We start from the raw sequence: 115,343 nt of genomic DNA, 5'->3' as shown, positions 1-115,343 counted from the left end.
TGTCGTCCGGCGTGCGGATCTCCTGCGTCGAGGAGGTGACGTGACGGAAGCCGTTGTCCCAGGCCTTCGACACGGTGAGGATCGGCGTGCGCCCGATCTGCTCGCGGACATAGGCGCCGAGCGGACCGTCGATGGCGGCCCAGACGCTGTCGTAATCCTTGAAGACGAAGCCGAGATTGGTCAGGCTCGCCACCGGCAGGAAGGTCGCCAGGACCGAGGCGGACAGGTTCAGGAACTCGACGGCGCCGCTGCGCACCTGGGCGAGCAGGTCGGTGTCGGCCCCGAGCTGGTTGGCCGGGAAGAGCCGGATCTCCAGGCGTCCGCCGCTCGCCTCGCGGATCCGGTCGATCGCCTGCTGCGCGCGGATGTTGACGGGATGGTTCGGATCCTGCCCGGTCGCCAGCTTGTAGACGAACTCGGCCGCCGCGGCGCGGCGCGTCAGGATGCCGAACAGGGGAAGGGCGGCCGCGCCCGCGACGAGGCGCCGACGGCTGAGAGAAGCCTCTGGCATGTTTCACTCCCTGGATGGTCGCGGCCCGCCGCCCGATCCCCGCCGTTGACGGTCTTTGGGATCGTCATCCGGTCTCGCCGGATGCTCCACACCGCTCGGGCGCGGTGGGCAGGCCTCTCGGGAGGCGGCGCCGGCCGTCCGGCGCCGCCCGCAATCGCCTCAGAGCCAGCTGCGGATGCTGCGGGCCATCGCCTGGCTGGAAATGCCGTAGCGGTCGTGCAGCGTCGGCAGCGCGCCCGCGTCGAGGAACTCGTCCGGCAGGCCGATCTGGCGGTAGCCCGGCGGCACCGTGCCGGTGCGCAGGAGGAGGGCCGCCACCGCCTCGCCGAGGCCGCCGATCACCGAGTGGTTCTCGGCCACCACCACGAGCCGCCCGCCGCGGCCGACCTCGCGCAGGATCGTCTCCTCGTCGAGCGGCTTGATGGTCGGGACGTGCAGGACCGCGACGTCCACGCGGTCGTCGCCCAGGGCCTGCGCGACTTCGAGCGCCCGCATGGTCATCAGCCCGGACGAGACGATGAGCACGTCGCGCCCGTCGCGGATGGTCTTGGCCTTGCCCCACTCGAACCGGTACCCGTACTCGTCGAGGACGAGGGGAACGTTGCCGCGCATGAGCCGCAGGTAGACCGGGCCCCGATGCTCCACCATCGCCGGCACCACCTGCTCCAGCTCGTGCGCATCGCAGGGGTCGAGGATGGTCAGGTTCGGCATGCCGCGGAAGATCGCCAGATCCTCCGTGGCCTGGTGGCTCGGGCCGTAGCCCGTGGTCAGGCCCGGCAGGGCGCAGGCGATCTTGACGTTGAGGTTCTCCTCGGCGATCGCGAGGCAGATGAAGTCGTAGGCCCGCCGCGCCGCGAACACGGCGTAGGTGGTGGCGATGGGTGTGAAGCCCTCGCGGGCGAGCCCCGCCGCCGCGCTCATCAGGAGCTGCTCGGCCATCCCCATCTGGTAGAACCGCTCGGGATAGGCCTGGGCGAAGATGTGCAGGTCGGTGTACTTGGCGAGATCCGCCGACAGGCCGACGAGATCGGGGCGTGTCTTGGCGAGTTCGACGAGCGCGTTCCCGAACGGCGCCGGCTTGGTCCGCTGGCCGGGCGCGGCCAGCGAGGCGATCATCGCCGAGGTCTTGGCGCCGCCGGCCGCGCGCGGCGCCGGCTTCTCGTACTTCGAACGCCTCATGGGAGCCTCCCTTCGTCCAGAACCGCCAGGGCCTGACGCCACTCGTCCGCCTCGACCCGTAGGAAGTGATTGCGCTCGCGCGCCTCGAGGAAGGGCACGCCCTTAGCCATCTTGGTGTCGCAGATGATGATGCGCGGGCACCGCTCCGGATGGGAACGGGCGGCGTCGAAGGCCCTCACGAGGGCGTCGATGTCGTTGCCGTCCACCCGCTGGACGAACCAGCCGAAGGCCTCGAATTTCGGCGCGAGCGGCTCGAAGTTCAGGACGCCGCGGGACGGACCGTCGGCCTGCATGCCGTTGACGTCGACGAGGCCGATCAGGTTGTCGAGCCCGAAGCTCGCCGCCGACATCGCCGCCTCCCAGGTCGAGCCCTCGTCGAGTTCGCCGTCGGAGAACAGGTTGTAGACGAAGCTCTTCGAGGATTTCCGCTTGAGGCCGAGCGCCATCCCGACGGCGATGCCGAGCCCGTGGCCGAGGGAGCCGCCGGTGATCTCCATGCCGGGCGTGTAGGCGGCCATGCCGGACATCGGCAGGCGGCTGTCGTCGCTGCCGTAGGTCGTCAGCTCGTCCTCCGGGATGAGGCCGGCCTCGATGAGGGCGGCGTAGAGGGCGATGGCGTAGTGGCCGATCGAGAGCAGGAAGCGGTCCCGGCCCTCCCATTCCGGATCGTCCGGCCGGTAGGTCATGGCGTGGAAGTAGCTGACCGCCAGCACGTCGCTGATGCCGAGCGCCTGGGCGATGTAGCCCTGGCCCTGGACCTCGCCCATCAGCAGGGCATGGCGGCGGATGCGGTAGGCACGGTCGTCGAGCGAGACGTTCGAGCCTTCGCGGGGGTGGATCTCGGGGGGGTGCTCCATGGCTGTGTTCCTTCCGATCAATGGATCAGCATGCCGCCGTTGACGTCGATCACCGCGCCGGTGAGGTAGGCGGACAGGTCGCTGGCGAGGAACAGGCAGACATTGGCCACGTCGTCGGCGACGCCGAGGCGGCCGAGGGGGATGCCGCTGACGATCTCGGCGCGCATCGCGTCGGTGAGCTTGCCGGCGGTGATGTCGGTCTGAATCAGGCCGGGCGTCACCGAATTCACCCGGATGCCGTCGGAGCCGAGTTCGCGCGCCATCGCCTTGGCGAGGCCGAGCACGCCCGCCTTGGCTGCACTATAGTGCGGACCGCCGAAGATGCCGCCGCCGCGCTGGGCCGAGACCGAGGACATGCAGACGATCGCGCCGGTGCGCTGGCGGCGCATGGCGGGGATCACCGCCTGGCTCATGTAGAGGGTGCCACGCAGGTTGACGTCGGTGACGGCCTCGTAGTGCGCCGCCTCGATCTCCATCAGCTTCAGGGGCTGCGAGATGCCGGCATTGTTCACGAGGACATCGATCCGCCCGGCCTGGGCGATCACCTCGTCGGCGGCGGCCTGGCAGGCCGCCCGGTCGGCGACGTCGCAGGCGAGCCCGAAATGCCCCGGACCGATCTCGCGCCCTGCCGCCTCGGCCTGGCCGGCGTCGAGATCGAGGATGACCACCCGCCCGCCCTGGGCCGCGAACAGGCGTGCCGTGGCCTTGCCGATGCCGCGCGCGGAGGCCGCGCCGGTGATCACACAGACTTTGTCCTTCAGAAGCATGTCTCTCTCCCTGCGCGGCGGCGATGCTTCCGCTCCAGCGCTCGGCCTGTTGGGAGATGGGAGATCCGCCGATTTGCCGGGCCCGCCGCTGAGCCTCGACAAGATGCCCGGGCTTGTCCGCACTACAGCGGCGCTGCCGGGGCCGGCTGCAATTCGTTTCCTCTCATCTCATTGATGAGAAAGATGATGCATGGGCCCATAATGCAGCAAACGCGAAGTTTTCAGCCCCAGGTGAATTTCGTTCACCTTGCCGGGGCCGGCTGCTGCGCCCGCACGGATTGCGGCGTCTCCGGGGGCAGTTCCGGGGGCAACGCCACACGCAGTTCCGCGGCGAGCCACCGCGCAAACACGCAGAGCGGCGTTCGGCGCCGCATCAGGGCCGGGAAGACGAGGTAATGACCGGTATAGTCGACGTTGGAGGCCCGCTCGGCGAGCGGCGCGACGAGGCGCCCGCTCGCCAATTCCCGTTCGGCCAGAAGCGTGGATTCCAGGGCGATGCCGAGATCGTCGGCCGCCGCCGTGATGGCGAGGAAGCTGCGGTCGAAGCGAAGGCCGGCGGAGGGTGGGGCGCGCAATCCGTTGCGCTCGAACCAGAGCGGCCAGCGCACGAGCTTGTTGTCGCTCTGGATCAGCGGCTGGCCGGGAAGGTCGGCGGCCTCGCGTATCCTGCGGGCGCGCTCGGGGGTGCAGAGCGGTGTCACCGTTTCCTGGCCGAGCGGCATGACGATGAGCCCCTCGCCGCGCGGCGGACCGTAGACGATGTCGGCATCGAACTCGTCGGTGATGAAGCGGGCGTAATCCATGCCGGCGGCGAGCCGCACCTCGAAGTCGGGATGGCTGGCCATGAAGCGGGCCAAGCGCGGTGTCAGCCACTGCGCGGCGAAGCTCGGGGCGCAGTGCAGACGCAGCAATTGCGGGGCCCGCGTCGCGACGAGGTCGAAGCCCCGGTTCATCTCTTCGAAGGCGCGGCTGACATGTTCCAGAAGGGCCTCGCCGGCTGCCGTCAGGGCGATGCCGTGGCTGTCACGCTCGAATAACGCCACGCCGAGGGCCTGCTCCAGCTTGCGCACCGCGTGGCTGACGGCACTCGCGCTGAGATTGAGCTCGCTCGCCGCGTCCTTGAACGAACGGCGGCGCGCGGCGGCCTCGAACGTCCGGACGGCGGAGAGCGGAACAGGTGGGCGCATCGTGACTACGATGAGGCAGGCGCCCCCGCCTGACAATCTCCGATAGAACGGGAAGGGACAGCCCGACGATCACGGGGTTTCGTCCGACAAACGGATGCAAGCGGCGAAACCATCGACACGATTGATCCGGACAAACCCGACCATCCGGGAAAACCGCCCAGTCAAAGCGGGCTGAACCCTCCCGCCGGCACAGGCGGCACCTCGCCTCCCACCCGGCCCCATCGACGCTGAGGTTTCGATGGATCGGCCGAGTCCTCCTTCTCAAGACGTCTTCCGTCTCAAGACGCCGTCCCTCTCAAGACGCCGTCCCTCTCGAGGCGCAGGAGCGGAGATCGGGGGACGTTGCGGTTGGCCCGGCGATCGGTCACGGCTGTCGCCGCCTGCCGCAGGCGGCGTGACAGTCCGGCGGCGTTGTCCCGCAGCCTCCGGTCGCTCGCGCGGGATGCGGACGGGCGCCGGGCGCGATATCACCGGTTCGACCGCCTCTCCCGCTCCGGACGGGGCGGAAGAGGGACGCCCATGAGGGTCACGAGATGAGCGCAACGAATCGTCCCCCTCGGGATCGCCGCGCCGGCAGCCGCGGCCTGCTCGTTGCCGGGGCCGGCATTCCGGGGCTGACCCTGGCGGTCGCCCTGAAGCAGGCGCACGGGCCGGCGCTCGACCTGACGGTCTGCGATCCGGGCCTGGAGGCCGGCGCGGCGCGCCATCGCGGGCGCGCCTACGCCGTGGCGGCCGGACCGCGGCGGATGTTCGAGCGGCTCGGGCTCTGGTCGCGGATCGAACCGGCGGCGGAGCCGATGCGCCGGCTGGTCATCAGCGACAGCCGGGTCGGCGATCCGGTGCGGCCGGTCTTCCTCACCTTCGGGGACGGAACGGAGGCGCGCGACACGGGCGAGCCCTTCGCCCACATGGTCGAGGCCGAGCCGATGGTCGCCGTGCTGCTCGACGCCGCGCGGGAAACGGGCGTCCGCCTCGCCGCCGCGGGCGTCGCCGCCGCCGTGCCGGGCGCGCGCGCGACCCGGGTGACCCTGAGCGACGGCAGCGTCGAGGAGGTCGCGCTCGTGGTAGCCGCCGACGGGGCGCGCTCGGCCCTGCGCGAGGCCGCCGGCATCGGCTGGGTCGGCTGGTCCTACCCGCAATCGGGGATCGTCGCGACGATTCAGCATGCCCGCGACCATGAGGGCCGCGCCTTCGAGCATTTCCTGCCGAGCGGCCCGTTCGCGATCCTGCCGCTCAAGGCGGGAGGCGCACTCGGCCACCGCTCCTCCATCGTCTGGACCGAACGCAGCGCCGATGTGCCGGCCCTGCTCGGCGGGGATGCCGCCGAGACGCTGGCCGAGATCGAGCGCCGGTTCGGGGCCGAACTCGGGCGCATCGCCCTGGAGCATGGGCCGAGTGCCCATCCGCTGCATCTCGGCCTCGCCCGCAGCTTCCGGGCGCCCCGCCTCGCGCTGCTGGGGGACGCCGCCCACGTCATCCATCCGCTGGCGGGCCAGGGGCTCAATCTCGCCCTCGCCGGGGCGGCGGCCCTGGCCGAGGCGGTGACCGGTGCCCTGCGGCTCGGGCTCGATCCCGGCGCGGATGCGGTCTTGCGCGATTACGAGCAGGCGCGCCGCTTCGATACCGTGGCGATGGCGGCGGCGACCGATGGGCTCAACCGCCTGTTCTCGAACGACAGCATGGCGCTGCGGCTCACCCGCGACTTCGGCCTCGGTCTCGTCGATCGGATGCCGGGCCTGAAGCGCTTCTTCATCGGCCAGGCATCGGCGCTGCGGGGCGGGACTCCGCGCCTGCTGCGGGGTGAAGCCCTGTGAGGCGGGCGCCGGTCACGGCTTATGCAGGCGGGAGAATTGCCACGTCAGCATCATGCTCGAGGCCATCAGGGCCGCGTAGAGCATCTGAAGAAGCGGACCGTCTTGCATCGGCTCAATCCTGCGGACGTGGCAGCGCCAGGAAAGAGTGAGTTCTGGCAACAACCGGGCCAACTTCCGGCGGGGTGTCGCAGACGATGGTGCTCCGGCGGCCGAGCGGTCCCGGGCGTGAGCGTTTCGACGGGTCGATAAAGGCGTGCTCTCGGGCCGCGCCGGCCGCTACGGTGAGCCCGGATCGGGCAGCGCGAACGCCTTGGCGGAGAGCAGGCGCATCAGGGTCGCGAGCAGATCGGTCTGGGTGATGATTCCCAGCACGCGCCGGTCGTCGGCAGTGACGACGACCGCATGGGCATGACCGTCCGTCAGGTCGTTCACCAGCGCGATCACCGGGTCGTCCGGCCCGGTGGTCCTGGCCTCGGACATCACCTGCGCCAGCCCCACCCCGCCGTGCAGCGTCAGCTCGCGCAGGCCGATCGTACCGGCGAGCCGGCCTGCGCGGTCGATGACGGGAAGGGTCCTGATGTTGTGGGCGATCAGAAGCTCCCGTGCCCGCTCGGCGCTGCCGTCGAGCCCGATGGTGACGACGTCCCGTGACATCACCTCACCGCAGGTCAGATCCCCCCGCGCACGCACGAGGGCGTGGAGTTCGACCTGCCGGAGCAGGCGGTCCAGATCGGCGCGGTCGATGTCCAGCGTCTCGTCCAGCGCGACCAGGGCCGCATCGACATCTTCAGGCCGGAAGCCGACCCGGAGCGGGGCCGGCAAATCCCCCGTGCCATGCGTGTTCACCGGCGTGGCAACGGCGACGTGCGGGTAGTTGCGGCGCGAGAGCTTGTGAAAGCCGATGCCGAGCGCAACGAGAATGACCGAGTTCAGGCCGACCGGGAAAAGCGGGAACAGGAAGCCCGCCGACGTGACGGCCGGTCCACCGATGAGTGCGGTCAAGGCGGCGGCCCCGCCCGGCGGGTGAAGACACCGGGTCAGCGACATCGCCGCGATCGCAAGGGAAACGCCGACGCCGATCGCGATGACCGGATCGGGAATGAGGTGCGCGGCAAGCACGCCCATGAACGCGGAGATGGTGTTGCCGCCGATGACCGACCAGGGCTGGGCGAGCGGACTGGCGGGCACGGCGAAGATCAGCACCGCCGACGCCCCCATCGGCGCGACGATCAACGGGATGTGGGGGCCTTCTCCGAAGAACCAGCCGCAAACCAAGCCGGTGAGCGTGATGCCCGCAAGAGCACCCAGGCACGCGATCAGGCGCTCACGCAGGGTCGCGCCGGCCAGGATCGGCCTGAACATCCGGAATCCGTGCGATCGTGCAGCGCGTTGTTCGGGGCCACCGGGGTTGGGCATCCTCGCGCGTCCCTCGCTTCTCGACCGATATCGGCACTGCCGGTTCCGCAGGCAGATGCTCCACCTGTCGGCTCGAGGCTCTGGTATACCACATACAATCCAACGGATCGCCAGCGGATTTGCAACATGCATAGGCACGTTGCCCTTCGGCGAGGCAGGTCAGGCTCGGCCTCACCGTTAAAGGATACACCGTCGCGCGGCGGCGGCGCCTGAAGCCGGCCGGTGCCCAACCGCATTTGCGGCCACCCGGTTTTTCGTTCATGTAGCGGCACCGCGCGCCGGGCGCGTCCGCGCGCCGATCTGCCACCCGAACGCATCGGGACTTTGAACCTATGGCCACACCGGAATTCGACCTGGGCGACATCAAGCGCCGCATGCAGGGTGCCGTCAGTTCTCTGAGCAAGGATCTGGGATCGCTGCGCACGGGCCGCGCGACACCGAGCCTGCTCGATCCGATCCAGGTCGAGGCCTACGGCTCCTCGATGCCGATGGCCCAGGTCGCGACCGTCAGCGTGCCGGAGCCGCGGCTTCTCTCGATCTCGGTCTGGGACCGTTCGATGGTCACCAACGTCGAGAAGGCGATCCGTGAATCCGACCTCGGCCTCAACCCGATGACGGAAGGCCAGACCATCCGCCTGCGCATCCCCGAGATGAACGAGCAGCGCCGCAAGGAGATGGTCAAGGTCGCCCACAAGTACACGGAGGAGGCCCGGGTCGCCGTGCGCCACGTGCGCCGGGACGGGCTCGACATCCTCAAGAAGCTCGAGAAGGACGGCGCCATCAGCCAGGACGACGAGAAGCGTCAGGCCGCCGAGGTGCAGAAGGCCACCGACGACGCGATCAGCGAGATCGACGGCGTGCTGGCGAGCAAGGAAAAGGAAATCATGCAGGTCTGACACCCGGCCTGCACTGAACCGAGACGGGTGGGGCCGCGCCGAACCGCGGCGGCGAGAGGAGGAGGCTGCGTTGGTTCGCTCGGACGGCGCGCGGCAGATCGGGGAGGTGGCGGATGCCGCCCCCGGAAGCGCGGGACAGCCGGTGCCGCGCCACGTCGCCATCATCATGGACGGCAACGGCCGCTGGGCCGCAAGCCGGGGCCTGCCCCGTTTCGAAGGTCATCGACGCGGCGTCGAGGCGGTCCGCCGAACGGTGCGCTCCGCCATCACCCTCGGCATCGACTATCTCACGATCTACAGCTTTTCCTCCGAGAACTGGCGCCGCCCTCCCTCGGAAATTTCCGAGCTGATGGGCCTGCTCAAACTGTTCGTCCGCGGTGATCTCGCCGACCTCAACGCCAACAACGTCCGCATCCGGGTGATCGGCGACCGTGCCGACCTCTCGGCGGACATCGCGAGCCTGCTCGACGAGGCGGAGGCGCGCACCCGCGCCAATACAGGCCTGACCCTGGTCGTTGCCTTCAATTACGGCGGGCGCCAGGAAATCCTGCGCGCGGTGCGGCGCATCGCGACGGCCGTCGCCGAGGGGCGACTGCGGGCCGACGAGATCGAGCTGCCGACCATCACCGAGGCGCTCGACACCGCCGGCATTCCCGACCCGGACCTCGTGATCCGCACCTCGGGCGAGCAGCGCCTCTCGAACTTCCTGACATGGCAGACGGCTTACGCCGAGTACGTGATCGAGCCGGGCTTCTGGCCGGATTTCGACCATACCGCGTTCCTCGCCGCCGTCACCGAGTACCACCGCCGCGACCGCCGCTTCGGCGGCCTCAGCGCCGGAGCCGGCCGATGACGGGCGACGAAGCGGTTTCCCCGGCCCGGCGTGCGCCCTTCGCCAACCGCGAATTCGGCCTGCGCGTCGCCTCGGCGCTGGTGCTCGGCACCGTCGTGCTCGGCACGCTCCTCGTCGGCGGCTGGGCTTTTGCCGGCATCTGGCTGATCGCGGGCGTCGTCGGCGCTGCCGAATGGCTCGCCATGACGCGCTCCGAGCCGCTGCTGCCGCTGCTGGGCCTGACCGGGGCGACGCTGTTCGGCGTGCTCGCCGCGGTGCTGCTCGGCGCGCCCGTCTGGGTTCCGGTTCTCCTCCTGCTCGCCGGCAGCCTCGGTCTCTTCGCCCTCGGGCACGGCCCCGGCCGGCGCAAGCCGATCTGGGGCCTTCTCGGCGGCGCCGTGGTCGTCCTGGTGCCGACGCTGCTGCGGATCGACCCCGAGATCGGCATCGTCGGACCGGCCTGGATGTTCGCGGTGGTCTGGTCCACCGACAGCGTCGCCTACTTCACCGGCCGCCTGATCGGCGGGCCGAAGCTGATGCCGCGGGTGAGCCCGAAGAAGACGTGGTCCGGCGCGCTCGGCGGCCTCGCCGCGGGGATCGTCGGCGGAACCGTCACCGTGCTCGTCGCCCGCGGTCAGGGGTGGGACGCGCTGCCCGCCGTCTCGCTCCCCCTGGTCGCGGCGCTGAGCGGCCTCGCCTCGATCCTGTCGCAAGGGGGCGATCTCGTTGAGTCCGCCCTCAAGCGGCGCTACGGCGTCAAGGATTCCGGCCGCTCGATCCCCGGCCATGGCGGCGTCATGGACCGGCTCGACGGCTTCTTCGCCGTCGCCGGGCTCGCCGGCCTGTGCCTTGTCGCCCTGCGGCTTCTGAAAGTCTGAACGGAACCGATCCCGTGAGCCTCACCGTCACCGTCCTCGGCGCCACCGGCTCGATCGGCCGCTCGACCACGGACCTCCTCACCCAGCATCCGGGCCGCTTCCGCGTCGGCGCGCTCGTCGGCGGCAAGGATGCCGCGGCCCTGGCCAAGCTCGCCCTTGAGATGCGGCCGGATTTCGCCGCGCTCGCCGACGAGAGCGCCGGCCCGGCTTTGGCCGAGGCGCTCGCGGGCTCCGGCATCCCGAACGGGGCCGGCGAGAATGCGGTGCTGGAGGCGGTCGCCCGCGAGGCCGACATCGTCGTCGCGGCGGTCAGCGGCGCGGCGGGCCTCAAGCCCACCCATGCCGCGCTCCGGCTCGGGCGCACCATCGCGCTCGCCAACAAGGAAAGCCTCGTCTGCGCGGGCGACGCCTTCATGCGCGACGCCAAGCGCTACGGCGCCCGCATCCTGCCGGTGGATTCCGAGCACAATGCGCTCGCCCAGGCGATGGGCGACGGCCGCGTGTCCGACATCGCCCGGATGACGCTGACCGCCTCGGGTGGCCCGTTCCGCACCTGGACCCGCGAGCGCATCGCCGCCGCGACCCCGGCCGAGGCCGCCGCCCACCCGACCTGGTCGATGGGCATGAAGATCAACATCGATTCCGCCTCCCTGATGAACAAGGGACTGGAACTGATCGAGGCCCACCACCTCTTCGCCATCGAGGCCGAACGGCTCGACGTGATCGTCCACCCGCAATCGATCGTGCACGGGCTGATCGCGTGGCGCGACGGCGCGGTGACGGCGGGACTCGCCATGCCCGACATGCGGGTGCCGATCGCCCACTGCCTCGGCCTCGGCGACCGTCTGGAGATCGCCCGCGGGCGGCCGCTCGATCTGGCTGTGACCGGCAGTCTCACCTTCGAGCCGGCCGACGAGGCCCGCTTCCCCTGCCTGCGCGTCGCCCGCGCCGCGCTCGCCGAGGGCGGCGCGGCGCCCACCGTGATGAACGCCGCCAACGAGATCGCGGTCGCCGCCTTCATCCGCGGCGCGATCCCCTTCTACGGCATCGCCGAGCTGGTCGAGCGGGCGGTCGAGCACTTCGCCGGCGAGTTCCGCCGTGCGCCGGAGGACGTGGAAGAGGCGCTGGCCATCGACGCGCGGGTGCGCGCCTGGAGCCTGGAGGCGGTGCCGGCCATCCGCGCCGAGGGCCGAGCCGAGAATTAACCTTTACGAAGTGTTGTCGGGGACGGAAAACCCGGCCCCAGGGGTGTGTACGCGATTAGATCTCGCGCTCGAACGTGAGGCGTGCGACGATCCGCGACTTGCCGGCCATGGGCTCGCCCTGTCAGGGCGGACGGTTGAGACAGGGATTCGCGCTTGACGCGCACGGATCCCGTACGTGGGTCGCGGCCTGAAGGATAACGGCCATGGAATTCTTGAGCGGCATGGGCGGCAACGCCGCCGGCTTCTTCGGCGCGGTGATCCCGTTCCTGATCGTGCTGACGATCGTCGTGTTCGTGCACGAAATGGGCCATTTCCTGGTCGGGCGCTGGTGCGGCGTCGGCGTCACCGCCTTCTCCATCGGCTTCGGCCCGGAGATCATCGGCTTCAACGACCGGCGGGGCACCCGCTGGAAACTCTCGGCGATCCCGCTCGGCGGCTACGTGAAATTCGTGGGCGATGCCAACGGTGCCAGCGTGCCCGACCCGGAGGCGGTCGCCCGCATGAGCCCGCACGAGCGGGCGGTGAGCTTCCCGACCCAACCCGTGGCCAAGCGCGCAGCCATCGTCGCCGCCGGCCCCATCGCCAACTTCATCCTGGCCATCGCCGTCTTCGCGGGCGCGATCTATGTCGGCGGCCGCTACGAGACGCCGGCGCGCGTCGAGGCGGTACAGCCGAACAGCGCCGCCGCGCGGGCGGGCTTCCAGCCCGGCGACGTGATCCGCACGATCGACGGCCAGACCGTCAACACCTTCAACGATATGCAGCGCGTCGTCTCGGCCGCCGCCGGCTCCTCGCTGGCGGTGACCGTGGATCGCTCCGGCCAGGTCCAGACCCTGACCGCCGTGCCGGACATGATCGAGGAGCGCACGCCCTTCGGCCGCCACCGCTTCGGCCGGCTCGGCATCAACGGGCCGAACGCCGGCGCAGCCAAGCTGGTGCATTACGGCCCCTTCGAGTCCCTGAAGCTCGGCGTCCACGAGACCGCCTTCGTGGTGGAACGCACCTTCGACTACATCGGCAAGCTCGTCACCGGGCGCGAATCCGCCGACCAGCTCTCCGGCCCGATCGGCATCGCCCGGGTCTCGGGCGAGGTGGCGCGCGTCGGCGGCGTCGGCGGGCTGATCGGGCTGGTCGCACTCCTGTCGGTCTCGATCGGGCTGCTCAACCTGTTCCCGATCCCGCTCCTCGATGGGGGCCACCTGCTGTTCTACGCCTTCGAGGCGGTGCGCGGACGCCCCCTGAGCGAGCGGGCGCAGGAGATCGGCTTCCGCATCGGGCTGGCTTTCGTGCTGATGCTGATGCTGTTCGCCGCCTGGAACGACATCCTCAATCTCGGTGCCTCGCTGAGCCAGCGCGGCACCTGACCCGACCTCTCTTCCCCGCCCCTTCCCTGCCCCGTATCGACGGCCCGGCGACCCCGCCGGGCCGTTAGCTTTTGCGGTGAACGCCGCCTTACTACGATCAGAACGCGAACCGGAAAGTCGTGTTGTCGATCATATTTACGCCCTATTCACGCTAATCTGAGATCCCGTGAAAAGGTGCTTCGTCGTTAAGTGGCGCGAAGGCCACGACCCCTCAAAATCCTGGTATGTCGGACGGCCGCCGCGTTTGCTTCGTGGGGGAATCCCGATACAAGCGTGGCCGGGACCAGAGGGCGGTGAGCCTTAAGGGCGGCTGCCTGCGGGTGCGAACCCGTGCTGAGACAAAAAGAGACGGGCGATTACATGATGTCGATGACGGGAAAGCGCCGGCGAAAGTCGGCGGAGCGTGCCATCGTTCTGGTCGCCACCGCCGCCACCGTGATCCTCGGCGGCGCGGCCGCGCAGGCGCAGCAGGTCGTCGTCGAAGGCAACCGTCGGGTCGATTCCGACACGATCCGCTCCTACGTCACCGGCACCGCCACCGGGTCTCCCGAGGAGGCGCGGCGCAACCTTCTCGCCACCGGCCTTTTCTCCGACGTGCAGGTCTCCGGCCGCGGCGGCACCACCGTGGTGCGCGTGCGTGAGAACAGCGTCGTCGGCCGTGTCTTCTTCGAGGGCAACAAAAAGGTCGAGAAGGGGACGCTCGAGAGCGTGGTCGAGACCAAGGACCGCGGCGCCCTGAGCCCGGCGGTGATCGCCGCCGACGTCGAGCGCATCCGCGACGTCTACAAGCGCTCGGGCCGCGGCACCGCCAAGGTCAGCTACCGCCTCGTCGACCTGCCGAGCGGCCGCTCCGACGTCATCTTCGCCATCGACGAGGGCGACAAGACCGGCATTCGCGCCATCAACTTCATCGGCAACAAGGCCTACTCGGAATCGACCCTCAAGGGTCTGATGTCCTCCTCCGAGATGAACTTCCTCTCGTTCATCAAGACCTCCGACGTCTTCGATCCCGATCGCATCTCCGCCGATCTCGACCTCGTCCGCCGCTACTACCTCAAGAACGGCTACGCCGACTTCCGCATCGTCAACGCCGATCAGCAATACGTCGAGACGGGCGAGGAGGCCGGCTGGGTCATCAACGTCACCGTCGACGAAGGCGAGCAATACACCGTCGGCGCGGTGGCCGTGGACCCGCGCATCGCCGGCATCGACCGCGAAGCCCTCGACGGGCAGATCCGCGCCCAGGTCGGCGACGTCTACAACGCCGAGGATGTGGAAAAGACGCTCGTCGGCGTCACCAACGAGGTCAACCGCCAGGGCTACCCCTTCGCCCAGGTGCGTCCCACCGGCCAGCGCGACCGCGCCACGCATCAGGTCGCCCTCGGCTTCGTGGTCGAGGACGGACCGCGCGTCTACGTCGAGCGCATCAACATCCGCGGCAACACCCGGACCCGCGACTACGTCATCCGCCGCGAACTCGATCTGACCGAGGGCGATGCCTACAACCGCGTGCTGGTCGATCGCGCCGAGCGCCGGCTGAACGGTCTGGGCTTCTTCAAGAAGGTGCGCTTCTCCAACGAGCCGGGCTCGGCCCCGGACCGGGTGGTCGTGAACATCGACGTCGAGGATCAGCCCACGGGTTCGTTCTCGGTGGCGGGCGGCTACTCCACCCAGGACGGCATCATCGGCGAAGTCTCGGTCTCCGAGTCGAACTTCCTCGGCCGCGGCCAGTACGTGCGCCTCGCGGTGCAGGGCGGCCAGTTCGCCCGCGGCATCGACTTCTCGTTCACCGAGCCGTACTTCCTCGGCTATCGCCTCGCCGCCGGCTTCGACGCCTTCTACAAGTATTCCGACCTGACCCGCTGGTCGCGCTACGAGACGACCGTCTATGGCGGTCAGCTCCGCCTCGGCCTGCCGATCACCGAGGAATTCGGCGTCACCTTCCGCTACTCGATCTACAACACCGAGCTGCGGGTGCCGAACACCATCAAGCGGCCCTACAACGATTGCTCGGTGGCGATCCCCGGCTACACCCGGCCGAACCCTGCTGGAACGATTGATCCCACGACCGGGCAAAACGTGTCCGGCCTTCCGGCCTATCCAGACTGCGCCTTCGACGGCGAGGCCTCGATCGCCCTCAAGGGCCAGCAGGGCAACGTGCTGACCTCGCTGGCGGGCGTCACCCTGGCCTACTCGACCCTCGACAACCTGCAGCGGCCGACCAACGGCTTCTATGGCGAGCTGAAGCCCGACGTCGCCGGCATCGGCGGCGACTCCAAGTTCTTCCGCGTGACGGGCGACGCCCGCTACTACAAGGAACTGTGGGAGGACGTCGTCGGCTTCGTGCGCCTCCAGGGCGGTCACATCTCGAACCTCGACGACCAGCCGCTGCGCATCACCGACCAGTTCTTCCTAGGCCCGTCGCTCGTGCGCGGCTTCGCTCCGAACGGCCTCGGTCCGCGCGACGTCGGTATCGCCGACGCCCGCTCCAACGCCATCGGCGGCACGACCTACTTCGGCGCCACGGTCGAGGTTCAGTTTCCGATCTGGGGTCTGCCGCGGGATCTCGGCCTAAAGGGCGCGGTCTTCGCCGATGCCGGTACGCTGTTCGGCTATGACGGCCGCCGCAACTTCAACGTGAACGGCGATGCGTTCATCAATGGAACGCCCGGCGGTCTGGGCGGCGTCTGTAATTACACGAACCTCGGCGCCGGTGCGATCACGGTCGAGCCCGAATGCGTGAACGTCCGCGACAAGGCGACGATCCGCTCCTCGGTCGGTGCCTCGATCCTGTGGAACTCGCCGCTCGGCCCGATCCGCTTCGACTACGCCTACGCCCTATCGAAGGACGAGGGTGTCCAGACGGCGCTGGGCCGGATCGGCAAGGACCAGCTCCAGGCGTTCCGCTTCTCCGGCGGCTCGCGCTTCTGATCTCCGAAGCATTGGCTTGAAAGAGCCATGCCTGACCGTATCCCGGTCAGGCATGGCTCTTTTGCTTTTTGGTGGCCCGTCAGTTCCACTCCGGGCGGATGCCCCTTCCGACGAAGAGCGCTATAGCGGCGCCCAGCCCCCTCCCCCGCCGGCGTCGAACCTCATGTCAGATCCCGTCTTCATCGCGCCGAAAGGCGGCTTGACCCTCGGCAGCGTCGCCGAGGCCTGTGGCGTCCCGCTCCCCGACGGCGCCGACCCGGCGCAACCCGTCACCGGCGCTGCCCCCCTCGAAAGCGCAGGGCCCACCGAACTCGCCTATATGGACAATGCCCGCTACGGCGACGCGCTGGCGACGACGCGGGCCCTGGCCTGCCTCGTCTCGCCGCGCTTCGCTCCCCGTGTGCCGGCCGGCACGATCGCCCTCGTCACCCGCGATCCCTACCGCGCCTATGCCGGACTGCTGGCACGCCTCTACGAGGAGGCGATGCGGCCGGGCTCGCTGTTTGCCGCCGCCGGGGTATCCCCTGGCGCCCACGTCCACCCGCAGGCGCGGCTGGAAGACGGCGTGCGCATCGATCCCGGTGCCGTCGTCGGCCCCGGCGCCGAGATCGGCGCGGGCACGGTGCTCGGCCCCAACGCCGTGATCGGCCCCAACGTGCGGATCGGCCGTGACTGCTCCATCGGTGCGGGGGCGACCCTGACCCACGCGCTCGTCGGCAACCGCGTCATCGTCCATCCCGGCGCCCGGATCGGCCAGGACGGATTCGGCTTCGCCATGGGCGCGGGCGGCCACATCAAGGTGCCGCAGATCGGCCGCGTCATCATCCAGGACGATGTCGAGATCGGCGCCAACACCACGATCGACCGGGGCGCCTCGCGCGACACGGTGGTCGGCGAGGGCACCAAGATCGATAACCTCGTGCAGATCGCCCACAACGTGGTGATCGGCCGCCACTGCGTGATCGTCTCCGGTGTCGGCATCTCCGGCTCGACCACGCTGGAGGATTACGTCGTGCTCGGCGGCCAAGTCGGCGTCGTCGGCCACCTGCGCATCGGCATGGGCTCGCAGATCGCCGGCTCCTCCAACGTCAACCGCGACGTGCCGCCGGGCTCGCGCTGGGGCGGCACGCCGGCCAAGCCCGTGCGGACGTGGTTCCGCGAGATGACGACGCTGGCCCGCCTTGCCGAACGCGGGGGTAAGGACGAGGCCGAGTGAGATTCAGTGCTCTGCCCTGAGACCCGCCAAAGGGTTTGCCCTTTGGGAACCCGTTACGGGCTCAAGCCGCAAACAGCCTGCGGATCTCGGGTGAGGCCGCCCAGTGCTCGATCCGGTGGCAGGTCAGGGTCTCGCGTGGCTGCCGACGGTAGATCGCGAGGCTTTCCGCGACGAAGGCGTCGAGACCGAGCGTCTCGGGCGCTGCGCCCCGGCGCTGGCGGCGCTTGAAGATCGTGGAGCCCGGCAGGCCGTAGAGCATCGCCAGCGGCGGATAGACCGGCCAGATCGCGTCGTCCAAAAGCTCATCCGGCGCGTAGGCCTCGACCGCGACCGGCCGCGGCGCGAGCCCGGCTTCGCGCAGCAGCCGCCCGGCAATGTCGCCCAGCACGTTCAGGCGCGGATGGTTGATGTTGTGCATGAACAGGCCGCCCCGCGACCAGCGCAGCAGATCGCCCGAGAGGTCGAAGCCGATCGCCCGGCTCGACGCGATGAGGTCCGTGGCGGCCAACCCCCAGGCATCGAGATAGCCGAGGCGCGAAAACACGTCCTCGCGGAACAGGCCGACGATCCGCTCCGGCGAGAGCCCCTGGAGAAAGCCGAACAGGGTGATCGCCGAGTGGTAGCTGCCGAGCGGTGACGGCACCAACGTCACCCGCGCCACGGAGGCGAGGTCGCCGACATAGACCGCGTCCGGGTGGAACGCCGTGAAGACGATCGAGGGGAAGAGGCGCATCCGCGGCAGCCGTTCGCGCAGCGCCTCCGAGCCGCCCTCCGGGAAGAAGCCCGTCGGGAAGGGTTGGGAGAAGACGTGGTCGCAATCGCCGAGCGTGGCGGCGAAGGCATCGAGGCTGCGCTCGCGTTTGCCCAGCGTGCTCATCGGGATCAGCCGCACCCGCGCGCCCGGCGCGAGGATGCGCACGGCCTCCGCCACGCCCTTCGCCTGGCAATTGCCGATCACCGCGATCCGGGGACCGTTCAGACCGGCCTCGTCCGACCCGCGCCGGCCGGTCCAGTATGGCGATACGGCCCCGAGCAGCCGGGACAGCCTGAGGGCCAAGGCGGCGCCTACTCGCGCCGCAACAGGCGGTCGACGACGACGTCGGACCAGAAACCGGCACGGAAGTTTTGGGTGATCGCCTGCGGGTCGTAGCTGTGCTCGACCCAATCCAGAAAGCTCTGGCCGCGCGCCTCGCCCTCGCGGAGATAGGTCGCGAAGAACGCGTCGAGAATGCCGGTCTTGGCGAAGCGGAAATGGCCGTAGCGCGGCGAGAGCTGGCGCAAGGCCTCCCGCACCGGCCGGCCCTCGTGCAGGATCAGGAACAGGGTCGCGGCAAGGCCCGCCCGGTCCGCTCCCGACTTGCAGTGCATCACCGCTGGGTATTCGAGGCCGGCGAAGAAGTCGCGCGCCGCCAGCAGCGTCTCGCGGGAGGGCGCCTCGCGCGAGCGCAGCACGAACTCGACGAGGTTCAGCCCCTGCCGCTCGCAGGCCTCGCGCTGGAGGGGCCAGGAGCCGTGCTCACGCCCGCCGCGCAGCGACACGATCGTGCGCACGCCCTGGCGCTTGAACCACGCGAGCTGGTGCGGCGTCGGCTGGGCGGAGCGCCAGACCAGCCCGGTGCCGATCCGGTGCCGATTGAGATAGGCGAGACGGAAGATCCCATGATCGACCAGCAGCATGTTCGCCCAGGCCTTCGCCCGGGAGACGGAGCCGTCGATCGGCCGTTCGAACTTCGCGATGCGGGCCATGCGCCGCGCGTAGCGGGTCTCGGGAGGAAGGAAGCGGTTGAACACGGACGGCTGCGAGAGGCGTGTCGGAGCGTCCCTCTAACAGCCCGCGATTCGGGCGACAACGCACACCGTTTCAGGCCGTTGCCGAACGGCTCGCTTTGCCGTCATCATGCGGCATCGGCTCGCAATCGGACCACACCATGACGACGACCACGGTGAGCATCCGCCGTGCCCGCGCCGCGGACGCGGCCAACCTCTCGGCGATCTTCGACGATGCGTGGCGCGAGGCCTATCAGGGCGTGATTCCAGGGGTCGCCCTGGAGCGTTTCCTGGTCCGGCGCGGACCGGAGACCTGGCGCGAGATGATCGGCGGCGGGCGCGGATTCGCCGTCATCACCTTCGGCGAGCGGATCGCGGGCTACGCCGCCTACGGCCGGGCGCGCGACCGGGGCATGCGGGCGGACGGAGAGATCGACGAACTGTACATCGCCCCGGAGTTCCAGGGGCTCGGGCTCGGCACACGCCTGTTCCGGGCGGTGCGCAACGACCTGATCGACCGCGGGTTCACCCGCATCGGGGTCTGGGCGCTCGCCGACAACGCCCGCGCCTGCGGCTTCTACGAGGGCCTGGGCGGCGTGGCCGGCCCGGAATCGGTCGAGCGTGTCTCCGGCTCCTGCCTGCCGAAGATCGGCTATCTCTTCACCTGATCGCGCCGGGGGGCAAAGTATCGTCACAGACGGTGGTGCGGGCTCCGGAGCCGGCCGCCGCGCGAGGCCGGAATCAGGGGCCGGACGGTGCAAACCAGCGTTTTCCGCCGCGCGATGGCGGAGGACAGGCAACTTGGCCAGAGGGACGATTTCATTTCCCGCTCGCACAATCTAAGACATCGATCGATGGGTGCGGCGTCGTAAGCCGCCCCGCACGATACACCCGCCGGACAGGGCGAAGCGTCCGACGGCCGGATTTCAGAGAGCACAGGCCCATGGACATCAACGCCATCTCGATCGGCAAGAATCCGCCGGACGACGTCAACGTGATCGTCGAAGTGCCGCTCGGCGGCGAGCCGATCAAGTACGAGATGGACAAGGACGCCGGCACGCTCGTCGTCGACCGGTTCCTCTACACGCCGATGTTCTATCCCGGCAATTACGGCTTCATCCCGCACACCCTCTCCGGTGACGGCGATCCCTGCGACGTGCTGGTGGCCAACACCCGCGCGATCATCCCGGGCGCGGTCATCAGCGTGCGCCCGGTCGGCGTTCTGGTGATGGAGGATGACGGCGGCGAGGATGAGAAGATCATCGCCGTGCCCTCGCGCAAGCTGACCCAGCGCTACAACCGCGTCGAGAACTACACCGATCTGCCCGATATCACGATCAGCCAGATCCAGCACTTCTTCGAGCACTACAAGGATCTGGAGCCCGGCAAGTGGGTGAAGGTCGTGCGCTGGGGCGACAAGGCGGAATCCCATCGCCTGATTCTCGAAGGCATCGAGCGCGCGAAGGCCCAGAAGGTCGGCTGATTCGTTCTGGAAAACGGAAGCGGGCCGCGGCGGAGTCCCGATGCGGCCCGGACGGTTTCGGCCGGCGGTCGGGACAACCGCCACGCAGCCCGGTTCTCAAGGGTAGGCGCAATCCCAGCCCGGAACGCAGAACGTCCACCTCAAACGATGGAACCCGTCTCGTTCATGAGATGAGACCTGATTTCCGCTGCGACGGCATCCGTATGCGTTTGAGCAAGGTCGTGCTCTGCGCCGGGAAGAACGCAAAGACGTGCATTCGGGAGAAGGGCCAACAGGCGCTCCCCGACCGCGACAGGACTGATCGGGTCCGAATCGCCCCATAGCAGCAATGTCTGCGCTTCGATCTCCGGAATCCGGCTCGACAGATCACAGACGGTATCGCCGATCCACCGCGCAGCGTTGGGGAAAGCAGCAAAGTAATCAGATCGCCAGTCCGCCCCTCCCAAATCGGCGACCGGCACGCCTCCTGACGTCACGGCCAACACGAGGCGTTCGACCAAGTGGGGCTTCGACAAGGCCAGCTTGATCGCGATCAGGCCGCCCATCGACTGGGCAACGATGCTGACCGGTTCCGTCATCTCACGCTCCACGAGGGCGCCGAGATCGTCTATTCCCGCAATACCCGGCTGTGGTGGTTCTGCGCCCAACCCCGGCCACGAGAGGAACGTGCCTTCCAGCCGGGCCTTGCGGGCGACCGGCTTCCAGAAGGAAGCATGCCCCGAGGCTCCGGGAAGAAAAAGCGTCTTGGGCATGGCTGATGAGGCTCGCTTCCGGCAGCACATCGCGACGGAACCCGGAAGGCCCCGCAGATCGACCTGAGAAGCGTCAGGCGTCCGGACGATATCAGCGGAAACCGCGCCCTGACATGCCGGAGGCTGTGATTGTCAGGGCACCACGCGGGTCGAGACCGAGGCGCCCGTCAGGATCGCGTTGATCGAACTCGGCGCGTGCACCGAGCCCACCACGATGGTGAGGCGGCTCTCCCGCGCCAGGGCGAAGGCAGCGGTGTCCATCACCTTGAGATCGCGGGCAATGGCCTCGTCGTGGGTGATGCGGTCGTAGCGGATCGCCTCCGGATCGCGCTTCGGATCGGCCGAGTACACACCATCCACCTGCGTCGCCTTCAGCACGGCATCGCAGCGCAGCTCCGCCGCGCGCAGGACCGCAGCGGTGTCGGTGGTGAAGTACGGATTGCCCGTGCCGCCCGCGAGCACCACGACCTGCCCCTTGTCGAGGTGATGCAGCGCCGGCTGGCGGGCATAGGTCTCGCAGATGGTCGGCATCGACACCGCCGACATGGTGCGGGCCTGGACGCCCGCGGCATTGAGCGCGGTCTCGATAGCGAGCGAATTCATCACCGTCGCCATCATGCCGAGGGAATCGCCCGTCGCCCGGTCGATCCAGCCGGCCTGGGAGATGCGCGCGCCGCGGATCAGATTGCCGCCGCCGACCACCACCGCGATCTGGATCCCGCCGGAGATCGTGGCCGCGATGTCCTCGGCCAGGGCCGCCAGCATCGGCGGATGCAGCCAGAAGCCGTCGGGGGCGGCCAGGGCCTCCCCGGAGAGTTTGACGAGGACGCGGCGGTAGCTTGTCGTCTCCGACATCGAAGATCCTCGTCGTCTCGGGTTCCGGGCGCCGCGGCTTCTAACAAGACGGGGGGCCGAACGTCGAGGGGCGACGGCATCGCTGCCGCCGCCCCCGTATGACGACCTGTGAGGATCGGTGACGACCGGAGCCGAATCAGGCCCCCGATGCGTCCTCGCCGGGCTTTTAGCGCGACATGCTGGCGACTTCGGCGGCGAAGTCCGGCCCCTCTTCCTTCTCGATGCCCTCGCCCAGCGCGTAGCGGACGAAGCCCTTGATCGCGACCTCGCCGCCGGCCTTGCCCGCGGCCTCCTTGAGGATCTGGGAGACGGTCTTGGAGCCGTCATGAACGAAGGGCTGCTCCAGGAGGGTGACCTCCTTGTAGTAGCTCTTCAGGCCGCTCTCGACGATCTTGGCCATCACGTGGTCCGGCTTGCCGGCGTTCTTCTCGCGCAGGATGTTGCTCTCGCGCTCGACCACCGCCGGATCGACGCCCGAGGCGTCGAGCGCCGTCGGGTTGGTGGCGGCGACGTGCATGGCGATCTGGCGGCCGAGCGTGGAGAGGAACTCGACATCACCCTCGGATTCGAGCGCCACGAGCACGCCGATCTTGCCGAGGCCCTCGTTGATCTGGCCGTGGACGTAGGAGGCGATCACGCCCTTGCTCACTTCGAGCTTGGCGACGCGGCGCAGGGTCATGTTCTCGCCGATGGTGGCGATCAGGTTCGAGAGCTTCTCCTGGACCGTCTCGGACGAGCCGGGGAAGGTCGCGGCCTGGAGTCCTTCCAGGGTGCCGTCGGTGTTCAGCGCGAGCTTGGCGGCCTCGCGGGCGAAGGCCTGGAAGCCGTCGTTGCGGGCGACGAAGTCGGTCTCGGAATTCACCTCGACCAATGCGGCGTGGCGGCCGGCGGACTCGACGGCCACGAGGCCCTCGGCGGCGACGCGGCCGGCCTTCTTGGCGGCCTTGGCGAGACCCTTCTTGCGCAGCCAATCGACCGCCGCTTCGAGGTCGCCGTTGGTCTCGTTGAGCGCGCCCTTGCAATCCATCATGCCGGCGCCGGTCTTTTCGCGAAGCTCTTTCACGAGTGCGGCGGTGATGTTGGCCATGGCGATCCTCTCGAGGTCTTGAAGAGCGGGACTTGAAGAGCGGGTCTTCAAGTGAATGAGCCCGGCGCTCTTTGAAAGCACCGGGCTTTGCAGGAAGATGACGATCGGGCCGCCGGGCGAAAAGCCCGGCGGCGAACGCGGGACTTAAGCCGCGGAAGCCTCGACGAAGGCGCGGGACTGCTCGACCCAACCGTCGCGGGCGAAGCGGCCGTTGAGCTTCAGGTCGGCGTCGAGCTTGGCCACGTCCTCGGGCTGCATGGCGGCGATCTGCCAGTAGTGCCACACGCCGGCATCGTTGAGCTTCTGCACGAGCTGCGGGCCGACACCGTTGAGCTTGGTCAGGTCGTCGGGCGCACCGCGCGGGGCGGCGAGCTGCTCGAAGTGCTCGGTCGACTCGGCGAGCGCGGCGACGTCGGCCGGGGCGATCGCGTCGGAGGCCACGGAGGCCGCAGCGACGTCGTCGTTGGCCGGCGGCAGCTCCTCGGCGGTCGGCTCCTCGGAGGCGCCGATGTCGAGGCCGAGCGCACCCTGGCCGCGGCCGATGCCCTCGATCGCCGCGCGGGCGATGAGGTCGCAGTACAGCGCGATGGCGCGGCCGGCGTCGTCGTTGGCCGGGACGATGTAGGAGATGCCGTCCGGGTTGCAATTGGTGTCGACGATGGCCGCGACCGGGATGCCGAGGCGCTGGGCCTCCTTGATCGCGAGCTGCTCCTTGTTGGTGTCGATCACGAACAGCAGGTCGGGCACGCCGCCCATGTCCTTGATGCCGCCGAGCGCCTTCTCGAGCTTGTCCTTCTCGCGGGTCAGCATGAGGCGCTCCTTCTTGGTGAGGCCGACGGCCCCGCCTTCGAGCGTCTCGTCCACCTTGCGCAGGCGCTGGATCGAGCCGGAGATGGTCTTCCAGTTGGTCAGCATGCCGCCGAGCCAGCGGGAGTTGACGTAGTACTGGGCCGAGCGCTTGGCCGCCTCGGCGATGGAATCCGCCGCCTGGCGCTTGGTGCCGACGAACAGCACGCGGCCGCCGCGGGCGACCGTGTCGCTCACCGCCTGAAGGGCGGCGTGCAGGGCCGGCACGGTCTGGGCGAGGTCGATGATGTGGATGTTGTTACGGGTGCCGAAGATGTAGGGCTGCATCTTCGGGTTCCAGCGGTGCGACTGGTGCCCGAAATGGGCGCCGGCCTCGAGGAGCTGGCGCATAGAGAAATCGACGGCCATGATCTTTGGTCTCTCCGGTTGATACCGCCGCGGAGGAGTAGCTGGCCGAACGGCCGGCCACCGGAAACGCCCCATTCAGGCATGGGGCCGGCTCCGCGTGTGGGATGGGCGGGGCGTTAGCAGATGCGGGCGAAGGACGCAAGGCGAGGCCGGAACCGTGCCCGCGTTCCGGCCCTGATGCTCCGCCGGTCGTCCCTGCCCCGGCCCGCCGATCCGACGCGGCGGTCGCAGCCGCAATCGCCGCCTCAGGCCGCCCTCACCGTGGCGAGGAAGCGGGACATCTCCGCATTCAGGCGCTCGGCCTGCCGGGACAGGTCCCAGGCCGGGTGCAGCACCTGAGACGCCGCCCCGGTCTCCTTGGTCGGAATGCACTTTCGCTGCACCGGTGAAGCATAGTGCTTCGCCCGACAGGGACGACTGCCCCCTTCTTCCGCCCGCGTGAACGGCGGACGCCAACCTCGACGCGGTCGCCTTGCGCGCCGTCTTCCTCGCGGGCGCCGAGGAAAGCGTGCGCCCCGATCTATGTGGGGCAACGCCGCGCTTGCCTGGCGGCTTTTTCAGATCCGGTGTGGGCCTCATCGAAGCTCCGCCAAATACAGTTGCCGTTCCGTCTCAAAAAACATCCGCTTCGTTGGAATAAGCGCACCGCGACATCGCTGTTGCAGCCACGCTACAGCGCATTTCTCCGGCTTATGAGCATAGCCGAGGGACGGGCAAGCTCGCATCCAATCGACACAACTCATTACCAAATTAAGTTGGAATGTTCGACCTTTAATATCTGCGCCGTTGCACACTACGCCCGAAGCAAATGCAGTCATAGAGTGGAATGTGGAGTGACATGGGCCGGCTGACATCCCGAGGACGGCGCGCGCGCCGCGCACTCACGACCGCGACAGGATTCGCGACAGGATTTCTGGGTGCCGCGTTGACGGTGCCGGCTCAGGCCGCGCCGACGAACGAGGAACTCTACGAGATGCTTCGCTCGGTCCAGGCCGAGCAGCAGCGGCTGAAGCGCGAGAACCAGGAAACCAAGGCCGCGCTCATCGAGGCGAGGCAGCGGCTGCGCGTGCTCCAGGGAGCGCCGCGCCCCTCGCCGCCCCGCGCCACCGCCGGAGACCTTCCGGCCCCGATCGGGCGGGCCGCGCCCCTGCGCGCCGTCTCGGGGGTCGTCGGTGCGATCGAGGGCGGGGCCGGTAGCTTCCGGGCGGGAAGCGGCGCCTACGCTGCCGGGTCGCTGGCGTTTCCCATCGGGCAATCTTTCGGATTCCAGGCGGACCTCGCGACGATCGCCCATGGCGGCGACCTCGGACTGGGAGCGGCCGGACATGCCTTCTTCCGCGACCCGACGAAGGGTCTGATCGGCCTCTACGGCTCCGTCGATTACGCGACCGCCCTTCGAAGCTACGGCCTTCAAGACGTCGGCACGACGACCGGCCGCATCGCCGGCGAGGGCGCCCTGTTCCTTGACCGCTTCACGGTCGAGGGCATCGCCGGCTGGCAGCTTGGCGATCGGGCGGAGCGGTTCTTCGATCAGGTCGACGTGGTCTGGTACGCGACGGACGACCTTCGCTTCAGTCTCGGCCATCGCTACGAGAACCGGATCAATTCCGTTGCCGCCGGCGCCGAGTATCTGCTCCCGCTGCTGAGCCCCGTGGGCGTATCGGTCTTCGCCGAGGGCCGCGTCGGAGAGCGCGACTACCGCGCCGGCCTCGGCGGTCTTCGCGTCTATTTCGGCCAGGAAGACAAGTCGCTGCTGCGGCGGCAGCGCGAGGATACGCTCAAGGTGCGCCTGGTCGATCCCTTCGCAGCGCGTCCGAAAGGGTTCCGCGTCGTTCCGGCGGTCGGCCCGCAGGGTCCGGCCGGGCCACAAGGCGCGACCGGCGCGCAAGGGCCGACGGGGGCACAGGGGACCCCCGGTGCGACTGGAGCGCAAGGGCCGACCGGGGCACAGGGGACCCCCGGTGCGACTGGAGCGCAAGGGCCGACCGGGGCACAGGGGGCGCCTGGCGCAACCGGGGCACAAGGACCGACCGGGGCACAGGGCGTGGCCGGAGGACAGGGGCCGACCGGCGCGACAGGGACAGCGGGTGCGCCCGGCGCGACAGGGCCGCAGGGACCGGCCGGAGTGCAAGGAGTGGCCGGACCGCAAGGGCCGACGGGCGCAACCGGGGCGCAGGGTCCAACAGGGCCGACCGGGCCGCAAGGGCCGACGGGCGCAACCGGGGCGCAGGGACCGCAGGGTCCAACAGGGCCGCAAGGGCCGGAGGGACCGCCCGGAGAGGGAGGGGTCTTCCCTTTCCCTCCCGTTTAAGGAGCGCCCGGCGCCGGGCCGAGCACCGGTTCGGTGGCGAAGGGCGCGTCGAACGAGGAGCGCGCGACGAGCAAGGCCGCCCCCGGGGGCGGCCTTGCACAATCCGGGTGCGACCGACCGTGGCGGCGCCCCCGAAACCGGCCGCGCTCAGGCGGCGGAGGCCACCGCCGGCGAGATCATCTTGCGCGCCTTCTTGTCCTCGGTGGTGCCGAGGAAGGCCTGGGCCTCCTCCTTGCGCTCGAAGACGTGGGGGGCGACGCCGCGCTTGGTCAGCGCCTCCTCCATCTTGAGGCGCAGGAAGGCGCTGGTCGCGTAACGCGTCGTCGTCGCGTAGTAGTTCGCCTGGAGATATTGGATCATCCCGGCATAGTCGTCGTAGAGGTTCTCGTTGAGCCGGAAGCCGTCGTGGTTGATCACGGCGTTGACCCGCTGCCCGGCCTTGCGGCAGGCGTCGACGATGGTCATGCGCAGCTCGTCCATGTCGCTCTTCACCCGGCAGTACCAGCCTTCCAGGTTGATGAAGAGGATGTTGCGCTCGGCATCCAGGCTGACGCGCGACTTGAGGTCGAGGTTGAGCAGATCCGAGATCAGCTCCATCGGATCCTCGCGGAAGATGCGCGGATCCATCGGCACCGGGTTCCGCACGATCGGCGCGAAATCCATGTGGGCGAGGATGTCGCGCTCGATGTCGATGCCCGGCGCCACCTCGATCAGTTCGAGCCCCTCTTTCGTGAGCTGGAAGACGCAGCGCTCGGTGACGTAGATCACCGGCTGCGAGCGCTCGACCGCGTAGGGGCCCGAGAAGGTATTCTGCTGCACTTGCGTCACGAATTTGCGGGCGCGGCCCTCGGTGACGATCGTCACCTGACCGTCCTGCACCGCGATCTCCAGGCCGCCCGCGGTAAAGGTGCCGGCGAAGACGACCGAGCGGGCATTCTGCGAGATGTTGATGAAGCCGCCGCAGCCGTTGAGCTTGCCCCCGAACTTCGAGGTGTTGACGTTGCCGGCGCCGTCGCACTCGGCCATGCCGAGGCAGGTCATGTCGAGGCCGCCGCCGTCGTAGAAGTCGAACATCTGGTTCTGGTCGATGATGCAGTCGGCGTTCGTCGCGGCGCCGAAGCTCGAGCCCGAGGCCAGCACGCCGCCGACCGCGCCCGCTTCCGTCGTCAGGGTGATGTAGGGGGTGATCTTCTCCTCGTTCGCCACGGAGGAGATGCCCTCGGGCGCGCCGACGCCGAGATTGACCACGCCGTTGGGCGGCAGTTCGAAGGCGGCGCGGCGGGCGATGATCTTGCGCTCGTTGAGCGGCATCCGCTTGATGCCGGTGACGGGCACGCGGATCTCGCCCGCGAGGGCGGCGTCGTACATCACGCCGTAATTCATCCGGTGCATCTCGGGCTCGGCCACGACGACGCAGTCCACGAGGATGCCGGGCACCCGCACGTCCTTGGGCAGCAGGTAGCCGTCATCGACGATGCGCTCGACCTGGGCGATGACGATGCCGCCGTTGTTGCGCGCGGCCATGGCCTGGGCGAGGCAATCGAGGGTCAGCGCCTCCTTCTCGAAGGAGAGGTTGCCCGACGGGTCGGCGGAGGTGGCGCGGATGAAGGCCACGTCGATCTTGGTGGCGGTGTAGAACAGCCACTCCTCGCCATCGACCTCGACGAGCTTGACGATATCCTCGGTGGTCAGCTCGTTGACCTTGGCGCCGCCGTGGCGCGGATCGACATAGGTCTTCAGGCCGACCTTCGAGAACAAACCCGGCTGGCCGGCGGCGCAGGCGCGGTAGAGCTGCGAGATCACGCCCTGGGGCAAGTTGTAGCCGCGGATCAGGTTGGCCTGCGCCGCCTGCGCGACCTTCGGCATGCGCCCGAAATTGGCGGCGATGACGCGGGAGAGAAGCCCGTCGTGATGCAGGCGACCGGTGCCCAGCCCTTTGCTGTCGCCCGCGCCCGCAGTCATGATCAGGGTCAGGCCACGCGGCGAACCGGTGTCGACGAAGCGCTTCTCCAACGCCGCGTGCAGCGCCTCCGGGATGCAGCTCTGGACGAAGCCGGTCGTGGTGAGGACGTCGTTCTCGCGAATCAGCGCGATCGCTTCCTCGGCCGTGATGACCTTGTTCTTCTTCATAGGGCCCGCCGTCCTCCACTTTCCTGGCTCGGCCGGACGGTACCGCCCGCCTCTTGCCGCTTCCGCCTGGAATATTGTCGGCCGCCCCTGTGAGGCCGGACAAGTCCCGGCCTCACAGGGGCGGCTGAATTCTGCATACAATTATCGTTGCAGTGCATCGATGTGCTGACGCACCGCAAGAAACTGCACGTCTTGTCTGTGACAATACCCGAAAACCTTCCCAGGATACGCCTGAAAAACACTTCGTTCCAGATTGAGAAAAATTGCAGGTGGTCTCTGACGGGCCGCGGCACCGGAGATGCCTCCTGCGACCGGAGGGATTGGGAAGCAGCCTCCCGCCTGCCGCGCTTGCTCGTGCCGCGGCGCGTGATTACGAGAGCCGCGAGACCCGGACCATCTTTCGGGCCGCCGCACACTCGAAGACCTTTCGGAGATCTCCCATGGGCTTTCTCGCCGACGCCCTCTCGCGGGTGAAGCCGTCCGCGACCATCGCGATGACCCAGAAGGCGCGCGAGCTGAAAGCCTCGGGCGTCGATGTCATCAGCCTCTCGGTCGGCGAGCCGGATTTCGACACGCCCGACCACATCAAGGAGGCGGCGATCGACGCGATCCGCCGCGGCGAGACCAAGTACCCGCCCGTCTCCGGCATCAACCCGCTGCGCGAGGCGATCGTCAAGAAGTTCAAGCGCGAGAACGGGCTCGACTACAAGGTCTCGCAGACCATCGTCGGCACCGGCGGCAAGCACGTCATCTACAACGCGCTGCTGGCCACCCTGAACCCCGGCGACGAGGTGGTGATCCCCCGCCCCTACTGGGTGTCCTACCCGGAGATGGTGGTGCTGTGCGGCGGCACGCCGGTCTTCGCCGAGACCGACATGGCGCACGATTTCAAGCTCCAGCCGGAGGAGCTGGAGCGCGTCATCACGGGCAAGACCAAGTGGATCATCCTCAACTCGCCGTCGAACCCGTCGGGTGCCGCCTACACCCGTGACGAGATGAAGAAGATCACCGACGTGCTGATGCGCCATCCGCAGGTCTGGGTGCTCACCGACGACATGTACGAGCACCTGACCTACGGCGACTTCGCGTTCGTCACCCCGGCCCAGGTCGAGCCCGGCCTGTACGAGCGCACGCTGACCATGAACGGCGTCTCGAAGGCCTATGCCATGACCGGCTGGCGCATCGGCTACGCCGCCGGCCCCGAGCAGCTCATCAAGGCGATGGACTTCGTCCAGGGCCAGCAGACCTCGGGCGCCTCCTCGATCTCGCAATGGGCGGCGGTGGCCGCGCTCGACGGCACGCAGGAGCACCTCGCGCGCTTCAAGGCGGCGTTCCAGGAGCGGCGCGACCTCGTGGTCTCGATGCTCAATCAAACCAACGGCCTGAAATGCCCGGTGCCGGAGGGCGCGTTCTACGTCTACCCGTCCTGCGCCGAGCTGATCGGCAAGACGACCGAGACCGGCAAGACCCTCGGCTCGGACGAGGACTTCGTCACCGAGCTGCTCCAGGCGGAGGGCGTCGCCGCGGTCCACGGCTCGGCCTTCGGCCTGGGCCCCAACCTGCGCATCTCCTACGCCACCTCCAACAAGACCCTGGAGGAGGCCTGCCGCCGCATCCAGCGCTTCTGCGGCTCGCTGCGGTAGGCGGTCCTTCGGGGCAAAGCGTCGCCCGACGGGCAGCGGCGTCACGGCGCGGTTGCCGTCGGCGGCGCAGGCCTCTACATCGGCCCTCCCCGCGGCCGATGCGCCCGATGGTTTCGCGAGCCCTCTCGGGCCTGCGTGGTGGCGGGGCCGGCAGTGACGGGGCGGTGCGGACCAGTTCTCTGCGCCGTTCCTGTGACGCTCAGTGGGCCGAGCGGCTGCAGGTGCGTCGGGAGCGCGGGGAACAGGAACCGCGACCCCGGCGCAAGGCCCACCTACCTGAATTCCCTCGCCCGAATTCCCTTGACCCCAGACCGGCACGCGTCCGGTCCGGGGCCGGGCCTGGGATATCGGCGAGCGAAGCGTTAACGGTCTTTCTCAAGGGAAAGCGAACCGCTCGTGGGCGATTTATCGCAGACCATCGCCTAAAGGTCGCACCATGTCTCAGGTCGCCAGAGCCCGCACGTCCGCCCGCCAGTATCTGCCGGAATCGAAGCTCGACGACCTCGCCAGCAGCCTGAGACGCCTCGCCAACCATCGCGGTCTCGTCCGCAGCGAGATTGCCAGCCCGATGCTGCTGCGCCTTCTGCCGCCGCCGCGGCGGGTCGAGGATAAGAAGTACGAGGCCGATCTGCGCCAGCGCCTCACGGATGCCAACCTCGACGGGCCGCGCATCGCCTATTTGATGGCCGATGCCGAGCGGGAAATCGCGGTCGCGCATACCCGTCTGTCGGGCTGAACCAGAAGCCGGCTCAGCCGATCTCGACCCGCCCGTCGAGCCCGACGACGCGACCCAGGCCACGGACGCGGCTGAGCAAGCGTTCGCCGTTGAGTTCGGCCCATTCGGCGGGCAGGCGCAGCACCACCTTGCCGTCCTCCACCACGAGCGGCATCCGCTTGAGCGGGCCCGCCATCCCGGCCGAGACCGGGAAGGCGACGCGCATGAGCGCCCCGACGAGGCGGGCGCGGTCGAACAGGCGCGGGCCGGCGAGCGCCCGCAGGGTCGGGCTCGCCTTTTCCGGCGCGACGCCCTCGTGTCGGAAATAGCCCGATAGAGCGAGGTAGGCACGACCGGGATGGTCGATGCCGGCGAAGGCTGCGTTGGCGAGCACGTTGAGGCTCTGCTCGCCGCGGTAATCGGGATGCGCCCGCCAGCCGATATCGGAGAGCAGGCAGGCGGCGTGGCGCAGGCGACGCTCGCCCGCGGTCTCGGGACCGTCCAGGCTGGTGATGAACTGGTCGGTCCATTCGCGCAGCTCGTCGCCGTGGCCGGGCGAGCGGGCGCGCTGCACGTTCAACTCTCGCGCCGAGACGATCAGCGGATCGGTCAGACGCGTTTCGCGGTCGAGCTGCTCGAACAGCAGGCCCTCGCGCACGCCGAAGGCGGAAATCGCGATCTCGCGCGGACGGCCCGCCCGAATGATCTCTTCGAGCACCACCGCACCGAAGGCCAGCAGCGGCCGGCGCGCCTCGGCGATGGTCTCGACCTCCTGCAGGGTCGCGGCGTCGCTCGCCTCGACCATTTCGAGGAAGCTCAGCTCGTCGGAGGGCTCCACCGCGTAGCCGTGCATGACGTGGAGCGGATAATCGCGGGCGGCCTGATGCAGCCGGGCCAGCGCCCGCCACGTGCCGCCGACCGCGTAAAAGGTGCGCCCGCGCAAGGTGTCGAGCTGCGGCTCGGCCTTCTTCAGATGCTCGCGGGCGATCTTGCGCGCCTTCTTGAGCGAGCCCTCGGAGAGATCCTGAAGCGCCAGCCCGCCGAGCGGCATGGTCACGCCCTGGCCGACCGTGGTGCCGTTGACGTCGACGAGTTCGAGCGAGCCGCCGCCGAGGTCGCCGACCACGCCATCGGGCGCGTAGAAGCCGGAGACGACGCCGAGCGCCGACAACTCGGCCTCGCGCCGGCCGGAGAGAAGCTGGATCTCCTGGCCGAGTGCCTCGCGCGCGGCGTCCAGGAAGGCCGGGCCGTTGGCCGCATCCCGCGCGGCGGCGGTCGCCAGGACGAAGATGCGCGAGACCCGCATCGTATCGCACAGGACGCGGAAGCGGCGGAGCGCCGTAAGCGCCCGCTGCACGGAATCCTCGTTGAGGCGGCCCGTGGAGAAGACGCTGCGGCCGAGCCCGCACAGCACCTTCTCATTATAGAGCGGCGTCGAGGCGCGCTGGAGCCCGTCATAGGCGACGAGCCGCACCGAATTCGAGCCGATATCGATGATCGCGACGGGATCGAACGTCATGCCAGTCATCACCGGAGCCGGCCGTTCGGCGGAGTGGGCGAGCGTCAGGTGAGGACGTGTCGGACCCATGGCAGCCCCCTCTCAGGGAAGCACCCCGCGCAAGGGGCGCTCACGATGGTGCAGGGGCGGAAGCCGCCCGAACACTCACGAAAGTCGCGGACCGGAAACCGGCCGAGCACTTAGGATAGTACCGGGCCGGAAACCGGCCCGGTGCAGGCCGTGGTCAGGACCGCTGGGCGCGGCGGCTGAGCGCCCGCGGGCTCGACTTCTTCGATGACTTTCCGCGCCCGGACAGGCTCGGATTCGTCATGAAATACTTGTGCGCATTGAACGGTTCCTCCCCGTCCGCAGGGCTGATCCGCTCGCTCGCACCCGATGCCAGTACACGCCAGCTCTGCCGGTTGTCGAGAAGATTGGCCAGCATGATCTGATCGAGCACCTGCTGATGCACAGTCGGATTGGTGATCGGCAGCAGGGATTCGACCCGCCGGTCGAGGTTGCGCTGCATCAGGTCGGCCGAGGAAATGTAGAGGGTGGCCTTCGGGTGCGGCAGCCCGGCGCCGTTGCCGAAGGCGTAGACGCGCTCGTGCTCGAGGAAGCGCCCGACGATCGACTTGACCCGGATCGTGTCGGACAGCCCCGGAATGCCCGGCCGCAGGCAGCAGATGCCGCGCACGATGCAATCGATCTGCACGCCCTCCTGGCTGGCATCGTAGAGCGCATCGATGATCTGGCTGTCGACCAGGGAGTTGCACTTGATCCAGATCGCCGCCGGGCGTCCGGCCTTGGCGTGGGCGATCTCCTCCTCGATGTGCTGCAAGAGGCGCGGCTTCAGGGTCAGCGGCGAGACCGCCATGCGCTCCAGTTCCGCCGGCTCGGCGTAGCCGGTGATGAAGTTGAAGATGCGCGAGACGTCCCGGGCGATGGCCGGATCGGCGGTGAAGAAGGACAGGTCGGTGTAGATGCGCGCGGTGATGGGGTGATAGTTGCCGGTGCCGACATGGCAGTAGGTGACAAGGCGGTCGCCCTCACGGCGTACGACCATCGACAACTTGGCGTGGGTCTTCAGCTCGACGAAGCCGAACACCACCTGCGCGCCCGCCTTCTCGAGGTTGCGCGCCCAGCGGATATTGGCCTCCTCGTCGAACCGGGCCTTCAGTTCGACCAGTGCGGTGACGGACTTGCCGGCCTCCGCCGCCTCCGCGAGTGCGGCCACGATCGGCGAGTTCGATGAGGTGCGGTAGAGCGTCTGCTTGATCGCCACGACGTTCGGATCGCGGGCGGCCTGGGCCAGGAACTGCACCACCGAGTCGAACGACTCGTAGGGGTGGTGGACGATGAAATCCTTCTGGCGGATCGCCGCGAAGACGTCGCCGCCCGATTCACGGATGCGCTCGGGGAAGCGCGGATTGTAGGGCTTGAACTTGAGGTCCGGCCGGTCGACCCCGACGATCTGCGACAGCTCGTTGAGCGCCAGCATCCCCTCGACCACGAAGACCGAGTCCGGCGCCATCTCCAGCTCGTCGGCGACGAAGGCGCGCAACTCCTCCGTCATGCCCGCCTCGACCTCCAGGCGGATGACGACGCCGCGGCGGCGGCGCTTGATCGCCGATTCGAAGTGCAGGACGAGGTCTTCCGCCTCCTCCTCGATCTCCAGATCGGAGTCGCGCACGACGCGGAAGGCGCCCTGCCCCTTCAGCGAGTAGCCGGGGAAGAGCCGGCTCGCGTATTTCGCGATCACCTGCTCGATGGCGATGAAGCGGGCGGTGCCGTCGCCGCTGACCTCGGGCAGGCGCACGAACCGGTCGAGCAGGGACGGCAGACGGATCAGGGCGCGCAGGGTGCGCCCGTCACGGGGCCGCACCATCATCAGCGCGACGGTGAAGCCGAGATTGGGGATGAACGGGAAAGGGTGGGCCGGATCGATCGCGAGCGGCGTCAGCACCGGGAAGATGTAGGTGAGGAAATAGTCGTCGAGCCAAGCAAGGTGCTCCGCCGACAGCTCTGCCGGCTCCGCGAGGTGGATGCCGTTGCCGTTCAGCTCCTCGCGCAGCGCGCGCCAGCGATCCTGCTGGTCCAGCGCCAGCCGCGAGACTTCCGTGCCGATGCGGGCGAGCTGCTCGGACGGGGTCAGGCCGTCCTGCGAGGGCACGACGAGGCCGGCGCGGACCTGATCGTGCAGGCCGGCGACACGCACCATGAAGAACTCGTCCAGATTGTTGGCCGAGATCGAGAGGAAGCGGAGCTGCTCCAGCAGCGGATGGTTGGGGTTGGAGGATTCCTCCAGAACCCGGCGGTTGAACTGGAGCCAGGACAGCTCACGGTTCACGAACCGCTCGGGCGAGTGGCGGAGCGATCGCCCTGCCTCCAGCACCGGCTCGCGGGCGGCCTCGGCCGCATCGCTCTCCGCCTTGGCATCGGCCTCCGACGGCTTCTCGGCGGCCTTCTCCGCCGCGAGGATGCGGGCGGCGCGAGCAGTCCGGGCGCGGGCGGATTCGCTGCGCACACCCCGCTCGGTGGCGAGGCTGGTCTCTTCGGTCTCGGTCGCCTCTGTATCCCGGGCGACGACATCCGACTCCACTTCCGACAACGCCCTGGCTCCCTTCCGCTCCGAAGCGCGTCCGGTCACGATGCGACCGGTGACGACTCCACCCCTTGCAGTGCTGCGCGGCTCCCTAACATAGGGCGGCCGAACCGGTTTGACGGTTTCGTGACGCCGGCGGCCGACTCACGACCCTCCCGCGGCCTCTTCCTCTTCGCCGCCCCCCTCTTCCGCTTCCTGACCCGCGCCTCCCCCGTCGGCGGCTTCCATCCGGTCGAGGACGGCGAGCGCGAGCGGCCGGGTGATGCGGCGGCGGCGGCCGAGCGCGTCGCGGTCGAGTTCGGCCACGACTTCGCGGACGCGGGCGAGCGAGCGGTCGATGCGCAGGGCCATGGCATCGACCACCGAGGTGTCGATGCCGAGCTGCCGGTCGGCGAACAGCTTGACGATCACCGCCTTCAGGAGCGCGTCGTCCGGCTGGCCGATCTCGGCGCCGGGCGCGAGCCGGAGCCGCGAGCGCAGGTCGGCGACCTTGAGTCCGAAGCCGTCCACCGGTCCGCAGGCCGTGAGCAGCACCGGAAAGCGGCGCTCGCGCGCGAGGTTGAGCAGATGGAACAGGGCCGCCTCGTCGCGGCCCGCCGCGCGGTCCACGTCCTCGACCACGAGGGCGCCGTTGGAAATCAGATGCGACACGCGGTCCATCGCGACGTCCGCGGCAGGGACCGTCCAGGCTTGCGCCCGCGTCGCCCAGATCGAGGCGAGATGGCTCTTGCCGCTGCCGGGCGGGCCGCGGAGCAGGAACACGGTGTCCGGCCAGTCAGGCCACGCCTCGATCAGGGCGTAGGCCTCCTCGTTGGAGGGGCTGACGAGGAAATCCTCGGCGCCGTAGCGCGGATCGAGCGGCAGGTCGAAGGTGAGCTGCTTCGGGGGTTCCGTGTCGCGCATCCTCGCACCTTACACCAAGTTGCTCGACACGAGTCGGGAGACGAGCGCCCGGCGAACGCCCGCACTGCCTCCGGCTATCGGGAAGGGTCGTCGGCGCGGGATTCTCCGCCGCCGCCGCGCGATCAATCGCGGGCGGGCAGCGTCGAGTTCCCCGACTCCCCGATCAGCAGCGGCCCGTCGCCCCGGTAGAGCTTGCTCTCCAGATAGCGCTCGATGCCGAAGCGCACGACGACACCGATCGAGGCGGCGACCGGCACCGCGAGCAGGAGCCCAAGGAAGCCGAACAGCGAGCCGAAGGCGAGGAGCGCGAACATCAGCCAGACCGGGTGGAGGCCGACCGAATCGCCCACGAGCTTGGGCGAGATCACGTTGCCTTCGAGGAACTGCCCGACGAGGAACACCCCGACGGTCAGCCCGATATGCAGCCAGTCCCCGCTGGGCCACCACTGCACCAGGGCGACGCCGACCGAGAGCAGGAAGCCGGTGAGCGTGCCGACATAGGGGATGAAGGTGAGGAAGCCCGAGATCATCCCGATCAGGACGCCGAAGTTCAGCCCGACGAAGAACAGGCCGATCGCGTAGAACGAGCCGAGGATCAGGCAGACGAGACTCTGGCCGCGCACGAAGCCGGTCACCGCCCCGTCGATCTCGCCCGCGAGCCGCCGCGCCGTCGGACGGTGGCGCGGAGGCACCCAACCGTCGAGGGCGGCGATCATCCGGTCCCAGTCGTGCAGCACGTAGAAGGCGACGACCGGCGTGACGACGAGCAGCGAGGCGATGGAGACGAGCGCCTGGCTCCCGGTCCAGAGCGACTTGAGGAAGGCCAGGAACCACGTACCGCCCTGCCCGACCAGCGTGCCGACGGAGGATTGCAGCTCGTTGACGACCTCGGCCCCGCCGATGCGCTGGAGCAGCGGCCCGGCCCGCTCCACGAGGATGCTCTGCAACCGCCCGACCATGCCCGGCAGGGCGTTGACGAGCGAGGCGATCTGCCCGGCGATCAGTGGCACAACGATGATGAGCACCACCACGAGCCCGACGACGAAGCCCGCCAGGATCAGCAGGGTCGCGGCGAGCCGGCCGAGGCCGAGCCGCTCCAGCCGGTCGGCCAGCGGATCGAGCAGATAGGCCAGTGCCAGCCCCGCCACGAACGGCAGCATCACCTCGCGCAGCTCGTAGAGCAGGAAGACGACGACCGCGAGGATCGACAGCCCGATGATTGCCCGCCCACGCATCGAGATGCCGTCCCCCGTCAATCCGTCCGGCGCGGACAGTGGGAAGCGGGGCGCGCCCGGTCAAGGCGGACCTCGCATGGCGGAGCTTGCCGCGCGCAGCGGGAAGGCGTTCGATCACCGCCTCGCCTCGAACGACTCGGGCACCATGGCAACCGGGGCCACCGATCGAGGCGCTTTTCGCCCAGGGGCCGGAATGATGCTGTGCCCGAACATGCCGCCCCGCGCCGGTGACAGTGGCCAATCGCGCCGCGATGTGGCAGCGGGTTTTGGCATGACCAGCGATTACCGGACGACGGGGCGGCGATGACGGCGCAGGACGGAAACGGGCTCACCTACGCGCAGGCCGGCGTCGACATCGACGCGGGCAACGCGCTCGTCGAGACGATCAAGCCGCTGGTGCGCGCCACCCGCCGGCCGGGGGCGGATGCCGAGATCGGCGGCTTCGGCGGCCTGTTCGACCTCAAGGCGGCCGGCTTCAAGGACGCGATCCTGGTCGCCGCCAATGACGGCGTCGGCACCAAGGTGAAGATCGCCATCGAGACCGGACGCCACCACACGATCGGCATCGACCTCGTGGCGATGTGCGTCAACGACATCATCGTGCAGGGCGCCGAACCGCTGTTCTTCCTCGACTATTACGCCACCGGAAAGCTGGTGCCCGGCGTCGGCGCCGACATCGTGCGCGGCATCGCCGAGGGCTGCCGGCAGGCGGGCTGCGCGCTGATCGGCGGCGAGACCGCCGAGATGCCGGGCCTCTACGACGGCGCCGACTACGATCTCGCCGGGTTCTCGGTGGGCGCGGCCGAGCGCGGCACGCTGCTGCCGCGCCCCGGCATCCTGCCCGGCGACGTCGTGCTCGGCCTGCCCTCCTCGGGCGTCCACTCGAACGGGTTCTCGCTGGTGCGGCGGATCGTGGCCAAGACCGGCCTCGGCTACGACGCCGACGCGCCGTTCGCGCCCGGCCGCAGCCTCGGCGAGGCGCTGCTGGAGCCGACCCGGATCTACGTGAAGCCGCTGCTCGCCGCCCTGAAGCGGGCCGGCGGCATCCGGGCGCTCGCCCACATCACCGGCGGCGGCTTCCCCGACAACCTCCCCCGCGTCCTGCCCGACGGCGTCGGCATCGCCATCGACCTCTCGGCCATCGCCGTGCCGCCGGTCTTCGGCTGGCTCGCGCGCGAGGGCGGGGTCGCGCAAGCGGAGATGCTGCGCACCTTCAACTGCGGCATCGGCATGGTGGTGGTCGCCGCCGCCGACGCGGCCGACGCCGTGGCGGACGCGTTGACCGAGGCCGGCGAGGCGCCGGTCCGGCTCGGGCACATCACCGAGCGCGGGGCGGAAGCCGTGACCTTCACGGGGCAACTCGCCCTGTGAGCGCTCCGACCCCGAAGAAGCGCGTCGCGATCCTCATCTCGGGTCGCGGCTCGAACATGGTCTCGCTGATCGAGGCGGCACGCGCGCCGGACTATCCGGCCGAGATCGTGCTCGTGCTCTCGAACCGCCCCGACGCCGCCGGCCTCGACCGCGCGCGGGCGGCGGGCATCCGGGCCCACGCCATCGACCACAAGGCATTCCCCGATCGCGCCCGCTTCGACGCCGCGCTCCAGGCGGAACTGGACGAAGCGGGCATCGAGCTGATCGTACTCGCCGGTTTCATGCGCATCCTCACCGACGCCTTCGTCGAGGCTTGGGGTGGCCGGATGATCAACATTCACCCCTCGCTGCTGCCGCTGTTCAAGGGCACGCACACCCATGAGCGCGCGCTGGAAGCGGGCGTGCGCCTGCATGGCTGCACGGTGCATTACGTCGTGCCGGAACTCGATGCCGGCCCGATCGTGGCCCAGGCCGCCGTGCCGGTGCTGCCGGGCGACGACGCCGACACGCTGAGCGCCCGCGTGATCGTTCAGGAGCACCGGCTCTACCCGGCAGCGCTGGCCCTGATCGCGGGCGGCGGCGCCGCGTTGGAAGGAGGCCGCGTGCGCTTCACGGCGCAAGCGCGCGACGCCGGATCGGCGATCCTATCGCTCTGAACGCAGCTTCGATCGCACCACTCCACCTCCCACCCTCATCCTGAGGTGCCGCGAAGCGGCCTCGAAGGGTGCTCCCGTGCCCGCCCGATCCCTGGACGATCCTTCGAGGGCCACGCTCCGCGCCGCCACCTCGGGATGAGATCGAGGATCGGATGGGAGCGGCCGGGCCAGCGCCCAAAAAATCAGAAGAAGATCGGCCGCGCGCTCGCTGAGTGCTCGACCAGCACCGCGCCGGTGGCCGGATCGACCTCCTTGAGCACCGCGTCGTAGCCCCAGAGGTCGGCGAGGTGCTGGAGCACGCGGCGGGCATCCTCCCGCTGCAGGGTGATGCGGTTGAGCGCCTTGTGGTGGAGGATCAGCCGGCGGTCGCCTTCGAGATCCACGTCCACCACCTCGATGTCGGGGTCGAGCCACGCCACGTCGTATTGGCGGGCGAAGGAGCGCCGCATCTTGCGGTAGCCGCGCTCGTCATGGATCGCTGCGACGCGCATCTCCGGCTCGTCGGGATCGTCCACGACGTGGAACAGCCGCATGTCGCGCATGAGTTTGGGGCTCAGGAACTGCGCGATAAAGCTCTCGTCGCGATAATTCTCCCAGCAATCGCGCAGCACGCCCATGGCGTCGCCGGTCCCGGCGATGTCGGGGAACCAGTCCCGGTCCTCGTCCGTCGGCTGCTCCACGATGCGGGCGATGTCCTGCATCATGGCAAAGCCCAACGCGTAGGGGTTGTGGCCGCCGAAGGAGCGGTCGTCGAAATTCGGCTGGCGGATGACGTTGGTGTGCGAGGTCAGGAACTCGAGATAGGCCGCCTCGCTGAGCTGCCCCTTCTGCGAGAGGGAATTCATGATCCGGTAGTGGCAGTAGGTGGCGCAGCCCTCGTTCATCACCTTGGTCTGGCGCTGCGGGTAGAAGTACTGCGCCACGAGCCGGACAATCCGAAGAATCTCGCGCTGCCAGGGTCGCAGGCGCGGGGCCACCTTCTCCAAGAAGTAGAGGATGTTCTCCTGGGGCAGCTCCAAGAGCGCCCTGCGCCGCTCCAGGGCCGGGTCGCCCTTGGCCGCGCCGGCCTTGGCCGGCAGCGTGCGCCAGAGGTCGTTGTAGATCTGCTCGCCGTGCTCCTCGCGCTCGCGCTCGCGCCGCTGCTCGCTCGCCAGATCGGGTCGCTTCTTGCGGGGATAGCGGTGGACGCCCTGGCTCATCAGGGCGTGGGCGGCGTCGAGCACGTGCTCGACCGCCTGATGCCCGTAGCGCTCCTCGCAGCGGGCGATGTAGCTCTTGGCGAAGTCGAGATAGTCGAGGATGCCCTCGGCATCGGTCCACTGCCGGAACAGATAGTTGTTCTTGAAGAAGTGGTTATGGCCGAAGGCGGCGTGGGCGATCACCAGCGTCTGCATCGTCGCCGTGTTCTCCTCCATGACGTAGGAGATGCACGGATCGGAGTTGATGACGATCTCGTAGGCGAGCCCCATCAGGCCGCGGCGGTAGCTCGCCTCCTGCTGAGCGAAGTGTTTGCCGAAGGACCAGTGCTTGTAGAACAGCGGCATGCCGATCGAGGCATAGGCGTCGAGCATCTGCTCGGCGGTGATGATCTCGATCTGGTTCGGGTACCACGACAGGCCGAGTTCGGGCCCGGCCACCGCCTCGCAGGCATCGTGGATGCGCCGGATCGTCTCGAAGTCCCAGTCATTGCCGGAAAACAACAGCTCGCCCGGTTTGGGTGCTGTCGACTTCGTGCGGCTCAGGCTCGCGACCATGTCGGCCCTTCTCTTCGACGCTGTCTCGCCTCCCCTCGCGGGGAAGCCTATCGCTCCGCCTCCGCCCGCGCATCCTTGCGGCCGAACAGCTCGCGGAACACGGGGTAGATGTCGCGGCGGTGGTTCACCTTGCGCATGGCGAGCGGCTCGCCGGCCTTGGCCAAGGCCTCGTAGGTCCGCCACAGGGTCGTGCGGTGCTCGACGAAGCCGGCGCGTGGGCCGTTCTCGTCGCCGACTTCGAGATAGGCGAAGTGCTGGCAGGCCGGCAGGATGTGCGCGCGCAGCAATTCGGTCGAGGTCGGCCCGTCGGAGGAGACGTTGTCGCCGTCCGAGGCTTGGGCGGCGTAGATGTTCCAGTCGTCCGGCGAGTAGCGCTCGGTGACGATGCGCTTCATCTCGACCAGCGCCGAGGAGACCAGCGTGCCGCCGGTCTCGCGGGAACCGAAGAAGGTCTCCTCGTCCACCTCGGCCGCCTTGTCGGTATGGCGGATGAAGACGATCTCGACGTGCTTGTAGCGGCGCGTCAGGAAGATGTGCAGCAGGATGTAGAAGCGCTTGGCCAGATCCTTCATGTGCTCGGTCATCGAGCCCGAGACGTCCATCAGGCAGAACATCACGGCCTGGGCGATCGGCTTCGGATAGGGCTCGAACCGGCGGAAGCGCAGGTCGATCGGATCGACATAGGGGATGCGCTTGGAGCGCTCGCGCAGTTCGAGCAGCTTGAGCTTCAGGTCGGGCAGGCGCGGATCCCTGGCGATCTCAGCCGCGGCGATCTCGGCCTCCAGGGCCGCCACCTCCTCCAGCTTCGGCCGCTTGAGGGCGATGCGCCGGGACATGGAATTGCGCAGCGTGCGCGACAGGGCGAGGTTGGCCGGCGAACCCGAGACGGTATAGCCGGCCCGCCGCAGGCCTTCCGTCTCGACCACCGCCAGACGCCGCTTGGCGAGATCGGGCAGTTCGAGGTCTTCGAGGAAGAGGTCGAGGAACTCTTCGCGCGTCAGGACGAAGTGAAAGGCGTCCTCGCCGTTCTCGCCACCATCCCCGCCCTCGCCGGAGCCGCCGCCTCCCCCGCCGCCCGGCGGGCGCTCGATGCGGTCGCCCTCCACATAGGTCTTGTTGCCGGGCAGGATGTAGTCCTGATGGCCCGTGCCCGGCTGGCGCGAGAAGCGCGGTTCGCGCACCCCGTCGCCGGGCACGGTGATGCGCCCGTCCTTGCCGAGGTTCTTGATATCCTTCTCGCGGGCGGATTCCCGAACCGCGCGCTGTGCGACGTCCTTGACCCGGCGCAGGAAGCGTTGGCGGTTCGGGAGGCTCTTACCACCTGGATTGAGCCGACGGTCGACGATGTGCATCCGGGGTCGCTCAGCGCCTTCAAGTCTCACGTCCCCGCTCGGGGACAAAGGTGCGGAAGTGCGGCGGCGGATGCCGGAGGACTTGGCCTCAGCCCGCCTGCTTCACCCGCATGTACCATTCCACGAGTCGCCGGACCTGCCGTTCGGTGTAGCCCCGGTCGGTCATGCGATCGACGAACTCGCCGTGCTTCTTCTCCGTGTCGCTGTCCTTCTTTGATCCAAAGGAGATCACGGGCAGCAGTTCCTCGACCTGAGAGAACATCCGCCGTTCGATCACTTCGCGCAACTTCTCGTAGGATGTCCAGGACGGGTTGCGCCCGCCGTGCTGCGCCCGGGAGCGCAGCGCGAACTTCACGACCTCGTTGCGGAAATCCTTCGGGTTGGCGATGCCGGCGGGCTTCTCGATCTTGGTCAGCTCCTGGTTGAGGAGCTCACGGTTGAGGAGCTGGCCGGTTTCGGCGTCCTTGAAGTCCTGATCTTCGATCCAGGCGTCGGCGTAGTCGATGTAGCGGTCGAACAGGTTCTGACCGTAATCGTGGTAGGATTCGAGATAGGCCTTCTGGATCTCGTGGCCGATGAACTCGGCGTAGCGCGGCGCCAGCTCGGTCTTGATGAACTCCATATAGCGCTTCTCGGTCTCCGGCGGCAGTTGCTCGCGCCGGATCGCCTGCTCCAGCACGTACATCAGGTGGACCGGATCGGCCGAGATTTCGGTCGTATCGTGGTTGAAGGTCGCGGCCAGCACCTTGAAGGCGAAGCGGGTCGAGATCCCGTCCATGCCCTCGTCGACGCCGCCGGTATCCTTGTATTCCTGCATCGAGCGGGCGCGGGGATCGACCTCGCGTAAGGACTCGCCGTCGTAGACCCGCATCTTCGAGAACAGGTTCGAGTTGGCGTGCTCGCGAAGCCGCGAGAGCACCGAGACGCGGGCCAGCATCTCCAGCGTGCCCGGCGCGCAGGCGGCGGTGGAGAGTTCCGAGCCGGAAATCAGCTTCTCGTAGATGCGCTGCTCCTCCGTCACGCGGAGGCAGTAGGGCACCTTGATGACGTAGATGCGGTCGATGAAGGCTTCGTTGTTCTTGTTGGTCTTGAACGACTGCCACTCGGCCTCGTTCGAGTGGGCGAGGATCACGCCCGTGAAGGGGATCGCGCCGATATTCTCGGTGCCGACATAGTTGCCCTCCTGCGTCGCCGTGAGCAGGGGGTGGAGCATCTTGATCGGCGCCTTGAACATCTCGACGAATTCGAGAACGCCCTGGTTCGCCCGGTTGAGGCCGCCCGAGTAGGAATAGGCGTCCGGGTCGGCCTGGGACAGCGTCTCGAGCCGGCGGATGTCGACCTTGCCGACGAGAGACGAGATGTCCTGGTTGTTCTCGTCGCCCGGCTCGGTCTTGGCGATGGCGATCTGGCGCAGGCGCGAGGGCCGCACCTTGATCACCTTGAAGCGGGAGATGTCGCCGTCGAACTCGTCGAGGCGCTTCAGGGCCCAGGGGCTCATCAGGCCGGTGAGGCGGCGGCGCGGGATGCCGAAGCGCTCCTCGATCTCCCGGCCCATGACCTCCGGATCGAACAGGCCGAGCGGGCTCTCGAAGACGGGCGAGACCTCGTCGCCGGCCTTCAATACGTAGACCGGATGGATCTCCATCAGCGCCTTGAGGCGCTCGGCGAGCGACGACTTGCCGCCGCCGACGGGGCCGAGCAGGTAGAGGATCTGCTTGCGCTCCTCCAACCCCTGCGCGGCGTGGCGGAAGAACGAGACGATCCGCTCGATCGTCTCCTCCATCCCGTAGAACTCGGAGAAGGCCGGGTAGGTCCGAATCGTGCGGTTCATGAACACGCGGCCGAGGCGGGCATCCTTGGCGGTGTCCACCATCTCCGGCTTGCCGATCGCATCGAGGATGCGCTCGGCCGCGGAGGCGTACATCAGAGGATTGTCGCGGCAGGCTTCCAGGTACTCGGAGAGCGTCATCTCCGTGTCGCGGCGCGCTTCGTAACCGCGAGCGAAGCTCTGGAACAGGTCGTTCGTCGAGTGCAGCGGCATTCGAACACCCCCTTCAGGCTGATGACAGCTTCATCCTGTCTCGGGTCGAACGCAACTGACATTGCGGGTTTTGTCGCACCGCCCACAGGAGGTCTGTCTTGCGTGTGAAACGGGACACACTCAAAGCTGGTCGGGATTTAGCCCGAGCTTGACCGGCCTCGAACCGGAGGCAGAAACCTCCGGCCGAAGACCGGAAGCTCCTGAAATCCGTCGGAATTGCTGCATCGCGGCATTGCCATGCACGAAATGGTCCATCCGATCAGAGATCGGTGCCGCTTTTCTTCTCGTCCTTGGACTTGTCGTCCTTGCCAACGGTGATGCGGATGTCACGCTTCTCGATCTCGCCGTCGGAATTCTTGATCTCGACGACGACCCCGTCGGAGCCGGTATAGCCGCTGTTGGGCTGGTAGAAGATCGCCTGAACCTCGGCGTCCTTGTTGGGGCAGCGGTACTTGGACGGCGTCTTCAGCTTGCCGGCCTTCGTGATGAGCGAGCCGGATTTCGGCGGCGTCACCACCTTGATCTCCGGCATCGGGCCGGCCGAGCAATCCTTCTTCAGGTTCGGCACGATCACGAGGCGCGCCTGCTTGCCGGCGGGCACGGTCTCACTCTTGGTGACGGTGGTCTGGGCCAGGGCGGGCCCGGCGAGACAGAGCCAAGCCGCGGCGAAGGCAGTGGGCAGCGCCGCAATCGGTCGAGTGGCCGGTCTTTTGGCAGTGGTCGGCAGATCCATCGGCGTTTCCTTGAGCGTCGTCGGGCGACCCGCCGAAGAGCGGCCGGCCGCCGACGAGGATGTGGGGAGGGCGCCGGCCCGCGTCGAGGCTTGCCTCTTCGAATCTTGCCGATCGCGGCGCCTGCTCAGTGCTGCAGCGCAGCGGCGACCGTGCCGGTGACCCGCGCGATCTGCGCATCATCGAGATGACCGGCGAGCGCCTGCGTCAGCGCCTTCTCGACGCGCTCGCGTTCGCCGAGGTCGGCGAAGGGTGCAGCCGGAATGTCCCCATCGCCCAAATCGCAGGCGCGGCGGATGGTATCGGCGGCCCTGAGCAGCGTCTCCCGATCGGCCGGCCCCATATCCCAGAGCGGTGCACGCAGCCGGCTGATGACCCGCCGCGCGTCCCGGTATTCCCGATCGACCGTGGTCGAAGCCTCGATCTGGCTGACGAGGAACATCAATTCCAGAACCTCGTTGGCGGCTTCCGGGCAAGCGCGCACGATCCGCATCACGCGGGCGATGAGTTCCTGGGTCGGAGACATCCGGGAGCGAGGGGGGGCCATGGCGCCTCAACGCCGTTCCACCGGTAAAGTTCAGCCTCCATCTGCCGGCCGAAGCGCCAGGGTGGGCCGAAATCCGCAAGGCCGGCCAATACCTTGCGCGCAAGCGAGTTTTCGGGATTCGATGGCGGCCGCCGACCCCGCCTCAGGCAGCCTCGTGATCCGCCTCGTCGAGGCCGGCGAGCAGGGCCCGGCAGGCACGCAGCTCGGCGAGCGCCCCCTCGAGCGCCCGGCGATCCGAGGCGGCCGCCTCGACGCTTTCCTCGTCCCGGTCGATGCCGGTCGGCGCGCCGACCTCGGCCTCGCCCCGGCCGAGCGCCTGGACGAAGCGCACGCCGTTCTCCTTGAGGACGCGCTGCGCCCCGCGGATCGCGTAGCCTTTTCCGCGCAGCAGGCAGCTCACGCCCCTGATGAGATCGACATCCTCCGGCCGATAGTAGCGCCGGCCGCCGGCCCGCTTCGTCGGCTTGATCTGGCTGAACCGGCTCTCCCAGAAGCGCAGGACGTGCTGCGGCACGCCGAGTTCCTCGGACACCTCGGTGATGGTGCGGAAGGCGCCGGGGCTCTTCTCGCTCCGCTCGTCACCGGTGGGAGAATCGAGGGCGGGCGATTCCAGCGGCAGTCCCATGGCAGCGCCTCAAACCAGATCGTGCGGGGGAGGACCGGGGCGGCGTGGCCGGGTCACTCGTCCTCATCCATGTCGAGCCCGTTGACGTGGCCGCCATTGATGCGGGCCTTGAGCACGTTCGAGGGCTTGAACACCATCACCTGCCGCGGCTCGATCTCGACCTCGACACCGGTCTTCGGATTGCGGCCGATGCGCTTGCCCTTGGAGCGCACGACGAAGGAGCCGAACGAGGACAGTTTCACCGTCTCGCCCGAGGATAGGCACGTGCAGATCTCGGCGAGCACCGTCTCGACCAGTGCAGCCGATTCGGCCCGTGACAGACCGACCTGCTGGTAGACGGCCTCGCTCAAATCTGCGCGTGTGACCGTCTTGCTTGCCATCCGCTCCCCCTTCCGGCCGAGTTGCTCGACATCCATGCCATCCTTCTCAGGATGTACGGATGCAGCCTCCGCTCAAATGCCGTACGGGTTCCCCGACAAAGGATCCCGCCGTGTATCTCTATGATCGAACACGCTAATCGGCTGAAGGGCGACGGTCAACAGAACCTTGCGGTTGACAGCGGTTGACAGGAGGCCAAGCCCGTTCCGGCGCCCGTCACCTACCAGCGGATGAGCGCGGCGCCCCAGGTGAACCCGCCGCCGATCGCCTCGATCATCACGAGGTCGCCCTCGCGGATGCGCCCGTCGCGGCGGGCAGCGTCCAGCGCCAGGGGGATCGAGGCGGCCGAAGTGTTGCCGTGCCGATCGACGGTGAGCACCACCTTTTCGCGGGCGATGCCGAGCTTGTCGGCCGAGGCCTCGATGATCCGGCGGTTGGCTTGGTGCGGCACGAACCACGCGAGGTCGTCTGCGGTGGTGCCGGAGGCGCGGAAGGCGTCCTCGATCACGTCGGTCACCGAGCCGACCGCGAAGCGGAACACCTCGCGGCCCTCCATGCGCAGCTTGCCCGTGGTGCCGGTCGAGCCGGGCCCGCCATCGACGTAGAGCTTGGCGCGGTGGCGCCCATCCGAGCGCAGGCAGCTCGAGAGCACGCCGCGGTCGGCACTCGTGCCCTCGCCCTCTCGGGCCTCCAGCACGATGGCGCCCGCGCCGTCGCCGAACAGCACGCAAGTGGTACGGTCCTCCCAGTCGAGCAGCCGCGAGAAGGTCTCGGCGCCGATGACCAGGGCACGCTTGGCCCCACCCGTCGTCAGGAAGCGGTCGGCGGTGGCCACCGCGTAGACGAAGCCGGCGCAGACCGCCTGGAGGTCGAAGGCGAAGCCGCCCTCGATCCCGAGCGCCGCCTGGATCTGGGTGGCGGTGGAGGGGAAGGTGTGATCGGGTGTCGAGGTCGCGCAGATCACGAAATCGATATCGGCAGGCGAGAGCCCGGCATCGTCGAGGGCCGCCATCGCCGCGCGGGTGCCGAGCACCGAGGTCGTCTCGTCGGGCCGCGCGATGTGGCGCTGGCGGATGCCGGTGCGCTGGACGATCCACTCGTCGGAGGTCTCGATCCCGCGTTCGGCGAGGTCTGTGTTCGTGACGACGGTCTCGGGCAGATACGCCCCGCAGCCGACCACGACGGAGCGCGAATGCGCCATCAGATCCGTCCTTCTCTCACTTCTCGACCAAGCCGGCTTCGAGCCCGGCGGCGACCGCCGGCGTCTGCTCCAGCATATCCCGGATCGTCCGCATCAGGTCATAGCGCGCCATGTCGTGAGCAAGATCGACGGCTGCTGCGAAGCCGCGGGTGTCCTCTCCGCCGTGGCTCTTCACGACGATTCCTTCAAGACCGAGGAACACGCCGCCATTGGCGCGGCTCGGGTCCATTTTGTCTTTGAGTTCACGGAACGCGTGGCGTGCGAAGAAGGCACCAATCTTGGCCGACAGCGTCCGCGTCATCGCCGCCTTCATGTAGGTTTTGACCTGCCGGGCGGTGCCCTCCGCCGTCTTGAGGGCGATGTTTCCGGTGAAACCCTCGGTGACGACCACATCGACAGTTCCGCGTCCGAGATCGTTACCCTCGACGAAGCCGTGATACGAAAAGTTGGCGAGTTCCGACTCGCGCAGGAGGCGGGCGGCCTCCTTCACGGCTTCGTTGCCCTTCATCTCCTCGGTGCCGACATTGAGCAGCCCGACCGTCGGGCGCTCGACGTCGAGGACGATCCGGGCCATGGCCGAGCCCATCACCGCCATCTCGACCAGATGCTCGGCATCGGTGCCGATGGTGGCGCCGACATCGAGCACCACGCTCTCGCCGCGCACCGTCGGCCACAGGCAGGCGATGGCCGGGCGCTCGATGCCGGCCATGGTCTTGAGGCAGATCTTCGACATCGCCATCAAGGCGCCGGTGTTACCGGCCGAGACCGCGGCCTGGGCCTCGCCGTCGCGCACCGCCTGGATCGCCCGCCACATCGAGGACTTGCCCCGGCCCTGGCGCACCGCCTGGCTCGGCTTGTCGTCCATGGCGATCGAGACGGTGGTGTGGCGGATCTCGACGGCGCCCTTCAGGCGCGGCTCGGCCTCGACGAGGGGGCGCACCACCGCCTCGTCACCGAACAGGATGAAGTGGAGTTCAGGGTGCCGCTCACGGGCGATGGCCGCACCGGGCACGACGGTCGTGGGGCCGTGATCGCCGCCCATGGCGTCGAGCGAGATGCAAACGCGGTTCGACATGGTTCCTTCGGGGCGCCGCGGGACAAGCCGGCGGGCAGCGAGCGTGAAGGGGCATCACAGGCCCCGGAATCGGCGGCGCAAAATAGCGGCAGCGCCCCGCCGGGCAAACAAAAACTGACCCGTCGTCGCGATGAGGCCCGCCGGAGGGCTGGCGGACCCGTCCATCACCCCTCGTCCCCACCGAGCTTGGCGCGCAGTGCCGCGAGATCGGAGAACGGCAGCGGATCCTCGCCGACCGTGACCGCATCGAAGGCGACGCCGGGCTTGCGCGGGTAGGGATCGAGGCCGAGCGCCAGGAATTCCGCGGTCAGCACGCCGAAATCGACGCGCCCGTTCACGATCGGATCGGGGAGATCGACATCCTCGGCGTCGGTGCCCTCCAGGATGTCGGCATTGGTGAAGTCGACCTCGACGGGTTCGGAGACCTTCGCCTCGAAGGGTTCGAGCGTCACGGTGCAGATCTGGGTCACCGCGGCCTCGACCCGGCCCTCGGCGCGCAGCCGGGTCAGCGAACCGCTCAAGGTGAAGCGGCCGACGAGGTCGCGGATGGCGGGGACCTTGAAGTCCCGGGCCAGCGCCTCGCACTCGGCCGGATTCGCCTCGACGACGATCTCGGCGCGGTCCTTGGGCAGGCGCTCGACGTTGACGGAGCGGGAGAGCGGCCCTGCGGGCTTCGGCGTCATCGATGGTCTCCTGAATCGTCTATCGCGGCCGCGCCGACGGGCTCGGGGAAGCGCGGCCCCTCGCCGAGCAGGCCGTCGAGATCTTGGGCCCCCAGCGCGGCGGCGGCGGCCTCGACATAGGATGCCAGCGGTCCGGCGGCCTCGGATGCGACGCCGTCGAGGACGTTGCGGGCGAGTGTTTCGGCCAGCCCGGCCCGGTCGCCCGCATCGAGCGCGGCGCCGTAGGCTCCGGCCCGGGCGTAGAACGAAGCCCCGAGCTTCTTGATGCGCTTGGGCACGCCCATGTCGCCGATGCCGAGTTCGCGCAGCTCGGAGTCGAGCTGCATGAAGACGGAATCGACCAGATCCTGCGCCACGTCCGCCGCCGGCGGCGGCAACTGGCCGAGGCGGCGCAGCACGAGGATCACGTGCAGGCTCAACGCCTCGAACCGGCCCTCCACGGTGTCGGGCACGCCGAGCCCCGTATAAAGGCCGGGCCGGCGCGCGGCCTCGCCGATTGTCCGATGCAGCGACTGAATCGTCCGCCGCCGCCGGTCGGCGCGGCGGAATAAGCCCGCGATCATACGTTCCACCGGATGTGCCGACGCTGTGGCCAAGCTTGCCTTGTCAAAGCCATAACCCCGCGGTACGGCAACCGCGGACCAGGGTGCAAGTCCGAAGACGCGCGAGTTGAAACGCGCCGCGGATGAAGACCCTTTTGGCATGAAATCAGGGGGGCCGATGTCGCGCCGTCTCGTCTCGTCGCTTGCCCGCGCGGCCGTTCTCGGCTCCGTCGCGATCGGCGTATCAGGCTGCATCGGCGAGGATATCCGCCACGGCTATCAGATCGATCAGGCGGCTCTGGCCACGGTGAAGCCGGGCATGGGTGCCGAACAGGTGCTGCAGATCCTCGGCACCCCGTCCACCGTCTCCACGGTCGGCAACAAGTCCTGGTACTATATCAGCCAGAACACCCGCCGCACGGTGATGTTCCTCGGTGAGCAGATCGAGGACCAGAAGGTCACGGCAGTCTACTTCAACCAGGGCATGAAGGTGGAGCGCGTCGCACTCTACGGCCTGCAGGACGGGCGCGTGTTCGACTTCATCGAGCGCACGACGCCGGCCAGCGGCTCCGACCGCGCCTTCATCAGCCAGCTCTTCCGCGGCCTGACCCGCTACGAGCCGTTCGGCAGCGGTGCCGGCGCCTCGGTCGTCCCCGGCGCCCGCGCCGGTCAGTAAGGGCGTCCGGGCGGGCCCACCAGGGCCCGCGCCACGGCGCCCGGCCCGGCGAACAGAAAGGCCGGTCTCGTACCGGCCAGGGCCTCGGGGCTGTTGTAGCCCCAGGCCACCGCGGCAAAGCCGCATCGGGCCTGTGCCGCCGCCTCCGCGTCGCGGATCTCGTCTCCCACCGCCAGCATGGCAGCCGGTTCGACGCCCGCTGCCCGCGCGACCGCGCGCAGGTGGCGCGCCTTGCCGAACAGCGAGGCACCGCAGGCATAGTGCCGGATGGATCCGGCCGACGCGCCGAGGGCACAGCGCACATTCGCCTCGCTGTTGGAACTCACGACGGCCAGGGCGAACCCCGCCGCATCGAGCCCCGCGAGCATCTCCGGAATGCCGGAAAACAGCCGCACCCGAGGAGCGTCGCGGGTCGCGAGGGCACGCATGTGACGGGCGATCAGCGGGACCTTCCAGGCGGGAATGCCGAGATCCGTCAGGATCGCCCGGGCGCTCAAGCCCCGTAGCCGTTCGGTCTCGTCCGCCCCGACCCGGCGGAAGCGGAAGCGCGCGGCCACGTCGTTGAGGTTGGCGCAGAACCAGGGAAAGGTGTCGGCGAGCGTGCCGTCGAAGTCGAAGGCGACGAGGCGGTAGGCAGCGGCCGCCGCAGCGTCCTCCGGGATCATGGCACTCACGGGATCGGGCACCTCAAGGAAGCGGGCCTGCCAGACGGCGGAAGGCGGCCCCGCTTGCGCAAGGCCGCCTCCTGCATTCGATCGCTCGGTGCGGCCGGAGGCCGAGGCCCGCCTTACGCCGCCTTCTGCGACAGCGAGGGATAATCGACGTAGCCTTCCGGCCCCTGGCTGTACCAGGTCTTCATGTCGTCCTTGGCGAAGGGCAGGCCCTTGGCGATGCGCTCGACCAGATCGGGGTTCGCGATGTAGGGCCGGCCGAAGGCGATGGCATCCGCCTCGCCCGAGGCGACCGCTCGTTTGGCGCGCTCGCCGTCATAGTCGCAGTTCAGGATGACCGGACCGCCGAAGCGCTCCTTGATGACGGGCGCCACCGGCGGCACCGTCGCCTTGCCGAAGGTGCCGTCCGGGCCCGGCTCGCGCATCTCGATGAAGGCGAGGCCGACGCGCTCCATCATCTCGGCGGCAAGCCCGAAGACCTCGTGCGGGTTGGAATCGTCCACGCCCTGGATCGGGCCGTTGGGCGAGAAGCGGATGCCGGTGCGATCCGCGCCGACGACGCCGGCCACCGCCTGCGCGACCTTGGTCACCAGCCGAACCCGGTTCTCGACCGAGCCGCCGTAGCGATCGCTGCGCTTGTTGCTGCCGTCGCGGATGAACTCGTCGAGCAGGTAGCCGTTCGCCGCGTGGATCTGCACGCCGTCGAAGCCCGCCGCGACGGCGTTGCGTGCCGCCCGCTCGTAATCGGCGATGAGCCGCGGGATCTCGTCCTCGCGCAGAGCCCGTGCCTGGCTGTAGGGCTTCTTGCCCGTGTAGGTGTGCGCCTCGTCCGGCGCCGTGGCGACCGAGGGGGCGACCGGCGGCTCGCCGCCGAGGAAGTCGGAATGGACGAGGTAGCCCATGTGCCAAAGCTGGCAAACGATGCGCCCGCCCGCCTCGTGCACGGCCTTCACCACCGGCTTCCACGCCTCGGTCTGCTCATCGGACCAGATGCCCGGCGCGTAGGGCCAGCCGAGCCCTTCCTGGCTGATGCCGGTCGCCTCGGAGATGATGAGGCCGGACGTCGCGCGCTGCGCATAATACTCGCCCATCAGCGGCGTCGGAACGTGGGTCCGGGTCGCGCGGGCCCGGGTCAGCGGAGCCATGAGAATTCGGTTCGGCAGCTTCAACGCGCCGAGCGTGATCGGGTCAAAGATTGAGGGCATTCGATACTCTATCGGGAGGGAGCGGCTCTCGAAAACGCTGCGGTGCAGGCGCAGGAGCCGCCTTCGGTGGGCTGAACCTTGTATCTGGCCGACCGGTTCGCCAGTGCGCTGGCGCACCTGCGCTGCGGCGTACAAGCCAACGTTACCCCTCCGTCAGCGCCTTCTCGTAGCACCACGCCTCCATGCCGTCCTCGTAGTAGTCCGGCTTGGTCTCGGTTCGCGCATAGCCGCCCCGCTCGTAGAGCCGGATGCCGCCGCCGTTGTCGGCCCGCACCTCCAGGCGCAGCCGCCCGCAGCCATGGGCGCGGGCATCGGCCTCCGCCGCCTGCAGAAGCTTGCGCCCGAGCCCGAGGCCAGCGCGGGCGGGCGCGACGGCGAGGGACGAGAGCCGGGCGACGCGGCTGGTGCGCCGCCGCTCCGTCGTGGCGGCACCCACAAGGATCTCGACCTCGCCGCCCTCCGCCCGCTCGCGCGCGACGGCGACGAGAAGGGTCATGCTGACCGAGCGGATCGCGTGGCGGATCGCCCGCCGCTCGGCCCGGTCGGTGCTGAAGGCGGCGTGTTCAAGCGAGACGAGCGCGTCGAGATCAGCGAGCCGGGCCGGCCGGATCTCCACGGGCACGCGGGCGGCGACGCGCTCGCTGCGGGTGCTCACGCGACGCTCCAGGGATAGGACCATGTCTCGGTCAGGGCCTGATCGTCCGTCTTCAGATAGGCCCGCAATTCGGTCGCGCCGGGCCCGTCGAGCTGCACGTCGAGGGCGACGCGAAACCCGCCGACATGCGGGTTCGGCACGATCGAGGTCGCGGTGATCCGTCCGCGGCTGGTGCTGGCGACGACTTCGGGCGGCACGGGATCGCCGAGACGCTTTGCCAGCGCCCCACCGCCGAAATCGATCAGGAAGCGCCGGTTGCGCAGGGCAGCCGCATCCGCGGCCCGGCGCGCGGCGCCGCTCGCGGCGGGCTCGGCGATGAAGGTGTTCACCACCTTGCCGTTCGGGTGGAGATCCTCAGCCGCGAGCGCCCGGATCGTATAGGCGAGCCGCACCGGCCGTCCTGCCGGATAAGGCTGCTCGGGGCGCCAGAACGCGACGACGTTATCGGCGGTCTCGTTGTCGGTCGGCAATTCCATCAGCACGACGCTGCCCTCGCCCCAGGAGCCCTCCGGCTCGACGAAGTAGCCGGGTCGGCGCTCGTAGCCGGCTTCCAGATCCTGGTAGCTGGCAAAGTCGCGGTCGCGCTGCATCAGCCCGAAGCCCTTCGGGTCGCGGTCGAGAAAGGTCGAGATCCGCCGGCTTTGCGGGTTGTCGAGCGGTCGCCACAGCCACTCGCCGGAGCCGGTGGCGAGCTGGAGCCCGTCCGAATCGTGCAGTTCCGGCCGGTAATCGTCGCTGTGGCCGCGATCGGTCTCGCTGATGAAGAACATCGAGGTCAGCGGCGCGATGCCGACGGAGGCCAGGTCCTGCCGCGGATAGAGCGTCGCGCTCACCCGCACCCCGGTGGTGCGGCCCGGCTCGACCGTGAAGCGGTAGGCGCCGGCCACGGACGGGCTGTCGAGCAGGGCGTGGATCGTCAGGGCCTTCGACGCCGCCGACGGCACCTCGATGTAGAACGCGCGGAAGAACGGAAACTCTTCCTTCTCGCCGTCCGAACCGATCGCGAGGGCGCGGGCGGAGAGACCGTAGAGCTGGTCCTGGCCGAGGAAGCGGAAATAGCTGGCGCCGGCGAAGACGATGAGTTCGTCGAGGCGGTCGGGCCGGTTGAGCGGCGCGTGGATGCGGATGCCGGCAAAGTTCAGGTCGCTCGGCAGCGTCCCGTCGATCCGTGTCCGGCCGAAATCGAAGAGCGCCGGATCGTAAGAGATCGGCGTGCTGATCCCGTCGCGCACGAGGCTCACGGAGACCGGGCGCGGATAGAGAAAGCCACGGTGGAACAGCTGAAGCCGGAACGGCCCGCCGGCTTGGCCGAGAAACGCACGGTCCTTTCGGAAGCGGATGTCGCGATAGGCGTCGTAATCGAGGCCCGCGAGCGGCGGCGGCAGCGGTGGGAAGCGGCCGTCGAAGGGCTGCGCCGCGAGCGCCTGCGCCTGGTGCTCGACCATGCCGGGCTCGAAAGGAAGGCTCCTCGCATCCCCCTCGGCGCAAGCCGGCAGGGCCGCGGCAAGGCCGGCGGCGGCGAGCCCCGACATCACGCCCCGGCGCGAGGGCACGCCCATCGGCACGGCCTGGCCGTTGGGGGCGTGATGGCCTTTGGCGTGGATCATGATCCCATCCCGAAATGCCACGGTTCAATGGCCGCTTCGGTCGGGCTTGGAAAGGGGCCGGCCGGGCTCGTGCGATGCGGAGCTGCGTCTTTCGCGCAACAATCAGGCGCCACGCCGAATTCTCGTCCGATCCGGCCGGAAATCGGGGGGTAGCGGGCCCGTTTTCCCTTGTGGTCGAGAGCACCGGGCCGTATATGGCGCCTGCCCAATTTCGCACGTGCCTGTGGCCGCGTGTCGGTTGGTGGGCATCCGGTCAACTGCCGGACAGCCGCCAGGGGTCTTAAAGGATCGATGGTCGTAAAGGGTGGATCCCTACGGCCGGCATCCGGGTGGCGACACCAGACCCTAACAACAACCGGCAGCCGGAGGCGAAACCGGCGAACCCCGCTCTCCACGGGGGACGCAGCTTAAAGCAACGACGAACGGGCTTTTTTGGTCTCGTCTGCCCTCCAAAGGCCGACACCGAAGAGGCTTGTTTATCCTTGCCCGGCGTGCGGTTGGGGTTCCCCCATCCAATCCACGGCAGCTTCCGGGGTGCTTCTCGCGCCCGCTGACCGTTCCGCGTCTCCAAAGCGCGAAGCGGAAGCGACGCATCGCCCCCTGACGCCGACGGTCCTTCCGGGACCGTCATGATTCGATCTCGCGCCCTCGACGGCGCCTCGAACCTGTGGTGGGGACGACCAATGACCGATCGCATCCGCGATTACCTGCGCGCGCGCCGCGACCTCGGCCAGGACGAGGGTCCGGTGATGGTCCTCGACCTTGATGTCGTGCGCGACAACTACACGGCCTTCGCCCGCGCGCTGCCCGACACCCGCGTGTTCTACGCCGTCAAGGCGAACCCCGCCGCGGAAGTGCTGCGCCTGCTTGCCGAGATGGGCTCCTGCTTCGACACGGCTTCCGTGGCCGAGATCGAGATGGCGCTCGCCGCCGGCGCCACCGCGGACCGCATCTCCTTCGGCAACACCATCAAGAAGGAGCGCGACGTCGTCCGCGCGCTCAAGCTCGGCATCCGGCTCTTCGCGGTCGATTGCCAGGCCGAGGTCGAGAAAATCGTTCGCGCGAGCGAGGCGGCCGGCATCGCGGCCGGTGAGGTGCAGGTGTTCTGCCGCATCCTCTGCGACGGCGCGGGCGCCGACTGGCCGCTCTCGCGCAAGTTCGGCTGCGAGCCGGAGATGGCGGTGAACGTGCTGGAGCACGCCCACCGGCACGGCCTGCATGCCTACGGCGTCTCGTTCCATGTCGGTTCGCAGCAGGCCAACACGGAAGCCTGGGACGGGGCGCTCGCCTCCGCCTCCGAAATCTTCCGGGAATGCGCGCTTCGGGGCATCGGCCTGTCGATGGTCAATCTCGGCGGCGGCTTCCCCACCAAGTACCTCAAGCAGGTGCCGGGGGTGGAAACCTACGGCGACGCGATCTTCCGCGCGCTCACCAAGCATTTCGGCAACCGCATCCCGGAAACGATCATCGAGCCGGGCCGCGGCATGGTCGGCAATGCCGGCCTGATCGAGGCCGAGGTCGTGCTCGTCTCCAAGAAGTCGGAGGCCGAGGACGAGGTGCGCTGGGTCTATCTCGACATCGGCAAGTTCGGTGGGCTGGCCGAGACCATGGACGAGTCGATCCGCTACGCGATCCGCACCGACCACGACGAGGACCGCATGGCGCCCTGCGTCGTCGCCGGCCCGACCTGCGATTCGGTCGACGTGCTGTACGAGAAGAACCACTACCCGCTGCCGGTCTCCCTCTCGATCGGCGACAAGGTGTGGATCGAGGGCGCGGGCGCCTACACCACGACCTACGCGGCGGTGGCCTTCAACGGCTTCCCGCCCCTCGAGCAGATCGTGATCTGAACGGCTGATCCCCGTGGTGCGGCCCCGCATCGCGCCGCGGGGCCGCCTCGGTCAGGCTTCGTTCACGCCTTTTCCCTCAGAAGTGCCGCGCGTCTCACGAGACGCGCATGTCGTTGTGTCCCGGACGGCCCGCCTCGGCGGGTGCGAGGGCTGTTTCCCCCCGCTTCTCAGCGACCTGGGAGGGTACGGCCGTGATCCAGATCCGCAATGAAACCACGTCCGATGTCATGGCCCGCGAGCACCTGCTCGACGCCTGCTTCGGCCCGGGCCGCTTCCTGAAGACCTCGCAGCGCCTGCGCGAGGGCCGTCTCCCGGCGCGCGGCCTCGCCCTCTCGGCCGTGCGGGGCGACAAACTCGTCGGCACCGTGCGGCTGTGGGATGTCGAGACCGGCTGCGGCCGCCCGGCCCTGCTGCTCGGCCCGCTCGCGGTCGATCCGGAGGTTCAGGGCACCGGCCTCGGCGGAGCGCTGATGCGGGCCGCGCTCGCCGAAGCGGCGGCGTTCGGCCACGGCGCCGTGCTGCTGGTGGGGGATGCGCCCTACTACGCCCGCTTCGGCTTCGCCCCGGAGAAGGCGGCAGGACTCTACATGCCCGGTCCGTTCGAGCGCGAGCGCTTCCTCGGACTGGAACTGGCGGCCGGCACACTTGCGGGCGCAGAGGGCGTGCTGCGCGCCACCGGCGCGTTCGAGCGGATGACGGAGGTCGCGGCCGAGGCCGCCGCGATCGAGGCACGACGACACGCCGCCTGAGGCGAGGCCGGGCTTCGGCGCCCGCTTTCCGTCACCGGATTGAGTGCGTGATCGCGTGCGAAACAGGGCCCGTCGACGCGCAGGAGCGGCGGCGGACCCTGATCCGGTCTAGGATGGTCGTCGCGGAATGGGCCGGGAGCACCGGCGCGGATCACCGGTTCAGCGGTGATAGGGCCAAGCGGTCGCGGAGAAGGACAGGCGGCTGGCACCATCGTGGAAGGCGCGGGCCTGACCGGCGGCCGTACGTCCGGCGCGGACGAGGGCGGCGAGGAGTGTGATGATGCCCGGATCGCGATCGATCGTCTCGATTTCGGGGTGGATGGACGGTGCGGTGAGGACGGTCAGCATGGTTCGGTTTCCTTGTGCGTGCTGTCGGCCCTTGAGCGTCACTCCCTTGTTGCAGTGCAGCATAGACATACTTTTCAGCGCACGCCTCCGACGTCATCCGGCCTCAGCCCTGCACTCACCTCATAGCTGAACATATGGAATCTTCACGGTTCCGCAACATCCGAACGGATCGACCGGTTGACCGGCAGACGCCGAACCGTCATCCGCTCGTCACTTCCAAGCATCAATCACGCCGCTCTCAAGCAACGAGCAGCCCGACAGGAGTGTCCGCGCATGTCCGATGGCCCGACGAAGGATTGGCCCGTCCACGGTCGCATCACCGGCCCGGTCGTGATGATCGGCTTCGGCTCGATCGGCCGGGGCACCCTGCCCCTCATCGAGCGCCATTTCGAGTACGACAAGAGCCGCTTCACGGTCATCGATCCCGTCGACACCCATAAGGATCTGGCCGAGAAGCACGGCCTGCGCTTCGAGAAGGTCGCGCTGACCAAGGAGAACTACCGCGACGTCCTCACGCCCCTCCTCACCGAGGGCGGCGGCCAGGGCTTCTGCGTGAACCTCTCGGTCGACACCTCCTCGCGCGACATCCTCGAACTCTGCCGCGAACTCGGTGCGCTCTACATCGACACGGTCGCCGAGCCCTGGACCGGCTTCTACTTCGACAAGGACCTGAGCCAGGCCGACCGCACCAATTACGCGCTGCGCGAGAACATCCTCGCCGCCCGCCGCGCCGCCCCCGGCGGCACGACCGCCGTGTCGTGCTGCGGTGCAAACCCCGGCATGGTCTCGTGGTTCGTCAAGCAGGCGCTGCTCAACATCGCCAAGGACACCGGCTCCTCGACCCCTGAGCCGAAGACCCGCGAGGCATGGGCCGCGCTCATGCGCGAACTCGGCGTCAAGGGCATCCACATCGCCGAGCGCGACACCCAGCGCGCCAAGACCCCGAAGCCCCAGGGCGTGTTCGTCAACACTTGGTCGGTCGAGGGCTTCGTCTCCGAGGGCAACCAGCCGGCCGAACTCGGCTGGGGCACGCACGAGACTTGGAAGCCCGCCAATGCCGAGGAGCAGACCAAGGGCTCGCGCTGCGCAATCTTCCTGCTCCAGCCCGGCGCCGACACCCGCGTGCGCTCCTGGACCCCGACCGCGCAGGCGCAGTTCGGCTTCCTCGTGACCCACAACGAGGCGATCTCGATTTCGGACTACTACACGGTGCGTGAGAACGGCGAGGCGGTCTATCGCCCGACCTGCCACTACGCCTACCACCCGGCCAACGACGCCGTGCTCTCGCTGCACGAGATGTGGGGCAATGCCGGCAAGGTGCAGGAGCACCAGCACATCCTCGACGAGAACGAGATCGTCGACGGCATCGACGAGCTCGGCGTGCTGCTCTACGGCCACGAGAAGAACGCCTACTGGTACGGCTCGCAGCTCTCGATCGAGGAGACGCGGCGGATCGCCCCCTACCAGAACGCGACCGGCCTTCAGGTGACGAGCGCCGTGCTCGCCGGCATGGTCTGGGCGCTGGAGAACCCGGAGGCCGGGATCGTCGAGGCCGACGAGATCGACTTCCGCCGCTGCCTGGACGTGCAGACGCCGTATCTCGGCCCGGTCGTGGGTGTGTACACCGACTGGACCCCGCTCACCGACCGTCCGGGCCTGTTCCCGGAGGACATCGACCCGAGCGATCCCTGGCAGTTCCGCAACGTGCTCGTGCACGGCTGAGGGTTCTTCGAACGAAAGCTTTGAGGGGCTGCCCTGTCCGGGGCGGCCCCTTCTTCGTTAAGCTGTCGCGACCGCACGAGAGACGCATATGGCCGGCCCGGCACGCACGGACACCCGCATGCGGGCCGCGGAATAGCGGTGCTGCAGGGGCCGCAGCCCGGTCGGCATCAGCGCATCGTCACGAACATCGCGAAGCGTCTCGACGACCTCGCCGAAGGCCGGGGCTGCGGCGCCTATCCGGGCCTTGCGATCCTGAGCGAGGCTATGGACGACGACGCGCCGATTCCCGACGTCGTGGTGCCATGCGGCGAGCCGCTGGAAGGCGGCTACACCGGCGCTCCCCTGCTCGTCGTGGAAGTCCTCTCTCCCTCGACCCTCGTGCCGGACCGTGGCCGCAAGACCGAGTTCGACCAGGCTGTTCCCTCGGTCGCCGTCCTCCTGCTCGTGCATCAGGACGCGGCGCGTGTGGAGGTCTGGCGCCGGAGGCCGGATTGGACGGTTCAGTTCGGCGGGCCCGGCGCGGTCATCGACCTGCCCGAACTCGGCGGCGCACTGTCCGTGGCGGAGGTCTATGCGCGCCTTACCGTCTGACCCCGCGCCGCACGCCGCTTGCTTGGCTCCGGGGCGGTGCTAGCATCGCCTTCGCTTTCGGAGGTCTCTCGATGGTGCTCGCCCTTCGGCGCGACCCCGGCATGCGGGTCGCGGAGTATCAAGCTTGGGTCGACGACCTTCCGGACGAGGAGCGCTGGGAGCGGATCGACGGCGAGCCGGTGTTGATGGCACCGCAGAGCGAGCGGCATCAGCAGATTGTACTGAACCTGGCGCGGCGACTCTCCGACATGACCCGCGACCGCGGTTGCCGCGCGATTCCCGGCATTGCTGTGCTGAGCGACAGCATGGACACCTTCGCACCGATCCCCGACGTGGGGGTGCGCTGCGGACCACCACTGAGGGGCGCCTACGCCCGCGACCCCGTCCTTGTCGCGGAGGTGCTCGCGCCCTCGACCATGAGCCGGGATCGCGGCCGCAAGACCGACTTTCGCCGCAGCATCGCCTCGCTCAAACTGTTCCTGATCGCCTATCAGGACGAGCCGCGCGTCGAGGTGTGGCGCCGCGAGCCCGAGGACGGCTGGGCGTTCGAGGCCCACGGCCTCGGCGACGCGATCGATCTGCCCGAACTCGGCGGCCACTTGGCCGTTGCCGAGATCTATGACGACATCGCCTTCTAGACGACGAACCCGCGCGGGACCGGCCTTGCCCCATTTCGAAGACTTCTACGCCAACAAGCTGCGCGGCTCACTCGGGGTCACCGATGCGGAATCGGTGCTCGATCTGCGCGGGGCTAACCGCCCGACCGCGGAGGCCTCGCTGACCGACATGCTGGAACGCAGCCGCTTCGCCAAGGGCAAGACCGTGGCGATCCGCCTCGATCCACCGCCAGAGGGGGGAGGCGAGACACTGTTCCAGCCGATCGGGCGCCAACTCCTCGATGCCAAGCGGCGCGGCTGGATCGAGCGGCTCCAGACTCTGCCCGCGGGCGACGGGCTCGGTTTCTACGTGGCGCTGGCCGGCAAGCCGGATCGCGAGCGCGACTGAAACCGATGGCTTGGAGCCGGAACGACAACGCGCTGGAGCATCTCGCCCGCTTCGGCTACGGGGCCCGCGGCTTCGTCTATTGCGTCGTGGGCGCGCTCGCCGTGCTCGCCGCCCTCGGGCAAGGCGGATCGGCCGGCGACAGCAAAAGCGCGATCCGGGCCGTGCTCGGTGGCCCGTTCGGCGCCGTCATCGTCGGGCTGATCGCGCTGGGGCTGGCGGGCTTCGCGCTGTGGCGCCTCTTCGAGGGCGCGACCGACGCGGACCGGCGCGGGCACTCGCCAAAGGCATTGGCCGTGCGCGGCGCCCACCTGATCAGCGCCGTGATCTATGCCGGCCTCAGCCTCACCGCGGCCCGCCTCGCCTTCGGCATCGGCCGCGCCTCGGCCGGCGGCGACGGGGTGCGGGACTGGACCAAGTGGCTGCTCGACCAGCCCCTCGGCCCGTGGCTCGTCGGGATCGTCGGGCTCGGCATCGTCGCCGCCGGGATCGGCTACGCCGCCAAGGCCTGGAAGGGCAACGTCACCGAACGGCTCTCCCTGCCCGCCGGCTCCGAGGCCTGGATCGACCGGCTCGGCCGGTTCGGCTACGCGGCGCGGGGGCTCGTCTTCCTGATGATCGGCGGTTTCGTCCTCACCGCCGCCTGGACGCAGGCCTCCTCCGACGCCACGGGCCTCTCGGGCGCCTTCTCGGCGCTGAGGGCGCAGCCCTACGGCTGGGTGCTGCTCGCCATCGTCGCCGCGGGCCACTTCGCCTTCGGTGCCTTCGGCCTGATCCAAGCCCGCTATCGCCATATCGACGCCCCGGATCTCGACGAGGGGAATGGGGTGCTCGCCAAGGCGGTTCGCGCCGCGCGTTGACATTCCCCCCTGTCGGCGCCGATACCGCGCTCCGCCTGGAGCATCGGCCTCGTGCCGAAAACCGGTCTCCATCGTTCGGGCCGATGCTCTGACACGAAGCACCATGCAGAAGCGCACCCTCAAGACGGCGGTGATGGTCGTCCACGATCTCGCCGCGACCGCGGCGGCCGTGGTGCTGACCTTCGTCTTCCGCTTTCAGGACGGGGCCCTGGCCGAGCGCCTGCACGCGCTGCCGCTGCTGCTGCCGCCGTTCCTGGCCTATGCCGGACTGATCTACGCGTGGTTCCGGCTCTACCGCACCAAGTGGCGCTTCGCCTCGCTGCCCGACCTCGCCGGCATCGTGCGCGCGGCGAGCGTCACCGCGCTGACGCTGCTCGTGCTCGACTACGTTCTGGTCTCATCGAATCTCTACGGGTTCTACTTCTTCGGCAAGGTTGCCATCGTCCTCTACTGGGTGCTGCAGATCTTCCTGCTCGGCGGGCCGCGGCTGGCCTTCCGCTACCTGAAATACGCCCGCTCCCGGCAGAGCCAGGCCCGCGCCGCCACCACGCCGACGCTGCTGCTCGGCCGTGGCGCCGATATCGAGATCGTGCTGCGGGCGATCGAATCCGGCTCGGTCAAGCGGCTCTCCCCCAAGGGCATCCTCTCGCCGCGGCCGGACGAGGCGGGCCAGATGATGCGCGGCGTACCCGTGCTCGGCGGGTTTCGCGACCTCGAACAGGTGGTCGCGGATCTGGCCAACCGCGGCCTGCCGGTGCGCCGGCTCGTGGCGACGCCGAGTGCGCTGGCGCCGGAATCCGAGCCTGACGATCTCATCGCCCGTGCCCGCCGTCTCGGCCTGCCGCTCGCCCGCGTCACTAGCCTCGGCGAGGGGATGCGCGACGCCGAACTCGCGCCGCTGGAAATCGAAGACCTACTCCTGCGCCCCACCGTCGCCATCGACCGGCCGCGGCTCGAGCGTTTCCTCACCGGTGCCCGCGTCGTCATCACCGGCGGCGGCGGCTCGATCGGCGCGGAGATCTGCGCCCGGGCGGTCGCCTTCGGCGCCTCGGCGCTGCTCGTCATCGAGAACTCGGAGCCGGCGCTGCACGCGGTGCTCAACGGCCCCGCCCTGCTCCACGCCGAGGCCACGGTCGAGGGTGCGCTCGCCGACATTCGCGACCGCGAGCGGCTGCACGCCATCATCCGCGATTTCCGGCCGACCTACGTCTTCCACGCCGCCGCTCTGAAGCAGGTGCCCTATCTCGAGCGCGACTGGGCCGAGGGCATCAAAACCAACGTGTTCGGTTCGATCAACGTCGCCGAGGCGACGGTGGCCGCGGGCGCCCGCGCCCTGGTGATGATCTCCACCGACAAGGCGATCGAACCGGTCTCGCAGCTCGGCGTCACCAAGCGCTTCGCCGAGATGGTGGCCCAGTCCCTCGACGCGGAACGCAGCGGCGCGGAGGCGACCCGGCTCATCGCCGTACGCTTCGGCAACGTGCTGGGCTCGGCCGGCTCCGTGGTGCCGGTGTTCAAGGCACAGATCGCCCGCGGCGGCCCGGTTACGGTCACGCATGCCGAGATGGTGCGCTACTTCATGACCGTGCGCGAGGCCTCCGACCTCGTGCTCACCGCCGCCTCCCACGCCGACGCGGAAGGGCGCGGCGACACCGGCGACCAGCGGGCGGCGGTCTATGTGCTCAAGATGGGCCAGCCGGTGCGCATCCGGGATCTCGCCGAGCGGATGATCCGGCTCGCGGGCTTCGAGCCCGGCGAGGACATCGAGATCCAAGTGACCGGCGCACGGCCGGGCGAGCGTCTCAACGAGATCCTGTTCGCGAAGGAGGAGCCGCGCGTCACGCTCGCCGGCATCGAGGGCGTGATGGCGGCCAAGCCCGTCTTCGCCGACCGCGCCGTGCTGGACGGTTGGATTTTTCGCCTGCACGAGGCCGTGGCCGCCGGGGACCGGGCGGCGGCGGAGGCTGTGTTCGAAGAAGCGATCCCGGATTTCCGCAATCGGGCCGCGGCCGTTCCGACGACGAAGCTGAAAGGCATCGTTCCGCCGGCCGAAGCCGCGGAAGCGGCGACCGCCTGATAACCGAACCCTCGGATCGAAGCGGAGCCGACGGAAGAACCTCAGCCTCCTCCCCGCGCCAGCGCCGCGAGCCCGTCCCGCGAGGCCTGCGCCGGCCGCCAGCCCAGGGCTTCCAGCCCCTCGGCGCGGGCGACGAGCGAACCGGACAGCCGGTCGAAGGCGGCCTCGCGGCCCGTGGCGCGGCAGGCCAGGCCGATCAGCGGTACCGGGCAGGGCAGCAGGCCGGGCCCGCGGCCGAGGCCGGCGCGGAGCGCGGCGAGCATCTCGGGCAGCGTCAGCGGGTCGGGATCGGCCACCACCAGCGGACGCCGCAGGGGGCCGGGCGCCTCAAGCGCCGTCGCCACCGCGCCCGCGAGGCTTTCGACCGAGACCAGCGAGCGGCGCCCGGTCAGGCTCCCGAGCGGCAGCGGATAGGGCGTGCGGGCGAGCTTGAGCAAAGCCGCCATGTTGCCCTTCACGCCGGCGCCGTAGACGAGTACCGGGCGCAGGGCGACCCAATCGAGCCCGGTCTCGGCCAGGGCCTGTTCGGCGGCGAGCTTGGAGCGGCCGTAAGGATCGGTCGGCACGGGCGCGTCCGCCTCGGAGAGGGGCGCCGGGGCGCTCGAACCGGCCTGCGCCCGGATCGAGGAGAGGAACACGAAGCGGCCCACCCGCGCCCGCTGCGCGGCGTCAGCGAGCTTGCGCGTCGCCTCGGTGTTCGAATTGCGAAAGTCGTCCTCGGGGGCGCCGGACATGGCGTGGGCGAGGCCGGCGGAATGTACCACCGCATCGACCCCGGTGAGCGCAGCGGCCATGTTCATCGGCCGGGCCAGATCGCCCACCACCGCGCCGCTGGCGCCCTCCGGCACTTCGACCGGCCGGCGCAGCAGCACGCGGACCCGGTAGCCCCGCTCCGAGAGGGCCCGCAGCAGGTGGCGTCCGATGAAGCCGGTGGCTCCCGTCAGCGCGATCAGCTTTCCGCTCACCCGTCATCCCCTCACGCGCTGGCGGCCCGCGGCGTCGCGAACCGGCGCAGCAGCCATCCGACCAGCCCCGCCGCGAGGACGAGGCAGGCGAGCGTGACGACCCGAGACGGCCAAAGCAAGGTCACACCCGCCAGCGCGGCCAGCGCGACCTGCAGGGCAAAGACCGAGCCGACGGTCTCCGGCACGGAGAACCCGTTGACGGTGGCGACCTGGTAATAGTGGCTGCGGTGGGCCTGCCACACCGGCTCGCCGCGCCGCAGGCGCCACAGCAGGGTGAGCGTCGCGTCGGCGATGGGATAGAGCGGCAGGATCAGCGCAGCGGCCAAGCCGCCTTCCAAGCTCCCTTGCAAGCCCCCTCCTTCCAAGCCCTCTTCCAAGCCCCCCTGCCCCGCGAGGCGAAACAGCAGCCACGCCACGATCAGCCCGATCGGCAGCGAGCCGACATCGCCCATGAACAGCCGTGCCACCGGCCGATTGAACGGCGCGAAGCCGAGAAGCCCGCCGAGCAGGGCGCCGGCGACCAGCGTCGGCTCGGGCGCGTAGCGGCCCGCGAGGCCGAGGGCGAACAGGAAGGCGGTGGGCGGCACGAACTCGGCCAGCGTCATCCAGTCGAGCCCGTCCATGAAGTTGACGAGGTTCACGAACCAGAGCCCGGCGAGGATCGCGAAGCCCCGCTCCAGCCAGAGCGGCATATCCGGCAGCAGACGGCCCTCGGCGGTGAGCACGACGGCGGCGACCGCGCCGGCCTGGATCACGAGCCGGAGCGAGGCCGGCAAGGGCCGGATGTCGTCGACGGCGCCGACCACGGCGAGGGTGATCACCGAGAGCGCCAGCGCCGACAGCTCGACGCGCCCGAGCGCGATCCCGGCCGGCATGGCCAGGACGGCCGCCGTGATCAGCGCGGCGGCGATGATCGCGATGCCGCCGCCCTGGGGCGTCGGCACCCGGTGGCTGGAGCGGGCATTGGGCCGTGCGAGGGCGTAGCGCTGCAGCAGCGGCTTCAGCAGCACGATGAGCCCGGCGGAAAGGAGCGCCGCCAGCGGTACGACGAGGAGCGGGGCGAGGATCATCGTGCTGCCGGAAGCCGCGGAAATCCCCTCTCCCGTAGAGGGGGGACGGATTCCGGGCGTGTTCTGACCGTTCGCATATCGCCCGCTCTACCCGCCTGCACCCGTCCAAGCGAGACCACGGCAACCGATCCCAACTTGTTTTGGCCGCAAAGCCACGCGATCCGCTCGGCACGGTCCGCCGAAAGAGCGGTGGGCGGGCCGCGCGTCCCGGCCGGCTTGCCTTGCGGGGGCGGGGAGCCGCCGATACGACTTGGCCGCTCGCCCCCATCGCTCAAGTCGGTTGTCAAGAATCGCCCGTTGCGCACGCTTTCACTGGCCCTTGCCCTGGCCCTCGCGATCCTGACGGCCGTGGCGGGCTCCCTCGCCGGCCTCATCGGGACCGCCGCCCCCGCCCACGCGGTCGAGGCCGTGCGCGTCACCCTCGACGCGCCCGCCATCGACCTGACGCCGACGATCGAGCGCTACCGCTCGGACGGCGACCTGATCCAGATCTCCACCGCCCCGGGCAAGGACGGCATCGTGCGGCGCATCGCGGTGAAGGCGCGCGAGGCGGGCGCGCGGCCGGACTGGATGGTGTTCGCGCTCACCAACGACACCGACGAGCAGATCGACCGCCTGCTGGTCGCCCCGCATTTCCGCCTCGTCGGCTCCGGCGTGATCTGGCCTGATCTCGGCGGCTCGCGCATCGCCGCGATCACCGCGAGCGAGGGCATCCGGCCCGAGCGCGACGAGAGCCTCGACGCCGACCAGTTCCTGATCACCATCGATCCCGGCACCACGGTGACCTATGTCGCCGAGCTGAAGGGCCCGAACATCCCGCAGGTCTACCTCTGGGATCAGGACGCCTACCGCAAGAAGACCTCGGGGCTGACGCTCTACAAGGGCATCATCATCGGCATTGCCGGGCTGCTCGCACTGTTCCTCACCATCATCTTCGTGGTGAAGGGCGCGATCATCTTCCCCGCCGCCGCCGCGCTCTCCTGGGCGGTGCTGGCCTATGCCTGTATCGATTTCGGCTTCCTGCAGCGGGTGTTTCCCGTCACCGAACTCGCCGAGCGGATCTACCGGGCCTCCGCCGAGGCCGTGCTCGGGGCGACGCTGCTCGTCTTCCTGTTCGCCTACCTGAACCTTTCGCGCTGGCACGTGCGCTACAGCCACGTCGCCTTCTTCTGGCTCACCTTCCTCGCCGGCCTCGTGGCGCTCGCGGTGTTCGACCCGCCCGTGGCGGCGGGCGTGGCGCGCATCTCGATCGCCGCGGTGGCCGGCGTCGGGCTCCTGCTGATCCTCTATCTCGCCGTCCATAACGGCTACGACCGGGCCATCCTGCTGGTGCCGACCTGGCTGCTGCTGCTGGTCTGGGTGGTGGCGGCGGGCTTTGCCATCACCGGGCAGATCGGCTCCGACCTCGTGCAGCCGGCGCTCATCGGCGGCCTCGTGCTCATCGTCATGCTGATCGGCTTCACCGTGATGCAGCACGCCTTCGCCGGCGGCGGCCTGAGCCACAGCCTCGTCTCGGACACCGAGCGCCGGGCGCTGGCGCTGACGGGCGCGGGCGACATCGTGTTCGATTGGGACGTGCCGGGCGACCGCGTCTTCGCCGGCCCCGAGATCGAGGCCCAGCTCGGGCTCAAGCGCGGCACCCTCGAAGGTCCGGCGGCGAACTGGCTCGGCCTGCTCCATCCCTTCGACGTGGAGCGCTACTCGGCGGCCCTCGACACCGTGATCGAGGAGCGGCGCGGGCGCATCACCCACGATTTCCGCCTGCGCTCGGCCGACGGCCCCTACGCGTGGTACCGGCTGAAGGCGCGGCCCGTGATCGGCACCGATGGCGAGGTGATCCGCATCGTCGGCACCATCAGCGACGTGACCGAGGCCAAGACCGCCGAGGAGCGGCTTCTGCACGACGCCGTGCACGACAGTCTCACCGGCCTGCCGAACCGCGAGCTGTTCCACGACCGGCTGGAGGCCGCGCTGGCGATGGCGAGCCAGGACCCGCGCCTCAAGCCCGCAGTGATCGCCCTCGACATCGACCGGTTCAAGGCGATCAACGACGCCATCGGCCTCTCGGCGGGCGACTCGATCCTGCTGACGCTCTCGCGCCGGCTCGGGCGGTTGCTGCGGCCGCAGGACACGCTGGCGCGGGTCGCGGGCGACGAATTCGCGGTGATCCTGCTCTCCGAGCGCGAGCCCGACCGCATCCTCTCGTTCGCCGAGATGATCCGGCGCGCCATCGCCACCCCGGTCACCTATGCCGACCGCGAGGTGTTCCTCACCGTCTCCATCGGCATCGCGTTGCACGAGGCGACGCAGGGCGCGAGCAACCAGGGCAGCGGGCAGACGCGGCGCGAGGAGGTGTTCAAGAACGCCGAGATGGCGATGATCCAGGCCAAGCGCGGCGGCGGCGACCGGATCGAGGTGTTCCGCGCCAACATGCGCCTCGAGCGCTCCGACCGGCTGATGCTGGAGGCGGACCTGCGCAAGGCGCTGGAGCGCAACGAGATCAAGGTGCTGTTCCAGCCGATCGTCCGGCTCGAGGACCGCACGGTCGCCGGCTTCGAGACGCTGCTGCGCTGGGACCATCCGAAGCTCGGGCGCATCCCGCCCTCGACCTTCCTGCCGGTGGCGGAAGAGACCGGCGTCATCGTCCCGCTCGGCAATTTCGCCATCGAGCGCACGGCACTCGAACTCGCCGCCTGGCAGCGCTCGCTCGACGTCGAACCGCCGATCTTCGCCTCGGTCAACGTCTCCTCGCGCCAGCTCCTGCGCCACGACCTCCTGCACGACGTGAAGACGGTGATCGCCCGCACCGGCGTGCTGCCCGGCTCGCTCAAGCTGGAGATGGCCGAGGGGTTGGTGATGGAGAACCCGGAATACGCCGCCCAGATGCTGACCCGCATCCACGATCTCGGCGCCGGGCTCGTCCTCGACGATTTCGGCACCGGCTACTCGGCGATCTCCTACCTCCAGCGCTTCCCCTTCGACACGATCAAGATCGACCAGAGCTTCGTGCGCCAGATGGGCCAGGGCCGCACCGCCATGCTGCGCTCGGTCCTGCGGATGGGGCAGGAACTCGGTCTGGCGACCATCGCCGAGGGCGCCGAATCGGAGGAGGATGCGCAGGTGTTGCAGGAATTCGGCTGCGATTACGCGCAAGGGGCGGCCTTCGGCGAGCCGATGACCGTGCTCCAGGCCCGCCAGCTCGTCGGCGCAGCGCCCGAAGCGGCCTGATCCCGCAATGACGCGCAGGTCTCGCGCTTCTGTTTAAACCTCCCTTAACCATGTTGCGGGAAGGTCCATCCGAATATCCGGGACGCCTCTTCGGCGGGCCCGCCGGGCTGAGGATGGACGATGATCGAGGCGACGAGACGCAGGAGCCCGGCCCCCTCTGGCAGCGCGATGCGGCGCCTGATGACGCGGCCCATCCACGCGCATCTCGCCGCCGCGGTGCAGCCGCGGGCGGTCGTTGCCGAGGTTGCGGCGGAAGCCATGACGCAGGCTCCGGCGGAAGCCATGGCGCAGGCTCCGGCGGAAGCCGTGACGCAGGCTCCGGCGGAAGCCATGGCGCAGATCGTGGTGGACGCTCCGGCGGACGTCCCCACCCCCCTGTCCTTCGAGCCCGAAGCGGATGCGGCTGAGGCGGATCTCGCGCGCCTGCGCCTCGAAGTGGCGGTGATGAAGGCCGCACTCGCCGCCGAGCGCCGGGAGAGCGAGGCCCTTCGGACCAGCCTCGGCCTCGCGGACGCGGAAACGCTGAGCGAAGAGGCGCGGGCCGTCCGCGCGCGCTGGGCCGCGCTGGTCGAGCGCCTGATCCACAATCCGCTCTGATCCTTTCAAAACACCTCTCATCCGATCGGAGCGGGTTGCCGCCATGCGTGCTCCCACGAGCGCCCGTTGTTCGCTTGTCGTCAACGGCCAGCCCCTGCGGGTCTCCCCCGGCGACACCTCCCTGGAGACCGCGCTGGCGGACGGCATGATCGGCCCGATGACCGGGCTGCTCGGCCAGGGCCCCGGGCCGGCCTCACGGCGGCTCCCCGTTCGGGCGCGACGGGCGGAGGCGGTGACGCTGTCCGCTCCCGATCCGGATGCGACGATCCGGCCGGTCAAGACGCCGGCCCGGACGGCCGTGCGCCGCACCGGCAGCATCGACTCCATCACGGCGCTGGCGCCGCGGGTCCTTCAGGTCGTCGCGACCCTGGAGCACCGGCTTCCATTCGAGCCCGGCGACCAAGTCGTCGTCACGCTCGAAGGCGGGCGCCCTGTCACGCTCACGCCGACGCTCGGCGTCGAGGGCGGGGCGGAGTTGAACGAACTCGTCTTCCACCTGCGCGGCGAGTGCGCGGAGGATCTCGCCGCCCTGTTCGGCTGCCCGGTCGAGCCCGGCCGTGCGGTGAAGGTGAAGGGGCCCGTCGGCAACGGTACCTATCGACCCGGCGGCGGTCGCCTCGTGCTGGTGGCGGCGGAGACGGGGTTCGCCGGCATCTGGGCCATCGCCCGCGCTGCACGCTACATCGAGCCGGCCCGCGAGATCTGCCTCGTGGTCGGCGCGCGCGATCCCCTCGACCTCTACATGCGCCCGTCGCTCGAATGGCTGCGCGCCACCGGCGTTACCCGCATCACGCTGGCCGCCGACCGCCACCGCCAGCGGGGGCCCGACGTGCGCCCCGGCCCGCTCACCGCCCATATCCCGAGCCTGCGGACCACCGACGTGGTGCACGCCTCCGGCTGTTCCTCGACCCTCGGCGCGGTGGAGGTCCTGGCCGCGGCGGCGGGGGCGCGGTACTATCCGATCCCTCTCGAACCGGGGGCTTAGACCGCCTCCCGCATCGGGTTCAGGGCTGCGCTTCCGCCCAGGTTATGACCACCGAGATATGCCACGCATACACGGCGGCGAAGAAGCAGAACGTTGCGATCATCCCGATCCAGTACCAAGCCCCGGCTTGGGCTTCGACCTGCTTGATCTTCAGATAAATCTGGGGAGCAAGGACGACGATGATCGCGACCGGCATCCAGAGGCCGATCGTCTTATCAGCATACCATGTCGGCCGTCCGCTGATGCCCCATTGCATGGGAACTCGATCGGTTTCGATGCTCGCCGCACAATACAAATTCAGCAGCGACATCGCGGCGATCGTCGCCAGGCACGAGAACCAAGCGAGCCTCGGCAGGTTCAACACCACGACGTCGAGCCCCGGGCACCCTTGAACGGCCCTCACGCTCGGGTCGACCGCGCGTCGTTTCAACCAGAGTTTGCATTTTGGGGCGGGCCTGCGCAGGGTGAACCCGCTGCGATGCCGGTCCTCACTGATATCGATGTGTGAGTCGGACTCCCTGCGTGACAACCGACGGCACACCCGAAACGACGAAGGGCGAGAGGCGTATTCGCGCCTCTCGCCCTGCTGTCTTCATCAGAGTCGGACGTTCAGGCGACCTTCACCCGCCAGATCTCCTCGGCGTATTCCCGCATCGAGCGGTCGGAGGAGAACCACGCCATGCGGGCGGTGTTGAGGATCGCCGCCCGCCACCACTGGGCGGGGCGCTTCCAGGCCGCGTCGATCTCGCGCTGAACGCGCCAGTAATCCTCGAAATCGACCGTCGTCAGGTAGCGGTCGCCGTGGCGCAGCTCGTCCACGAGCGGCGCGAAGCGGGCCGGATCGTCCGGCGAGAACGTGCCGTCCGCGATGGCGTCGAGCGCCGCGGCCAGCCGCGGCGAGGCCGCGATCGCCTTGGTGGCGTAGTCCGGCTCCTTCACGCGGGCGAGCACCCCTTCGGCATCGAGGCCGAAGATGAAGATGTTTTCCGCGCCGACATGGTCCTTGATCTCGATGTTGGCGCCGTCGAGCGTGCCGACGGTGAGCGCACCGTTGAGCGCGAGCTTCATGTTGCCCGTGCCCGAGGCTTCCATGCCGGCGGTCGAGATCTGCTCGGAGAGGTCGGCGGCCGGAATGATCACCTCGGCCAGACTCACCGAGTAGTTCGGGAGGAACACCACCTTCAGCCGGTCGCCGATCTCGGGATCGGCGTTGACGACCTTGGCGATGTCACCGGCCAGCTTGATGATGAGCTTGGCCTGCACGTAGCTCGGCGCCGCCTTGCCGGCGAAGATCTTGACGCGCGGCGTCCAGTCCTTGTGGGGGGCCTTCTTGATCGCTTGGTAGAGTGCCACCGTCTCGATCAGGTTGAGGAGCTGGCGCTTGTACTCATGGATGCGCTTGATCTGCACGTCGAACAGCGCCGACGGATCGACGGCAATGCCGGTGCGCTCGGCGATGACATGCGCGAGGCGCTGCTTGCGGATCGTCCGCATCGCCGCATAGCGCCTGCGGAACTCCGGATCGTCGGCGAACGGCACCAGCCTCTCGAGCTGGGTCGGATCATCGAGCACCTCCTCGCCCGCCGCCTCGACGGCCAGCGCCGTCAGTTCGGGGTTGGCGTTGTGCAGCCAGCGGCGGAAGGTGATGCCGTTGGTCTTGTTGAGGATCTTCTCCGGCTCGATCGCGTGGAGATCCTTGAACACGGTCGATTTCAAGAGCTCGCTGTGGAGCGCCGAGACGCCGTTGACCCGCCGCGAGCCGTGGAAGGCCAGCGGTCCCATGCGCACGCGCCGGCCGTGCGACTCGTCGATCAGCGAGACGGTGGACACGTCAAAGGCGCTGCCCTTGGCGTTCTTGCTCTGCTCCTCAAGATGCAGCCAGTTGATGAGGTAGATGATCTGCATGTGGCGCGGCAGCAGCCGCTCCATCAGCTCCACCGGCCAGGTCTCCAGCGCCTCGGGCAGCAGGGTGTGGTTGGTGTAGTGCAGCGTGTTGGAGGTGATCTGCCACGCATCCTCCCAGGGGAAGTCGTGATCCTCCATCAGGATCCGCATCAGCTCCGGCACGGCGATGGCCGGGTGGGTGTCGTTGAGCTGGATCGCGGCGTGGTCGGGCAGGGAGCGCAAGGAGCCGCGCTCCGCCACGTGCCGGCGCACGAGATCCTGGAGCGAGGCGGAGGTGAAGAAGAACTCCTGGCGCAGGCGCAGTTCCTGGCCCTCGGCGGAGGAATCGCTCGGGTAGAGCACCCGCGAGATCGCCTCGGCCCGGGCCCGGCCGGCCACGGCCCCGACATGGTCGCCGGCATTGAAGCGCGCGAGTTCGACCGGCGCGTCGGCCTCCGCCTTCCACAGGCGCAGGACGTTGACGTGTTTGCCCCGCCAGCCGACGATCGGCACGTCGTGGGCCACGGCGTTCACGGTCTCGGCCGGGTGCCAGTGGCGGCGGATGTAGTGGTCGCCCTGGCTCGTCATGGTGACGTGGCCGCCGAAGCCGATCTTGTAGGTCGTCTCCGGTCGCGGGAACTCCCACGGATTGCCCTCCGCGAGCCAGGTCTCCGGCGCCTCACGCTGCCATCCGTCCTCCAGCGACTGGCGGAAGAGGCCGTGGTCGTAGCGGATGCCGTAGCCGGTCGCGGGGATCGACAGGCTCGCCATGCTCTCCATGAAGCAGGCGGCGAGCCGACCGAGGCCGCCATTGCCGAGCGCCGCGTCGGGCTCGGCCCCCTCGACGCCGGCGAGATCGACGCCGAGGTCGCGCAAAGCGGCCTGGGTGGTCTCGACGAGACCGAGATTGTTCATCGCGTCCGACAGAAGACGGCCGATCAGGAATTCGAGCGAGAGATAATAGACCCGCTTCTCCGGCACGTCGGCGGCTTGCGCACCGTGGCAGGCGTCGACGATCCGGTCGCGCAGCGCCAGCGCCGTGGCGGCGAACCAGTCGCGCTCGCGGGCGACCTCGGGCGTCTTGCCGAGCACGTAGAGGAGCTTGGCGCGGATGGCCTCGCGCAACTCGACCACCGCGTCGCCTCCGGCAACCGAGCGGGGCTTAACAGAGGTGGCGGCGGCCTTCGCCGATGAAGCGGAAGTGTCCGCTTCGCCGTTCCTGACGAGAACGGACAGAGCTTCGTTCAGCACCTGGGTATCCCCCTTCGTTACAGCCGAGGATGTCGGTCGGACGCGGAGTCTGGCCGCTTCTTGCGGCGGCACGATGATCCGCGACGTGGTCTGTCGCCCTGCGCCACCATGGTGTTGCCGGCCGGCGGACTTGTCGAGACACATGCGTGCAAACACATCATTCGCAAGTCGTGTGCCCGACCCTCTGTGTCACTGTAGACACAGAGCCGGTGCATCGGCGCCGCCTCGCATGAGAGATGACGCCGGCCGCTTGAAGGCTTGCTGAACGGCCCTAACCGACCCTTGAATGATGCGCACGGCGTCGATGGCAGCATCGCGGCAACATCGCGGGAGGTTCGATGGGCGGTCCAGTATCTGGGACGAACGGCTCCGAAGCGGCTTGGTGGCAGAGCGGGACAGTCTATCAGGTCTATCCCCGCTCGTTCCAGGACACGGACGGCGATGGCGTCGGCGACCTTCGGGGGATCGCGGCACGGCTGGATTACCTCGCATGGCTCGGCGTCGATGCGGTGTGGATCTCGCCGTTCTACCGCTCGCCGATGGCCGATTTCGGCTACGACGTGGCCGATTACTGCGCGGTCGATCCGCTGTTCGGCACGCTGGAGGATTTCGACGCGCTGATTGCCGAGGCGCATCGGCGCAAGCTCCGGGTGATTCTCGACTTCGTGCCCAACCACAGCTCGATCGAGCATCCGTGGTTCACCGAGAGCCGGGCGAGCCGCCAGGCACGCAAGCGCGACTGGTACATCTGGCGCGATCCCGCTCCCGACGGCGGACCGCCCAACAACTGGCTCTCGAATTTCGGCGGCCCGGCCTGGACCCGCGATCCGGCCACCGGCCAGTACTACTACCACGCCTTCCTGCCCGAGCAGCCGGACCTGAACTGGCGCAACCCCGACGTGCGGGCGGCGATGCACGACGCCCTCCGCTTCTGGCTGGCGCGCGGCGTGGACGGCTTCCGCGTCGATGTGATCTGGCACCTGATCAAGGACGAGGGATTTCGCGACAACCCGCACAACCCCGATTTCCAGCCGCATCAGGCCGGGATCAACCGCTTCCAGCAGGTTTTCTCCTGCGACCGGCCGGAGGTGCTCGACGTCATCGCCGGAATGCGCGCGGTCCTGCGCGAATACGGCGAGCGGGTGCTGATCGGCGAGATCTATCTGCCGATCGAGCGGCTGGTGGCCTATTACGGGCCCGGCCTGACCGGGGCCGACCTGCCGTTCAACTTCCAGCTCATCCAGACGCCGTGGCGCGCCGAGGCGGTGGCCGCCCTGGTGACGGAATACGAAGCCGCCCTACCCGAGGGCGGCTGGCCGAACTGGGTGCTCGGCAACCACGATCAGCCTCGCATCGCCGCCCGCGTCGGCGAGGCGCAGGCGCGGATCGCGGCGATGCTTCTGCTGACGCTGCGCGGCACGCCGACGCTCTATTACGGCGATGAGATCGGCCTCGCTCACGTTCCGGTGCCGCCCGAGCGGGCACAGGACCCGTGGGGGCGCAACGAGCCCGGCCACGGGCGGGACCCCGAACGCACGCCGATGCAGTGGGAGGACGCCCCGAATGCGGGCTTCACCACCGGTACGCCGTGGCTGCCGCTCAGCGCGGATGCGGAGCGGCGCAACGTCGATAAGATGCGCGACGATGCCCGCTCGATCCTGACCCTCTACCGCCGGCTCCTGTCCCTGCGCCGCGATCATCCGGCCCTGTCGGTCGGGGATTGGCGCAGCCTGACCCTCTCACCGGATCTCGCCGCCGAGGTCTTTGCCTTCGAGCGCGTCTCGGGTGGCGCCGTCTTACGCATCCTGCTCAACTTCGGCAGCGTGGAACGGACGATCCCCTTGGAGGATGGGGGCTGGACGATCCTGCTCTCGACCCTTCCGGGACGGGTGGGCGACAGGGCCGACGGCGAGGCCCGGCTCGCACCGGACGAGGGCGTCATCCTCAAGCCAGCAAGCCGATAGGACGGAGTGTTGCCGCGCTGCACCCTGCGCATTCGACCCAGCCAATACCGGGAGGGATACGCAGCACGCTTTCGCTATTCTCCCAGCGCAGACAACCCATGATGGAAGCGCAGGCGTCCGCTCAAAAATATTGGTCCGAACGTGGCCTGAATTGTGCGATGCAACGGAACGGATTGCCTTCCGGAGCATTTCAATGCCGAGCGTAGCAGCGGCGGTTCCCGCCCTTCAAGGGCCGCGCGGGTGGCGTAGGGGCGAGTCGATGGCGTACGTGGATCTCGGTGGGCTCCAGGTCGCCGATCCGCCGCCACCGACCTCCGCCTTCGATCCCGAGCCGAGATTCGGCAACGCCCTCCTCCCCCGCATTCTCTACGCCACCCCTGAGATGGCGGATTTCGTGAAGACCGGCGGCCTCGGCGAGGTCGCGGGCGCCCTGCCCCGCTCCCTGCGCCGCCACTATGACGTCCGCGTCCTCATCCCCGGCTACGCCCAAGTGCTCGCCGGGCTCGACAACCTGACCATGATCGCCCGGCTCGGCAGCTTCGCCAGCGTTCCGGGTTGCGAACTCGGCTTCGGCACCACGCCGGACGGCCTCGGCCTCTACGTGCTGGTCGCCCCCGATCTGTACGAGCGCGACGGCACGCCCTACGGCGACGAGCGAGGCGATTTCGGCGACAACGACCTGCGGTTTGCCCGCCTCAGCCGGGCGGCGGCGGAACTGGCCGGCGGCATCGACCCGTTCTGGTCGGCCGACCTGCTGCATCTCAACGATTGGCAGACCGCGCTGGCGCCGGCCTACCTGTCCTGGCTCGGCATCCGCCGCCCGAGCGTGCTGACGATCCACAATCTCGCCTACCAGGGGCTTTTCCACCGCGACAATCTCGGCCGGGTCGGCGTACCGGACCACGCCTTCCAGATGGATGGCGTCGAGTTCTACGGGCAGCTCTCCTTCCTCAAGGCCGGCATCTATCACGCCTCGCACGTCACCACGGTGAGCGAGACCTATGCCCGCGAGATCACCACGTCCGAGGGCGGCTGTGGTCTCGACGGCTTGCTCCGCACCCGCGCCGCGCAGGGCCGCCTGACCGGCATTCTCAACGGCATCGACGAGAGCTGGGATCCGCGCACGGACCCGCACCTCGCCACCCGCTTCGAGCCCGACGACTGGAAGGGCAAGCGGGCCAATGCCGACGAGGTGCGCAAGGCGTTCGGCATGGCGGTCTCCCGCGGGCCGCTCTTCGCCATCGTCTCGCGCCTCGTGCACCAGAAGGGGATCGACCTCAGCATCGGCGCCGCCGAATCGATCGTTGCCGAGGGCGGCCAGCTCGTGGTGATCGGCCAGGGCGAGGGCCGGTTCGAGGAGGCCCTGCGCGATCTGGCCGGGCGCCATCCCGAGAATGTCGGCGTCCATGTCGGCTTCCGCGAAACCGAGGCGCGCCGCATCTTCGCCGGCAGCGATTTCCTTCTGATGCCCTCGCGCTTCGAACCCTGCGGGCTGGCCCAGATGTACGCGCAGCGCTTCGGCTCCCTGCCGATCGTGCGCCGCACCGGTGGCCTCAACGATACGGTGGAGGACGGCGTCACCGGCTTCACCTTCGGTGAGGCCTCGCCGATGGGGCTGACCTCGGCGATCCGCCGCGCCTTCGAGACCTTCGGCCAGAAGAAGCGCCTCAACACCATGCGGCGCAGCGCCATGTCCCGCTCCTTCGGCTGGGATGGGGCGGCGCTGAACTACTGCAACCTCTACGCCCGCGCCTTCGGCAACCACACCGCCCGCCGCTGGAAGGCGGCCTGAGACGCGGCGGACACGGTTTCCGCCCGGACCAAGAGTGCCTCACACCACGCCCGATCTCTGACCGTTCTCCCTCTGGCGATGACGGCCCAGCGGGAGTTTCGTGAGCGGCACGAGGCGGGCAACCGTGTCGGCCAGCCCACGCGGCGATCGAGCGAAGCCCATATCCGCCCTCCCGAGGGAACCGATCGGATTTGGCATAACGCGCGACACCCTTGGCCCGACACTCTTGCGGGAACATCGCATCCTCAGGGGTGGTTTCTCGCGACCCTCCGTTCGCTTTCATGGCACGGAACGGCGCGATCCGCGTTGAGCGTCCATGGACGCGACTGTGACGCTCACGCGCACGAACCCTCTGATCCTTCGGCTTCGCTACGGCGCCGATCTCGATGCCGGGGATCGAGCCATTTTGGCCGACCTGTCCCGATCCCGCCGCAGCCTGGAGTCACAGCAGGATATCGTGCGGGCCGGCGATCGGGCGGCGGGTGTCCACCTCGTCCTCGAAGGCTACGCCTTCCGCTACAAGCTCATCGATGACGGACAGCGCCAGATCCTCGGCCTGCTCCTGCCGGGTGATTTCTGCGACCTGCAATCGATCGTGCTCGGCCCGTCCGACCACTACATCGCCGCACTGACCGCCTGCACCGTCGCCGACATCCCGCAGGACCGGGTCGACGCTCTGGTCTTCCGCGATTCGCGTCTCGCCCGGGCGCTGTGGTGGGCGACGCTAGTCGATGAGAGCATCCTGCGGGAATGGCTCGCCAGCATGGGCCAGCGCTCCGCCGACAAGCGCATCGCCCACCTGTTCTGCGAATTGCTGCTGCGGCAGCAGCTCGTCGGCACGGCCGGGGAGCGCGACTGCCCGTTGCCTCTGACCCAGCCGATGCTCGCCGACATCCTCGGCATCACGACGATCCATGTCAGCCGCATCCTGCGCGACCTGCGCCTCGCCGGGCTGATCCAATTGAAGGAGCGCCGGCTGCACGTTCCGGACGTCAAGCGCCTGCAGGCGTTCTGCGACTTCGATCCGACCTATCTGCACCTCGTCAGGATGCCCGATCACGAAGCCGCTGGGGACATGACGCGCGCCGGGCTCTGACGCGCGCGCAGGCCTGCCCCCCGGAAGGATGCCTGTACGACAGGCAGGATCGTGCCGATTCTCTGTGCCCTGCCTTCGGCCTGTCGCTCGGGCAGCGCATGAGAATAAAGACGCCATGACAGCCCCCGATCCCGTGCCGCAGATCGCTCTCAACGACGGGCGCTCCATCCCCCAGCTCGGCTTCGGCGTCTGGCGTCTGCAAGAGGCGGAGACGCCCGCCCTCGTCGGAACGGCGCTCGGCAGCGGTTATCGCTCGATCGATACCGCCGCAGCCTACGGCAACGAGGGCGGCGTCGGGCGGGGCCTGCGGGAGACGATCGTGTCTCGGGCCGAGGTGTTCGTGACGACGAAACTCTGGAACGACGCTCAGGGCTACGATGCGACGCGGCACGCCTTCGACGACAGCCTCGCCCGGCTGGGGCTGGACCATGTCGATCTCTACCTGATCCACTGGCCCTGCCCCGACCGGGGGCTCTATCTCGACAGCTGGCGCGCGCTGATCCGCTTGCGGGAGGAGGGTCGTGCCGCCTCGATCGGCGTCTCGAACTTCACCGAGGATCAGCTCGAACGGCTCGTGAATGAGACCGGCGTCACCCCTGCCCTCAACCAGATCGAGCTGCATCCGCGGTTCCAGCAACGCACCTTGCGCGCGGCCCATGCCCGGCTCGGCATCGTCACGGAAGCCTGGAGCCCCTTAGGTCAGGCGCAGGTGCTGGATGAACCCGCCATCACCCGGATCGCCGATCGGCTCGGGCGCAGCCCGGCCCAGGTGGTGCTGCGCTGGCATATCGAGAACGGCTTCGTCGCGATCCCGAAATCCGCCACGCCCGCCCGGATGCACGAGAATATCGACGTGTTCGGCTTCTCGCTCACGCAAGAGGACCACGCGGCCATCGCCGGTCTCGACCGGGCCGACGGACGAATCGGGCCGGACCCGATGACGTTCCAGTAATCCAGCCAGTAGGGGCCCGGCACGGGCCGTTCCGAGAGCGCCCCTCACCCCGCCAGCGGCAGCGGCTTTGTCGCGGCGAGTTGCGTGCCGCCCTTGCGCTCCAGCAAGCCCGGCGGCGGCACCGGCGCATCGATGGTGCAGACGACGCCGTCCGGCTCGTAGAGCAGCTCGACCCGCCCCGCGAGTTCACGGGCAAGGCTGCGCTCGATCAGGCGCGAGCCGAAGCCGCGGCGGGTCGGCGGTGAGACCGGCGGGCCGCCGCTCTCGGTCCAGCGCAGGGACAGCGAGAGTTCGGGCCGGCGCTGCACGGTCCAGGTGATCGTCACCCGCCCGCCCTCCTTGGACAAAGCCCCGTACTTGACGGCGTTGGTGCCGAGTTCGTGCAGGGCCATGGCGATGGACAGAGCCAGCCGCGGCGCGAGCCGCAGGCGCGGGCCCGATACGACGAAGCGCGATTCCTGCCCCTCTCCCGCCTCCAGCGGGCGGATCGCGTCGCCCACCACGGTCTTCAGCTCGGCGCCCTCCCAGCTCTCGCGGGTCAGCACGTCGTGGGCGCGGGCGAGCGCCAGCAGCCGCGCCTCGAAGGCGGCGCGGGCCGCGAGCGCCTCCTCGCCGTCGAGCCCGCGCAGGGACTGCATGGCGATCGATTGGACGGTGGCCAGGGTGTTCTTCACCCGGTGGTTCAGTTCGTTGATGAGCAGGCGCAGATGCTCCTCGGCCCGCTTGGCGTCGGTGACATCGACGCTGCATCCGGTGAAGCCGAGGAAGGTGCCGTGGTCGTCGAGGCGCGGCACGCCCTCGCAGCGCAGCCAGCGGATCTCCCCGTTGCGATCGATGACCCGCATCTCGGCCCGGAACGGATGCCGGTGCTCGAACGCCTCCTGGAACGTCTCCTGGAAAGCCGGCAGGTCCGGCGGATGCACGATCGACGCCCAGCCGCCGCCGGCCATCTCCGCCGCCGGGCGGCCGAACAGGTGGTCGAAATGCATGTTGGCGAAGACCACCTCCGCGGTCTCGTCGGTCATCCAGATCAGCGCCGGGGCCGAGTCGGCCATGTGGCGGAAGCGCGCCTCGCTCTCGCGCAAAGCCGCGAGGCCGCGCTGGGTCTCGGCGAGTGCCCGGTCGCGCTCCTCGCTGCGGGTCCGCAGCCGCAGCGAGGCTTCCGAGAGCACGTCGGCGAGGCGGCGGATCTCGTGGATCGGCGAGGCGATCCGCGGGATCGCCTGCCCCCGCGCAAGAGCCGGCCCCGTCGCCGCGAGTTGGCGCAGGGGCTTCGAGACCCGCGACCACAGATGGACGGCGAGCACCGAGGAGGTGGCGAGCACGAGAAGGCCGAAGCCGCCGAAGGCCCAGATCCAGCGCCGCAGCCGCGCTTCGACCAGTTCGCGCGGGATGCTCGCCCCCACGGTCCAGCCGTTGAGCCGCGAGCGCGCCTCGACCACGGTGACGGGCTTGAAATTGCGGTCGCGCCCCTCCCAGACACCCGGCGTGCCCGTCATCGTCTGGCGCAGGGTCGCGAGCCGAGGATACCCGATCACGCCCGGCATCTCGGGCAGGCGCGCGAGCACGACGCCGTCGCGATCCGACACCCCCGTGACCCAACCCCGGACCTGTTCGCGGGCGAGGATGCCGGCGATGCGGCTCAGGGGCACCGAGAAGCTGAGAATGAAGGCGGGCGTCTCCTCGATCCGCACCGGCACTGCGACGGCGTAATGCGCCTGATCCGGCATGGCCCCGGCGAGATAGCCGGTGACCATGGAGCGCTGCCCGCTCTCGATGAGTTCGCGGTCGGTGGGCAGCGTGCTCACCGGTAGCGGTGCGCCCGGCTTGAGGGCGGTGTTGACGAGCTGCTGTCCGTCCGGCCGCCGCAGCACGAGATCGAGGCCGACGGCCTCGCGCACGAGTCGGGCCTGATTTTCGAAATTGGCGAACTCGCCGTCCCTGAGCCGCGGCGAGGTGGCCAGCGTCTGCAGCACCGAGACCAGCCCGGCGGTGTCGCGGTCGATCGACAGGGCGATCCCGCGGACGTTCTCCCGGGCATCCTGCTCGAAGCGGGCGCGCTCGGTGGCGGCGTAGCGGGTCAGCAGGATCGCGGTGAAGATCAAGCCGGGGCCGATCAGCGCGATGACGAGCATGATGAGGTAGAACTGCGTGGAGAAGCCACGCTGGCCGAGCCGGGAGAGTATGCGTCGGATCAAGGCGTCCCGCGGCGTTGCGCTGAAGGGTTTTGAGGGATGGCGCCCGCCCATCATGCCCCAGCGCGGGTGGGCGTGCCAACTGCCCCGGCTCAGCCCTCCCGCCCGGCCCGATCGACATGCCCGAGATCCCGGCCCGGATCGAGCCGGTCCCGGACCCGCTGCTTAAGCACCTTCACCTCGGGAAAGCCGCCATCGCGCACCCGTTCCCAGATAACCTCCGTATCGAACGCGATCACGAACACCCCGCCCGTGCCGGGCCGCAGGGCGACCTCGCCAAGATCATCGCGGAAGGTTGACAGAAGCTCCTGCGCCATCCACGCCGCACGCAGGAGCCATTGGCACTGCGTGCAGTAGGTGATGGTGACGCGGGGGCGTGCTACGGGCGGGGAAATGACGCCCGCCGACACATCGCTCATGGCAGGCATGGCGCACCCGCGCGCGAGGCGCTATCAACCGTTCGCATGCTGACTTTTCGCACACTCATGGGCTTGTCTATCAGCGATTTTGGAAAATGCGAAGTGTCGTCATTGGCTTTCGATGCGTAGATGGGACACAGCTACACCTGATCAGGAGGATAGTTTTTAGGAATCCCATCACATGAATCGTAAAGTTATCATGGAGCCTAACGTCGTGTCAGAAATACAACGCCCGAAATACCAGCATGTTGTTTTAAATTCCTCGAGGTGGGAAACAGAAACTGTTGTAGAATGGCTGCTATATTATAAGTCGATTGGCTTCGACCACTGTTATATATACTGCAATGACGATGATCCTTATGAGATGTATAGCCGCATCATCTCTTTTATAGAGGGCGATGAGCCATTTGTGACATTTCATCACCTTCCCTATCAAGGGCAGCAGGATTCCTGCTGGATGCACTTTTTATCGAATCATAAGCATGAATGCGAATGGTTTATGTTTGTTGATGGAGACGAGTTTCTCGCACTCAAGCCGACCAATAGCATAAAAACATTCATGGCCGAAAGAGAAGATAAGGCAGACTGCATATTCTTCAACTGGATTTGGTTTGGCCCTCAAGACTTCCTGGAACGCCCTGCGGGAAGCACATTGACCCAATTCATTCGGCGCGAAAATTTGCTTGAGCGCATGGACCCATGTGTGAAGACGATGACACGCAGCTCTTGCGTCGATCTTCGCTTCCTTGGCTATCCACCCGACCCGATGTTGAATCATCGTTGGCCGGCACCTGTTCAGGCGAGAATGAGATCGATGAACGTTCTCGGCGAGCCAATGGACGAATATCTATCGGAGTTCCCGAAATCCGGAGAGCGATATCTTTCGGACACCAATAAGCGCCAAGCCATTTTCGACACCGCCATCACATATCATTACCTATTTCGATCGCGGGAAGATTTCATTCGTCGCGTTCGGCGCGGCACACTGGGAGCCTACTATTTTCAACCGATGTGGGGCAACGTTGCAACGAGCACAGATGGCACGCTCGATAAGTTCATATCAATATTAAATCATACGGAAGATCGATTTCTTGCCGATTATTGGAACGGGCAAGAGAATATCGTTCGCCGTCGAGCGCGGGCAACAACAATCGTCCAGCCGAATGAAAAGCCCAATCTGGCTCTGGGCTCCACCCCGCACCAAAGCTCGACTTCCCCCTGGTCGAAGGGGGATATCTATGAGGATGCGAAGGGCGCCATCAGCGGAGTTCATACGGGCAGCGATGGCTTCCACACCAATCTCGAAGACAACCCGTACTGGCAGACCGACCTCGGTCATATCTGCGAATTGACTGAAATCCGGGTCTTCAATTCTTTAAAGAACAGGGCGTTTGCAGGTCGCGCTTACCCATTGAAAGTAGAAGTTTCGCAAGACGGGGCGAGTTGGAAAACAATATTTATTAATTCGACGCACGCCCCATTTGGTGGCGCTGACGGGCATCCGCTGATTATACGGCTGAAATCCGAAGCACAATACGTCAAGCTGTCTCTGATGAACCGCGATTTTTTCCACTTGGATGAAATCGAGATTTACTGATAATCAAAGCGAGCGCTAAAATGGCATCCGAGCAACATCAGCAAATCAATTTCACTTTTGCTGGGAGAAATTTTACCCTCGATTCTGCAGAAGGAGCGGATTTAGTTGCACGGACAATGGCGGAAGGGTCATACGAGGCCCCACTACCACTCATCCTCATGGCGGTAGTCTCCCGGCTGCCTGGACGTTTTCTTGATGTTGGTGCAAATAATGGCCTTTACTCCATTTTGGCGGCTAAATCGCGTCCCGGTGTACGCGTAACGGCGTTTGAGCCGCTACCTGCCGCCCTAGATATCCTGCGCCGCAATATCATAGCCAATTCGGTTGAAGCGCAAATAACTGTGCAAGAGTGCGCCCTGAGCGACGACGAGGGAGAAGCAACGCTTTACATTCCGGACAAAAGCCATGGATTGCTTGAAACAAGCGCATCCCTAGAGGAGGGCTTTAAAAGCCATGAAAGTACTATCACCATCCTAAAGCAAAAGCTTGACAATTTTAGATTTGATGACCAGATCAGTGTTGTCAAAGTTGACATCGAAGGACACGAGGCATCATTTTTCCGGGGGGCACTCCGTTATTTAAAGACTGATAGACCGATCATTTTCGCAGAAATGCTGGCGGGAGCTAGGCGAGAGTTTTATTCTCTGTCCAAGCTCCTATCCACTGTTGATTATATTCCGTTCCGCCTACGTCCCACGTGCGCAATTCATACTCCCTTTATTTCCGCAGACATGGCAGCTTGGAACTACGCAATGATACCTGTCGATAAAATTGATCTGTTCTGCGAATGCTGCCGGGTTCATGGCCTGGAAGTTTTCTCGGAGTTCAAATATAAATTTTAAATATTAACGCTTCAAATGGAGTTATATCAGCCGCAAATTTATACTGAATCCCTCTATAAAATTCCGCCCACAGATGGATGAGGCGAACCAGTCGCCACCCATTTGTGGGCGGGTTTTACGAAAACTCCCTTCCGCGAGGGATATTTTTGCTCTATTTGTGAGAAACTCTTACCACCGGCTTGCAAAAGAGGACAACCTCTCCTTCACCGTGATTATTGTGCCTAACATAATACTCATACCATGGGCAAATATCATTGATAAAGTTTAATATTTTATGGCCGTCATAGTGGAGGTGGTAAATACTAATAGCCATTTTGGGTCGGTCTCGAACAATGGTCCTAACCGCTCCCTCTAATGCTTGGTTCTCGAAGCCCTCAATGTCAAATTTTAGAAAATCGACGGCTAGAGACCGCTCTTCAACAAACCGGTCGATAGTTGTAATTGTAACTTCGATGCTGCCGTTCGGATCGAAGCGTGACGCTGCACCAGACTGAGTAAAGCGAGCAATTCCAGTTGTATCCGAGACACCAGCGCCGACGATTTCGACGTTGCTCACATCGAGCATTTTCATATTACGTGCAAGCATCTCGCGCGTGCTTGGGTTGGGCTCGAAAGCAAGAACCCTACCCGCATCACCAGCTGCGCGTGCGAGAACCACAGTAGAGTTGCCATTGAAGGCGCCAAGATCCAAAACGACGTCACCAGATTCAACGCCGCAAATACCGGGCAGATCATAGCCTCCTAGAACAAAATTTTCGATTATATCGACGTTGATATGGCCCTCCATAGAGCTTTCCGGCATTTCGGCCGCGACTTTCCCCATGCGATTCCAAGAACGTTCACTGATAATAAAAGGCGCCACTATATCGGCTGTATCTCTCGACTGAGTTAGATAGCCAGACAACCGATATCTAAGCATCCACAGGAAAGTTTTTCTTGATTCATCATCAGATAGTCGGTCAAATGCTTTTTGGAATTCATGACCATTAACGAGATATTCGTGAGCAACGTCCAGCCACGGATATATAGTCCCCTTCGTTCTGCTTTTATGCTCTTTAGTTACAAGACGCATAGTCTCAAGTATTTCTTTTTCAATTTCAGTTGCCATGCCTATTTGCCCTTTTCTTCGCAAATCGTAGTGCAAATTCAGAGTCTGCCCCGCAGACAAATACCGGCAAGGGAGCCATAGGTCCAGCGCCTCCCGGTCAAATCGGTTGATCGGCCCGCAAGGGCTTGTTTCAGAAGCAGTTCCAGTGACAACCAAGATCGAGCCGCAGACCGCGCCGGTTGGTCACAACTGGAGTAGCCGTCAGAACCTCCGATCCCGCACTTGCCTGAGGATGACACGCTTTCTTGGAATTCCCTCTTTTGCACCTACTTATGACTGCCAAGCTCACCCGGAGACCACACCTCATGCCCCCCTCTCTCAGCCCCACAGCCCCGGCCCGCCCCTCCATCCTCGGCCGCGTCGTCTCTGCGCTCGCGGCGCTCTGGCTGGCGGCATGCCTTGCAGGGTGCGGGGCGATCAACCGGGTGCCGAGCCTGGAGGAGCAGGCGAAATCGTCCTGGAGCGAGGTGCAGAACCAGTACCAGCGTCGGGCCGACCTGATCCCGAATCTCGTCGAGACGGTGAAGGGTTATGCCAAGCAGGAGCAGGAGACCTTGACCCGGGTGACGGAAGCCAGGGCCAAGGCGACGAGCATCCAGGTCGATGCCTCGACGGTCAGCGATCCGGAGAAGTTCAAGCAGTTCCAGGAGGCGCAGAACCAGCTTTCGGGGGCGCTCGGACGGTTGCTCGCCTCGGTCGAGGCCTATCCGGACCTGAAATCGAACCAGAACTTCCTCGCCCTTCAGTCGCAACTCGAGGGAACGGAAAACCGGATCGCCGTGGCGCGGCGCGACTATATTCAGGCGGTCCAGGCCTACAACACGGAGATCCGCACCATTCCCGGCCGGTGGATCGCCTCGTGGTTCTATCCGGAGGCGAAGCCGATGGAGACCTTCACCTCGACGCCGGGCGCAGAGCGCGCGCCGAACGTGAAGTTTTAGTTCGTCCTGTCAACTGGTGATGACGCGCCCCGATCGGACCGCTCGGCACCCCGCATTCGGCCCGCTGCCGGCGCTCTGGCTCGCCCTGCTGGTCGTCGCCGGCCTCATGGGTCTCGCCAAAGCGGCCGAGCCCGATTTCCCCAAACTCACGGGCCGGGTGGTGGATGCGGCCGGCATCCTCTCGCAGGAGACGCGGGCGAGGATCGACGGCAAGATCAAGGCCCACGAGGACAAGACGGGCGATCAACTCGTGGTCGCCACCGTGCCGAGCCTTCAGGACCGCACTGTCGAGGACTACGCCAACCGTCTCGCCCGGGCTTGGGGCATCGGCCAGAAGAAGACCAACAACGGTGTTCTGCTGCTGGTGGCCCCGAAGGAGCGCAAGGTCCGCATCGAGGTCGGGTACGGGCTCGAAGGCGCGCTCACCGATGCGCTGTCGAAGACGATCATCACGACGGCGATCACGCCCCGTTTCCGCCAGGGCGACTTTTCCGGGGGCGTGGAGGCGGGGGTCGACGCCATTCTTCCGATCCTCGCCGGCGATGCCGACGAGTGGCAGCGCCGCGCGCCGGTGCGGGAGGACACGGTCGATCCCGTCACGGTGATCTTCTGGATCGTGGTCATCATCGCCCTCGTCGTCGTGCTGACGCGGATGAACGGCGGCGGGCGACGCGGCCGGGGTGGCGGCTTCGTGGTGATCCCGGGACCGTCCGGCGGCTGGAGCGGCGGCTTTTCCGACGGCGGCGGAGGATTCTCCGGCGGGGGCGGCTCGTTCGGCGGCGGGGGAGCGTCCGGTGACTGGTAGCGTGAGCATCCTCGATCCTGCCGCGCAGGAGCGGATCGCCGCAGCGATCGGGCGGGCAGAGACCGGAACCTCGGGCGAGATCGTGGTGCTGGTCTCCGCCAGCGCCGGGCTCTATCGCTCCCCCGGCCTCGCTTTGGCCCTGGCGGTCGCCCTGGCCCTGCCCTGGCCCCTGATTCTGCTCACCGATCTCGGTGCGGGCAAGATTGCGCTCGCTCAGGCGGCGACCGTGCTGGTCACGCTGATGCTGACCCTGAACGAGCGTCTCCGGATCACCCTCACCCCGCGGCGCTGGCAGCGCGAGCGCGCCCACGCCGCCGCCCGCCGCGAGTTCTTTGCGCATGGTCTCACCGGAACGCGGGGACGCACCGGTGTGCTCGTCTACGTGGCCCTCGCGGAGCGCTACGCCGAGATCGTTGCCGACAAGGGTGTGCGGGCCCGCGTGGAGGACGCGCAATGGCGCGCCATCGTCTCGGAGCTGCTCGGTGCGGCCGGACGCGGAGCCCTCGGTGAGGGTCTCGTCTCGGCGGTGGAGCAGGTCGGCGCCGTGCTGAAGGCCGAGCTGCCGGCCAGCCACGGCGACAACCAACTCCCCAACCGCGTCATCGTCCTCGATTGAGACGTTCGAAGGCGCTCCGCACGGCTGAACCGATTCGGATCGAACGGAAGCCGTGTTCCGAACATCGGTCGCGTCCGGATGCCCGTTTTCCCAGCGGCGCTTCGCACGGACGTTGGTGGCGGCGCGGCGTATTCATCCCAAGGTTCGGGTAACGCGGGGTAGAAGATGTCACCGACCGTGACGAGGGAACCAGCACCTGTGTGCTCACCGCAACTGGTATCACAGGAAAAATTGCGCCACACAGATCCGGGACAAGGCCGCCTGCATCAAGAATGCGGCCAATGACGGAGTGAGGCGTCACATGGGCGCAATACAGAAGCATGGGCCCTGGGCCCTGGTCGGTGCATTGGGCGCTGCGGCGCTGGCGGTGGTCGCCACACAACGGGGTGAAGCGATCAACGCCCTGTGGGTCGTGGTCGCCGCAGTCTGCGTCTACCTCATCGCCTACCGCTACTATTCCCTCTTCATCGCCGACAAGGTGATGCGCCTCGATCCGAAGCGCGAGACTCCGGCCCACCGTCACAACGATGGCCTCGACTACGTCCCCACCAACAAATCGGTCCTGTTCGGCCACCACTTCGCGGCCATCGCCGGCGCCGGACCGTTGGTCGGCCCGGTGCTCGCGGCACAGATGGGCTACCTGCCCGGCATGCTCTGGATCCTCGCCGGTGTCGTGCTCGCGGGCGCGGTACAGGACTTCATGATCCTGTTCATCTCGATGCGCCGCGATGGGCGCTCGCTGGGCGAGCTGATCCGGGCCGAGCTCGGGGTGATTCCCGGCGTGATCGCTCTGTTCGGCACCTTCATGATCATGGTCATTCTACTCGCCGTGCTGGCGATGATCGTGGTGAAGGCCCTGGCCGAGAGCCCCTGGGGCACCTTCACCGTCGGCGCGACGATCCCGATCGCGATCCTGATGGGCCTCTACGCCCGCTACATCCGGCCGGGCAAGATCGGCGAAGTGTCGATCATCGGCTTCGTCCTGCTCATGGCCGCGATCCTCGGCGGCGGTCAGATCAACGAACACCCCACCTGGGGCCCCGCCTTCACCTTCACGGGCACCCAGCTCACTTGGATGCTGATCGGCTATGGCTTCGTCGCGGCGATCCTGCCGGTGTGGCTGCTGCTGGCCCCGCGTGACTACCTGTCGACCTTCCTCAAGATCGGCACCATCATCGGCCTCGCGCTCGGCATCGTCGTCGTCGCCCCGCACATGCAGATGCCCGCCACGACGAAGTTCATCGATGGCACCGGGCCGGTCTGGGCGGGCTCGCTGTTTCCGTTCCTGTTCATCACCATCGCCTGCGGCGCCGTCTCGGGCTTCCACGCGCTGATCTCGTCGGGCACGACCCCGAAGCTCGTCGACAACGAGATGGACACCCGCTTCATCGGCTACGGCGGCATGCTGATGGAGAGCTTCGTGGCGATCATGGCGCTGGTGGCCGCCAGCGTGATCGACCCGGGCATCTATTTCACCATGAACTCTCCGGGCGCCCTGCTCGGCAGCACGCCGGAAACCGCCGCCGCCGCGGTGACGGCGCTCGGCTTCCCGATCGCTCCGGACGTCATCGCTCAGACCGCCAAGGATGTCGGCGAACACTCGATCATCTCGCGTGTCGGCGGCGCGCCGACCCTCGCGGTCGGCATGGCGCACATCATTTCCTCGGCCATCGGCGGCAAGGCGATGATGGCCTTCTGGTATCACTTCGCGATCCTGTTCGAGGCCCTGTTCATCCTGACCGCGGTGGATGCGGGCACCCGCGCCGGCCGCTTCATGCTGCAGGACCTGCTCGGCCTGCTCTCGCCGCGCTTCAAGGACACCTCGGCCTGGGGTCCGAGCGTGGTCGCTACCGCCCTGTGCGTCAGCGCCTGGGGCTACTTCCTCTATCAGGGCGTTACCGATCCGCTCGGCGGCATCTACACCCTGTGGCCGCTCTTCGGCATCTCGAACCAGATGCTGGCCGCCGTCGCGCTGACGCTGGCAACCGTCGTGATCTTCAAGATGAAGCGCGAGCGCTATGCCTTCGTCACGATCATCCCGACCGTCTGGCTGTGCATCTGCACCCTGACGGCCGGCTGGCAGAAGATCTTCTCGCCCGACCCGAAGATCGGCTTCCTCTCGCACGCCGACCGTTTCTCGACGGCGATCGCGGAAGGCAAGGTGCTCGGCCCGGCCAAGAGCATGGCGGACATGCACAAGATCGTCTTCAACGATCGCATCGACGCGGCTCTGGCCGTGTTCTTCGTCGGCCTCGTCGTCGCGATCGCGGTGTTCGGCCTCATGGCCTGCGTGAAGGCCTACCGTGCCGATCGCTGGACAGCACTCGAAGCCGATTCCAATCTCGCCCCGGCGGAGTGAGACAGTCATGAGCGGAACCGCAACGTCGGTGCAGAGCTTTCGCGAACGCCTTCAGGCTTTCAACAAGTGCGTTTGCGACGGCGCGCGGCTGATGGTGGGTCAGGGTGATTACGGGACTTACGTTGCCCATATCGCCAAGACTCATCCCGATCAGGCGCCGATGACCGAGCGGGAGTTTTTTCGCAACCGCGAGAACGCTCGCTTCGGCGGCGGCAACACGTCGGGTTTTCGCTGCTGCTGAAGCGCTCGCTTATCCCCCGGAGGGATGGTTCGTTCCTCCCGTGATGACATTGCATGAGAACGCCGGGCCCATGATCGGACCCGGCGTTTTTTTCTGAATGGACGTAGCAGGTTGCCCGGCATCGGCATCGATGCGCGCGCCGTCGCAGCGAGATGGGCGGGAGAATCGGAGCCGAGTGCGGCGTCTGCAATCGGCCGGAGATGCCCGTCGAGACACGGTCACGACGGGGTTTTCACGTGAAATTAACCATGAAACCTGAAGACGCGTGGCCGCCGCATCGGCTTTCCCTGGATCGGTCGTTCCTGAAGCAAGGATTGTGTGCGCCGGCTGTTGCAACGCAACCAGCGCGGATTCTAGTCTCCCGGCACGAGGGGGACTGCGACGATGAATCAGATGGCAGGCGTGCCGAGCCCGGCTGGGGCGCGGACGGGAGAGATTGCGTTCGACCGGAAGGCACCGGGGCTGACGGGCATCGTCGTCAAGGGCTTCCTGCTCTCGCTGATCACCTTCTCGATCTACCGGTTCTGGTACTTCACCAATCTGCGGCGATACTTCTGGAGCCGCACGGTCGTCGCCGGCAGCCCGGCCGAGTATCTCGGCACCGGAAAGGAGCTGTTCCTCGGCTTCCTCGTGGCGCTTGCCATCCTGGTGCCGATCTACATCCTCCTGTTCGTCATCGGTCTCCTGAGCCCGGTGCTGGCGACCCTGGCCGCGCCGATCTCCTTCATCGGACTGTTCGTACTCGGGCAATACGCGCTGTTCCGCGGCCGGCGCTACCGAGCCTCGCGCACGCGCTGGCGCGGCATCCGCCTCGGCCAGGACGGCTCGGGCTTCGCTTATGCCGGGCGCGCCTTCTTGTGGTGGCTCGCGACCTTCGCCAGCCTCGGTCTGGCCTTCCCCTTCATGCGCGCGGCGCTGGAGCGCTACCGCATCGACCACACACTGATCGGCCGGAGCCGGATGCGCTCGACCGCGACCGGCCGCTCGATCCTGACGCCGTGGATGATGCTCTACATCGTCGCGCTGCTGCCGATTCTATTGAGCGTCGCGGCGCTGCTGGCGGCGACCGGGTTCGACATCCCGAGCGATCTGCTGATCCTCAATCCGGAGACCGAGAAGAGCGCGTTCATCTTCAACCCGGCCTACGAGGACTCGCCGCTCGTCTACTACGCCAGCGCCGTCGGGATCGCCGCCAGCGTGTCGATCCCGACGGCGCTGCTGCTGATCCCCTATTATCGGGCTCGCGAGACCCGCGCCTTCCTCAATGCGGCCTATCTCGGCGAGGCAAGGCTGGCTTCCTCGCTGAAAGCGCGTCAGTTCTACTTCCCCTACCTCGTCTACATGCTGGCGGTGATCGGCTTCATCATCGTCCTCGGCATCATCTTCGCCCTACTCGTTCCGCTGATCGCCACGGACGGCGAGAATGTGGGCATCCACGCCTTCGTCATCGCATCGAGCGTGCTGCTCTATCTCGGGGCCATCCTCGGCACGAACGTGCTCTATATCCGCATCATCACGGTGCGCCTGTGGCACGCGGTGGCGACCACGATGCAGATCGAGAACCTGCCGGAGCTGGAAGCGGTGCTCGCCTCGACGCGCGCTCCGTCCAGCGGCCTCAACGAAGGGCTGGCCGACGCGCTCGATGTCGGCGGTGCTCTCGAGATCGGGTTCTAGCCGGCCGATGGAAGCGATCACCACGACCGGCACGTTCTTCGACGGCCTCAGCGCCCGGCCCCGGCCGGTGACGCTGAGACTGACGTTCCGGCTCGAAGTCTCCGGCGAGGATGTTTCCCGCGACTGGAGCCTGCTCGACCTGCGCGCCGCCGACGCCGCCCCGCCCCTGATGCGGATCAACCACGCGCAGGGATCGGAGAGCGTCGAGTTCGCCGACGCGTCGTTCGCCGAAGCCCTGAAGGCGCGCTGTCCCGACCTGAGCCGGACCGAGAGCGGAGGCGGCCTCACCCGTCTCGTGCTCTGGTCGATCGCGGCGGGCGTCTCCGTGCTGCTGACGGCCATCTACGGCGTGCCCGCGGCCTCGAACCTGCTCGCCCCCTTGGTCCCGCAGGCGATCGAAGCGCAACTCGGGCGCAGCGTCGATACCCAGATCGTCGGCCTGCTCGACGACCCGCCGCTCTGCAACGAGGCGGGGGGGCGGGCGGTGCTCGATCGGCTGACGGCGCGACTTTCGGAGGGCATGGCGCTGCCGATGACACCGCAGGTGAGCGTGCGCCGACACGAGGTCGCCAACGCGCTTGCCCTGCCGGGCGGCCGGGTGATTCTGCTCTCCGACATCCTCGCCAAGGCCAAAAGCGGCGATGAGCTGGCCGGCATCCTCGCGCACGAGTTCGGCCACATCGCCGCCCGCGATCCGATGCGCTCGGTGATCACGGCGGGCGGCACTTCGTTCCTGCTGAGCCTCGTGCTCGGCGATCTCACCGGCTCGACGGTGCTGGCAACGATCGGACAGGCTGCGATCTCGGCGGGCTACTCACGCGACGCGGAGCGGACGGCGGACGCCTACGCGGTGGCGGCCGTGAAGCGGGCCGGCGGAGACGGGGCTGCGCTCGCCGCGATCCTGGAGCGTATCACCGACGAGGACGACGAGGAGCCGGACGCAACCTCGTTCCTGCGCTCCCATCCGGTCACGGCGGAGCGGGCCGCGCGGATCCGGTCACTGGCGGGGAAGAAGCCGGCCGGACCCGGCATCCTGTCCGAGGCCGAGTGGCAGAGCCTCCAGGCCATCTGCCCGAAGCCAGCCGAGCCGGAAAAGACCAAGCCGGACGGCAAGAACACCAAGACGCCGACCGAGAAGCTGTAGATCCCGGCCCTGAAAGGCCGAGACCTTGTCAAAGGTGCAGGTTCGAGCCCTGCACCTCTCTCGAAGGGACGGCGCGAAACGCCGCCCCTCATTCCATCAGACCGGACGCGGCAGCTTGCAGCTATCGAGCGCGTTCAGCGCCTTGGCGCGAGCACTGTCGTTGAAGTAGCCGGTGGTGCGGTAGGAGGCGATCTCGTCCTTGTCGAGGGCGGAGAGCGTGCGCTCGGCATAGCAGCCGCAGGGCGCGGCGAGCGCGTCTTCGGGGACCTTCTGGAACCGGGCCTGGGTGACCGTGCAGGCGTGGCGCACGCGGCCGGTCAGATTGGTCTTCGTCGCGGTCTTCAGCGTCGGATCGGGCACGTAGCCTTCGAGCGAGGTGTACTGCGTCGAGCGGCCGGCGGAGTTGCAGGCGGCGAGCAGGGACACGAGGCCGGCCGCGACGAGCAGGCGGCCGGTGCGCGAAAACGTGAGGCGCATGGGAGCGAAAATCCGAGAGAGACGGGAAATCGTCGATCGGTTCCGTTCTTCGGTCCGCCCGCCCCGCGCCGCTAGGGCAGGAGAGTCACACTCGGCCGGATTGCGCCCTGGACGTCAGCCCCGCGCAAGCGCGAGCGCGTTTCTCGCCGGCCCCGTGTGCGGGGCCGGCGAGGGTCGTGCATCAGGCGGCGATGTCGGCGTCGTTGAAGAACTGCGCGATCTCGAGCCGGGCGTTCTCGGCGCTGTCGGAGCCGTGAACGGTGTTCTCGCCGACCGACTCGGCGAACTGCTTGCGGATCGTGCCGTCGGCGGCCTGGGCCGGGTTCGTGGCGCCCATGACTTCACGGTACTTGGCGACGGCGTTCTCGCCCTCGAGCACCTGCACCACCACGGGGCCCGAGGTCATGAACTCGACCAGCTCACCGAAGAACGGGCGCTCCTTGTGCACCTCGTAGAACGTCTCGGCCTGCTCGCGGGTCATGCGGATGCGGCGCTGGCCGACGATGCGCAGGCCGGCGGCCTCGATCACGGCGTTGACCGCGCCGGTGATGTTGCGGCGCGTCGCGTCGGGCTTGAGGATGGAGAAGGTGCGCTCGTTGGCCATGGTCCGGTCCGGTTCGTTGGAGAAAGGAGTCGCGCGACGCGCTGAAGGAGGGCGGGCTCGAAAGCCGCCCGAGAGATCCGACCGTCCTGACAGTCGACGGCCTGGTTGGCGCCCGGCGCGCCGGGCTTATAGCGGTGGACCGGTAGGCCCTCAACCACCGTCACGCGGCGGACAAGCTGCGGATGCGTGAGCGAACGGAATCACGGCGAGCTCGGCCTTTTTCGGCCTCGCCATGGCTTTAGCGCAACACCGCCGAAAAATCGCCGGATTGCGGCCGCTCAATGGGTGGACGGTTCGCCTGCCCCCGCTCGTCCGCCGGGGTGATCCCTTCTCCGCAAGCCACAGCCCGTTTCGGGCCCAGCCTCAGGAGCCATTCATGCGTATCGCTCTCGGTCTCGCTGCCCTCCTGGCCTCGAATGCCGCCTTTGCCGCCCCCAAAGACCTCTCCGGAACGTGGCTGACGGGGGACGGACGCGCGAAGATCCGCATCGACCGTTGCGGGCCGAGCGGCGGCAACGCCTGCGGCAAGGTGGTCTGGCTGAAATCGCCGACCGACGACGCCGGGGCGCCGCGCAACGACGTGAAGAATCCCGATCCGAGGAAGCGGGCGCGCCCGATCATCGGGCTTACGCTCCTCGAGAACCTCAAGCCTGACGATGCGGGCTTTGCGGGCGAGATCTACAATGCCGACGAGGGCAAGATCTATCAGGTCAGCCTGGAGCGCGAGAGCGAGGGCGAATTGAGCGTGCAGGGCTGCATGCTCAAGGTGCTGTGCGGCTCGCAAACTTGGACCCGCGTGCCGGACGTGAACCAGCAGGCCGCCGCGACGCCCGCGAAAACCGCCGCGAAGCCGGCTCCGGCCAAGGCGCCCGCCGCCCCGGCGGAGTGACGCGCGCCGAACATCTTAGAAAAAAGGGGCGCGCCTTTGCTGGCGCGCCCTGAAGTCCGACAAACCTGATGGGGATCAAGTCCGGTTAAGGTTAGTGCGTTGCTGCGCTGCCGCAAGTGGGCGCGAGCGGCCGCGATCATTTATTTGTCATTCTGGGACGGCTTGAGCGCGTTTATCCCGGTTTGGCACGGTCCGGCTCGGCCGGTGCCGATACAGCCGTCATCGTCCGGTCGGATGTTTCCGCTTCTCACGGACATCGTGGCGCCCGTGCAACCGTCCTGAAGCCTTGTGCTTCGCGGGTCGTGGGCGCATTGCGGCGGCAACGGCATCTGCTAGGCCGCTCACGGGGTGGTGGCGGGGGCTGGCGCAGTGTTCAAGGCGCGCGCGGGAACAATTGCGAAACAGGTGGCGGTCTCAGCAGGGCTTGTCGCGATCCTCGGCTTGCATGCCGGCGTGGGCATGGCCGCGGATCTCGCGGAACGTGCACGGCCCCGCTTCATCGATTGGTCCGGCTTCTATGCCGGGGTGCAAGGCAGCGCGGGCGCTTCCTTCGGCAACTACGATTTCGGCCCAACCACGATCGGCCCGCGCCGCGTTCGGTCGATCTCGACGGGCGATGCCACCGGCAGCCGCGATCTCGGCGGCGATGCCACCACGGCGGTCGGCGGCGCCTTCGCCGGCTGGAATTGGCAGGACGGGGCGCTCGTCTACGGCATCGAGGCCGACCTCGTCGGAACTAACCTCAAGCGCGGCGCACGCTCCGATGCGACGGGCTTCGGCTACGAGGGGATCGATCCGCCCTTCGCCCTGATCCGCGAGAAGACGGACGTATTCGGGGCCGCCCGCGCCCGGCTCGGCTACGCCTTCGGCAACAACCTGATCTACGCAACCGCCGGACTCACGGGCGCCAACGGGCGGGTGCTCGCCATCTATCCGGATCTGGCGGGCGGCCCGACGGTCACGGCTACGCGCAACGTCTCCTATCTCGGCTTCACGCTCGGCGCGGGTGTGGAGTTCGCGGTCGATCCGCATCTCTCGCTCGGAATCGACTACCGCTACAGCGATCTCGGCGAGAGCGGCCGCTTCGGCCTCGGCACGCTGCCGGGCCTCGACGGGGGATCGGTGACGACGCGCACCGGCTTCGTCTCCAACAAGATGATGGCCCGGCTGGTCTGGCACCCCCAGGCGCTGGCCCTCGTGCCCGAGGAGGACGAGCCCCCGAAGGACACCCGCTTCTCGCTGCACGGCCAGACGACCTTCGTGAACCAGGGCGTGACCGGCTTCCGCGCACCCTATCGCGGGCCGCAGAGCCTCGTGCCGGATCAGGCGCAGGCGACGACCACCGCGACGCTGTTCCTCGGCCTCAAGCTCTTCGAGGGCACGGAACTCTACTACAACCCGGAATTCAGCCAGGGCTTCGGCCTGTCGCGCACGCTGGGCGTGGCCGGTTTCGTCAACGGCGAGGCGCAGAAGGCCGGTGCGCCGTTCCCGAAGCTGCGCTCGAACCGCTACTTCGTCCGCCAAACCTTCGGGCTCGGGGGCGAGAGGGAAGAGGTGCCGGACGGACCGAATTCCATCGCCGGCACGCGCGACGTCGAGCGCATCACGGTCATCGCCGGCAAGTTCGCGCTCGGCGACTTCTTCGACGGCAACATCTACGCCCACGACCCACGGGTGGACTTCATGAACTGGGGCCTGTGGGCCGCCGCCGCCTGGGACTTCCCGGCCAACCTCCCCGGCTTCACGCAAGGCGTGATGGTCGAGTACAATCGCGCGGAATTCGCGATCCGCGCCGCCTACACGCAAGTGCCGAAGGAGCCGTCCTCCGACGTGCTCGACCCGCGGGTGTTCGAGCGGGCCGGCGCCGTGATCGAGTTCGAGGAACGCCACACGCTGCCGGTGCTCGACCAGCCGGGCCGCTTACGCCTCGGCCTGTTCTCGAATGTCGGCAACACCGCCAACTTCCGGCAGGTCGTGGCGCTGACGCAGACCGGCGCCTTCGCCGATATCAACACGGCGGCCGCAGCGACCCGGGAGCCCCGGCGCAAGAGCGGCGCCTACGTCAATCTCGAACAGGCCCTCACCGCCGATCTCGGCCTGTTCGCGCGGGCGAGCGTCAACGACGGGCGCAACGAAAGCCTGAACTTCACCGATATCGACGGCTCGATCTCGGGCGGCCTCTCGCTCAAGGGTGCGGCCTGGGGCCGGCCGCAGGACACGGTCGGGGTCGGTGCCGCCGCGAACCGGATCTCGACCTCGCACCGCGCCTACTTCGCCAATGGCGGCCTCGGACTCCTGATCGGCGACGGCCGCCTCGACAACTATGCACCGGAGCGGGCGGTGGAGGTCTATTATGCGCTGAACCTGACGAAGGCGGTGACGATGACCTTCGACTATCAGCACGTCGAGAACCCGGCCTATAACCGCGACCGGGGCCCGGCCGATTTCTTCGGAACGCGGCTGCACACGGATTTCTGACCCTTCCGCTGAGGATCGTCGCGAAAGGTGGCCGCCGGCTTTCGGGGAAAAAGACGATGCGGAAAACAAGAAGCGGGAGCTTCGTGCGGGATGGCGTGCAGAGGGCGCCGGACGCGATGACGGCCGCTTCCGGAATGTTTGCGTGGCGGCGCCGGCCCAGGGCATCATGCGCCGGTCTCGCGCCGGGGCACGGTGCCCCCCATATGAGGAGCGCCGAGGACGTGCGCCGGTTCACGCGCTTCCGCCGGTTCGGTGCGACGCCGCCGGACCGGCCGCCCTCCCGCTCCTCTTTTTCATCCAGCCCGGATACGGAGAGCCCATGAGCTCCGGACACGCCCCTTCTTTCACACCCTCGCTCGAAGGCGACGACGACGCCGTTCTGCCATTCGCCGTCGAAGCGCTGGATCTGCGCGGCCGCGCGGTGCGGCTCGGGCCCTCGATCGACACCATCCTACGCCGCCACGGCTATCCCGACGCGGTCGCCCGGCTGATCGGCGAGGCGGCGGCGCTCACCGTGCTGCTCGGTGCCTCCCTGAAGCTCGAAGGCCGCTTCCAGCTCCAGACCAAGACCGACGGACCGGTGAACATGCTGGTGGTCGATTTCGAGGCGCCCGACCGGGTGCGGGCCACCGCCCGCTTCGATGCGGAGCCGGTGGCCGCCCTTGGGCCGAAGGCGCGCGCCGCCGACCTGATGGGTCGCGGGCATCTGGCCATGACCATCGATCAGGGGCCGTCCCAGAGCCGCTACCAGGGTGTCGTCGCTCTTGAGGGCCAAAGCCTCGAAGAGGCCGCGCACCAGTATTTCCGCCAATCCGAGCAGATCCCGACGCTGGTCCGCCTCGCAGTCGCCGAGCAGATGGAGGGCGGAGAGAGCCGCTGGCGAGCCGGCGGCCTGCTGGTGCAGTTCCTGCCGACCTCGCCCGACCGGATGCGTCAAGCCGACCTTCCGCCCGGCGACGCACCGGAGGGCCACGAGATCCTCACCGGCGGCACCCGCGACGACGACGCCTGGACCGAGGCGCGCAGCCTCGTGAACACGGTGGAGGACCACGAAATCGTCGATCCGGCGGTGTCGAGCGAGCGGTTGCTCTACCGCCTGTTCCATGAGCGGGGCGTGCGCGTATTCGATGCGCAGAGCGTGATCGAGCGCTGCCGCTGCTCGCAAGAGCGGGTGCTCGGCATGATCCGCTCGTTCTCGGCCGAGGAGCGCCGGGACATGGTGGCGAATGACGGCACCGTCTCCATCACCTGCGAGTTCTGCTCGCGCCGCTACGTGCTCGACCCGGCCGAGGTCGAGCGGGATATCGCGACCGCGCCGGGGGCGTGAGGCGCAGCTTCTTCAATGTGCGTACGGGGTCGCGGCACAGGGCTCGTGACCCTCGGGCCGGCGTCGGATGGATCGGCGGGTGACAGCCCGCCGATCCAGCGATCACCTGCCTTGCAGCCGATGAAGTGCTGAGGTGATCGCGATGGCAGACCCGCGCGACGGCAGCGGCAGGGTCATCCGGCGACGGCATTCCCAACCATCAGCCGAGCAGACCCCTCCAAGGTTCATGTCCATGAAAGCGGTCTCACGGGCGTGATCCCGTTTGGAGTCTCTCCATGTTAAGGGGAGCGCAGGCCCCGTTCTTGCGGGCCTGTCCGTGCCGTCGACATCCGAACGAGGCGAACGAGCCATGCCGGAGCTTCATCCCGAGGTCGCCGCGGTCACCGAGCGCGTCATCGCGCGCTCCCGCAACAGCCGCCGCGCCTATCTCGACCTGATCGAACGCGAGCGCGAGGCGGGCGTGCACCGCCCGATGCTCGCCTGCGGCAACCTCGCCCATGGCTTCGCGGCATCCGGTGAGGACAAGCCGGCGATCATTGCGGGCCGTGCCATGAATATCGGCATCGTCACCGCCTACAACGACATGCTCTCGGCGCATCAGCCCTACGGGCGCTATCCCGAGCAGATCAAGCTGTTCGCCCGCGAAGTGGGTGCGACGGCCCAGGTGGCCGGCGGCACGCCCGCCATGTGCGACGGCGTCACCCAAGGCCAGCGCGGGATGGAGCTGTCGCTGTTCTCCCGCGACACCATCGCCCTCTCCACCGCGGTCGCGCTCAGCCACGGCATGTTCGAGGGCGCGGCACTGCTGGGCATCTGCGACAAGATCGTGCCCGGCCTCATCATCGGCGCGCTCCGCTTCGGCCATCTGCCGATGATCCTGGTCCCGGCCGGCCCCATGCCCTCGGGGCTCGCCAACAAGGAGAAGCAGCGCATCCGGCAGCTCTATGCCGAGGGCAAGGTCGGCCGCGCGGAACTGCTGGAAAGCGAATCCGCCTCTTATCACGGGGCCGGCACCTGCACCTTCTACGGCACCGCCAATTCCAACCAGATGATGATGGACGTGATGGGCCTGCACATGCCCGGCGCCTCCTTCATCAATCCCGGCACGCGGCTGCGGCAGGCGGTGACGCGCTCGGCGATCCACCGGCTCACCGAGATCGGCTGGAACGGCAACGATTACCGCCCACTCGGGCGCTGCATCGACGAGCGGGCGATCGTCAACGCCATCGTCGGGCTGCTCGCCACCGGCGGCTCGACCAACCACGCGATCCACATACCGGCGATGGCGCGGGCCGCCGGCATCGTCGTCGATTGGGAGGATTTCGACCGGCTCTCCGGCGTGGTGCCGCTGATCGCGCGGGTCTATCCGAACGGCGCAGGCGACGTGAACCACTTCCACGCGGCCGGCGGCATGTCCTACGTCATCGCCTCGCTGATCGATGCCGGGCTCCTGCACGACGATCTCCTGACGGTCGCAGGAACGCGCCTGCGCGACCACGCCCGCGACCCGAAGCTTCTGGGCGAGGGCAACGACCTCACCTTCGAGGAGGCGCCGGCCGAACCGCTGGATGAGGCCATGCTGCGCCCCCCCTCTCGCCCGTTCCAGCCGGATGGCGGGATGCGGCTGGTGAAGGGCAATCTCGGCCGCGCCACCTTCAAGACCAGCGCGGTCGACCCTGAGCGCCGCACCATCGAAGCTCCGGCCCGCGTCTTCTCCGATCAGGACGAAGTCATCGCCGCCTTCAAGGCAGGCGAGTTGGAGCGCGACGTCGTCGTGGTCGTGCGCTTCCAGGGCCCGCGCGCCAACGGGATGCCGGAACTGCACAAACTGACCCCGCCGCTGGGCGTGCTGCAGGACCGCGGCCACAAGGTGGCGCTCGTCACCGACGGGCGGATGTCGGGGGCCTCCGGCAAGGTGCCGGCGGCGATCCATGTCAGCCCCGAAGCGGTCGGCGGCGGCCCGATCAGCCGCATCCGCGACGGCGACATCGTCCGCCTCTCGGCCGAGCAAGGCCTGCTCGAAGTGCTGGTCGATTCGGCCGAATGGGAGAGCCGCGAGGACGCGGTGCGACCGCCGGACGGCCTCGGCACCGGCCGCGAGCTGTTCGCCTTCATGCGCCAGGGCGCCGACGATGCCGAGCGCGGCGGCTCGGCGATGCTGGCGGCAGCGGGCCTTTAAGAGTGCCGCACAAAACTCCCGATCGACCGTTCCCGCTTTGGCGAGGACGGCGCAGCGGGCGTTTTGTGAGAGACACGAAGGCATCGTCCCGAACAGTGGCTGCCGGCTTTCGGAAAAAGACGATGCAAGAACAAGAGCCCAGAGCATCATCCTGGATCAGGACGATGCTCTGGAGCCATCCGCGACAAGCCGAACCGACACCCGAGGAGACCCCGATGAGCACCATCGACGCGCTGATGCGCTCCGTTCCCGTCATCCCCGTGCTGGTGGTGGAGGATGCCGCCGACGCGGTGCCGATCGCCGAGGCGTTGGTCGGTGGCGGGCTCACCGCCCTCGAAGTGACCCTCCGCACCCCCGCGGCGCTCGACGTGATCCGGGCGATGTCGAGCGTCGAGGGCGCGGTGGTCGGCGCCGGGACGGTGCTGAATGCGCGCGATCTCGATGCCGCCATTGGCGCGGGCGCGAAATTCATCGTCAGCCCCGGCCTGACCGCGCCGCTGACGGAAGCGGCCCTCGCCTCGGGCGTCCCCTACCTGCCGGGTGTTGCGACCTCAGCCGACATCATGCGCGGCCTCGATCACGGGCTCGACCGCTTCAAGTTCTTTCCGGCGGAAGCCGCGGGCGGCCTGAAGGCGCTGAAGGCACTCGCAGCGCCGTTCGGACAGGTGCGCTTCTGCCCCACCGGCGGCATCACCGAAGCGAGCGCAGCGGACTGGCTCGCCCATCCTGCCGTGCTCTGCGTCGGCGGAAGCTGGGTCGTTCCCGCGGGCAAGCCCGACCCGGCGGCGATCCGCCGGCTCGCCGAAGCCGCCGCAACTTTGCGCCCCGCCCGGTAGAGCATCATTCCGCAAACCCGTTACGTCCCGACTTGAAATGGCCGAGGCTCCGAGGGCTTCGGGCCTATCGGAGACGCACAGGACAGCAGGGCCACCGCGATTCGCCTCGAATCGATCGGAGCCTCGTCAGCGCGGCCCAGGCGCCGCGCGAGGCGGTCAGCTTACAATGGCTCTGAGCAGCGCCGTGGCTAATTAGCAACATTGTTGCCGGATTGTACAGCCTGTAATGCTTCTATTCTGAAAAAGTTGCATTCCGCTTCAACGAATTGGCGGAATCATTCAAATTATTACAAACTAAAGACCGGTTTCTGCCGTTTGTTATAAAGCCTCACCCGCTTGATCCCCGTCAGGCGATGCCGTCATGACCGCCAAGACGGCGGAACGGCATCGTCAAATATTACGAAGAAAACGGGGACTTGAACTTGAGACGTTCTGGAACGAGTGAAGTCGCCTTTGCGATTCTGGCGGGGACGACCGCTACAGTGGTGGAGCCTGTACAGGCTCAACCTGTCGTTCCGGTAACGGCCTCCCCTGCCGTCGTCGCGCTGGATGAACTGGCCGTCGAGGGCCTCGGCCGCGGCGCCCTGCGCCTTGAACCCCAGGGCGGCGTCACGGTCGGCTATCTCGGCAAGGCGACGCGCAGCGCCACCAAGACGCCGACGCCCCTGCTCGACACGCCGCAATCCGTCTCGATCATCACGCGGGAGCAGATCCTCGACCAGGGCTTCCAATCGATCGGCGAAGCGACGCGCTATGTGCCGGGCGTGATCCAGGCCCAGGGCGAGGGCAACCGCGACGAGCTGATCATCCGCGGCCAGCGCTCGAATGCCGACTTCTTCGTCAACGGCATCCGTGACGACGTGCAGTATTACCGCGACCTCTACAACATTCAGCGCATCGAGGTGCTGAAGGGTCCCAACGCGATGATCTTCGGCCGCGGCGGCGGCGGCGGCGTCATCAATCGCGTGCTCAAGGAAGCCGACGGCGTCCCGACCCGCGAGATCGTCGCCCAGGGCGGCCAATTCGCGAACAAGCGCGTGGCGCTCGATGTCGGCGACCGCGTCTCGGACAGCGTGTTCTTCCGCATGAACGGCGTGTTCGAGGATACGGCGACCTACCGCGACTTCGTCGATATCCGCCGCTACGGCGTGAACCCGACGATGACCTTCCTGCTCGGGCCGCAGACGACGCTGCGCCTGTCCTACGAGTATTTCCACGACGACCGGACCACCGATCGCGGCCTGCCCTCGCAGTTCGGCCGGCCCTACCGCTACCGCGAGAACACCTCGACCTATTTCGGCAACCCGTTCCTGTCACCGACCTACGTCAACGCCCACATCGCCACGGCGCAGCTCGACCACGTCTTCGAGAACGGCGTCGTGATGCGCAGCCAGTCACGCATCGCCGATTACGAGAAGTTCTATCAGAACGTCTTCCCGGGCGGGGCGGTGAATGCGGCCGGCACGGCCGTCAACATCTCGGCCTATAACAGCCAGACCGACCGGACGAACTACTTCAACCAGACCGACTTCACCAACCAGTTCCTCACGGGCCCCGTGAAGCACACCCTGCTCGGTGGGTTCGAACTCGGCTACCAGGAAGGTCTGAGCGTCCGTGAGGACGGCTTCTTCGCGACCACCGGCACCCAGACCCTCGTCGTCAACCCGCTCGCGCCGCTGACGCGCGTCGGCGTCAACTTCCGCAACATTGCCAGTGGGGCCAACAGTACTTACGATCTCGGTCTCGCCGCGGCCTACGTGCAGGATCAGGTCGAACTGAACGAGTACGTGCAGCTCATCGGCGGACTGCGCTTCGACCATTTCGACTTCGCGGCGACCGACCGGCGCACCAACATCACCAATGCCCGCGTGGACGACCTGATCTCGCCCCGCGCCGGCCTCGTCGTGAAGCCGCTGCCGAACCTCGCCTTCTACACGAGCTACAGCATCTCCTACCTGCCCTCGTCAGGCGATCAGTTCAGCGCATTGACGCCGGGCCTCGTCATCGCTCAGCCGGAGAGATTCGAGAACACGGAAGTGGGCGTGAAGTACGACGTCTCACCCGTGCTTCAGCTCACCGGTGCGCTGTTCAACCTCGACCGCACCAACCAGCGCATCGCCGATCCGAACCGGCCCGGCTTCTTCCTGACCTCGGGCCAGACCAACACGCAGGGTGCGGAGATCGGCGCCAACGGCTACCTCACCGATTGGTGGTCGGTCGCGGGCGGCTACGCCTTCACCGATGCGCGCATCACCAACAATCTGTCTCCGACGATCGTCGCCGGAAACTTCGTCGGGCTGGTACCGCTGAACGCCTTCACGCTGTGGAACAAGTTCGATATCGACCCGAGCTTCTCGGTCGGCGTCGGCTTCATCAACCAGTCCCACACCTTCGCGACCTCGGATCAGACCGTGCGTCTCCCGAGCTACTCGCGCTTCGATCTGGGATTGTTCTACAAAATCAGCGAGAACGCCCGCGCGCAGGTGAACATCGAGAACCTGTTCGACCGCAGCTACATCGTCTCGGCGCACAACAACAACAACATCCTGCCCGGCGCCCCCCGCACGGTCCGGGCCCAGGTCATCGTCCGCTGGTAGCCGCCCCCTCCCGCTGCCGGGCACGCCCGGAGGCGGGATCACACCGCCCGCAATGGACCCTCCAGCACACCGATGACGCGGGCGAGGTCGTTGCCGCGCTTCATCACGAGGCCGCTCGCGGCGATCACCGCGTAGGCGCCCTGGCGGCGGGCGAGCTTGGGATCCTTCTCGATCCGATAGAGCGGCATCTCGGAGGCGCGGCGGTAGATCGAGAACACCGCCTTGTCGCGGCGGAAATCGAGGGCGTAGTCGCGCCACTCGCCCTCGGCGACGCGCCGTCCGTAGAGGTTGAAGATGGTCCGCAACTCGTCGCGCTGGAAGGCGACTTGCGGGGTGGTGGGCGACGGAAACGGGATCACCTGCGGAGTGACTTGCGGAGCCACTTGGCTGTCCCGGTCGTTCGAGCGGTGATCGACGCTCTGCCCCTCGCTCATCGTCACTCCCGTATCGGTGCCGGCGTTCCCGCGGCGTGGGGGAGATGATGGGCTCCGCGGCAGGCACCCGCAAGGTGCTTCGCCGGCCATCGTTCGCGCAGCGTGGTTTCGGCGCAGCGCGCGACTGATGTGCGTCGCCGCACGGTAAGGTGGTGAACATCACGGTCCCGCCGCAGACTCGCCTTGCCATCGCCATCGCGACACGCTTTCACTGTGGCTTGAAACCTCGTCGGTCTGTCCACCGCGGCGGCGCCTGAACCCGAGCTCCCCAGCCCTCGGGCAATGCCGCGGATCTCGGCAAACCGGCATCCAGGGGTTTCGAGACCCAAGGACTTCAGGCGGCCTCCTCGGAGCGCCGCCCTTTTTTCGTGTCGAGGCGCCCGCCTCTCGCGGGTGCATCAGCCCGAAAGCCGGTGGCCACCGGTTGGGACGATGCTCGAGGCAGGGAGCCGAGGTCGCGCCCCCCAACAACCATCTTGGCAGCCGCGCCCGCTGGCGCGAGAAGCGGCGGCGATGTCCGAGTCCTCCCCCCGCGCAGCGGCGCCTCCGCCCGTCTTCGACGACGCCTTCCGCGCACGCCTCGCGGACCTGTTCGCGTGGCGGCGGGACGTGCGGCGCTTCTCCGGCGAACCGATCGACGAGGCCGCGCTGCGGACCTGCCTCGATCTGGCGGCGCTGGCGCCCTCCGTCGGCAACAGCCAGCCCTGGCGGTTCGTCAGGGTGTCCGAGCCCCGGCGGCGCGCGGCGGTCATCGCGAGCTTCGAGCGCTGCAACGCCGCCGCCTGCGCCACCTATGCCGACGAACAACGGGCGCTCTACGCCCGCCTGAAGCTCGCGGGCCTGCGTCAGGCGCCGGTTCACCTCGCCGTGTTCTGCGATTCCGGGACAGGCGCCGGCCACGGCCTCGGTCGCGCGACGATGCCCGAGATGCTGCGCTACTCGGTGGCGGCCTGCATCCATGCTTTCTGGCTTGCCGCCCGCGCCCACGGCATCGGCGTCGGCTGGGTCTCGATCCTCGAACCCACCCTCGTGACGGACGCCCTCGACGTACCGGAAGGCTGGGATCTGGTCGCCTATCTCTGTGTCGGCCACCCGGTCGAGGAGCATGCCGACCCGGAACTCGTCCGCCACGGCTGGCAGGAGCGGCACCCGGAGGCGGTCCGGCTCCATGAACGCTGAGATCGTCACCGGAAGTCAGCGCCGATACTTAAAATTTTCCGGGATTTCCGAGCCCGGCATTCGCCAATCCGCCAAGAGGCCGTGCATGAGGCGCGCATTTCGCGGCGCGTAAAGCAAAATCGCAAGCTGGAACGGCGGATCGTCTTCGTCAGTTACGCTCCAGCTTCGAAAGGCGATCTTCGATGTTCAGGACAGTCAAGTACAGAGCGCGTCTCGCGGGCGCGCTCACGGCGGCTTTATGCGTGGCCGGTGCCGCGCAGGCCCGGGAAGTCGTTCCCTTCGCCGACGGCATCGGAGCGGGCACGATCGTGGTGCGCACCACCGAGCGCCGGCTCTACCTCGTCAACGGCGACGGCACGGCGATCCGCTACCCCGTCGCGGTCGGCAAGCCGGGCAAGCAGTGGAGCGGCGCCACGCAGATCGACGGCAAATATTACCAGCCCGACTGGTCGCCCCCGGCGGAGGTGAAGCGCGACAACCCGCGCCTCCCCAACCTCATCCGCGGCGGCTCGCCGAGCAATCCGATGGGCGTGGCGGCCATGACCCTGCGCGGCGGCGAATACGCCATCCACGGCACCAACCGGCCGAATTCGATCGGTACCTTCGCGTCCTACGGCTGCATCCGCATGTACAACCAGGACATCGCCGACCTGTTCGGGCGCGTCACCGTCGGCACCCAGGTGTATGTGATGCGCTGAACGGCGGTCCGCGCCGCTGCCATCCGCAGCGCCGCGCGGACCCAAGCGGCCTCTTATGGAGCGGTGAGGGTGGCCCCCCCGCGTCGGCGCCGCTGGCGCGACGGCGCACCCTCGCCTATGGCCGGGGAGACGCCCGCTTCCGGGCCAGAAGACCCGTTACAGCCGCGCCATGCTGAAGGCCTTCCTCGCCTATTACCGTCCGCACCGGACGCTGTTCCTGGTGGATTTCGGCTGCGCCGTGCTCTCGGGCGTGCTCGAACTCGGCTTCCCGCTCGCGGTCAAAGCCTTCGTCGACCGCCTGCTGCCACAGCAGGACTGGAGCCTGATCCTGCTGGCCGCAATGGGCCTGACGCTGCTCTACGTCGCCAATGCCGGACTGATGGTGGTCGTCACCTATTGGGGGCACGTGCTCGGCATCAACATCGAGACCGAGATGCGCGCCCGCGCCTTCGACCACCTGCAGAAGCTCTCGTTCCGCTTCTTCGACGGACAGAAGACCGGCCATCTGGTGGCGCGCGTCACCAAGGATCTGGAGGAGATCGGCGAGGTCGCCCATCACGGGCCCGAGGACATGTTCATCGCGGTGATGACGCTGTTCGGCGCCTTCGCGCTGATGTTCCTCGTCCACCCGCCGCTGGCTTTGATGACGCTGGCGATCCTGCCTCTGATCGCCTTCGTCGTCATCCGCTACGGCGGGCGCATGACACGCAACTGGCAGGCGCAGTACGGGCGCGTCGGCGCCTTCAACGCCCGCATCGAGGAGAATGTCGGCGGCATCCGCGTGGTGAAGGCCTTCGCCAACGAGGCGCACGAACGGGCGCTGTTCGCCTCCGACAACCGGAAATACCGCACCACCAAGCTCGAAGCCTACCGGCTGATGGCGGGCGCCCTGTCGATCAATTATCTGGGCCTGCGCCTCGTGCAGATCGTGGTGCTCCTCGGGGGCGCCGCCTTCGTGGTGCGCGGTGACCTGACGGCCGGCGGCTTCGTCGGCTTCCTGCTCTTGGTGGCGGTGTTCTACCGGCCGCTGGAAAAGATCGGGGCGGTGATCGAGACTTATCCAAAAGGGATTGCCGGCTTTCGCCGCTACCAGGACCTGCTCGCCACCGAGCCCGACATCGCCGACCGGCCGGGGGCCATTCCCGCCCCGCCGCTGAAGGGCGAAATCCGCTTCGAGGGCGTGCGCTTCGGCTACAGCCCGGATCGGCCGGTGCTCTCCGAGATCGACCTGACGATCCACGCGGGCGAGACGGTGGCCTTCGTCGGACCTTCGGGGGCGGGCAAGACGACGCTGCTCTCGCTGATCCCACGCTTCTACGAGGGGCAAGCCGGGCGCATCACCATCGACGGCCACGACATCCGCGAGCTGACGCTGGCCTCGCTGCGCGGGCAGATCGGCATCGTCCAGCAGGACGTGTTCCTGTTCGCCGGCACGATCCGCGAGAACATCGCCTATGGCCGCTTGCGCGCGAGCGAGGCCGAGATCAGGGACGCCGCTGCCCGTGCCCGGCTCGACGGCCTGATCGCCGCCCTGCCCGAGGGGCTCGATACGGTGATCGGCGAGCGTGGGGTGAAACTGTCGGGCGGGCAGAAGCAGCGGCTCGCGATCGCCCGCGCCTTCCTCAAGAACCCGCCGATCCTGATCCTCGATGAGGCGACCTCGGCGCTGGACACGCAGACCGAGCGGGAGATCCAGGCCTCGCTGTTCGAACTGGCGGAAGGCCGCACGACGCTCGTCATCGCCCACCGGCTCGCCACGATCCGCCACGCGGATCGCATCGTGGTGGTGGCCGAGAGCGGCATCGTCGAGCAGGGCCGTCACGACGTGCTGCTGGCCGGAGACGGCTACTACCGCCGCCTCCATGCGGCGCAGGTGGAGGATTCGCATCCGTCGCGGCCCCGCACGGCGGCGGAGTAGGGCGCGTTGCCGCTCAGCGCCGCCCGGCGCAGATCGGACGGCCCCTGCCATCCCGCAACACATGCCGCCGCAGGCGCCCTCCGGGCCTGCGGCCTTCGTAGAGGGCGCAGTTCCGATTCCGGGCGTCGCGATACTTCAGGCGCGCATCGAGCCGCTGAAAGGCAGCAACCTCGGCGCTAGAGCAAGGACCTGAATGAAGGATGACCCTCGGCGCCCTGCCTTCAGCCCCGGTCTGCCTCTGCCAGCAGCCCATCGACGAAACCCGGCAGGCCGGTGCGGCGGGTGCGTTTGAGGCGCTCGGCGGCCAGGATCGACTGAAGCGCGCGAAACGACTCGTCGAGGTCGTCGTTGACGATGACGTAGTCGTACTCGCTCCAGCGCTGCATCTCGTTGCAGGCGTTGGCCAGCCGCCGCTCGATCGTCTCCGGTGCGTCCTCCGCCCGGCGCTCCAGGCGGTTGCGCAACTCGGAAAAGCTCGGCGGCAGGATGAACACCGTCACCACGTCGTCCTGCAGCCGCTGCCGGACCTGGCGGGTGCCCTGGTAGTCGATGTCGAAGATCATGTCCCGGCCCTGGCCGAGGGTCCTCTCGACCGGGCGGCGCGGCGTGCCGTAGAAATTCCCGTGGACCTCGGCCCATTCGAGCAGGTCATCGCGCGTGCGAAGATCCTCGAACGCCTCGCGGTCGATGAAGCGGTAATCGCGCCCGTCGATCTCCGAGGGGCGGCGCGAGCGCGTCGTCACCGAGATCGACAGATCGAGACCCCATTCGGGCCGCTGGGCGATGGCGCGGGTCAGCGTCGTCTTGCCCGCGCCCGAGGGCGAGGACAGGATCAGGATCAGCCCGCGCCGGGCGATATCCGGCCTGCCTTGGGTGGCATCCTGCGTCATCGGCGGGAAACTCCGCTACGCATGTCTCTCGCTCTCATTCGACGTTCTGCACCTGCTCGCGGAATTGCTCCACCACGGCCTTCAAGTCGAGTCCGATCCGCGACAGGCTGATGTCGCCGGCCTTGGCGCACAGGGTGTTGGCCTCGCGCCCGAGTTCCTGGGCCAGGAAATCGAGCCGCCGGCCGATCGCGCCGCCCTGAGCCAGCAACTCACCGATGGCAGCGAGGTGAGCGCGCAGGCGGTCGAGTTCCTCGCGCACATCCGCCTTGGCCGCGAGCAGCACCGCCTCCTGATGCAGGCGGTCGGGGTCGATCCCCCCGGCGCCGACGAGGGCCGCCACCGCATCCGCGAGCCGGGCGCGCACCGCCTCGGGCCGGCGGGCGGGGCAGTCCTCGGCGGCCTGGGTCAAGCGGGCGATGTCCGCGATCTGCCCCCCCACGATCGCGTGCAGTCGCGCCCCTTCCGCGCGGCGGGCGGAAACGAGGTCGGCCACGAGGGTCTCGATCCCGGCGACGAGATCCCGATTGAGCGCCTCAGGGTCGGCTCCGGCCTCGCTCTCGGTCTCCACGACGCCGCGCACGGCGAGCAGCCCGTCGAGCGTCGCCGGGCCGACCTCGACGGGGCGCGGCACCCGGGCGATTGCCGCGGCGAGGCTCGCCAGCAAAGTTTCGTCGATGCGCACCCGTACCGCCGCCTCGGGCCGCGTCAAGGTCAGACCGAGCTGGCACTGGCCGCGAGAGAGCGCCTTGGACAGAGCGATGCGGGCCGCCTCCCCCGCCGCCTCGAAGCCGTTCGGGACGCGCACGCGGATATCGAGCCCACGCCCGTTCACGGTGCGGATCTCCCACAACCACTGCACCGCGCCGATCGTGCCGGCGGAGCGGGCAAACCCGGTCATGCTCGCGATGGTCGTGTCTTCGCTCGTCTTGCCTGCGCTGGTTTGGGCCAAAGGCGCGTCGCTCCCGCTCGTCCTCCATCGGCGCTCGGCCGCTCATCGCGGGGAACGTCTCCGGAAAAGGTCGGTTTGTCGGATACGCGCATTCCGTCAAAGAGCGCAATGCAGAGACGGGCGGACGGCCGGTTTGGTGCGGTCGCCGCGCCAGCGCGTGCGCCGCACCAATACCGCGCCTGCCAATTCTGCACAAAAAATGCTCACGTCATATAATGATGCAAGAGCTCAGCGTCCAATCAGGCACGAATACTGTGCATCAGCTTGACGCTGATTAAGCGTCTTCCTAACTTACAAGTCGATCAAAGGGCACCGAACAATCGCGCGGGGACCCATCCATGACGAACCCCTTCGACATCAAGAATCGCTTCCGGGCGCGCCTGCGCGCGGCCGACGCGCAGAAGCATCGGATCCAGGCCAAGCTTCTTCAGGAGGGCGTTCGGGCGCTGGCTCCGATCACCGAAGCCCTGAGCCTGATGGCCGAGGTGTTGGAAGAGGACGGCATCGAGCACGGCCGGATCACCTGCCCCGCCCCGGAGGTGGATCGCGACGATTTCGTCGGCTTCACCGCCACGTTGCAGAACGACGCCGATCAGGAGCACCGGATCACCGTGAAGTACGGCCCCGTCCTGGGTGGGCGCAACTTCATCGCCGTGAACGGCCTGGGGGCGGAGTACAACGAGCGACTCCTCACCCTGGCCAGCAACACGACGCCGGGCCTTGGCCGCTGCGTCGGCAGCGACGTGCATGTCGAGGCCGATCGCGGCGGCGACCTGGCCGAGATCCTGCGCGAGATGGTCGAGGACTTCTTCGCCGGCCACAGCGATCCGCCGATCCGCACCGGAGCGACCGAGGCACGCGGCCGTCTGGCGCTGGTGCAGTAGGCGCTACGCGAGGCGCCTGCGGACCGTCCCGGTGCGGGATCGGGACTTCGCCGTCACCAAGCAGCGGGGCATCCGCTCACGGATCGAGTCGGCGCGCCCGGGCGGCGCGGGCCATGGCGATGAGTTCGTTGGCGGTGAGGTTGTGCGAGGGCAGGCGCGCCTCGGGCTCGATGGGGCGCAGGTCGATCGAGCGCCGATCCAGCGGAGGCGCGGCGGCGGAGAGCTCTCCCGGATTCCAGCTCGGCCAGAGACTGCGAATGCGAGAAGTCTTCCTGGTCGCCGATACCGCCATGCCGCCTCCGAAGCCGATCACTTAAGAGGATGATAACCAAGCTCGGTCGCGAGAAACATTCTTGACGCGCGCCGATGTGGTGCTTCGCCGAATCTTTTGTCGGCTGCACGTCGGGGCGGAGGCGGCCTTCGCTGCACATGGGTTCGCACAAAGAAAAGGGCGGGCGCGATCCTGCATGATCGCACCCGCCCCGTCGCATTCCGATCTGATCCGGCCGAGGCTACTCCGCCGCGTCGAGGCGCGGGCGCTCGATCTCGGAGCGCTCGCGCTTCACCAGTTCGGCGGTCAGGAACGCCACCTCCAGCGCCTGCTCCGCATTGAGGCGCGGGTCGCAGTAGGTGTGGTAGCGGTCCTGCAGGTCGTCGGCCGTCAGCGCACGGGCGCCGCCGGTGCATTCGGTGACGTCCTTGCCGGTCATCTCGAGATGGATGCCGCCGGCGATCGTGCCTTCCGCGCGGTGCACGCCGAAGAAGCCCTCGATCTCCTGCATCACCCGCTCGAACGGCCGGGTCTTGTAGCGGCCGGCGGCGATGGTGTTGCCGTGCATCGGATCGCACACCCACACCACGTTGCGGCCCTCGCGCTGCACCGCACGGATCAGCCCCGGCAGATGGTCACCGACCTTGTCCGCGCCGAAGCGGCAGATCAGGCTCAGGCGCCCGGCCTCGTTTTCCGGGTTGAGGAGGTCGATCAGCCGGATCAGCCCCTCGGCCGTGGTCGAGGGCCCGCATTTGAGGCCGATCGGGTTCTTGATGCCGCGGGCATATTCGACGTGGGCGTGGTCCGGCTGACGGGTGCGGTCACCGATCCAGAGCATGTGGCCGGACGTGGCGTACCAGTCCCCGCTCGTCGAATCGACGCGGGTCAGCGACTCCTCGTAGCCGAGCAGCAGCGCCTCGTGGCTGGTGTAGAAGTCCGTGGTGCGGACCTCCTGGTGCGTCTCCGGATTGATGCCGATGGCGCGCATGAAGTCGAGCGCGTCCGACATCCGCTCGGCCACATCGCGGTAGCGCGAGGATTGCGGGCTGTCCTTCACGAAGCCGAGCATCCAGCGATGCGCATTCTCGAGGTTGGCGTAGCCGCCGGTCGCGAAGGCGCGCAGCAGGTTCAGCGTCGCCGCCGACTGGCGGTAGGCCTCGAGCTGACGGCGCGGATCGGGGATCCGGGCCTCCTCGTTGAAGGTCAGGCCGTTGATGATGTCGCCGCGGTAGCTCGGCAGCGCCACGCCGTCGAGCGTCTCGGTCGGCGAAGAGCGCGGCTTGGCGAACTGTCCGGCAATGCGGCCGACCTTCACCACGGGCGAGCCGCCCGCGAAGGTGAGCACCATCGCCATCTGCAGGAAGACGCGGAAGAAGTCGCGGATGTTGTCGGCCGAGTGCTCGTCGAAGCTCTCGGCGCAATCGCCGCCCTGGAGCAGGAAGGCCTCGCCCGCACCGACGCGCGCCAAGGCCGCCTTCAGCTTGCGCGCCTCACCGGCAAAGACGAGCGGCGGAAAGCTCGCGAGCTGCGCCTCGACGGCCTGGAGAGCGCCCGCGTCCGGATAGGACGGGACCTGCTGGATCGGCAGGTTGCGCCAGGTTTTGGGGGTCCACCGCTCGGCCATGATACTCTCTCCGCTCACCCGATCGGGTGATGCGCGCGGGCCCTCCCGCCTCGCGCGAAGCCGGGCTTATAGAGCGGTTTTTCAGAAGTTGCGAGTTGGCCGACGCCATAGCTGAGTATCGGCCGACGCATCGGCCGTTATTCGCGTAATCCCGCCCCGGCGCCCCGGCCGGCGAGCAGGCCGACGAGTTCGGCTTGGCGCGACACGCCGGTCTTCTGGAAGATGCGCCGGAGCACCGAGCGGGCGGTGTTGGGGGTGATCCCGAGCTTGGCCGCGGCGGGAGCCGGGGCATCGCCCGCCGCGATCAGGGCGGCGAGCCGCGCCTCGGCCGGGGTCAGGTCGAACAGCCCCTGGACCACATCCGCACTCGGCACGTCCTGGGCCACGACGGGCGTGGCGATCAGCACGAAGCGGGCACGGACGAACACGTCGTGGGCCGCGCCGCGGATCGGCACGAGATGCAGGATCACCGGGGGACGCTCGGCGGCGGCGGCAATCGGGATCGAGCGCACCGGCATCGCCCGCGGCGGGGCGGATTGTGACACGGCTTCGCGCAGCAGCCTGTCGGCCGCCGGATCGACCACGGCGAGCCGCAAGGGCTGGTCGCTGAGGGTGTGGGGCATCATCGCCACCAGGGACGGATTAGCGTCGATGACCCGCCCTCCGTTTCCGAGCACGGCCGCCGGCAGGCCGAGCGCTTCGAGCGTCCGGGTGGTGGTCGCGGCCCGCTCCATCTCCAGGCGTGCGGAGAGCAGGGCGGCCCGGGCGAGATGCGGGCGCAGGCTGTTGAGCGCGGCCAGGGTCTGGGGCCCGAAATCGCCCTCGGCGCGGGCACGCTCGCAATGGACGATGACGCTGTCGCCGCTCGGCACCAGCACGGCGGTCGCGGTGCCCGCGCCGTACCCCTGGGGGATCAGGAAGTCCTGATAGAGCGGCAGCGTCGCGATCTCCTCCTCCGTCACGACGTCGAGATCGTTGAGGAAGCCGGGATGGCGCAGCGCCAACAGGCGCCCCGTGCGGACGTTGTCGGGGAAGCGCTCGAAATGATCGATCACCAGCGCGTCGAACTCAGGGGACGTCGTCACGAAGTCGCGAAAGTGCGTCCCGGTCGAGACGATCATCACCGCCTGCGGCGCGCCGGCGAAGCGGGCGAGTTCGACGAG

General features: G+C 68.0%; 100 protein-coding genes (2 of these 100 running past the window's edge). 51 read left to right on the top strand and 49 right to left on the bottom strand.

Features of this window, described 5'->3' with window-relative positions; all coding sequences use genetic code 11:
• The 5 genes from E4V01_RS06020 to E4V01_RS06000 form a co-directional block, all read right to left on the bottom strand.
• Nucleotides 1–511, bottom strand: the 5' portion of a protein-coding gene (locus E4V01_RS06020) for a TRAP transporter substrate-binding protein (protein ID WP_060769660.1). Its footprint begins 506 nt before the window's first position; only the first 511 of its 1,017 coding nucleotides appear in the window; its start codon is at nt 509–511; its stop codon lies off the left edge, out of view.
• A 159-nt stretch (nt 512–670) separates the two neighbouring features.
• The gene (locus E4V01_RS06015) at nt 671–1,690 is read right to left on the bottom strand and encodes a transketolase family protein (protein ID WP_060769659.1); all 1,020 of its coding nucleotides are present in this window, start codon (nt 1,688–1,690) and stop codon (nt 671–673) included.
• Complete coding sequence (locus tag E4V01_RS06010; RefSeq protein ID WP_135297719.1) at nt 1,687–2,547, bottom strand: transketolase; 861 nt, start codon at nt 2,545–2,547, stop codon at nt 1,687–1,689. Before E4V01_RS06010 ends, E4V01_RS06015 begins: the two co-directional genes overlap by 4 nt.
• Before the next feature lie 17 nt (nt 2,548–2,564).
• Nucleotides 2,565–3,314: an SDR family NAD(P)-dependent oxidoreductase gene (locus E4V01_RS06005; RefSeq protein ID WP_060769657.1), complete on the bottom strand. Its 750-nt coding sequence runs from the start codon at nt 3,312–3,314 to the stop codon at nt 2,565–2,567.
• Nucleotides 3,315–3,556: 242 nt separating this feature from the next.
• Nucleotides 3,557–4,501, bottom strand: coding sequence for a LysR substrate-binding domain-containing protein (locus E4V01_RS06000; protein ID WP_135297718.1), 945 nt, complete (start codon nt 4,499–4,501; stop codon nt 3,557–3,559).
• Nucleotides 4,502–5,034: 533 nt separating this feature from the next.
• Between E4V01_RS06000 and E4V01_RS05995 the strand changes: the two genes are divergently transcribed.
• Entirely contained in the window at nt 5,035–6,315 is a 1,281-nt protein-coding gene (locus E4V01_RS05995; RefSeq protein WP_135297717.1) for an FAD-dependent monooxygenase, read from the top strand.
• A gap of 276 nt (nt 6,316–6,591) precedes the next feature.
• On the opposite strand, the gene E4V01_RS05990 is transcribed toward E4V01_RS05995, so the two are convergent.
• Nucleotides 6,592–7,731, bottom strand: a complete 1,140-nt coding sequence (locus tag E4V01_RS05990) for an HPP family protein (RefSeq protein WP_135297716.1) — start codon at nt 7,729–7,731, stop codon at nt 6,592–6,594.
• A gap of 332 nt (nt 7,732–8,063) precedes the next feature.
• Here E4V01_RS05990 and frr point away from each other — a divergent pair, with 332 nt between their 5' ends.
• From frr to lpxD, 7 genes are all read left to right on the top strand, one after another.
• Complete coding sequence (gene frr, locus E4V01_RS05985) at nt 8,064–8,627, top strand: ribosome recycling factor (RefSeq protein ID WP_060769654.1); 564 nt, start codon at nt 8,064–8,066, stop codon at nt 8,625–8,627.
• A 70-nt stretch (nt 8,628–8,697) separates the two neighbouring features.
• Nucleotides 8,698–9,480, top strand: a complete 783-nt coding sequence (locus E4V01_RS05980; RefSeq protein WP_135297715.1) for an isoprenyl transferase — start codon at nt 8,698–8,700, stop codon at nt 9,478–9,480.
• Entirely contained in the window at nt 9,477–10,337 is an 861-nt protein-coding gene (locus tag E4V01_RS05975; protein ID WP_135297714.1) for a phosphatidate cytidylyltransferase, read from the top strand. Before E4V01_RS05980 ends, E4V01_RS05975 begins: the two co-directional genes overlap by 4 nt.
• Nucleotides 10,338–10,351: 14 nt before the next feature.
• Nucleotides 10,352–11,542 carry a 1-deoxy-D-xylulose-5-phosphate reductoisomerase gene (dxr, locus tag E4V01_RS05970; protein WP_135297713.1) on the top strand — a complete coding sequence of 397 codons (1,191 nt, stop codon included), beginning with the start codon at nt 10,352–10,354 and terminating at the stop codon, nt 11,540–11,542.
• Between the two features lie 203 nt (nt 11,543–11,745).
• Complete coding sequence (gene rseP / locus E4V01_RS05965) at nt 11,746–12,906, top strand: RIP metalloprotease RseP (protein WP_060769650.1); 1,161 nt, start codon at nt 11,746–11,748, stop codon at nt 12,904–12,906.
• 360 nt (nt 12,907–13,266) lie between these two features.
• A complete protein-coding gene (gene bamA / locus E4V01_RS05960; protein WP_135297767.1) occupies nt 13,267–15,837 on the top strand; it encodes an outer membrane protein assembly factor BamA in 2,571 nt (856 codons plus the stop codon).
• 163 nt (nt 15,838–16,000) lie between these two features.
• The gene (lpxD, locus tag E4V01_RS05955) at nt 16,001–17,053 is read left to right on the top strand and encodes a UDP-3-O-(3-hydroxymyristoyl)glucosamine N-acyltransferase (protein WP_135297712.1); all 1,053 of its coding nucleotides are present in this window, start codon (nt 16,001–16,003) and stop codon (nt 17,051–17,053) included.
• Nucleotides 17,054–17,114: 61 nt separating this feature from the next.
• On the opposite strand, the gene E4V01_RS05950 is transcribed toward lpxD, so the two are convergent.
• The gene (locus tag E4V01_RS05950) at nt 17,115–18,110 is read right to left on the bottom strand and encodes a WcbI family polysaccharide biosynthesis putative acetyltransferase (RefSeq protein WP_060769647.1); all 996 of its coding nucleotides are present in this window, start codon (nt 18,108–18,110) and stop codon (nt 17,115–17,117) included.
• Between the two features lie 8 nt (nt 18,111–18,118).
• The gene (locus E4V01_RS05945) at nt 18,119–18,844 is read right to left on the bottom strand and encodes a tyrosine-protein phosphatase (RefSeq protein ID WP_003598038.1); all 726 of its coding nucleotides are present in this window, start codon (nt 18,842–18,844) and stop codon (nt 18,119–18,121) included.
• 137 nt (nt 18,845–18,981) lie between these two features.
• On the opposite strand from E4V01_RS05945, the gene E4V01_RS05940 reads away from it, so the two are divergent.
• Nucleotides 18,982–19,488, top strand: a complete 507-nt coding sequence (locus tag E4V01_RS05940; protein WP_060769646.1) for a GNAT family N-acetyltransferase — start codon at nt 18,982–18,984, stop codon at nt 19,486–19,488.
• Between the two features lie 275 nt (nt 19,489–19,763).
• Complete coding sequence (gene ppa / locus E4V01_RS05935) at nt 19,764–20,303, top strand: inorganic diphosphatase (RefSeq protein ID WP_135297711.1); 540 nt, start codon at nt 19,764–19,766, stop codon at nt 20,301–20,303.
• Between the two features lie 140 nt (nt 20,304–20,443).
• Here ppa and E4V01_RS05930 read toward each other — a convergent pair whose 3' ends face one another.
• From E4V01_RS05930 to E4V01_RS25575, 5 genes are all read right to left on the bottom strand, one after another.
• Nucleotides 20,444–21,055 (bottom strand): alpha/beta fold hydrolase, encoded by a 612-nt coding sequence (locus E4V01_RS05930; protein WP_135297710.1) that lies wholly within the window; start codon nt 21,053–21,055, stop codon nt 20,444–20,446.
• A 132-nt stretch (nt 21,056–21,187) separates the two neighbouring features.
• Entirely contained in the window at nt 21,188–21,910 is a 723-nt protein-coding gene (gene pyrH, locus E4V01_RS05925; RefSeq protein WP_060769644.1) for a UMP kinase, read from the bottom strand.
• Between the two features lie 166 nt (nt 21,911–22,076).
• A complete protein-coding gene (tsf, locus tag E4V01_RS05920; RefSeq protein ID WP_135297709.1) occupies nt 22,077–22,997 on the bottom strand; it encodes a translation elongation factor Ts in 921 nt (306 codons plus the stop codon).
• A gap of 144 nt (nt 22,998–23,141) precedes the next feature.
• A complete protein-coding gene (locus tag E4V01_RS05915; protein WP_060769642.1) occupies nt 23,142–24,212 on the bottom strand; it encodes a 30S ribosomal protein S2 in 1,071 nt (356 codons plus the stop codon).
• A 245-nt stretch (nt 24,213–24,457) separates the two neighbouring features.
• Nucleotides 24,458–24,595, bottom strand: coding sequence for a hypothetical protein (locus E4V01_RS25575; RefSeq protein WP_158509744.1), 138 nt, complete (start codon nt 24,593–24,595; stop codon nt 24,458–24,460).
• Between the two features lie 542 nt (nt 24,596–25,137).
• Here E4V01_RS25575 and E4V01_RS05910 point away from each other — a divergent pair.
• Nucleotides 25,138–26,523, top strand: a complete 1,386-nt coding sequence (locus E4V01_RS05910; protein ID WP_193763148.1) for a collagen-like protein — start codon at nt 25,138–25,140, stop codon at nt 26,521–26,523.
• Nucleotides 26,524–26,670: 147 nt separating this feature from the next.
• Here E4V01_RS05910 and E4V01_RS05905 read toward each other — a convergent pair whose 3' ends face one another.
• A complete protein-coding gene (locus E4V01_RS05905) occupies nt 26,671–28,653 on the bottom strand; it encodes an acyl CoA:acetate/3-ketoacid CoA transferase (protein ID WP_135297707.1) in 1,983 nt (660 codons plus the stop codon).
• Nucleotides 28,654–29,093: 440 nt separating this feature from the next.
• Between E4V01_RS05905 and E4V01_RS05900 the strand changes: the two genes are divergently transcribed.
• Nucleotides 29,094–30,296: a pyridoxal phosphate-dependent aminotransferase gene (locus tag E4V01_RS05900; protein ID WP_135297706.1), complete on the top strand. Its 1,203-nt coding sequence runs from the start codon at nt 29,094–29,096 to the stop codon at nt 30,294–30,296.
• 436 nt (nt 30,297–30,732) lie between these two features.
• Entirely contained in the window at nt 30,733–31,032 is a 300-nt protein-coding gene (locus E4V01_RS05895) for a hypothetical protein (RefSeq protein ID WP_060769638.1), read from the top strand.
• Nucleotides 31,033–31,045: 13 nt separating this feature from the next.
• Here E4V01_RS05895 and ppx read toward each other — a convergent pair whose 3' ends face one another.
• From ppx to E4V01_RS05875, 4 genes are all read right to left on the bottom strand, one after another.
• Complete coding sequence (gene ppx / locus E4V01_RS05890; protein ID WP_135297705.1) at nt 31,046–32,599, bottom strand: exopolyphosphatase; 1,554 nt, start codon at nt 32,597–32,599, stop codon at nt 31,046–31,048.
• 154 nt (nt 32,600–32,753) lie between these two features.
• Nucleotides 32,754–35,120, bottom strand: a complete 2,367-nt coding sequence (locus tag E4V01_RS05885; RefSeq protein ID WP_135297704.1) for an RNA degradosome polyphosphate kinase — start codon at nt 35,118–35,120, stop codon at nt 32,754–32,756.
• A gap of 138 nt (nt 35,121–35,258) precedes the next feature.
• Nucleotides 35,259–36,017, bottom strand: coding sequence for a hypothetical protein (locus E4V01_RS05880; protein WP_135297703.1), 759 nt, complete (start codon nt 36,015–36,017; stop codon nt 35,259–35,261).
• 122 nt (nt 36,018–36,139) lie between these two features.
• Nucleotides 36,140–37,252 carry an AI-2E family transporter gene (locus tag E4V01_RS05875; RefSeq protein WP_135297702.1) on the bottom strand — a complete coding sequence of 371 codons (1,113 nt, stop codon included), beginning with the start codon at nt 37,250–37,252 and terminating at the stop codon, nt 36,140–36,142.
• Nucleotides 37,253–37,328: 76 nt separating this feature from the next.
• On the opposite strand from E4V01_RS05875, the gene E4V01_RS25995 reads away from it, so the two are divergent.
• The 3 genes from E4V01_RS25995 to purN are packed head-to-tail and all read left to right on the top strand — an operon-like array spanning nt 37,329 to nt 39,279.
• Nucleotides 37,329–37,559: a hypothetical protein gene (locus E4V01_RS25995; protein ID WP_135297701.1), complete on the top strand. Its 231-nt coding sequence runs from the start codon at nt 37,329–37,331 to the stop codon at nt 37,557–37,559.
• Nucleotides 37,556–38,623 carry a phosphoribosylformylglycinamidine cyclo-ligase gene (gene purM, locus E4V01_RS05865; RefSeq protein ID WP_060769634.1) on the top strand — a complete coding sequence of 356 codons (1,068 nt, stop codon included), beginning with the start codon at nt 37,556–37,558 and terminating at the stop codon, nt 38,621–38,623. The genes E4V01_RS25995 and purM overlap by 4 nt, the downstream gene beginning before the upstream one ends.
• Nucleotides 38,620–39,279 (top strand): phosphoribosylglycinamide formyltransferase, encoded by a 660-nt coding sequence (gene purN / locus E4V01_RS05860; RefSeq protein WP_135297700.1) that lies wholly within the window; start codon nt 38,620–38,622, stop codon nt 39,277–39,279. The genes purM and purN overlap by 4 nt, the downstream gene beginning before the upstream one ends.
• Before the next feature lie 182 nt (nt 39,280–39,461).
• Here purN and E4V01_RS05850 read toward each other — a convergent pair whose 3' ends face one another.
• From E4V01_RS05850 to E4V01_RS05800, 11 genes are all read right to left on the bottom strand, one after another.
• On the bottom strand, nt 39,462–41,033 hold the full coding sequence (locus E4V01_RS05850) for a SpoVR family protein (protein WP_060769632.1): 1,572 nt from the start codon (nt 41,031–41,033) through the stop codon (nt 39,462–39,464).
• A gap of 47 nt (nt 41,034–41,080) precedes the next feature.
• A complete protein-coding gene (locus E4V01_RS05845; protein WP_060769631.1) occupies nt 41,081–42,385 on the bottom strand; it encodes a YeaH/YhbH family protein in 1,305 nt (434 codons plus the stop codon).
• A gap of 88 nt (nt 42,386–42,473) precedes the next feature.
• The gene (locus E4V01_RS05840; protein WP_060769630.1) at nt 42,474–44,426 is read right to left on the bottom strand and encodes a PrkA family serine protein kinase; all 1,953 of its coding nucleotides are present in this window, start codon (nt 44,424–44,426) and stop codon (nt 42,474–42,476) included.
• Nucleotides 44,427–44,685: 259 nt separating this feature from the next.
• On the bottom strand, nt 44,686–45,159 hold the full coding sequence (locus tag E4V01_RS05835; RefSeq protein WP_135297698.1) for a 4-aminobutyrate aminotransferase: 474 nt from the start codon (nt 45,157–45,159) through the stop codon (nt 44,686–44,688).
• A gap of 125 nt (nt 45,160–45,284) precedes the next feature.
• Nucleotides 45,285–45,704, bottom strand: coding sequence for a hypothetical protein (locus E4V01_RS05830; protein ID WP_135297697.1), 420 nt, complete (start codon nt 45,702–45,704; stop codon nt 45,285–45,287).
• Between the two features lie 142 nt (nt 45,705–45,846).
• Entirely contained in the window at nt 45,847–46,329 is a 483-nt protein-coding gene (locus tag E4V01_RS05825; RefSeq protein ID WP_135297696.1) for a MerR family transcriptional regulator, read from the bottom strand.
• A 53-nt stretch (nt 46,330–46,382) separates the two neighbouring features.
• Nucleotides 46,383–46,709 (bottom strand): integration host factor subunit alpha, encoded by a 327-nt coding sequence (locus tag E4V01_RS05820; protein ID WP_135297766.1) that lies wholly within the window; start codon nt 46,707–46,709, stop codon nt 46,383–46,385.
• 218 nt (nt 46,710–46,927) lie between these two features.
• Entirely contained in the window at nt 46,928–47,908 is a 981-nt protein-coding gene (locus tag E4V01_RS05815; RefSeq protein ID WP_060769626.1) for a beta-ketoacyl-ACP synthase III, read from the bottom strand.
• Between the two features lie 16 nt (nt 47,909–47,924).
• On the bottom strand, nt 47,925–48,983 hold the full coding sequence (plsX, locus tag E4V01_RS05810) for a phosphate acyltransferase PlsX (RefSeq protein WP_135297695.1): 1,059 nt from the start codon (nt 48,981–48,983) through the stop codon (nt 47,925–47,927).
• 164 nt (nt 48,984–49,147) lie between these two features.
• Complete coding sequence (locus tag E4V01_RS05805; protein WP_135297694.1) at nt 49,148–49,666, bottom strand: DUF177 domain-containing protein; 519 nt, start codon at nt 49,664–49,666, stop codon at nt 49,148–49,150.
• On the bottom strand, nt 49,663–50,229 hold the full coding sequence (locus tag E4V01_RS05800) for a ubiquinol-cytochrome C chaperone family protein (protein ID WP_135297693.1): 567 nt from the start codon (nt 50,227–50,229) through the stop codon (nt 49,663–49,665). Before E4V01_RS05800 ends, E4V01_RS05805 begins: the two co-directional genes overlap by 4 nt.
• A 157-nt stretch (nt 50,230–50,386) precedes the next feature.
• Between E4V01_RS05800 and E4V01_RS05795 the strand changes: the two genes are divergently transcribed.
• Entirely contained in the window at nt 50,387–50,884 is a 498-nt protein-coding gene (locus E4V01_RS05795; RefSeq protein ID WP_003597998.1) for an outer membrane protein assembly factor BamE, read from the top strand.
• Here E4V01_RS05795 and E4V01_RS05790 read toward each other — a convergent pair.
• The 4 genes from E4V01_RS05790 to E4V01_RS05775 form a co-directional block, all read right to left on the bottom strand.
• A complete protein-coding gene (locus E4V01_RS05790) occupies nt 50,878–51,549 on the bottom strand; it encodes an HAD hydrolase-like protein (protein ID WP_135297765.1) in 672 nt (223 codons plus the stop codon). The genes E4V01_RS05795 and E4V01_RS05790 overlap by 7 nt on opposite strands.
• A gap of 122 nt (nt 51,550–51,671) precedes the next feature.
• Complete coding sequence (locus tag E4V01_RS05785) at nt 51,672–52,760, bottom strand: alkene reductase (RefSeq protein ID WP_135297692.1); 1,089 nt, start codon at nt 52,758–52,760, stop codon at nt 51,672–51,674.
• A gap of 142 nt (nt 52,761–52,902) precedes the next feature.
• Nucleotides 52,903–53,439, bottom strand: a complete 537-nt coding sequence (locus E4V01_RS05780; RefSeq protein WP_060769620.1) for an N-acetyltransferase — start codon at nt 53,437–53,439, stop codon at nt 52,903–52,905.
• Entirely contained in the window at nt 53,412–55,022 is a 1,611-nt protein-coding gene (locus E4V01_RS05775; protein ID WP_135297691.1) for a glucan biosynthesis protein G, read from the bottom strand. The genes E4V01_RS05780 and E4V01_RS05775 overlap by 28 nt, the downstream gene beginning before the upstream one ends.
• A 683-nt stretch (nt 55,023–55,705) precedes the next feature.
• Here E4V01_RS05775 and E4V01_RS05770 point away from each other — a divergent pair.
• Both E4V01_RS05770 and E4V01_RS05765 read left to right on the top strand, forming a co-directional pair.
• Complete coding sequence (locus E4V01_RS05770) at nt 55,706–56,872, top strand: type III PLP-dependent enzyme (RefSeq protein ID WP_060769618.1); 1,167 nt, start codon at nt 55,706–55,708, stop codon at nt 56,870–56,872.
• Nucleotides 56,873–57,063: 191 nt separating this feature from the next.
• A complete protein-coding gene (locus tag E4V01_RS05765; protein ID WP_135297690.1) occupies nt 57,064–57,621 on the top strand; it encodes a GNAT family N-acetyltransferase in 558 nt (185 codons plus the stop codon).
• 159 nt (nt 57,622–57,780) lie between these two features.
• Here the strand turns inward: E4V01_RS05765 and E4V01_RS05760 are convergent, their stop codons facing one another.
• A complete protein-coding gene (locus E4V01_RS05760) occupies nt 57,781–57,969 on the bottom strand; it encodes a hypothetical protein (protein WP_060769616.1) in 189 nt (62 codons plus the stop codon).
• A gap of 273 nt (nt 57,970–58,242) precedes the next feature.
• Between E4V01_RS05760 and E4V01_RS05755 the strand changes: the two genes are divergently transcribed.
• From E4V01_RS05755 to E4V01_RS05730, 6 genes are all read left to right on the top strand, one after another.
• Complete coding sequence (locus E4V01_RS05755) at nt 58,243–59,691, top strand: homospermidine synthase (RefSeq protein WP_135297689.1); 1,449 nt, start codon at nt 58,243–58,245, stop codon at nt 59,689–59,691.
• A 138-nt stretch (nt 59,692–59,829) separates the two neighbouring features.
• Nucleotides 59,830–60,282 carry a Uma2 family endonuclease gene (locus E4V01_RS05750; protein ID WP_245517434.1) on the top strand — a complete coding sequence of 151 codons (453 nt, stop codon included), beginning with the start codon at nt 59,830–59,832 and terminating at the stop codon, nt 60,280–60,282.
• Between the two features lie 71 nt (nt 60,283–60,353).
• The gene (locus E4V01_RS05745; RefSeq protein ID WP_135297687.1) at nt 60,354–60,920 is read left to right on the top strand and encodes a Uma2 family endonuclease; all 567 of its coding nucleotides are present in this window, start codon (nt 60,354–60,356) and stop codon (nt 60,918–60,920) included.
• Nucleotides 60,921–60,945: 25 nt separating this feature from the next.
• Nucleotides 60,946–61,287, top strand: coding sequence for a hypothetical protein (locus E4V01_RS05740; RefSeq protein ID WP_003604234.1), 342 nt, complete (start codon nt 60,946–60,948; stop codon nt 61,285–61,287).
• Nucleotides 61,288–61,292: 5 nt separating this feature from the next.
• Entirely contained in the window at nt 61,293–62,144 is an 852-nt protein-coding gene (locus E4V01_RS05735; protein WP_060769613.1) for a DUF1206 domain-containing protein, read from the top strand.
• A gap of 103 nt (nt 62,145–62,247) precedes the next feature.
• Nucleotides 62,248–64,221, top strand: a complete 1,974-nt coding sequence (locus E4V01_RS05730) for a nucleoside-diphosphate sugar epimerase/dehydratase (RefSeq protein WP_135297686.1) — start codon at nt 62,248–62,250, stop codon at nt 64,219–64,221.
• Nucleotides 64,222–64,262: 41 nt separating this feature from the next.
• Here the strand turns inward: E4V01_RS05730 and E4V01_RS05725 are convergent, their stop codons facing one another.
• Together E4V01_RS05725 and E4V01_RS05720 are read right to left on the bottom strand one after the other, a co-directional pair.
• Nucleotides 64,263–65,186, bottom strand: a complete 924-nt coding sequence (locus E4V01_RS05725) for an NAD-dependent epimerase/dehydratase family protein (protein WP_135297685.1) — start codon at nt 65,184–65,186, stop codon at nt 64,263–64,265.
• A gap of 11 nt (nt 65,187–65,197) precedes the next feature.
• Nucleotides 65,198–66,256 (bottom strand): glycosyl transferase, encoded by a 1,059-nt coding sequence (locus tag E4V01_RS05720; protein WP_135297684.1) that lies wholly within the window; start codon nt 66,254–66,256, stop codon nt 65,198–65,200.
• Nucleotides 66,257–66,553: 297 nt separating this feature from the next.
• Here E4V01_RS05720 and E4V01_RS05715 point away from each other — a divergent pair, with 297 nt between their 5' ends.
• From E4V01_RS05715 to E4V01_RS05705, 3 genes are all read left to right on the top strand, one after another.
• Entirely contained in the window at nt 66,554–69,484 is a 2,931-nt protein-coding gene (locus tag E4V01_RS05715; protein WP_060769609.1) for an EAL domain-containing protein, read from the top strand.
• 120 nt (nt 69,485–69,604) lie between these two features.
• Entirely contained in the window at nt 69,605–70,081 is a 477-nt protein-coding gene (locus E4V01_RS05710) for a hypothetical protein (RefSeq protein WP_135297683.1), read from the top strand.
• A 43-nt stretch (nt 70,082–70,124) separates the two neighbouring features.
• Entirely contained in the window at nt 70,125–71,066 is a 942-nt protein-coding gene (locus tag E4V01_RS05705; protein WP_060769607.1) for a hypothetical protein, read from the top strand.
• A 19-nt stretch (nt 71,067–71,085) separates the two neighbouring features.
• Here the strand turns inward: E4V01_RS05705 and E4V01_RS05700 are convergent, their stop codons facing one another.
• Nucleotides 71,086–71,433 (bottom strand): DUF1648 domain-containing protein, encoded by a 348-nt coding sequence (locus tag E4V01_RS05700; protein ID WP_245517432.1) that lies wholly within the window; start codon nt 71,431–71,433, stop codon nt 71,086–71,088.
• Nucleotides 71,434–71,675: 242 nt separating this feature from the next.
• Nucleotides 71,676–74,201 (bottom strand): glycogen/starch/alpha-glucan phosphorylase, encoded by a 2,526-nt coding sequence (locus E4V01_RS05695; RefSeq protein WP_135297682.1) that lies wholly within the window; start codon nt 74,199–74,201, stop codon nt 71,676–71,678.
• A gap of 338 nt (nt 74,202–74,539) precedes the next feature.
• On the opposite strand from E4V01_RS05695, the gene E4V01_RS05690 reads away from it, so the two are divergent.
• From E4V01_RS05690 to E4V01_RS05675, 4 genes are all read left to right on the top strand, one after another.
• Nucleotides 74,540–76,165 carry an alpha-amylase family glycosyl hydrolase gene (locus tag E4V01_RS05690; protein WP_135297681.1) on the top strand — a complete coding sequence of 542 codons (1,626 nt, stop codon included), beginning with the start codon at nt 74,540–74,542 and terminating at the stop codon, nt 76,163–76,165.
• A 259-nt stretch (nt 76,166–76,424) separates the two neighbouring features.
• Nucleotides 76,425–77,957, top strand: a complete 1,533-nt coding sequence (gene glgA, locus E4V01_RS05685) for a glycogen synthase GlgA (protein ID WP_135297680.1) — start codon at nt 76,425–76,427, stop codon at nt 77,955–77,957.
• A 316-nt stretch (nt 77,958–78,273) separates the two neighbouring features.
• The gene (locus E4V01_RS05680) at nt 78,274–79,053 is read left to right on the top strand and encodes a Crp/Fnr family transcriptional regulator (protein WP_135297679.1); all 780 of its coding nucleotides are present in this window, start codon (nt 78,274–78,276) and stop codon (nt 79,051–79,053) included.
• 115 nt (nt 79,054–79,168) lie between these two features.
• Nucleotides 79,169–80,005 carry an aldo/keto reductase gene (locus E4V01_RS05675; RefSeq protein WP_135297678.1) on the top strand — a complete coding sequence of 279 codons (837 nt, stop codon included), beginning with the start codon at nt 79,169–79,171 and terminating at the stop codon, nt 80,003–80,005.
• 44 nt (nt 80,006–80,049) lie between these two features.
• On the opposite strand, the gene E4V01_RS05670 is transcribed toward E4V01_RS05675, so the two are convergent.
• Together E4V01_RS05670 and E4V01_RS05665 are read right to left on the bottom strand one after the other, a co-directional pair.
• Nucleotides 80,050–82,191: a sensor histidine kinase gene (locus E4V01_RS05670; protein WP_135297763.1), complete on the bottom strand. Its 2,142-nt coding sequence runs from the start codon at nt 82,189–82,191 to the stop codon at nt 80,050–80,052.
• A 101-nt stretch (nt 82,192–82,292) separates the two neighbouring features.
• A complete protein-coding gene (locus tag E4V01_RS05665) occupies nt 82,293–82,628 on the bottom strand; it encodes a SelT/SelW/SelH family protein (RefSeq protein WP_371688511.1) in 336 nt (111 codons plus the stop codon).
• A 172-nt stretch (nt 82,629–82,800) separates the two neighbouring features.
• Between E4V01_RS05665 and E4V01_RS05660 the strand changes: the two genes are divergently transcribed.
• A complete protein-coding gene (locus tag E4V01_RS05660; RefSeq protein ID WP_245517430.1) occupies nt 82,801–84,216 on the top strand; it encodes a glycosyltransferase family 2 protein in 1,416 nt (471 codons plus the stop codon).
• A 20-nt stretch (nt 84,217–84,236) separates the two neighbouring features.
• Complete coding sequence (locus tag E4V01_RS05655; protein ID WP_135297677.1) at nt 84,237–85,058, top strand: FkbM family methyltransferase; 822 nt, start codon at nt 84,237–84,239, stop codon at nt 85,056–85,058.
• A gap of 151 nt (nt 85,059–85,209) precedes the next feature.
• Here the strand turns inward: E4V01_RS05655 and E4V01_RS05650 are convergent, their stop codons facing one another.
• A complete protein-coding gene (locus E4V01_RS05650; RefSeq protein WP_135297676.1) occupies nt 85,210–86,166 on the bottom strand; it encodes an FkbM family methyltransferase in 957 nt (318 codons plus the stop codon).
• 305 nt (nt 86,167–86,471) lie between these two features.
• Between E4V01_RS05650 and E4V01_RS05645 the strand changes: the two genes are divergently transcribed.
• The 7 genes from E4V01_RS05645 (at nt 86,472) to E4V01_RS05615 (ending at nt 93,946) form a co-directional block, all read left to right on the top strand.
• Entirely contained in the window at nt 86,472–87,107 is a 636-nt protein-coding gene (locus E4V01_RS05645) for a LemA family protein (protein WP_135297675.1), read from the top strand.
• A 19-nt stretch (nt 87,108–87,126) separates the two neighbouring features.
• A complete protein-coding gene (locus E4V01_RS05640) occupies nt 87,127–87,912 on the top strand; it encodes a YgcG family protein (RefSeq protein ID WP_135297674.1) in 786 nt (261 codons plus the stop codon).
• Entirely contained in the window at nt 87,902–88,528 is a 627-nt protein-coding gene (locus E4V01_RS05635; RefSeq protein ID WP_135297673.1) for a TPM domain-containing protein, read from the top strand. The genes E4V01_RS05640 and E4V01_RS05635 overlap by 11 nt, the downstream gene beginning before the upstream one ends.
• Nucleotides 88,529–88,829: 301 nt before the next feature.
• Nucleotides 88,830–90,887 (top strand): carbon starvation CstA family protein, encoded by a 2,058-nt coding sequence (locus tag E4V01_RS05630; RefSeq protein WP_060769596.1) that lies wholly within the window; start codon nt 88,830–88,832, stop codon nt 90,885–90,887.
• 7 nt (nt 90,888–90,894) lie between these two features.
• Nucleotides 90,895–91,128, top strand: coding sequence for a YbdD/YjiX family protein (locus E4V01_RS05625; RefSeq protein ID WP_060769595.1), 234 nt, complete (start codon nt 90,895–90,897; stop codon nt 91,126–91,128).
• 384 nt (nt 91,129–91,512) lie between these two features.
• Entirely contained in the window at nt 91,513–92,802 is a 1,290-nt protein-coding gene (locus E4V01_RS05620; protein WP_135297672.1) for a YjgN family protein, read from the top strand.
• Between the two features lie 7 nt (nt 92,803–92,809).
• Nucleotides 92,810–93,946, top strand: coding sequence for a M48 family metallopeptidase (locus tag E4V01_RS05615; protein WP_135297671.1), 1,137 nt, complete (start codon nt 92,810–92,812; stop codon nt 93,944–93,946).
• Nucleotides 93,947–94,042: 96 nt separating this feature from the next.
• On the opposite strand, the gene E4V01_RS05610 is transcribed toward E4V01_RS05615, so the two are convergent.
• Both E4V01_RS05610 and ndk read right to left on the bottom strand, forming a co-directional pair.
• On the bottom strand, nt 94,043–94,423 hold the full coding sequence (locus E4V01_RS05610; RefSeq protein WP_060769592.1) for a hypothetical protein: 381 nt from the start codon (nt 94,421–94,423) through the stop codon (nt 94,043–94,045).
• Between the two features lie 181 nt (nt 94,424–94,604).
• Nucleotides 94,605–95,027 carry a nucleoside-diphosphate kinase gene (gene ndk / locus E4V01_RS05605; protein ID WP_060769591.1) on the bottom strand — a complete coding sequence of 141 codons (423 nt, stop codon included), beginning with the start codon at nt 95,025–95,027 and terminating at the stop codon, nt 94,605–94,607.
• 376 nt (nt 95,028–95,403) lie between these two features.
• Here ndk and E4V01_RS05600 point away from each other — a divergent pair, with 376 nt between their 5' ends.
• From E4V01_RS05600 to E4V01_RS05575, 6 genes are all read left to right on the top strand, one after another.
• Nucleotides 95,404–95,916 (top strand): DUF2147 domain-containing protein, encoded by a 513-nt coding sequence (locus E4V01_RS05600; protein ID WP_060769590.1) that lies wholly within the window; start codon nt 95,404–95,406, stop codon nt 95,914–95,916.
• 369 nt (nt 95,917–96,285) lie between these two features.
• On the top strand, nt 96,286–98,394 hold the full coding sequence (locus E4V01_RS05595) for a carbohydrate porin (protein ID WP_135297670.1): 2,109 nt from the start codon (nt 96,286–96,288) through the stop codon (nt 98,392–98,394).
• 319 nt (nt 98,395–98,713) lie between these two features.
• On the top strand, nt 98,714–99,721 hold the full coding sequence (locus E4V01_RS05590) for an Hsp33 family molecular chaperone (protein WP_135297669.1): 1,008 nt from the start codon (nt 98,714–98,716) through the stop codon (nt 99,719–99,721).
• Between the two features lie 349 nt (nt 99,722–100,070).
• Nucleotides 100,071–101,900: a phosphogluconate dehydratase gene (gene edd, locus E4V01_RS05585; RefSeq protein WP_135297668.1), complete on the top strand. Its 1,830-nt coding sequence runs from the start codon at nt 100,071–100,073 to the stop codon at nt 101,898–101,900.
• A gap of 215 nt (nt 101,901–102,115) precedes the next feature.
• Complete coding sequence (gene eda, locus E4V01_RS05580; protein WP_135297667.1) at nt 102,116–102,736, top strand: bifunctional 4-hydroxy-2-oxoglutarate aldolase/2-dehydro-3-deoxy-phosphogluconate aldolase; 621 nt, start codon at nt 102,116–102,118, stop codon at nt 102,734–102,736.
• A gap of 422 nt (nt 102,737–103,158) precedes the next feature.
• Entirely contained in the window at nt 103,159–105,333 is a 2,175-nt protein-coding gene (locus E4V01_RS05575; protein WP_193763147.1) for a TonB-dependent siderophore receptor, read from the top strand.
• Nucleotides 105,334–105,371: 38 nt separating this feature from the next.
• On the opposite strand, the gene E4V01_RS05570 is transcribed toward E4V01_RS05575, so the two are convergent.
• On the bottom strand, nt 105,372–105,767 hold the full coding sequence (locus tag E4V01_RS05570) for a DUF2794 domain-containing protein (protein WP_060772220.1): 396 nt from the start codon (nt 105,765–105,767) through the stop codon (nt 105,372–105,374).
• 513 nt (nt 105,768–106,280) lie between these two features.
• Here E4V01_RS05570 and bluB point away from each other — a divergent pair.
• The 3 genes from bluB to E4V01_RS05555 all read left to right on the top strand — a co-directional run bounded on the left by bluB (nt 106,281) and on the right by E4V01_RS05555 (nt 109,562).
• Nucleotides 106,281–106,946 carry a 5,6-dimethylbenzimidazole synthase gene (gene bluB / locus E4V01_RS05565; protein WP_060769585.1) on the top strand — a complete coding sequence of 222 codons (666 nt, stop codon included), beginning with the start codon at nt 106,281–106,283 and terminating at the stop codon, nt 106,944–106,946.
• Between the two features lie 182 nt (nt 106,947–107,128).
• Nucleotides 107,129–107,644: a L,D-transpeptidase gene (locus E4V01_RS05560; RefSeq protein WP_135297665.1), complete on the top strand. Its 516-nt coding sequence runs from the start codon at nt 107,129–107,131 to the stop codon at nt 107,642–107,644.
• A 169-nt stretch (nt 107,645–107,813) separates the two neighbouring features.
• Nucleotides 107,814–109,562 (top strand): ABC transporter ATP-binding protein, encoded by a 1,749-nt coding sequence (locus E4V01_RS05555; RefSeq protein ID WP_135297664.1) that lies wholly within the window; start codon nt 107,814–107,816, stop codon nt 109,560–109,562.
• A gap of 221 nt (nt 109,563–109,783) precedes the next feature.
• Here the strand turns inward: E4V01_RS05555 and gmk are convergent, their stop codons facing one another.
• Together gmk and E4V01_RS05545 are read right to left on the bottom strand one after the other, a co-directional pair.
• A complete protein-coding gene (gene gmk, locus E4V01_RS05550) occupies nt 109,784–110,452 on the bottom strand; it encodes a guanylate kinase (RefSeq protein WP_135297663.1) in 669 nt (222 codons plus the stop codon).
• Nucleotides 110,453–110,486: 34 nt separating this feature from the next.
• The gene (locus tag E4V01_RS05545; RefSeq protein ID WP_135297662.1) at nt 110,487–111,401 is read right to left on the bottom strand and encodes a YicC/YloC family endoribonuclease; all 915 of its coding nucleotides are present in this window, start codon (nt 111,399–111,401) and stop codon (nt 110,487–110,489) included.
• A gap of 338 nt (nt 111,402–111,739) precedes the next feature.
• Between E4V01_RS05545 and E4V01_RS05540 the strand changes: the two genes are divergently transcribed.
• Nucleotides 111,740–112,285 carry a hypothetical protein gene (locus tag E4V01_RS05540; RefSeq protein WP_060769581.1) on the top strand — a complete coding sequence of 182 codons (546 nt, stop codon included), beginning with the start codon at nt 111,740–111,742 and terminating at the stop codon, nt 112,283–112,285.
• Between the two features lie 76 nt (nt 112,286–112,361).
• Here E4V01_RS05540 and E4V01_RS05535 read toward each other — a convergent pair whose 3' ends face one another.
• From E4V01_RS05535 to E4V01_RS05525, 3 genes are all read right to left on the bottom strand, one after another.
• The gene (locus E4V01_RS05535; protein WP_060772218.1) at nt 112,362–112,577 is read right to left on the bottom strand and encodes a hypothetical protein; all 216 of its coding nucleotides are present in this window, start codon (nt 112,575–112,577) and stop codon (nt 112,362–112,364) included.
• 220 nt (nt 112,578–112,797) lie between these two features.
• On the bottom strand, nt 112,798–114,180 hold the full coding sequence (locus E4V01_RS05530; protein WP_135297661.1) for a class II 3-deoxy-7-phosphoheptulonate synthase: 1,383 nt from the start codon (nt 114,178–114,180) through the stop codon (nt 112,798–112,800).
• 137 nt (nt 114,181–114,317) lie between these two features.
• A protein-coding gene (locus E4V01_RS05525; protein ID WP_135297660.1) for a helix-turn-helix transcriptional regulator crosses the window boundary here: on the bottom strand, nt 114,318–115,343 show its 3' portion. The gene runs 141 nt beyond the window's last position; only the last 1,026 of its 1,167 coding nucleotides appear in the window; its start codon lies off the right edge, out of view; the stop codon is at nt 114,318–114,320.

The organism is Methylorubrum sp. Q1, assembly GCF_004683995.1.
In the GTDB taxonomy this organism is placed as follows: domain Bacteria; phylum Pseudomonadota; class Alphaproteobacteria; order Rhizobiales; family Beijerinckiaceae; genus Methylobacterium.
This window is presented reverse-complemented; position numbering and strand designations above follow the sequence as displayed.

Bases quoted from the DNA above. Each gene is read 5' to 3' on its own strand.
- E4V01_RS06015 (WP_060769659.1), bottom strand. From the start codon at position 1,690: ATGAGGCGTTCGAAGTACGAGAAGCCGGCGCCGCGCGCGGCCGGCGGC.
- E4V01_RS06010 (WP_135297719.1), bottom strand. From the start codon at position 2,547: ATGGAGCACCCCCCCGAGATCCACCCCCGCGAAGGCTCGAACGTCTCG.
- E4V01_RS06005 (WP_060769657.1), bottom strand. From the start codon at position 3,314: ATGCTTCTGAAGGACAAAGTCTGTGTGATCACCGGCGCGGCCTCCGCG.
- E4V01_RS06000 (WP_135297718.1), bottom strand. From the start codon at position 4,501: ATGCGCCCACCTGTTCCGCTCTCCGCCGTCCGGACGTTCGAGGCCGCC.
- E4V01_RS05995 (WP_135297717.1), top strand. From the start codon at position 5,035: ATGAGCGCAACGAATCGTCCCCCTCGGGATCGCCGCGCCGGCAGCCGC.
- E4V01_RS05990 (WP_135297716.1), bottom strand. From the start codon at position 7,731: ATGCCCAACCCCGGTGGCCCCGAACAACGCGCTGCACGATCGCACGGA.
- frr (WP_060769654.1), top strand. From the start codon at position 8,064: ATGGCCACACCGGAATTCGACCTGGGCGACATCAAGCGCCGCATGCAG.
- E4V01_RS05975 (WP_135297714.1), top strand. From the start codon at position 9,477: ATGACGGGCGACGAAGCGGTTTCCCCGGCCCGGCGTGCGCCCTTCGCC.
- rseP (WP_060769650.1), top strand. From the start codon at position 11,746: ATGGAATTCTTGAGCGGCATGGGCGGCAACGCCGCCGGCTTCTTCGGC.
- bamA (WP_135297767.1), top strand. From the start codon at position 13,267: ATGATGTCGATGACGGGAAAGCGCCGGCGAAAGTCGGCGGAGCGTGCC.
- lpxD (WP_135297712.1), top strand. From the start codon at position 16,001: ATGTCAGATCCCGTCTTCATCGCGCCGAAAGGCGGCTTGACCCTCGGC.
- E4V01_RS05940 (WP_060769646.1), top strand. From the start codon at position 18,982: ATGACGACGACCACGGTGAGCATCCGCCGTGCCCGCGCCGCGGACGCG.
- ppa (WP_135297711.1), top strand. From the start codon at position 19,764: ATGGACATCAACGCCATCTCGATCGGCAAGAATCCGCCGGACGACGTC.
- E4V01_RS05930 (WP_135297710.1), bottom strand. From the start codon at position 21,055: ATGCCCAAGACGCTTTTTCTTCCCGGAGCCTCGGGGCATGCTTCCTTC.
- pyrH (WP_060769644.1), bottom strand. From the start codon at position 21,910: ATGTCGGAGACGACAAGCTACCGCCGCGTCCTCGTCAAACTCTCCGGG.
- tsf (WP_135297709.1), bottom strand. From the start codon at position 22,997: ATGGCCAACATCACCGCCGCACTCGTGAAAGAGCTTCGCGAAAAGACC.
- E4V01_RS05915 (WP_060769642.1), bottom strand. From the start codon at position 24,212: ATGGCCGTCGATTTCTCTATGCGCCAGCTCCTCGAGGCCGGCGCCCAT.
- E4V01_RS05905 (WP_135297707.1), bottom strand. From the start codon at position 28,653: ATGAAGAAGAACAAGGTCATCACGGCCGAGGAAGCGATCGCGCTGATT.
- E4V01_RS05900 (WP_135297706.1), top strand. From the start codon at position 29,094: ATGGGCTTTCTCGCCGACGCCCTCTCGCGGGTGAAGCCGTCCGCGACC.
- E4V01_RS05895 (WP_060769638.1), top strand. From the start codon at position 30,733: ATGTCTCAGGTCGCCAGAGCCCGCACGTCCGCCCGCCAGTATCTGCCG.
- ppx (WP_135297705.1), bottom strand. From the start codon at position 32,599: ATGGGTCCGACACGTCCTCACCTGACGCTCGCCCACTCCGCCGAACGG.
- E4V01_RS05880 (WP_135297703.1), bottom strand. From the start codon at position 36,017: ATGCGCGACACGGAACCCCCGAAGCAGCTCACCTTCGACCTGCCGCTC.
- E4V01_RS05875 (WP_135297702.1), bottom strand. From the start codon at position 37,252: ATGCGTGGGCGGGCAATCATCGGGCTGTCGATCCTCGCGGTCGTCGTC.
- E4V01_RS25995 (WP_135297701.1), top strand. From the start codon at position 37,329: ATGGCGGAGCTTGCCGCGCGCAGCGGGAAGGCGTTCGATCACCGCCTC.
- purM (WP_060769634.1), top strand. From the start codon at position 37,556: ATGACGGCGCAGGACGGAAACGGGCTCACCTACGCGCAGGCCGGCGTC.
- E4V01_RS05850 (WP_060769632.1), bottom strand. From the start codon at position 41,033: ATGGTCGCGAGCCTGAGCCGCACGAAGTCGACAGCACCCAAACCGGGC.
- E4V01_RS05845 (WP_060769631.1), bottom strand. From the start codon at position 42,385: ATGCACATCGTCGACCGTCGGCTCAATCCAGGTGGTAAGAGCCTCCCG.
- E4V01_RS05840 (WP_060769630.1), bottom strand. From the start codon at position 44,426: ATGCCGCTGCACTCGACGAACGACCTGTTCCAGAGCTTCGCTCGCGGT.
- E4V01_RS05835 (WP_135297698.1), bottom strand. From the start codon at position 45,159: ATGGATCTGCCGACCACTGCCAAAAGACCGGCCACTCGACCGATTGCG.
- E4V01_RS05830 (WP_135297697.1), bottom strand. From the start codon at position 45,704: ATGGCCCCCCCTCGCTCCCGGATGTCTCCGACCCAGGAACTCATCGCC.
- E4V01_RS05825 (WP_135297696.1), bottom strand. From the start codon at position 46,329: ATGGGACTGCCGCTGGAATCGCCCGCCCTCGATTCTCCCACCGGTGAC.
- E4V01_RS05820 (WP_135297766.1), bottom strand. From the start codon at position 46,709: ATGGCAAGCAAGACGGTCACACGCGCAGATTTGAGCGAGGCCGTCTAC.
- E4V01_RS05815 (WP_060769626.1), bottom strand. From the start codon at position 47,908: ATGGCGCATTCGCGCTCCGTCGTGGTCGGCTGCGGGGCGTATCTGCCC.
- plsX (WP_135297695.1), bottom strand. From the start codon at position 48,983: ATGTCGAACCGCGTTTGCATCTCGCTCGACGCCATGGGCGGCGATCAC.
- E4V01_RS05805 (WP_135297694.1), bottom strand. From the start codon at position 49,666: ATGACGCCGAAGCCCGCAGGGCCGCTCTCCCGCTCCGTCAACGTCGAG.
- E4V01_RS05800 (WP_135297693.1), bottom strand. From the start codon at position 50,229: ATGATCGCGGGCTTATTCCGCCGCGCCGACCGGCGGCGGCGGACGATT.
- E4V01_RS05795 (WP_003597998.1), top strand. From the start codon at position 50,387: ATGTCGCGCCGTCTCGTCTCGTCGCTTGCCCGCGCGGCCGTTCTCGGC.
- E4V01_RS05790 (WP_135297765.1), bottom strand. From the start codon at position 51,549: ATGATCCCGGAGGACGCTGCGGCGGCCGCTGCCTACCGCCTCGTCGCC.
- E4V01_RS05785 (WP_135297692.1), bottom strand. From the start codon at position 52,760: ATGCCCTCAATCTTTGACCCGATCACGCTCGGCGCGTTGAAGCTGCCG.
- E4V01_RS05780 (WP_060769620.1), bottom strand. From the start codon at position 53,439: ATGGTCCTATCCCTGGAGCGTCGCGTGAGCACCCGCAGCGAGCGCGTC.
- E4V01_RS05775 (WP_135297691.1), bottom strand. From the start codon at position 55,022: ATGATCCACGCCAAAGGCCATCACGCCCCCAACGGCCAGGCCGTGCCG.
- E4V01_RS05770 (WP_060769618.1), top strand. From the start codon at position 55,706: ATGACCGATCGCATCCGCGATTACCTGCGCGCGCGCCGCGACCTCGGC.
- E4V01_RS05760 (WP_060769616.1), bottom strand. From the start codon at position 57,969: ATGCTGACCGTCCTCACCGCACCGTCCATCCACCCCGAAATCGAGACG.
- E4V01_RS05755 (WP_135297689.1), top strand. From the start codon at position 58,243: ATGTCCGATGGCCCGACGAAGGATTGGCCCGTCCACGGTCGCATCACC.
- E4V01_RS05745 (WP_135297687.1), top strand. From the start codon at position 60,354: ATGGTGCTCGCCCTTCGGCGCGACCCCGGCATGCGGGTCGCGGAGTAT.
- E4V01_RS05735 (WP_060769613.1), top strand. From the start codon at position 61,293: ATGGCTTGGAGCCGGAACGACAACGCGCTGGAGCATCTCGCCCGCTTC.
- E4V01_RS05730 (WP_135297686.1), top strand. From the start codon at position 62,248: ATGCAGAAGCGCACCCTCAAGACGGCGGTGATGGTCGTCCACGATCTC.
- E4V01_RS05720 (WP_135297684.1), bottom strand. From the start codon at position 66,256: ATGATCCTCGCCCCGCTCCTCGTCGTACCGCTGGCGGCGCTCCTTTCC.
- E4V01_RS05710 (WP_135297683.1), top strand. From the start codon at position 69,605: ATGATCGAGGCGACGAGACGCAGGAGCCCGGCCCCCTCTGGCAGCGCG.
- E4V01_RS05705 (WP_060769607.1), top strand. From the start codon at position 70,125: ATGCGTGCTCCCACGAGCGCCCGTTGTTCGCTTGTCGTCAACGGCCAG.
- E4V01_RS05690 (WP_135297681.1), top strand. From the start codon at position 74,540: ATGGGCGGTCCAGTATCTGGGACGAACGGCTCCGAAGCGGCTTGGTGG.
- glgA (WP_135297680.1), top strand. From the start codon at position 76,425: ATGGCGTACGTGGATCTCGGTGGGCTCCAGGTCGCCGATCCGCCGCCA.
- E4V01_RS05680 (WP_135297679.1), top strand. From the start codon at position 78,274: ATGGACGCGACTGTGACGCTCACGCGCACGAACCCTCTGATCCTTCGG.
- E4V01_RS05675 (WP_135297678.1), top strand. From the start codon at position 79,169: ATGACAGCCCCCGATCCCGTGCCGCAGATCGCTCTCAACGACGGGCGC.
- E4V01_RS05665 (WP_371688511.1), bottom strand. From the start codon at position 82,628: ATGCCTGCCATGAGCGATGTGTCGGCGGGCGTCATTTCCCCGCCCGTA.
- E4V01_RS05660 (WP_245517430.1), top strand. From the start codon at position 82,801: ATGAATCGTAAAGTTATCATGGAGCCTAACGTCGTGTCAGAAATACAA.
- E4V01_RS05655 (WP_135297677.1), top strand. From the start codon at position 84,237: ATGGCATCCGAGCAACATCAGCAAATCAATTTCACTTTTGCTGGGAGA.
- E4V01_RS05650 (WP_135297676.1), bottom strand. From the start codon at position 86,166: ATGGCAACTGAAATTGAAAAAGAAATACTTGAGACTATGCGTCTTGTA.
- E4V01_RS05645 (WP_135297675.1), top strand. From the start codon at position 86,472: ATGCCCCCCTCTCTCAGCCCCACAGCCCCGGCCCGCCCCTCCATCCTC.
- E4V01_RS05640 (WP_135297674.1), top strand. From the start codon at position 87,127: ATGACGCGCCCCGATCGGACCGCTCGGCACCCCGCATTCGGCCCGCTG.
- E4V01_RS05630 (WP_060769596.1), top strand. From the start codon at position 88,830: ATGGGCGCAATACAGAAGCATGGGCCCTGGGCCCTGGTCGGTGCATTG.
- E4V01_RS05625 (WP_060769595.1), top strand. From the start codon at position 90,895: ATGAGCGGAACCGCAACGTCGGTGCAGAGCTTTCGCGAACGCCTTCAG.
- E4V01_RS05620 (WP_135297672.1), top strand. From the start codon at position 91,513: ATGAATCAGATGGCAGGCGTGCCGAGCCCGGCTGGGGCGCGGACGGGA.
- E4V01_RS05615 (WP_135297671.1), top strand. From the start codon at position 92,810: ATGGAAGCGATCACCACGACCGGCACGTTCTTCGACGGCCTCAGCGCC.
- E4V01_RS05610 (WP_060769592.1), bottom strand. From the start codon at position 94,423: ATGCGCCTCACGTTTTCGCGCACCGGCCGCCTGCTCGTCGCGGCCGGC.
- ndk (WP_060769591.1), bottom strand. From the start codon at position 95,027: ATGGCCAACGAGCGCACCTTCTCCATCCTCAAGCCCGACGCGACGCGC.
- E4V01_RS05600 (WP_060769590.1), top strand. From the start codon at position 95,404: ATGCGTATCGCTCTCGGTCTCGCTGCCCTCCTGGCCTCGAATGCCGCC.
- E4V01_RS05590 (WP_135297669.1), top strand. From the start codon at position 98,714: ATGAGCTCCGGACACGCCCCTTCTTTCACACCCTCGCTCGAAGGCGAC.
- edd (WP_135297668.1), top strand. From the start codon at position 100,071: ATGCCGGAGCTTCATCCCGAGGTCGCCGCGGTCACCGAGCGCGTCATC.
- eda (WP_135297667.1), top strand. From the start codon at position 102,116: ATGAGCACCATCGACGCGCTGATGCGCTCCGTTCCCGTCATCCCCGTG.
- E4V01_RS05570 (WP_060772220.1), bottom strand. From the start codon at position 105,767: ATGAGCGAGGGGCAGAGCGTCGATCACCGCTCGAACGACCGGGACAGC.
- bluB (WP_060769585.1), top strand. From the start codon at position 106,281: ATGTCCGAGTCCTCCCCCCGCGCAGCGGCGCCTCCGCCCGTCTTCGAC.
- E4V01_RS05560 (WP_135297665.1), top strand. From the start codon at position 107,129: ATGTTCAGGACAGTCAAGTACAGAGCGCGTCTCGCGGGCGCGCTCACG.
- E4V01_RS05555 (WP_135297664.1), top strand. From the start codon at position 107,814: ATGCTGAAGGCCTTCCTCGCCTATTACCGTCCGCACCGGACGCTGTTC.
- gmk (WP_135297663.1), bottom strand. From the start codon at position 110,452: ATGACGCAGGATGCCACCCAAGGCAGGCCGGATATCGCCCGGCGCGGG.
- E4V01_RS05540 (WP_060769581.1), top strand. From the start codon at position 111,740: ATGACGAACCCCTTCGACATCAAGAATCGCTTCCGGGCGCGCCTGCGC.
- E4V01_RS05535 (WP_060772218.1), bottom strand. From the start codon at position 112,577: ATGGCGGTATCGGCGACCAGGAAGACTTCTCGCATTCGCAGTCTCTGG.
- E4V01_RS05530 (WP_135297661.1), bottom strand. From the start codon at position 114,180: ATGGCCGAGCGGTGGACCCCCAAAACCTGGCGCAACCTGCCGATCCAG.